The organism is Thioalkalivibrio sp. ALJ4 (assembly GCF_000377225.1).
In the GTDB taxonomy this organism is placed as follows: Bacteria; Pseudomonadota; Gammaproteobacteria; order Ectothiorhodospirales; family Ectothiorhodospiraceae; genus Thioalkalivibrio.
On record NZ_KB897919.1, the window covers coordinates 323,693 to 410,821 of the forward strand.

Here is an 87,129-nt window from a genome sequence, read left to right on the forward strand (position 1 = left end):
TTCGACTCTCAAGGTAACGGTATCGGGGAGATTGATCGGGATGATGTCGCCCGGCTGGATGTCGAGCAGCTCCTGCACCGTCACTTCGGTCTCGGTCAGGGTGGAGCTCACCTCGACTTCCGCGTCCTGAATCTCTTCTTCCAGCGCCTTCATCCAGCGTTGATCCACGTCGGACCGGTCCGATTGCAGCCCGGTATCCAGCTGCTCGCGGATCGGCTCGATCATCGAGTACGGCAAGGTGAAATGCAGATTGCCGCCGCCACCATCGAGCTCGATATGGAACTCGCTGATCACGACGATCTCGGTGGGCGAGACGATATTGGCGAACTGCGGGTTCACCTCCGAGTTCAGGAACTCGAAGCGCAGATCCATCACCGGCTGCCAGGCCTTGACCATGTCCTCGAATGCGCCTTCGAGGATGCCGTGGACCACGCGCATCTCCATCGGCGTGAAATCCCGTCCCTCGATGCGCGTGTGGTAGCGACCGTCGCCACCAAAGAAGTTGTCGACCAGGATGAACACCAGCTTCGGGTCGAACACGAACAGACCAGTCCCGTGCAGCGGATGCGCCCGCACCAGGTTCAGGCTGGTCGGCACGAACAAGGAGTGCATGTACTCCGAGAACTTCGAGACCCGAGTGCCGACCACGGAGAGCTCCGCAGAGCGACGCAGCATATTGAACAGGCGTACCCGGAGGTGTCGTGCAAAGCGCTCGTTGATCATCTCCAGCGTGGGCATCCGCCCACGCACGATCCGATCCTGCGTCGCGAAGTTGAACTCGCGGGCCTCTCCGTCATTCGGAAACGGGTCATCCGTTTCGATATCGCCGTCATCGACCCCATGAAGGAGGGCGTCGATCTCGTCCTGGCTGAGGATGTCCGTTTGCGCCATGGTTCTGCCTACTGCATGACCAGTTCGTTAAAGCGCACCGCTTCCACATCATGTGGTGCGTCCCGCTCCTCAAGGATCTCGGCGATCGCCTCGCGCAGCTCCTCGGCGAGCGATTCCTTCCCGTCACGCGTATTGAGGTCGTCGTAGTGTTTCTCTCCAAGCAGGCCCAGCACATCGTTGCGAACGGCCGGCATATGCCGCTCCAGCGCTGCAATCACCTCGGGGTCGGTTGTCACGACGCTTAGCTCGAGCCGGAGATAGCGAATGCGTCCGGGCCCATCAATGTTCACGGTCATCGGCTCCAGTCCGTGATAGTGGCGCTCGGCAGGGCCTTCTTCGCCGGTCTCTTCCTCGCCACCGCCGGACAAGAAAAACCACGCAGCCGCCGCGCCGGCCCCGGCGAACACGAGCACCAGTAAAATGACAATCCAGAGCAGCCCTTTCTTGCCCTTTTTGCCGGCGCCTTCTTCACCCAGTTCGACTTCTTTCTCCGCCATTTCCTACCCTCGAGATTCGTGAATCCGTCCATGTTGACGGCACGGGATCGCGCTGACTATTGCCTGAACTCATAGCAAAGGCAGTGCCAAGATTGGTTTACGTAATATTTTCCGACACTTAAGAAGGGGAAAAGAGAACTCTGGAGGGGTGCAACCGGGAAAGAACAAGGGGATCGTCAAGATTCAGCCGCCCCGAACCCGGCAGAAGACGGGATCTTGGCGGCACACAAACCGGGGATGGGAACGACCGGGCGGGTTTACGCACCCGGTCTTTTGCAAACGGACTTACTCAGGCGAAGAGGTCAAGTCGGCGGTTCAGAATCGAAAGGGTGCTACCCGTAGCCTGCTCGCCTTCGGCTTCGGACTCATCAGCCTCGCGCCCGGCCCGCTGCCCGTCAGCCAATTCCTGCTGACCTTCACGCTCTTCGGCCGCCTGATCGGACACGGTCGCATCCTCGAGCGTAAGGCCGCTCTGGGCAAGACTCTCGCGCAGCCGAGGCATCGCCGCCTCCAGAACCTCGCGGGTCACCGGATTTGCACTGATGAACTGGACGGTGGCTCGATCACCGTCCACGTTCAGGCGGACATCGAGTGTCCCCAGCTGCGGCGGGTGCAGCTTGATCTCGGTACGGCCGCCCTGGGCACGCGCCAGCATGCGGATCTGGTCCGTCAGCTCGCGCTCGCCACCCGGCTGCAGCAGCCGAGCCAGGTCCAGGCGCAACGAGCTGCGTGAACCCTCGCTGCCTTCCGCAGCCTGTACATGCGCCGGCAGAATGCCGGCCAGAGGTTCCGCGCGTCCCTGCGCCCTTTGCGTATCAGTCCCCTGGGACATCCATTGCGCCAGCAGCTCCAGAACATTCTCGCGCGAAAGGCGGCTGTTCGGACCGAGCAGCTCGGTGCCCGCCCCGCCGCCTGAAGCAGCCGAGCCCTGGCTGGACTCGAGGAACAGCCGCATGACCGCTGCAGGCAACGGCTTGATCTCGCGCGCGCCACCGTTGCCTTCGCCGCGCTCCATACGTGCAACGGACGGACCGGGGCGATCATCCACTGCCGTCATGAGCGCGGCCAGCGGCAAATCCTTGCCGCCCGATTCCACCTCGACGGCCAGTTCGCCTCCGTCCATCAGGGCTTGCAAGCGGGCCAGCATGCCCTCCAGATCGAGCCCTTCAAGCTCCTCTTCACCCACGCCCAGATCGGCCAGCAGCGCCTCGAGCTGCGGCTGAAGAATATCGAGGAAACCCTCGCCTTCTGCGGTTTTCAGGTCCTTCAACCCTTCGAGGCCTTCGAGCGCCTGAAGGTCCTTGAGGTCACTGCCACCCCCCAACAACTGCAGCAGCGGCATCATCCCCTGGCCGGCATTGCCTGTCGCGATCATCAATGGATCCTCTGAGTCATTGCCCGGCTCGTACGCCTTTGATGGGCATTCCTGGTCAGCTCATTCAAGATTCTTGCCAGTCGTTGTTCGTCTCCTGCGTGCGCGTGTGCACCTGCCGTGTCGCCCACATGTCCTGCTCATGCTGGCGACGGCGATCGGCCTCCCGCTCCTGTTCTGCAATGCGGCGCTCCAGGAGCTTTTCCAGGGACATCACCGCCCGGTGGCGGAGCAGCCACTCCTGGCGTGCCTGCTCCGCCTGGGCGCCTGCGGCCTGCGCGCGAAGGTCTTGCTGTTCCAGTGCATGCCGCAGCTGATCCCGCATCCCGGAAAGCCACTTGAGCTGATTCGTGTCATCGGGCAGTGGCGCCCGGAGATACTCGAGCTGATAGCCCTCCAGCTGGGTCCGCTGGGTCTCGACCGCGTCCAGTTGCTGCAACCGCGCCCCCAGTTGACGCGTGGCTTCACTCTCTTCAACGCGTCGCAGACGCAGAAGACGGTCCAAGCGCCGAGAATCCATTTCAGGCGCCCCCGATCAAGGCCAGCAGTTCGTCGCGGGCCTGATCAAACCCGACCGCCTCGTCGCGACCCTGCCCAAGGTAGGCCTCCAGCCGCTCGTGCATCGCCACCGCTTCATCCAGATGCGGATCCGCTCCCCTGCGGTAGGCGCCCACGGCGATCAGGTCGCGGTTGCGCATGTAGGTCGAGGCGAGATCCCGGAATCGCCGGGCCGCCTGCTCGTGCTCCGGCGTGATCAGCGCGCTCATCACTCGCGAGACCGACGCCGACACGTCGATCGCGGGATAGCGTCCGGTCTCCGCGATCTCGCGCGACAGGACCACGTGCCCGTCGAGGATCGCACGCGCCGCATCCACAATCGGGTCGTTCTGGTCATCGCCCTCGGCGAGCACCGTATAGAACGCCGTGATCGAACCACCGCCCACATCCCCGTTGCCGGCCCGCTCCACCAGTTGCGGCAGACGCGCGAACACCGAGGCGGCGTAGCCCTTCGAGGCCGGTGGCTCGCCAATCGCCATCGCGATCTCGCGCGCCCCCTGGGCAAAACGCGTGAGCGAATCCATCAACAGCAGTACATTGAGCCCCCGGTCGCGGAACGACTCCGCCACCGTGGTGGCTACCCAGGCCCCGTGCTGGCGAAGCAGCGGCGACTGGTCGGCGGGCACTGCCACGACCACGGTGCGCTGGCGTGACTCCTCATCCAGGATCTCGTGGATAAATTCATTTACTTCGCGCCCACGCTCACCGATCAGCCCGACCACGATCACATCGGCATCAGTGTTGCGTGTCATCATCCCGAGCAGAACGCTCTTCCCGACACCGGACCCGGCGAACAGGCCCAGCCGCTGCCCACGGCCGACCGACAGAAGGCCGTTGATCGAGCGAATCCCGACATCCAGCGGTTCCCGCACCGGAGCCCGCTGTAGCGGGTTGATCGGCCGCCCCGACAGCGGACTGTGGTCACGCGCGCGCAAGGGCCCTTTGCCATCCAGCGGCTGGCCATTGGCATCGATCACGCGCCCGAGCAGCGCGTCCCCGACCGGGATCTCGCGTTGGATATCGAGTGGTTCGATGCGCGCACCGGGCGTCAGGCCCGAGGCAAGCTCCTCCGGCATCAGAAAGGTGCGGTCGTTCTGGAACCCCACCACCTCGGCCGGGACGGCCGCGCCATTCTCGCCGTGGATCAGCGCCCGGCCACCCATCGGAAGGCGCAACCCCTCGGCCTCGAAGGTCAGGCCCGTCAGCCGCGACAGGCGGCCTTCGGACTGTGGCGGTTGCACGCGCTCCAGCCGGCCACGCGACTGCTGCAGACGATCCAGAAGCCCGGTGGTCAGTTGCTCTTGCCCACGCTTGCGCAGGGTATCGAGGGGCGAGCTCATGAATCGTCCCCCGATACCGAAGCATCCTCGGGCGCCGTCGAACGGGCAGGCTCAGCCAGATCGCCCCAGACCGCCTCGACCGCCTGTTGCAGGCGGCGCTCCAGCGAGGCGTCCACAGACGCCGCGCCCGACTCGACGCGGCAGCCACCCCGAACAAGGTTCGTATCCGCGACCCAGCGCACCCGCGTATCCAGCGACTGGACATACTCTTCCAGCAGGTTGCGGTCATCCGGGTGCACATGCACCCGCACTTCCTGATTCCGCCCAGGCAGTTGTGCCAAGGCCTGATGCAATACCTGTTCGATCAGTTCCGGTCGGGTCTCCAGCTCGGCAGACAGCACTTTGCGGGCCAGGGCGACGGTCAACGCCAACAGCTCCGGCTCCAGCTGGTCGGCTGCTTCGGCCAACGGGTCGGTCAGCCCACCCGCCAATGACTCCAGTCTGGCGACCGTCTCGCGCAGCTGCTTGTCCGACTTTGCCCGCGCGGCCTTCTCGGCCTCCTGTTTCCCGACCTCGTGGCCTTCGGCGTATCCGGCCTCGAAGCCATTCTGACGTGCCTGTTCCTCGATCGCCTCGATCTCGGCGGCCGTGGGCAGTCGTCGGGGCGGCCGCAGGCCTTCATCGCCAATCTCTGGCGGTTCCCAAACCGACGCGTCGGGGTCATGGACCCGCACCTGGGCGCCGGGACGGGATGTCACAACATCGCCTCGCTACCCTGCCCGCCGAGCACGATCTCGCCGTTCTCGGCGAGGCGACGGGCCACCGCCAGGATCTCCTTCTGCGCCGCCTCGACCTCGCTCACGCGGACCGGGCCCTTGGCCTCCAGATCCTCACGCAGCATCTCGGCCGCACGCTTCGACATATTGCGGAAAATCTTGTCCTGGAGCTCCTCTTCGGCGCCCTTCATGGCCAGCACCAACGAGTCTGTCGAGATCTCGCGCAACAGGGTCTGGATACCGCGATCGTCGATATCCACCAGGTTCTCGAAGACGAACATCTCTTCTTCGATCCGCCCGCCAAGGTCCGAATCGGACTCCTTGATGGATTCCATGATCTCGGCCTCGCGCGACCCTTCCATCAGATTCATGATGTTGGCCGCCGTGCGAACCCCACCCAGCATCGAGGTCTTGCTGGCGGCATTCCCCGAAAGCTGACGATCGAGGATTTCATCCAGCTCCTGCAGCGCCTGCGGCTGGATGCCGTCCAGCGTCGCGATTCGCATCACGACGTCCGTCTGCACGCGGGTAGGCAGGTATTGCAGCGTGTCCGATGCCTGATCGGAATCCAGGTGCGACAGGACGATCGCGACGATCTGTGGGTGTTCGTTACGCAGCATGTCGGCGATCGCGCGCGGGTCCAGCCACTTAAGGGCCTCGATCCCCTTGGAATTGCGCCCCAGCAGGATCCGGTCGATGACGCCCGAGGCCTTCTCGCCAAGGGCGTTCTCCAGCACGCTGCGAACGTACTCGTCCGCACCCACGCCGAGCGCCGTTTGCTCCTGCACATGCGCGGAAAACTCGTGCAGCGCGGAGTCCACATCCGCGCGCGAGATGCGGTCCATCGAGGCCATCGCCGTCCCGATCTTCTGGACCTCTTTGGGCCCCATATGGCGCATGACCTCGGCGGCGGCATCCTCGCCGAGACTCATCATGAACACCGCGGCGCGTTCCGCGCCATCGAGCTTCTTGGGTTGCTTGTCAACGGCCATCATCACCCAACCAGGTCTTCATTACCTGCGCCACGCGCTTCGGATCCTCGCGCACCATCTCGCGTACCGCCTCGAGATCCATCTCCTGCTGATCGGGCCCCTTGGGGCCCGTCAGTGCGGCCACGGCCGACTGCGAGCCCGCCGGCGCACCGGGACTATCTTCGTCCGACTGGTCCGTCAGCGCCCTTTGCTGGTCGGCCCGCGGATCACGCGGCGGGCTTGCCATCAGCTGCTTGAGCGCCGGGCGAACCACCGTGAGCAACAGAATCAACGCCAACAACAGGCCTGCGCCGATCTTGACCATCTCGAGGAACCACGACTGAGACCAGAACGGCACCTCGTCTTCGATCATTTCTTCCGCCGGGGCCTCAAAGGGCGCCGTCACGACATTCAGCGTATCGCCTCGGGCCTCCGAGAATCCAACCGCTTCTCGCACCAGCGCTTCGATCCTTTCCAGCTCCTCCGCATCGCGCGCCACGCTCTCGCTGGCTCCGTCCTCGCCCAGCTGCTCACGGAAGTCCACCACGACCGCGGTGGACACCCGGCGGATACCGCCCGGCGCCTCGCGGATATGGTTGATGCGTCGATCGACCTCGTAGTTACGCGTAACGTTGGCGCTGCGGCTCGTCGGCAGCGGCGCCGGGGCCACCTCACCCTCAGCGCCCTCAACCGCCCCGCCCTCCGGCGGCTGATTGGTCAGGGCGCCGGGGACTCCCGCCGGCCCACCATCCATCCCGGTGCGCTCGTCCTCGCGCGTCTGCTCCGAACGCAGGGCGATGGTCTCGGGATCGTAGAGCTCCTCGGTGCGTTCCACCTGCGAGAAATCGATATCGGCATTGACCTGGACGCGCACCTTGTCCGAACCCACGATCGGCGCCAGCAGATCGTGGATGCGCTCGGCGTAGCGTTGTTCGACCTCGCGCGAGAACGACAGGCGGTCACTGCTGGCCATGCCGCCACGATCGGCGCCGTCCTGCGTCAACAGGCGGCCACGCTGATCGACCACCGTCACCCGCTCCGCCTCGAGCTCCGAGGTGCTGGAGGCCACCAGATGCACGACCGCGGCCACCTGCGACTCGGAAAGCGAGCGACCACCCCGGAGATGAACAACCACCGAGGCAGTGGCCGGGCGGCGATCGCGCACGAATACCGACTGTTCGGCCTGCGCGATATGCACGCGTGCCCGTTCGACCGCGTCCAGAGACGCAACGGTGCGCGCCAGCTCGCCCTCCATCGCGCGATGAAAGCGCGCCCCCTCCACCATACGGCTGGTACCCAGCCCGGTGTCTTCCTGCAGCAGCTCGAAGCCCACATCGCCCGAGCGCGGCAGGCCTTCCGATGCCAGCTGCAGTCGCGCCTCGGCCAGATCCCCCTGGGGCACCTTCACTTGTCCGGTCGTGGCGTCCACCTGGTATGAAATACCGGCCTGGGACAGCGCCTGCACGACTTCCGCTGCCTCCTCGCTTTCCATGCGCGGAAACAGCGGCACATACGTCGGCCGGAAGGCCCAGTACAGTACCGCCACGATCACCACGATCGCGCCGGCGAGCATGCCCAGAAGCGCAAGCTGACGCCCCGCCGGCATGCCATTGAACTCGCGGATACCACCCGTGATTACGGTCGGCAGGGATTGTGCGTTCTCGGCCATGAGTACTTATTCTCCGTGCGGTCCGCGCATCAGACCTGCATCCGCATGATTTCCTGATACGCATTCAGGAGCCGGTTGCGTACCTGGTTCGTGGCCTCGAACGCGATGCTCGACTTGTTCATTGCCACCATGACCTGGGGCAGGCTGACGTTCTCGTCGCCCAGCTCGAAGCGAGTCTGTAGATCGGTCGCACTCTGCTGAACATCATTCACCCCGCGCAGCGAGTCGCGCAGCACGTTCTGGAAATCCGCCCCGCCGACCTTGCCCGGCTGCTGCGCGGGATTGGTGCCTTCCACGCCCGAGCTCTGCGTCAGCTGGCGCATCTGGGCCAGAACGTTCTGAATCTGCATCTCGCTCATGATTCGACTCCCCTATTCGCCATCCACGCCCACGTGTGCGTGTCTTACCCTTCGCGCCAATGCCCGATGTGGCCTGTTGGCGTCGAAACAGCACGAAGCAAAGGCCGTGCCAGTGGTCTCACTAGTGACTCGACGAAGGCACCGCGAAGCCCGATTCCCGCAACCGGGCAATCTTGTAACGCAATGTTCTGGGGCTGATTCCCAGACGTTCCGCGGCCTCCTTGCGGCGCCCGCCTGACTCGCGCAGGACATTGAGAATCACCCGACTCTCCTGGGTCTGCAGGGTCTGTTCCAGCATGGGCGTCGAGTTCTCGTCGACCGAGTCGCGGTCATCCGGGTCCGAAGCGTCCGATGGCCGACACTCGTGCGTGCCCCAGGGCATCAGCATGTCCAGGTCCAGCCAGATCGCTTCGACACCGATAACGGGTCCGCGCGCCGCATCGTGCAGCGTCACCGCACGTTCCATCACATTGGCGAGCTCGCGCACATTGCCCGGCCAGTCGTGCTCGACCAGCCGTTTCCGGGCAGACGCATCGAGATCGGTCAAGGCATTGCTGCTCAACCGGCGCAGCAGGGTGCGCGCCAGCGGCACGATATCCTCCGGACGCTCGCGCAAGGGCGGGATCCAGACAGGAAAGACATTCAGGCGGTAGTAGAGGTCGTCGCGCAGCACCCCTTCCGCCAGTGCCTCGCGCAGGTCACGGTTCGAGGTCGCGATCACCCGCACGTCCACACGGCGGGCCTGCCGGCCGCCCAGTGGCTCTACCTCGCGTTCCTGCAGCACCCGTAGCAGCTTGGCCTGCAGGTTCACCGGGATCTCCGTGACCTCGTCGAGCAACAGCGTCCCGCCGTGGGCCTGGGCGAACTTCCCGGGCCGCGCCTCCAGTGCCCCGGTAAACGCCCCCTTCGCATGCCCGAACAACAGGGCCTCCAGCATCGTCTCCGGCAGTGCCGCGCAGTTGACGGCCTCGAACGGGCCGTTCGCACGTGGTGAGCGGGCATGCACCTGGCGGGCCAGCACCTCCTTGCCAACGCCTGACTCGCCGGTGACGAATACCGTCGCCGGGCTTGCGGCGATCCTCGAGACAAAGGCGTCCAACAACTGCATTGAGGCGCTCTGCGCCACCATCCGTGGAACCACAATGCTTGGCGACGGCCTGGCCACCGAACGCAGCCATTCAGCCATGGACTCGGCCATCTCGGGAAGGGCGAAATGCGCGGCCAAGCCTTCACGCAAGGCCCCGATCTCGGCGTCCTGCGTGGCGTCGTGCCCGACCGCGGCGACCGGCATCCGCGCCCCCAACTCAGCCCAGTGGCCCGGGGCATCCCTGCGCGCCACCAAAACCGCACGAGGGCGATGCGTCTCCAGTGCGACCGGTAGCGCCTCGCTCCGGCAAGATTCCAGCCGCACGCGCGGGATCGTCGCCAATACGCGGACCACCGCCTCGCGCAGCGCGGGTTCCGCATCGACTAGGAGAATGGTCGCTCTGGACATATACCGGTTCCTCGGAAGTTCAGGAGGCAACCAGCAAGAACCAAGCCAGAAAGAAGAAACGAAATAACTACAGGTACTTAACAAGGGGTCCGGATGCGCGTCGTCAAATCCTCGTCGGGCGTTCCGGTATCAACGCGGCCCCCACCTGACGGCTTCCCGACGATGCTGGGCCAAGGGGCAGAACCTCAGGCCTTGCCCAATCCGAACTTGCGCATACGCTCGACCAGGGTGGTGCGGCGCATACCGAGGCGGCGCGCCGCACGGGCGACGACCTGCCCGGTTTCGTTCAGCGCCGTGACGATCATTTCGCGCTCCAGGTCATTCAGATAGCCGCGCAGGTCCACGCCTTCCGGGGGCAACCCCTCGCGGGCCAGACCCAATGCCCCATTCGGCGCGCTGCCGGCCTGTCCATTCGCATCGCTCTGCGGCGGCATGGTCAGGTCTTCGATGCCCTCCGGGCGGACCCGCGGAGGGAGCTGCCCGAGGTCCACTGGCAGGTCCGGATACATGATGGCCAACTGCTCGAGCAGGTTTGCCAGTTCGCGGATGTTGCCCTTCCACGGCAGCTGGCTCAGGTGCGCCATCACGGCCGGGGTCAGGTGGGCCGGAGTCATACCCTGCTCTCGCAACCGATCCTCCAGCGCAGCCACCAGGGACGGGATGTCACTCGCACGCTCGCGCAACGGGGGTAGCTCGATGGGGAATACATTGAGCCGGAAGAACAGATCCTGACGGAAACTGCCCTCGGTCACCGCGTCATCCAGATTGCGATGCGTGGCCGCGATGATCCGTGCATTGGTGGAGATCGACTTGTTGGAACCAACGCGTTCGAACACGCGCTCCTGCAGGACACGCAGCAGCTTGACCTGCATCGGCAACGGCATGTCCCCGATCTCGTCGAGGAACAGCGTCCCGTCGCCGGCCAGTTCGAAGCGGCCCGTACGCGCGGTGAAGGCACCCGTAAAGGCCCCTTTCTCGTGCCCGAACAACTCGCTTTCGAGAAGATCCGCCGGGATTGCGCCGCAGTTGACGGCGACGAAGGGCTTGTCCGCACGATCGGAGGCCGCGTGGATCGCCCGCGCAATGACCTCCTTGCCGGACCCGGTTTCGCCCAGAATCAGCGCCGTGGCATCGGTACGGGCCACCTGTGCGACCAGGCGCTTGACCGCCAGCATCGTCGGATGCACCCCCACCAGGCCCGGCATGTCGTCATGCCCGGGCTCGCGGCCGTACCGCAGCCACTGCAAGACCTGGCTCACCTGGGCAATCGACAACGGGTGCTCCACCACGCAACCCGAACCCGGGGCGCTGACCTTCTCGCCATCGGTGGGCTGCACGACCACGGTCGTCTGCCCGTTGAGTCCCTCGAACAGGCGCTGGTCCAGCTCCGCGGCCGGGCCGCACCACCACACCGCTGCGGCGTCGGAACCCTGGTCGATCAGGGCTTCGGGGGATTGATGGGATTCGGTTTCACAGCCGAGACAGGACAGAATCGCCTGCGTGTCGCGGGCAGCGCCTGGTTCACCGGTGAGAGCAATCCGTAGTTCCTGGCTGCGTCCATTCAGATCCGTCATACCGGCCACCGCTCGTAGACTGAGTTGACTCATGCAGGGTCCAAAGTCGACCCATACAAAGGTGTGATGAGCGTCTCAGTATCCGGCTAGTTGTGACCGGCGTCAACTTTCTGTCGTTTGTCGGCAATCTCGCGCCGATGGAGGCGAAAAATCCAGCGTCCAAGGGCCTCTCTGAGGGTGTCTTCCATGCCCATCCACCGCATCAGCTGTACGTCTCCAGCCGTTGTCGGACTCTCGACACCCAGCACGCAAGGCTGCGGCAACAGCCGGCTGAGATAGATCTCCAGACGATCACAGTCCTCGGGTACAGTGCCCGCTGGCAGTACAATCCCGTGGCGCGACAAGGTCGCCTCCACGGGTGCCGGACGCTCCGGGTGCAGCGATTCGGCCACCAGATGCAGCAGCAGGTCCAGCTTGTGCTCCAGGCGCTGGATCTCGGGTGCGGTCTCGTCCTCGTGCGGGATCGAGCGCGGGTGAGTGTCGTCGAACAGGTCCAGGCTTTCGATCAGGCGCTGTGCGAGCCCCGGGTCCGTCAAGGCGCGCTCCGATGGGCCGACCGCGAGCGCACTGCTCACTCGCAGATCATCCCCCAGGTACTCGCTCCATTCGCTCGCCGTCATCGGACCTCCTGATTTACCGGCAGGGTGCGTTCCCGCCGCTTGCGCGGTTTGTACAGACGCTTATAGACGATCAGGCCACGAACACACGCGCGTTACGGAACAACCGCATCCAGGGGCCGTCTTCACCCCAGTCCTGTGGGTGCCAGCTGTGCTGCACGGTCCGGAACACCCGTTCCGGGTGCGGCATCATGATCGTGGCACGGCCGTCCTGCGAAGTGAAACCGGTGGCGCCGCCCGGGGAGCCATTGGGGTTCGCCGGGTAGTGGGTGGCCGGCGTGTCGTCCGCCTCCACGTAGCGCAGCGCCGCCTGGTCGTGCACCGGGACCTCGTCCCGATAGTGCACGCGGCCCTCCCCGTGCGAGACCACCACGGGCAGCAGGGATCCACCCATACCGTCCAGCAGGACCGAGGGGCCCGGCTCCACCCGGACCAGTGACAACCGGGCCTCGAACTGCTCCGAGCGATTACGCACAAAGCGCGGCCAGTGATCCGCCCCGGGAATCAGCGGGGCCAGATGGGACAGCATCTGGCAGCCATTGCAGACCCCGAGCGTAAAGCTGTCGGCGCGGTCGAAGAAGGCCTGAAACTGATCGCGCAACGCCGCGTGGTTCAGGATGGTCTGGGCCCAGCCGCCCCCGGCGCCGAGCACATCCCCGTAGGAAAATCCGCCACAGACCGCGAGGCCCTGCATCTCGTCCAGCGCCCTCCGTCCCGAGAGCAGGTCCGTCATGTGGACATCCACCGGCTGAAACCCCGCACGCTCGAATGCCGCCGCCATCTCCAGCTGGCCGTTCACCCCCTGCTCGCGCAGAATCGCCACGCGTGGCCGCTCACCGGTCGCGATCATGGGCGCGGCGATATCCTCCGCCGGGTCGAACCCGAGGCGCGCGGTCAGGCCGCCATCGTTGTCGACACGCGAGAACTCCTCTTCGGCACACTCCGGGTCGTCGCGCAGCCGCTGCATCGCGGCCGAGGTTGCCTGCCACTCGCCCTGCAACTGCGCCCGCGTCGTCTCCAGCAAATCCTTCGGTCCCTGGCGCACGAGCACGCGGTCATCCGCGCGCACGGTCGCGACCCGGTGCAGGTGCGCGCCCAGGCCCACGGCGTTCAGCCCGTCACGCAGCACCGCCTCGGCCCCCGGGGCCAGCTGCACGACCGCGCCCAGTTCCTCGTTGAACAACCACTCCTGTGCACGGTGATCGTCGGGCACCGTGACCTCCAGCCCGCAACGACCGGCGAAAGCCATCTCCGCAAGCGTCGTGAACAGGCCGCCATCGGACCGATCGTGGTACGCGGCCAGCAAACCCTTGCGGCGTAGCCCCGTGATCACGTCAAAGAAGCCGCGCAGGCGCGCCACATCGACCAGATCCGGTGTCTCGCACCCGATATGCCCCCAGGCCTGGGCCAGCGCCGAGCCGCCCATGCGCGTGTTCCCCTCGCCCAGGTCAATGAGCCACAGGGTCGAGTCCGCACCCGGATTCAGCTCGGGCGTCACGCTGCGCCGGACGTCGGCGACCGGGGCAAAGCCCGAGACAATCAGCGAGACCGGCGAGTACATGTCCCGCGCCTCGCCCTCGGCGGTCTCCCAGACCGTACGCATCGACAGCGAATCCTTGCCCACCGGGATGGAAATGCCCAGGCCCGGGCAGACATCCTCGGCCACCGCGCGCACGGTATCGAACAGGTTGGCGTCCTCGCCGGAGACACCGGCGGCGGCCATCCAGTTGGCCGACAGCCGAATCATCTCGGTACTGTCGATATCGGCGGCGGCCATATTGGTCACGACCTCGCCAATGGCCATGCGCCCCGAGGCGGGGCCGGAGAGGATCGCCAGCGGCGTGCGCTCGCCCATGGCCATCGCCTCGCCGGTATAGCCCTCGAAGTCGGTCAGCGTGACCGCGCAGTCGGCCACCGGCACCTGCCACGGGCCCACCATCTGGTCGCGCGCGACCAGCCCGCCCACGCTGCGATCACCGATCGTGATCAGGAAGTGCTTGGCCGCTACCGCAGGTACCTGCAGCACGCGGCGGACCGCCTCATCCAGCGGGCAAGCGACCGCGTCAAAGTCGGTAGCCGGCGGTGCCGTGCGACGGTCCTCGCGCGTCATGCGCGGCGTCTTGCCGAGCAGCATGCCCATCGGCATGTCCACGGGCGGCTCGTGGAACAGCCGGTCCTCGACCTTCAGGTGGCCTTCCTCGGTGGCGCGACCGACGACCGCGAACGGCGCCCGCTCGCGCTCGGCCAGCATACGGAAGGTCTCCAGACGGCCGTCGTCCACGGCCAGCACGTAGCGTTCCTGCGCCTCGTTGCACCACAGCTCCATCGGCGACAGGCCCGGCTCGGCGGTCGGGACCTCCCGCATCTCGATCACGCCGCCGCGCCCGGCATCGTCGAGGATCTCGGGAATGGCGTTGGACAGTCCACCCGCACCCACGTCATGGATCGAACGGATCGGGTTCTGCACCCCCAGCGCGGTGCAGCGATCGATCACCTCCTGACAGCGCCGCTCCATCTCCGGATTGCCCCGCTGCACCGAGGCGAAATCAAGCTGCTCGGCGCTGGCGCCGCTGGCCATTGACGACGCCGCCCCGCCACCCAGGCCGATCAGCATCGCCGGGCCGCCCAGCACCACGATCGGCGTACCCGGGGGTACATCCTGCTTGTGCACATGTTCGCCGCGGATCGACCCCAGGCCGCCGGCCAGCATGATCGGCTTGTGGTAGCCGTACAGGGCCTCGCTCCCGTCCGGGCGCGGCAGGGCCATCTCGAAGGTGCGGAAGTATCCCGCCAGCGCCGGGCGTCCGAATTCGTTGTTGAACGCAGCGGCGCCGATCGGGCCGTCCAGCATGATCTGGCGCGCGCTCTCGATCCGTTGCGGCCGGCCAAAATCATGCTCCCACGGCTGCGGCAACTCCGGGATCTGGAGATTGGAGACGGTAAAGCCGGTCAGCCCCGCCTTGGGCTTGGAGCCCCGTCCGGTGGCCCCCTCGTCGCGGATCTCGCCGCCCGAGCCTGTGGCGGCACCCGGGAACGGCGAGATCGCGGTCGGGTGGTTGTGGGTTTCCACCTTCATCAGGATCGGCAGATCCAGCGATTCGCGCTGATACTCGCCGCTGATCGCATCCGGCATCAGGCGGATGCCCGCATGCCCGGCGATCACCGAGGCATTGTCGCTGTAGGCCGACAGCACACGCTCCGGATGTTTCTGGTGGGTACTGCGGATCATCCCGAACAGCGTGCGTTCGTCCGCCTCGCCATCCAGGATCCAGGCGGCGTTGAAGATCTTGTGGCGGCAGTGTTCGGAGTTCGCCTGGGCGAACATCATCAGTTCGGCGTCGGTGGGCGCGCGCCCGAGCGCCGCGTACCCATCCGCGAGATATTCGATCTCGTCCGGCGAGAGCGCCAAACCCAGATCGACATTGGCGGCTTCCAGCGCCCGGCGCGGGTCATCGCCCAGCTCTACACGGCCCAGCGAGCGCGGCGTCTCGGTCTGGAACAGCCGCGCGGCCTCCGCCGGATCCTCGATCACGGTCTCGGTCATCCGGTCGTGCAGGACATCGCCGAGCGCCTCGAGGGCCGCGCCTTTGGCCCCCTGCCCGCCGATCTGCCAGTGGATGCCGCGCTCGATCCGCACGACGGCCTCCTCGAGGCCGGCATGGTGTGCGATCTCGGTGGCCTTGGACGACCACGGGCTGATCGTGCCGAAACGCGGGATGACCACCAGTTCGCGCTGGATCTCGAAGTCCGGCGCGCGCCAGGCCTCGCCCTCGGACAACAGGCGGTCCAGGATCGCGTCTTCTTCCGCCGTCAGGCGGCGCCGGGGCTCGATGAAATACACAAACCGCGCCGCGAGCGGACCCGCGTCAGGGACACTCGCCCGCAGGCCGGCTTCCAGTGCCCGCAGCCGAAATGGCGAGACGGCGATACCCCCTTCCACAAACCGCATTGCGCTTCCTCGATACCCGGAGATGACAAAGGCTGCGCATTGTACCGGACCCGGCGCCGGGCCGGGACCGCCGCCCGCCTACTGGATCACTCTCCGTGGACCGTTACGGTCAGCGTGCGCGTGTGGGCGGCGTAGCGGTGCTCCCACAGAAACAGGCCCTGCCAGGTACCCAGGACCAGCCGGCCCATCCCGACCGGGACGGTCAGGTCATTGTGGGTCAGCATCGCGCGGGCATGGGCGGCCATGTCGTCGTCGCCTTCCATGTCATGCCGGTAAGCGGGATCGCCGTCCGGAGCCATGCGCGCGATCAGGGTCTCCAGGTCATGACGGACATCGGGATCGGCGTTTTCGGTCACCAACAACGAGGCACTGGTGTGGTGCTGAAAGACATGGAAGGTACCGGTAGTGATCCCGCTGGCGGCCACGATCTCGTCGATCTGGCGCGTGATGTTGATCGTGCCCCGCCCCTCGGTGCGTACGCGAAAGCTGTCCTGATGCACGGCCATACCCGGCTCTCCAACAAAAAAGCGCCCGAAGGCGCTTGATTGGACTTGCTAATTTGGTGGAGGCGGCGGGAATCGAACCCGCGTCCGCAGGCCCTCCGCCTTCGGCTCTACATGCTTATTCTGTCTTTGAGTTTAACCAGCCGCTACCCGACAGGCAGGGAAAACAACTGGCGATCCCGGTTTAGTTTTAATGGATCCACGCCGGGCGCGCTTCACCACGAGCTTGTGAGAGTCGACGCCCGATACTGGACGCACAAGCACGGCTCCAGTCGGACGGCATCTACCGGTTTTTAAGCGGCGAGTGCGTAGTTGTCGTCGTTGGCAACTATTTTTTTGCAGTGATTTTTACGAGGCTCACCACATCCTCGGCATGCACCTCAGGTTTCGCGACCCGCGTCGAATCCAAGTCGCCCCCTTACAGTACACAGACAGTCTACCGCGCCAAGGGTTCCCCGACCAGACGAATATGCACGGTGACCTCCTCCCGATCGTGATACAGCTGTCGTGCCCGGACCTCATAAGCCAGCCCCGCGTCGCTCAGCCGTTCATCCAGGTGTTCCAGACAGTCCCGCACGGTCTGCCAGCGTTTCTTCATCGGCAGTTTCAGGTTGAAGATCGCCTCGCGGCACCACTGTCTTTCCAGCCAGTCCCCCATGCGCGCCGCAACACGTGCCGGCTTGTCCACGATATCGCATACCAGCCAGATCACCGGATTCGGCGGTTCCCAGACAAAGGCATCCTCGCGGTGATGCTCCACCTGGGTGGTCGCCATCAACCGCTCGTCCATCGGGCCGTTGTCCACGGCATGCACATGCATCCCGCGCCGCACCAGCTGCCAGGTCCAGCCGCCCGGAGCGGCCCCCAGATCCACGGCCTGCATGCCCTCGGCCAGTCGCTCCGGCCACTGCTCCGCCGGGATAAATGTGTGCCAGGCCTCTTCCAGCTTCAGCGCGGAGCGGCTGGGCGCGTCGGACGCCGCCCGCAGGCGCGGCTTGCCCTCCGGCCAGTCGCTGCGTTCTCCCGGCCGGGAGAACGCAATCTGTACCCGGTCGCCAGCGGACCAGAACAGGTGCGCCCGCAACCCGGCCGCATCCGGGACCAGCAGGCCGCGCTTGCGCAACACGGCCTGCAAGGGTCGATCCAGGGCGCGCGCCAGCCGAACCAGTGACTGGCCCTCGTTGGTGTCCGGGCACTCGTGCCACAGCGAGTCGAAGCAGATCCCCGTCAACTGAAGCTGATCCAGGATCGGCGTCACTCGATCCTCTCGGCTCAGCCGTTCCAGTGGGTGCAGCGCCACCAGCCGCTGCCGGGCAAAAATCAATTCATCCAGTGGCAGTGCCGCAGCCAGCCCCACTAGATGGCCATCCGCCGGGACAAAGCGTACAAATCCGGTATCGGGCTTCGCACGCGGATAGGCGGCCATACCCGCCTCCGCCGCCCGCTCCGTCAGCTCGGCAATCAGGTCGGGCTCGAAACCCGGGCGGCAGTAAAACAGCAGTTCGGACGCCGTCGCCTCGATCGCCACCATGTCCCCTCCATGAAAAAAGCCGCCACACCCGAGAGGGGTGAGGCGGCTTCGAGGGTAACCGGACCGAACATCCGGGTCACCAATCCACGGTCGGGATTAGATCTCCAGGCCCGGATCGCCTTCGACGTTTTTCAGCTTCGGCAGATAAGGCTTGCTGACCTCGACCGTACCCTTCTCGCGCAGATAGTCCGCGACCAGTTCCCAGACCGGCTCGGAATCCAGCGGCTCGTGCACGTTCGCCCAGCCGGCCACGACATAGTTCTTGTCCATGTCGATCGGTTCGCCATTGATCTCCAGGTCGCTGATACGCGAACCCATGGACTCGTGCGGATCAATCGTGTACTTGATCCCGCCCGTACGGACCATGTCGCCACCGCGGTGGTGATACGGGTTGGAGTTGAAGATCGAGTTGGCCACGTCTTCCAGCGTGTTCTTCAGCTGTTCGCCGGTCATCTCGTTACGCTGGACCTCGGAGTACGTGGTCACGGTCTGGCTCATCACCTCCTCGAAGGTGATCGGCTGACCCGGCAGGACACTCACACCCCAGCGGAAGCCCGGGGACAGCGCGACCTCGGCATCCAGCTTCTCGCGCAGTGCATCCAGGATCACCTCGTCAAAGGTCCCGTTGAAGTTGCCACGGCGGTACAGCACGCCGTCGGTCACCGCGAGCTCTTCGTTGAGCTTGTCCTCATACGGCTGGTGGACCTTCTTCACATGCTCTTCCATTTCTGGATCGGCATCCAGCAGGTTGGAGAACACCGGCAGCATGTGGAACTTGTAGTCGCGCACGCCGCTCTCGCCGACATCCAGGTCCAGCAGGCCCAGGAACTTGCCGTTCGAGCCCGCGTTGGTCACCAGCGTGATGTCGCCACCGGCGTTTTCGATCTCGACCGCACCCGGGATCGGGTCGTGGGTGTGGCCACCCATGATCACGTCCACGCCTTCCAGGTTGCGGGCCATTTCCATGTCCGTGACCATGCCGTTGTGCGACAGGATCGCGACCACCTTCGCGCCCTTCTCGCGGCACTCGTTGATCATGCGCTGCATGTGCTCGTCACGGATGCCGAAGCTCCAGTCCGGGAACATGTAGCTCGGGTTGGCCACCGAGGTGTACGGGAAGGCCTGACCAATCACCGCCACCGGCACACCGTTCATCTCGCGGATGGTGTAGGGCTCGAACACCGGGTCGCCCCAGTCACGGTCCTCGATGTTCTGCGCCAGGAAGTCGATGCCGTTCGGCTTGAAGTCGTTCTCGACGATCTCCATCACGCGGTCGTCCCCGAAAGTGAACTCCCAGTGGCCGACCATGATGTCCACACCCAGCAGTTTCTGGGCATCGACCATGTCCTGACCGTCGTCCCACAGGGACACCGCAGAACCATGCCAGGTATCGCCACCGTCCAGCATCAACGAGTTCGGCCGGTCGGCGCGCAACTTCTTGACCAGCGTGGACAGGTGCGAGAAACCGCCCATACGGCCGTACTTCTCCGCCGCGTCGACGTAGTCGAGATGGGTGATGGCATGTGCCATCGGCGTACCGGGCTTGATACCGAACCACTCGAGCAGCTCGTTGCCCACCAGCACCGGCGGCTTGCCCTTCATGTCGCCCACGCCAATGTTCACGTTCGGCTCGCGGAAGTAGATCGGCTTCAGCTGCGCGTGGCAGTCGGTGTAGTGCATGAACGAGACATTGCCGAATTTCGGGATGTCGTACATCTCGCTGCTCAGGGGCTTCCACGATCCCTTCTCGCCGGCCCAGGCATTCATCGAGAAGCCGGCGGCGCTCGCCACGGCCATGGCCTGCAGGAATTCTCTCCGAGTCAGATTCATTGACTGGCTCCTATTGGTGGTTTGAATTGGATAAACCGCAATTTCTAGCTGGACCTGTTCCGGTCCTCTTCCCGGTTATTCCGGACGTGCTTCGGCCAATTTTGTTCCATCGGCCTGGTCGTCATCGGGTGCGCAGCCTACCGGAGTTACCGCGAGTTCGCGCGGGATCGTATAAAAATCGAACCCATTCCAATCCGATCTGCGCTGACAAAAAAATGCTCCGGGAGCCTGCCAGAGCCACAACGCAGGTCACAAAAAAGGCCTGTCACCCTAGGGGTAACAGGCCAAGACGCGACATACACCGCCGGAGGAATCGATACGGGGGCACGGCGCCGACAGCGCTGATCCTTGTGCCCTCGCCGACCGACCCATGCCCGGCAGCTACAGTCTATGAACCTGGAACCCGGCGGGAATTGATTCAGATCAACTACGCCGCAGGTTCCAGGTTGCACCCGCCCATCGTGACCCGCACGCCCTAGGTCGCGTACTTGCCCTCCGCGGCCAGGCCATTGTCGCGGGCACGCTCGTATACCGTCTTCTGCGCGCTCTCGAAATTCGCCTGCATGTCCTCGCCCCACAGCTTCATCGCGGCCTGCTGCATGCCGCGGCCGTAGGAGAACGAGAGCGGCCAGGGCGTGCCCCCAATGCGATTCATTGCATCCAGGTGCGCAGTTGCATCCGCGTCGCTCTGCCCGCCCGACAGGAACACAATACCGGGGAGGATTGCGGGCACCGCGGAGGCAAGGCAGCGAAGCGTTGCGTGGGCGACATCGTCCACACCCACCTGCTCCGGGCAGTCCTTGCCGGGGATCACCATGCTGGCCTTCAGGATCGTGCCTTCCAGCAACACGTGATGCTCGTACAGCGCGCTGAACACCGCCCGCTGCGTCGCCTCTGTTACGCCATAGCAGGTCTCGATGTCGTGATCGCCGTCCATCAGCACCTCGGGCTCCACGATCGGCACCAGCCCCTGCTCCTGGCAAAGCGCCGCATACCGGGCCAGCGCATGCGCATTGGCCTCGATGCAGGTATCGGTGGGCATGGTCTCGCCGATGGTGATGACGGCGCGCCACTTGGCGAACTTCGCACCCATCCGGGCGTATTCCTGCAGGCGCTCGCGCAGCCCGTCCAGGCCCTCGGTAACCTTCTCGCCGGGGAACCCCGCCAGGTCCTTGGCGCCCGTATCCACCTTGATGCCGGGCAGGATGCCCGCCTCGCGCATCACATCCACAAACGGCTTGCCGTCGCGCGTGGACTGGCGAAGGGTCTCGTCGTAGAGGATGGCGCCGGAGATGTATTCGTTCAGCTTCGGTGTGGTGAGCAGGAGCTCGCGGTAGGTTCGGCGATTCTCCTCGGTGTTCTCCACGCCCACCGCTTCGAATCGCTTGGCAATCGTGCTGGTGGATTCGTCGATGGCAATAATGCCCTTGCCGGGGGCCACCATGGCCTCGGCCGTCTCGATCAGTGTGTCGATTTTCATCTCTGCTCCTTGGGCGGGGGTACCCGTATGGATTTCCGTTGGAGACTAGTTCCCCACTCGGGGTTCTTCCATACGGACTCCCAACGCCCGGGAGCGGTTCACAAACCGTCGCTGCCGTTACCACAGCAGTGGCCTAGTTCAGCCACTCCTTGCGCACGACGAACGTCTCGGCGATCAGGTCGTGCAGACCCTGGCGGCGGCGGGTAAACGCCACCATCAGGTAGCCGATCCCGAACAGCAGGCCCGAAAGGATCTCCGCGAGATAGCGTCCTGTCGCGCGCATGAAGGTAATGCGCTCGCCGTGATAGTCGACCACACGCAGCCCCACCGCCATCTTGCCGACCGTCGCCTGGTAGCGGGAGCTGTGCATCCCCGCCCAGTACAGCCAGGCCACCAGGATGTTGATCAGCATCCAGACGATATCGGCCGCCATCAGCTCGGGCTCCGGCCCCTTGGGTGCCATCGTCTCCGGGCTGATCACCATCTGCGCCACGATCTGCGGCACCCCGATCACCACCATGTCGAACAGGGTGGCCAGCACACGCCGCCAGAACCCGCCAAAGGCGGCGCGATCCTCCGGCGGCCCGGCGTGCGCCGGCGACGCTGCGGCCACCTCGACCAGATCCGCTCCACAGCCATTGCAGTAGCGCGCCTCGGGCGGGTTGTCCCGCCCGCATGCCTTACATTCCATGTAACCCCCCTGACACTACAGCCCTACGGATGCACGACCGTGTTATGCCCGAACCGGATCTGCCAGCCGTGGTGATCATCCCGCTCGAGCAGAAAGCTCATGCGGGTGTACAGCACGCCATCCCCACGATCCGGCAACCCGGCCGGCATCGACTCGATATCCGACACCCGCAGCACGGCCTCGGCGAACGCCGTGTCTTCGCTCAGCATCGAAATATCCTGGACATCCACGCTCAACGAGCTGCCCGCAAACGGCCCCTGCAGGACCTCGGTATGCCGCTTGGCATTCGTCGCGCGATCATCAAAGCGCGTGCCGAACAGGTTCACGAGCCCCGCGTCTTCCTGATAGTCCCGCGCCCAGGCCTCGCCATCACCGGCCTCCCAGGCCGCCTCCTTGGCCTCCAGGATGCGCTGGATTTCACCTTCATCGGCACCTGCGGTGGAGATCAGCGCGGCCAACGGAAGGGCGAGAAGCGAGAGCAGTTTTCTGGACATGACAACTCCTATAGTGAACGGCAAGACAGGCCCCTGTTTACAGGAGCGGCTCCACTGGCGCCAGTCGCGTAATCCCGGACAAGAAGCGCCGCCAGATGCCCGCCTTCGGATCGGTGCGGTAAAGCGTGCCCTCGTCGTCCGTCCAGATCGGCCAGCCCTCGTCGTCCAGCCGAACCTGATACGCCAGCTCCGGCCGGGTGCTGTGTTCGTACAGCTCCAGCAGCTCCTGGACGATCTCCGGCTCGCGCAGGAACACGCCCAGTTCGGTGTTGGTATAGCGCGAGCGCGGGTCCAGATTGAACGAGCCGACGAATCCCTCCTCGCGATCGATGATCAGCGCCTTGGTATGCAGGCTCGCATGCGAGGAGCCAATCCCCATCTCGCGATCCGCGGCTGCGCGTGGCGGCAGCGCAGTCGGGCGCAACTCGTGCAGCTCCACCCCGGCCTCCAGCAATGCGGGACGGCGGCGCGAGTAGCCGCTGTGGGTAAAGGCCACGTCGTTCGCCGCCAGGGAGTTTGTCAGCACACTCACCCGCACCCCCCGCTCGCGCATCGCGATCAGCTGCGCCGTGCCATCCCGCCGCGGCACAAAGTACGGCGAGATCATCAACAACTCGTGCTCGACCGCATCCAGCCGCCGTGCCACCGCCTCGGCGACCCCGTCCCGGATATGCTCGTAGCCCTTGGCCTTGCCAACGTCATCCACGACCAGCTTGGCCTGGTCCGTCCAGGTGTAAGCCCCGGCATCATCAATCGGCTCGGCGAGGGGCACACCATTCAGTGGCTCCAGTGTCAGCAGCGGATGTTCCTGGTGCTCGGCCAGCCAGGCGTCGAGCTTCTCCCGGTGGCGCGCGAGCTTCTCCGGGTCCTGCTCCACCCGACGCATCCGCCGCAGATCGATCGCCGCGCGGCTGTTCCAGTACTCCACGAACGAATGATCGACCTCCGTCGCCAGCGGGCCGACCATCACCAGATCCAGATCCGTGAAGTTGTAATACGGGCTGACCTCGAAATACTCGTCGCCGATGTTGCGCCCGCCGATGATCGCCAGGTGCCCGTCGACCACCCAGGCCTTGTTGTGCATACGGCGATTCAGATCGCTGCCACGAAAGACAAACTCCACCCCCGCACGCACCGCACCCCGGCGCGTACGAAACGGGTTGAACACGCGAACCTCGATATTGGGATGCTGATTGACCGCGGCCAGCAGGTCATCACTGCCGCGCAAATCCATGTCGTCCAGCAACAGCGACACCGCCACGCCCCGGTCCGCCGCATCCAGCAGCTCCCCGAGCAGCGTGCGACCGGCCACGTCATCGCGCCAGATGTAGTACTGGATATGGATGCGTTCCTGCGCCTTGCGCGCACTCTGCACCCGCCACTGAAAGGCCTCCGCCCCGGTATCCAGCAGCCGGAACCCCGTCTGCCCTTCCTCGACCGCCGGCAGCGTATCCAGCCAGGTGGCCAGCTCGCCCTGCACCGCTGGCGCCTGCGGGGTACGGTCCACCCGGTCCGACGCCGGCTGCATCGGGGTACACGCCGCCAGAAACGCCAGCAGCAACGCCGCGACCAGCGGCTGAAGCAACGTACGCGCGTTCATTCGCAGATGTTCGACACCCGCCCCCAACGAAGCACCCATACCGCAAGCATGTACCCACCCTGCGAACCTTTCCATGGTCCGTATCCCCAAAACAAAAAAGCGAGCCGGGAGACCCTGGCTCGCTTTCTCAAAATACTGGTAGGCGCGATTGGACTCGAACCAACGACCCCCACCATGTCAAGGTGGTGCTCTAACCAACTGAGCTACGCGCCTGTCGTCTTCGAGCCGCGTATTCTACGCGCTCCCCGCCCCCTGTCAAAGCCCTTTGTAACGCACTGTATTACCGCCGCACTACCCCGCTGCGCCCGCCCTGAATGACACAGCCGCTCGCCGGCAGCACCCCAACGGCATCAGCGCAGAACCACACAGTGCCTTAGGGATACTTCACCCTTCGCCACAGTCTTATAGCCAGGCGGTCTGACAGACCCGTCCACGCGCGCATCCCGGCGCGATCTCATCCATTAAAAGGGGGCCCACCATGCGCCCGGACCTGATCACGGTATTCGGCGGCACCGGCTTCCTCGGCCGCGCAACCGTCCACGAACTGCTCGACGCCGGACACCCTGTGCGCATCGCCTCCCGCCACCCGGCGCTACCCGACTCCCTGCAAAATCACCCTCAACTGGAGCACTGCCGCGCCGACATACGGGACGATGCCGATGTCGCCCGCGCCGTGGAAGGCGCCAGGGGCGTCATCAACGCCGTCAGCCTGTACGTCGAGCAACGCGACCTACGCTTCACCACCATCCACGTCGAAGGCGCCGCACGTCTCGCCCGCGCGGCCCACAAGGCGGGCCTGGAGCGCCTCGTACAGATCTCCGGCATCGGCGCCGACAGCCGCTCGCCCTCCCCGTACATCCGCGCCCGAGCCGAAGGCGAAGCGGCCATACTCCGCGAACACCCCAACGCCATTATCGTTCGCCCCAGTGTCCTCTTCGGCCCGGACGACGCCTTTGTGCGCAACCTGGCCGGACTCGCCCCACTGCCGGTCATCCCCCTGTTCGGTCGCGGCAGCACCCGCCTGCAACCGGTACACGTCACCGACATCGCCCGCGCCCTCGCAAGCCTGTGCGCAGACCAGCCGCCCACACACTCCATCTACGAACTCGGCGGCCCGGACATCCTCACCTATCGCCAGATCGTGAGCCTGGTCCTCACGCACCTGGGCCGCAAACGCCCCATGCTGCCCATACCATTCACCGTCTGGCACGCCCTGGCCGCCGTGGGATCGCTACTCCCCAACCCACCCCTGACCCGCGACCAGCTCTACCTGATGCAACAGGACAACGTCGCCAACCCCGCCTTCGGCACCTTCGCCGACCTGGGCATCACACCCCACTCGTTCGAACAATCCCTGCCCGACTGCCTGCCCGCCCACTAATCTCACCCAAAGAAATCACCCCACGATTCCTCCTCCCCCTGTAGGGGCCTGTTTGCAGGTGTAGCCCCAGCCAAAGCCAGAAACAGTCAAGGGCTTCGCGTGCAAGCACGCTCCCACATATTTGTGGCCCCTCGTCTTCCCGGCCGCAACGAAGCGAAGAGCGGGGCATAAATGGCACCGGATGGCCCTCAGTCAGCAGGTGAGTGAATCCGTTAGGATGCCCAGACCACGACCAGCAGTCTGAGGAGCGAAGATGAACGCAGAATCGAACGGTACACAGAGCCTAGAAGAGCTGGCTTCCCGGGTAGAGACGTTCGTTGAGGAGCGCGACTGGGCCCAGTTCCACTCGCCGAAGAACCTGTCGATGGCGCTCGCCGGCGAGGTTGGTGAACTCATTGAGCATTTCCAATGGTTAACTCAGGAACAGTCGCGGGATCTGTCCGGCGACGTACGCGAGGCGGTCACGCAAGAGATCGCAGACGTACAGATCTACCTGCTGCTCCTGGCGCGCAAGCTAGATATCGACTTGGTGCAAGCTGCCAGCGACAAGTTGGAGATGAACGCGCGGAAGTATCCCGTGGAAAAAGCGCACGGCAACGCCCGAAAATACTCGGAGCTCTGACCACCGTCACTCAGGAGAACCACACGATTGAGGCGACCGCGCGGCAGGATCCAGCAGCCTGGACGAACGCCCCTTAACTATCGAGCTGACCGATATATTCGCCCACCACAACGAGCTCGGAAAGCGCATCTTCCTCCAGCACAATCGGCTGATACCCCGGAAGCCTGGACTCCGGCTTGAGAATGATCCGTGCGTGGCGCCACTCCGTATCCGGGTCAGTGGTTTTCTCGCTGTGGTAGCGCTTGATGGTGAAACTGGCGCCGGTGTCCGGATCATCGATGTCGCGGTGCTGCACGAGTACGATCTTGCCCTCTCGGGTACCGCCCCCAGGCGGAGCGAACAGGCACCACGCCCCATCCGGAATCCGGCGGTTCATCGATTCACCGACCACTTGGGCGATAAACATGCCTGGCTTGAGTGCGATGAAGTCGGGCGGTGTCACCCAATCGAAGGCCTCCGGGTTCTGTTCAACGTTCTGCAGTTCGCTGAAGCCGCCCGCAGCCGCCTTGAACGTAACCACCGGAAGCGCATTCTCGAAAGGCTCGACCTCCTCCAATGCGAGTTTCGGGAACGGCAGCGTATCCACATCGACGCTGTCGCTATCCGCTACATCAGGCTCTCCAACGTGTCGATGCGCAAGCGCGCTGAAGTATTCATTGGTCTCCGGGTCCGCCGACCAGATCAAGCACCCCTTCATCCCACGGCTCATCAGCGTGCGGTAGGTGTTCTTGATGATCTGGTCGGCCTTCTTGCGCGCCTGGTCCGGGTTTTCCTTCAACGCCTTCTTGTAACCCTTAATCGAGGCATCATTCTTTGAACGCGCCTCCGGAACCGTGATCACTTCGCCATCGCGTACGATCAGGTCCGGCCCGATGATCACGCCCACATAATCCAGCTCCAGCCCCTGGCTGGTATGGATACAGCCAATCTGGTGCACCGACTCCGGCTGGATCATCCAGGTGGACCCGTCCTTGTCCAGGTTCCACTGCATCGCGAAGTTGTGCTCCGCGAACCGGATATCCATCGCCTCCGCGTCCTTCTTGCTATCCCAGTCCCAGCAGTAGCCGGCCAGCAGCCGCGCCCGATTGGCCTCCACGTTCAGCGCGAAGATGCGATCACGCAGCTCGGTGGGCGACCCAACCACCTCGACCGAGTAATCCAGTTCGCCCAGATCCTCGTTCGCGGTCTCCCGGATCTGCAGCGCCTGATCCAGCCAGGCCAGGTAGCCGTCTGAACCAGCGCAGCGAAACTGCGAGCGCAACTCGGCGTAGTGGATAGTCGCCCCGGCGGCCTTAGCCCACCGTTCGATCTCCTCGCGCGAGCCGATATCCTTCCAGTGGATCCGCTGCTCCTCGTCCAGGAAGAACACGGCCGTACGCGCGGCCCGGATGATCTCCTTGGCCTGGTTCTCCCCCAGGTTCTGATACATGCCGGACTTCTCGTTCAGGCGGTGGGCCTCGTCCACGATCAGGGTGTCGAACGTGTCCGCCTCCGTCTCGTGATAGGAACCGGAACCTCGGAACAGGTTACTGATCCGAGTCTTCTTCATCGTGCCGGTCAGTCGAGCCTCGTATACCGCCCTGGGGGCCGCATTCCGTGTCACGTACTGGGCCACCTTGCCCTGCCGGGTTAGTTCCCCTAGCAGGTTCACCGCCACGACCGACTTTCCGGTTCCCGGCCCGCCCTGCACGATGAACACCTGTTTGCCGTGTTCATCGGCGATCGCGGAAAGATCGAGCGCGCTCTCGAAAACCAGCTTCTGGTCATCGATCATCAGGAACTCGGCATTGCCCTGCAGCAACGATGCCAGATGGTCCGCCAACGACTTCGACGGACGGATGCGGCCGTGCTCGACCCGATAGAGGATGTCGTTCGCATCGCCCTCGCGCACATGCTGGCTCAGGAACCGGGCGAGCTTTTCGGTATCCGCCTTCAAAAAGGCCGGTGCGCGTTCCAGGTGCTCGTGATACCGCTCATCCCCGATGGCAAGCGACATGCTGTTGTGCAGGTAGGCGCAGGGATGCAAACCGATGTTGTCGGTCTGAACGGTTTCGTTATAGTCCTCCAGAAGCGCTGCATAGGACCACGCCTGGTAGGACGGATGCGTGACTTCGCGTTCCCGTCCACCGACGAAGGTCCGCACAATCGCATCCTTCTCGGTCGCCTCCACATGCTCCCACTGCTTTAGCTCGACGATCACTGCAGTGTCATGCCCGTCGCTGTTGCGCCCGGTCAGGATGAAGTCCACCCGCTTCGAGGTCTGCGGGATCATGTATTCGATCGCCACGCCCGCATCATCCGGGATCCTGGACACGCTGAGCACGTTTTCCATGTACTGCATCGAGTTGCGCCAGGACGTGATCTCGTTGGGCGAGGGCTTGCCCTTCCCGCTACCCAGCATCCTTGCCAGGATGCGATCCTCGATCTCGTTGCCGCGCACATGCTCGATGAACCGGCGCTTGTCGGCCGTATAGATCAGCATCCCGACGCTCCCTGCCCCCACCTAAAACCCTGCCTCCTAGCGCGCACTACAGAGCTCCTTGTCTGCTCAATATGTAACCCGTTCGGAGACAACGGCATGGCCGCCCGCTACCCCCTGCGCTCTCCCTCGTCACCCGCATCCCTTGGTATGAACGCCTTCACTACCCAGCATCCTAGCGAACTCCGCCCTGCTCCAGTAATCGCGGCTACCCCTGCGTACACGCGCCATTCGCTCAAGATTGGTATGGTCTCCCCGAAGGAGCCCACGAACAACTGGATAAACAACGAGAGAGCTGCACGGATGGGGCTATCAGACCGAGATTACGACCGTGACGGGCCGCCCCGTCGTAAACGGGGACGACAACCGCGTCACTCGGACGAGCCAACGATGGACCGGAGCACCAAGCAACTGCTTATGGTCGTACTGATCCTCGCGCTCGTCCTCGCCCTCGCCTACCTTTTGCACTACCACATGCAGATCCGAGCCGTGAACAACCTGCTCGAGCGGCTGGGAGTGATCCAGTCTGAAGCGACCGAGCAGCTCGTGAAACCGGCTCTGGAAGGCCTGCGCAGCCAACAGGAACGCCTCGAGCAACAACAACGGAGGGAAGAAGCAATCCGTCAGCGTGAAGCTGCGGAAGCCCGAAGGGAACGCGCCTTTGAACGCGCGTTCATCGCCCAGTATGAGGTCCCGGAAGGCTGCGACAGCTGGGACTCCGAAGCGCAGATGGTCAAATGCACCAACCACCGCATCCGCGCGCGCCGCGAGTTCCGTGCCGAATTCTTCCGCGAACCCGCGCCCAACCAGCTTCTGCTGGAGGGCACTCGGCGATGACGGCGCAGACATCCGCACGCCTGGTGCCCTCGAACACTCCGCGTCACCCAAGCGACCGGCACGGCCTGAAATCGGTGTCATCTACCGAACCCGACCTCGTCTCCCTGCTGCGCGAACTGCACAACGACCTCGACCGCGCCGTCTTCGACGCCTACGGCTGGAACGACCTCGCCGACCGCCTCGTCGGCCGCCCCGGCGCCACCACCCCGCTGCCGGACAAACCCGCCGACCAGGCCGAAGCCGAAGAAGAACTCCTCAGCCGCCTCGTCGCCCTCAACGCCGAACGCGCCGCCGAAGAAGCCCAGGGCCACATCCGTTGGCTGCGCCCCTACTACCAGGCCCCCGAAGCCACCCAGACCACCGCCGCGCTGGACGCCCAACCCGAGGCCGCCGCCGAGACCCCGACCGAACCGGTCAAAAAGCCCACCTGGCCCAAATCCATGCCCGACCAGGTCGAAGCCGTCCGCCGCCTCCTTGCCATCGGCCCCCAGACCCCCGACGCGCTGGCCAGCCACTTCAAACGGAAACCAACGAAGTCGATCACCCAGGTCCTCGCCGCCCTCCAGATCCTCGGCCAGGCCACCACGGACAACGACCACTGGCGCCTAACATGATCATCGCGACGCTCCCAACGAAAGGAGACCCTTGTGGTTGAAGGCCTGCAAACCTGGCTTCCCATTGGGAGAGACCTAGTGGTAACCGTGGCTGCGGGAGTTACCGCGATCGCGGCTGTAGCCGGACTCAAGGCGTGGAAACGCGAACTAAACGGTAGGGAAAGATTTCAGGCAGCAAAGAAGGTCGTAACCTGCAGTCACCGACTATGGAAGGCTTGTTCCAGACTCCGAATCCAAGTCTCACCCAATGAAGAGCCACATCTAGACCACGAGCAATTACCCCTTTTCACACCACGAGAACAGCGGGTAATGTCGGAGTGTGAGGTTTACGCGAAGCGTCTCGATGTGCTCGCCAAAGCATCTGGTGAGTACGATGCGGCCCTTCTTGAGGCCCGCGTCTTACTAGGGTCGTGGGTGTATGAAGCTTTTCGACCCTTTGGTGAAACGGTAACTGAGTCAGTCAACCTCGTTAATGAGTATTTGGCTCTCATATCCGACGACAACCGGCTCGTGCCCCGAGAATCTCCGGATGTCGAAAGACTCAAAGAGCGTGTCGCCCTCCCGCTAACCTCAGAAGATGAGCTATCTCAGCGATTGGCTGAAAGACGAGAGGGCGGTGAAAAACAGCTCCTACGTTTTCTCAATCGATCAACGATCCGGCGGTAAGAATGGGAGCACCAACGTCGGCCCACCCACCAGACACCCAAGCCTTGAAACTCTGATAAAGATGCTCAGATCTTGCCTTTCCCCTGCCCTGTCAGCTTCGGCGCAAAAAGAGAGTTCCGTGCACAATGGGGCCTCTTTCAGCCGCACCAGGCCAAAAGACCCGCTCTGACCTTATGCTCCATGAGTAGACCGATATGCACGCGGCCGAAGGCGTCTTTGATCGATAATTGAACAGGGCCTCATCAGTGGCCCAAGGCAATCCAGGAGGATCCATGACTGATATAAGGGACTACCATATTGACTTCTTCAAGAATCGCCAGGGACGAGACGCAGATCAAAGCGTGAGCGAAGTGATGGAACAATTCGAAGAAAATGGCTATGGCCAACACGTGGAGATTGATCAATACGTTTTTGAGGTGAGAAATTTTTTCTCCCAAAACGGTAAGCAGTATGGCGAGTTCGCCAAGTTTCGCGTCCAAGACATTCCCAAGGCCGGTGAGGTCGGGGGCGCCGAACGGTCGCTAGACCTTGCAGAGCAAGAAGGGTTGATCGAAAAAACTTCTTTCTTTATGACCCTGCCCAACAGATCTTGGTATTTCAGGGCAATGGGCATGGCAGCCGGGCCTCCAAGTTGGCTCAGTACCTCACTGAATGTGCCGGCGAGACCACCAGCTTCGATCCGATTGTGGCCCCAGATGCCGCCGCTCGGTTGATGCGCCAGGAAGTCGAACCACTCAATGTATCACTCAGTTTCGCTCGTCCGACAGCTCCTGAAATGTACCCACCGGGAGACTGGAATCAAGAGTTACTCGACCTCCTCGCGCAGAAAGGTCCGGCCAATGTGAAGTTGTATCTATCCGCGGATCGCCGCCACCCCGACAGCTCAATGCATCGACTCGGAGAAGGCGTCAAGCAGATGATGACCGCATTCCAGGAGGCCGAAATTGCGACCACAATCAAGGCAGATGTGATCGAGGATGGGGTTGTGCACCCGATCGACTTGATCGCTGACCGTATACAATCAAAGGTGAGCGTCACTATGGACGGCCGCTATCCCGTTCCGGAGAGCATGTATGCCGCACTGCGCAGCGCCTACCAGCAAGAGTGGAACTGCATCGTTGAGGTCCTTGGGGGCGATGGCCAAACGCTGCATTAGCCCATGGCTTAAGGTGTTAGCGGTTATGGCTGTGGCCCTCACCGTCGCCTTCGTCTCGTACGATAGTTTCGGTGCCTATGAGGATCTGAGGCTTACCGCCACCACCTTGTCGACCATTGGGGCGACACTGACGGGGTTCCTCCTGACCGCGCTGTCCTTGTTGATTGGTGTGTCCAACCGAACCTTCATCCAGAACCTTCGGATCACCGGTCACTTCCAGGTCCTTGTGAAGGGGATGTTTCAGCTTGCTGGCGCGTGGATTGTCGTGATTGTGGTGGGTCTTCTGGGTCACGCTACCCAGGGGGATCCGCAGAGGTTCTGGGTCGCGGCAGGGTTTGGGCTCACTGTGATCGCGCTTGCGCTGCTCCTACACGTAGGTCGCCGCTTCTACCAAGTCATCCTGGGGCTTTCCAGCTCCTAGACGGAGCGCTCTGGCGCACAGCTACATACCGTCCATAGCGGGGGCGGGCCTCCAGAAACGAACTATTTTTGAAAAAGAATCAAAAGAAAGAGGACACCCAGCTTCTCCCTGGCGGCAAACGGTCATCCCGGCCGGAGCGAAGGGGAGAGCCGGCGTACACTCCTGCCTCGGTGTCCGAGATCCCGGATAACCGTTGCGCGGTTTCCGGGATGACCTTCCAGGCTGGGCGAAAGGACAATTCCTGGAACGATCCGAACGGTTGCCGCAGTTTCTGCGGTGTCTGGCAGTGACGGGATACCCGTACGGTTTACGGTACGTACGTCAACGCGTACTCTTGGTCGAAGCCCACACACTTGCGAGGTGCGCCATGACGGGAATTACGGCTACAGAGGCGCGCAGCAACCTCTACCGGCTGATCGACGAAACGGCGGAATCCCACGAGCCGATTGTGATCACCGGCAAGCGGAACAACGCGGTCCTGCTATCCGAGTCGGACTGGTCGGCCATTCAGGAGACCCTGTACCTGCTATCGGTGCCGGGTATGCGCGAGTCGATCCGCGAGGGGATGGATACTCCGGCGGATGAATGCCACGAGGAGCTGGATTGGTGACATGGAAGTTGGTCTACACCCGGCAGGCTCAAAAGGATGCGAAGAAGCTGGCGGCCAGCGGCCTGAAGCCGAACGCACAGGAACTGCTGACCCTGATCGCGGAAGATCCGTATCGAAAGCCCCCACCGTTCGAGAAGCTGGTGGGTGATCTCTCCGGCGCGTACTCGCGGCGCATCAATATTCAACACCGGTTGGCGTACCAGGTGCTTGAAGACGAGGGAGTCGTCAAGGTGATTCGTTTATGGAGCCACTACGAGTAACCCGGCTACACGATCCCGGATAGCCCCTGCGCGGTTTCGAGATGATCGCCCATCCGGAACACCGGAAAAGAGGACACCCGCCTTGTTCAAATGCCGCCACAGCCCCTTCTCTCGTAGGAGCCCAGCCCTCTGGGCGATGGGGCATTGGGCACGTCTGATCGGCGAGGGGGCTCGCCTCCTACAAGGGGCTCCGGGGTCAAGCCTTGCCTTTTGTCCATAAAACAAAAAAGGGGACAGATTTATTTTCTCATGCCCGACATGACGGCGGACTGTCCACTTCCCCGGATTAGGTCCACGCATAACTAGAGGTTTCCGGGTGGTGTAGCTGCCGGTATTCGACCGGCGTGAGATCCCCCAGCGACTCGTGGGGGATGGTTTCGTTGTAGTCCTGCAGCCACTGCTCGGTGTGTTCCCGGACTTCGGTCAGCGTTCGGAAGACGTAGAGATCCAGGACCCCACGGCGGTAGCTGCCGTTGAACCGTTCGATGAAGCCGTTCTGCATGGGCTTGCCTGGCTGGATGAAGCTCAGTTCTACGCCCCGCTGCTCGGCCCAGTCGGCGATCGCGGCCGAGACGAACTCGGGACCATTGTCGAGGCGGAGTTGCTGCGGATAGCCCCGCCAGGCCGCAATTCGCTCCAGCACCCGGATCACACGGGGTGCGGGCAGGTTCAGATCGATCTCCACCGCCAGCGCTTCCCGGTTGAAGTCATCCACGACGTTGAAGGTGCGAAAGCGCCGTCCGTCCCATAGCGCATCCGACATAAAGTCCGCTGACCAGCACGCGTTGGGGGCCTCGGTCGACGCCAGGGGCCGGGGTTCCCGTGGTGGCAAGCGGCGCTTACCCTTGCGCCGCAGGTTCAGCTTCAAAGCGCAGTACACGCGCCAGACCCGCTTATGGTTCCAGGGCAGGCCCCGACGCCGGATCAGCTTGAACAGCTTGCCAAAGCCCCGCTCCGGATAGCGTCCCACCCGCTCCTGCAGTAGCGCGACCACCGCATCGTCCCGGTCCGGTTGCTTGCGATACCGCACCACCGACCGCGCAACCCCGGCCGCCTGACAGGCCCGGCGCTGACTCAGCCCATGCTCCTGCGTCAACGCAGTGACCACGCAGCGCTTCTCGTCCGGGCTCAGAGCTTTTTTGGGCAATCACGTCCTTCAGGGCTGTGTTCTCCAGGGCCAGCTCGGCATACATCCGCTTGAGCCGGTTGTTCTCGTCCTCCAGCTCCTTCAGCCGTCGAACCTCGGCCGCCTCCATGCCGCCGTATTTCGACTTCCACTGGTACTAGGTCGCTTCCGAGACCCCGATCTCCCGACAGACGTCCTTCACCTTCCGGCCGCCTTCGACCTGCTTCAGCGTCTGAACAATCTGGCTTTCCGTAAACCGACTCTTGCGCATCTCGGCCTCCTTGGGCTCTAGTGTGCCCGGAGACCTTCAGTTTTCAATGGACCGAATTTACGGGAAGGCGACAGGTCGACTCAGCCACTTATCAGCCAAAGTGCCCACCCGATCAGGAGCACACCGCTTCCAACGCGCAGCGGCCGCGACCAGCTCTTCAAGACCTTCTCAAGAAGCACAAACAAGGCAATGAGTGCCATCCAGAGCAGATTCATCACACCGACCGCAAACATAACCAGCATCACCGCCCAGCAACAACCAACGCAGTACGCACCATGGCGCAAACCCATCTGCAACGCACCACCCACGCCGTCGCGCCAACGGGTCATGAGAAAGGCGACCGGTGTCTGGCATTTCGTCAGACACGCGTCCTTCAAGGGTGTGAGCTGGTACACACCAGCGGCGAGCAGCACGACAGCAGCCAAATTGGTGCTGGCGTTATCCATCATCGGCGTCAGCAAGGCATACGAGTGCAATGGCCACTGAAGCAGGGTAACGGCTGCTGCGAATGCCATCCATGCCAGGAGATAACCGATCACGAACACGGCCGGGGGCACGTACGCTTGTCGATTGGCCCGGCGGCGACGGTTGATGGTCGCAAACATCGTGACCATCGGCACGCTGCTCGGTGCCATCATGGCCACCATCATGACGGCCCACATGGAGAAAGTGAGCCAGAAATCGATCAGCGCCCAAGGAGCGCCACCGGTGGGCGCCATCCACATGTCTTCCATGCCATGCATGCTGCCCATCTGGACGTACATGTAGATCATGTAGGCCCACGCAGTGACGCTGACCGCACCGATGCCAGCAAAGACCACCAAGCGGTCCTTCAAACGTACGTATATCCCAGTGCGCGCGTTGTCGGAGAGCGCATCCCCATCTGCGGAAGGCGGCATCAACAATGGCTCCAATCAGGTACTCATGCTTCTTCGACCCGGGGCAACGGCGCGCGGCGCCCCGGGCCTGGACCGCTTCAGGCGTAGTAAGTGAACTCCGACGAGAGACCCACTGTTTCGGAAAAACGCACTGCGTAGCCGTGGTCCTTGTAACTCCACTCCTTGGACCGGGAAATGGTAACCGGATACCCCGGCGCGACGGCGAGTGGCGTGTTGGTCAAAGTCACAGTGGAGCCTTCAGGTCCTTCGACCGCGGCCATTTCGACCCCACCTACGCCATCAACCTTCATGGTGCGCAGGTTGCCGTCCGTTTGCACGTCAATCTTGGCCGAGCTCACACCCATCAACTCACCGACGAGCGAGGCGATGGTTTCCAGGTATCCGCCGTGCTTGCCTTGCCACAACTCCGTCAACGCCTGACGCTGCTGTTCGTCCGCACGCTCGTCGATGTAGAGGGCGAGCTGCCAGTTACCGTCGGCCAGGTTTCCGGGCGAATAAAGCCATGCGGCGACATTCAGGCCACTGAGCTCCACGTCGCCCAGGTATCCCTCTTCTATATGCCATGCAGGGAAGGCCTGGCAGTAGCCATGCGTCGGATCGTCAAGCAGTAGACAGGGACAAAAGCTCTCGCAATTGCAGCTTTCGAAATAGTACCCGGAAAGGTGATACGTCTTCGCATCTTTGCCGGCATTGGACCCCGAGTCCTTATCCGCGCTTGCGGTACCGGACAACAACATCCCCGGGGCGATTCCAAGGATTGGGACCGCGCTTAACCTGCTCAGGAACGATCTGCGACCGGTGCTGGTCTCCGTGCCGTTTTCGTCGGCAAAAGTTTTCTCTTTTTCATCAGTCATCGACTACGGCCTCCATCTTGGCTGGACGGCAGCGCGCGATTCCCGCTGATCGATTCGCACCGCCCATATGCCACCCTGCGCTTTTGACGCCTTGGGGCTGGCCCACTTGGCAGCCCCCTGCGATGCGTAGTTTGCGGAAGGTTTCGAGAGGTGGTGGCACGACAATCGCCCTTTCGACTACGCCACGCACTGTCCTATAGCCTCTGATGGCGGAAAATTGTACGGGTAAAACTACGGGGCCAGGCTGCTCCAGGGTCACCAGCGCAACACCAGCGTCGCCGGCTTTCAGTCCATAAGCGAAGCGCGCGGCCTTAATGTCCACCGCCCTTGCGTTGATCAGGCGAGGACCGTCCCTCACCCTTTTGGTTCGAAAGCCCCAAAACATCGCGGCAGGTGGCGGGTGTTTCATCTCCGGCACGGAACGCTTCGCAGTCCGTGCCAGGTGCGACGCCGTACCGAGGCGCATCGAAAGCCACGTGGGCCGGCACCTGGAAGCACCACATCTCCAGCTCGCTGGTCGCGCTGTTGCGCGTCACGCATCCGCGCGTGGCCCGAGAACCTCACAGAGGTTCGCTACAAAGTCCCGCGCGCGATCCCACTAGAATAGCCAACACAATCTCGTCGGCGTTCTTGGCATGGTCCAACCTCGGCCGCATACCCTGTCGGGTTACCCCGAGAGCGCCGGTGAAGGGATGGGGCCATCGATTCAAGACTGAAACGACGTCGCTGCCCCCTTGTCGTGCTCAGCCACACGCTCCTACCCGAGCATACGCAAGAATACCCATAGGAACACGCAAAACCACCAATGTTCTTGAATCTGTTCGTGCCAGCATAATCCTTCAAATCAATCTCCCAACGATCGGTTTTACGGACACAAAGATAGAGCCGAATGGAATCGGTAGTGGCCCCACTGGACAGACCGATTCACTCATCTGATTGAGTACACTGCTCGCAGGCTGATCAGCGACCTCTACCACCATTTCCATTAAGTTAACGAGAGTCCGCCATGAATCTTCAAAACATAAATAACCAGAAGCACTTACATTCGCCCACAACTGGGACGATCGCACTCCTGTTTGTCTGTCTCGCGACGTGGAGCCCTGCACTAGTCGCGCACCACGAGCCGGGACATCATGGCTCCGACATCGCTGAATGCGACTGCCCGGCTGGCATTGAGCTGGTTGCCGACGCCTGGGTTCGGTTGCTGCAAGGCAACCGGCCCAACACAGGGGCTTACATGACATTGCGCAATAAGACGGACGACGATCTACGTATCGTCGCGGCGGAATCGCCGGCCGCCAAGAGGGTCGAGTTGCACAACCACGTGCACGATTCTGGTGGCGGGATGCGTATGCGCGAAGTAGAAAATATCGTCATTCCGGCAAACAAAGAAGTCGAGTTACAAATGGGCGGCAAGCACTTGATGCTGATCGACCTTGTTGAGCCTCTTGAGGAAGGACAGACAGTTCCGATTACGCTTTATGTTGAAGGCATTGAGGACATTCACATCGAAGCGCGCGTAAGCGCGACTCCCCTATCTCGCTGAGACCCGCAAACACGAATCCAGGATTTTCAGTTCGATTCAGGCATCCCTGCGCTGCTGCGTGAGGCAACCACCAACCTGCATGGCCCTTCTCGCATCACACCATTACGGTTCGGTCGACTAACGTTGAGCAGACCGCCCGCCAACTCCTGCCGGGCAAGAGCGGAACGAGCGCGGAAGCACCCCGTAAGATTACCGGTACGCATAGGGATTTAACCTGATTGTTGGGTGATTGCCGGTGACTCTAAGCTCTATCCAAATGGCCGTCGAAAGCGATGAGGTATTCCGGCTATTCGCCACTATTCCTTGATGAGGATCTGAAAATGTCACAGTCAACCGTCAAAGCTGCCCTTATGGAGACGATGGCAGGGCTCCAGAGAGATGGAAGTGCTGCCAAGGTCGTTTTCCGCGCAGACACCCATCTCGAAGAGGACATGCGCTGCTCTGCGAAGGTCCGTGAATTCGAACCAATTTTTGTAGACGAACCGCCCGAATTGGGGGGCGCAGACACCGCGGCCAATCCGGTCGAACTGGTCCTCGTGGCACTGGGCGCGTGTCAGGAGATCATGTATCGCGCCTACGCGTCCGTGATGGATATTCCCCTTAACGGCGTAGAGGTGAAACTCCGAGGTCATTTGGATCTGCGCGGACTGTTCGCCATCGACGAGAGCGTCCCTGCCGGTTACCAGAAAGTGTTCTTCGAGACCCATATCGATTCCCCGGCGGACGCGGCCACCTTGGGCAAATTAATCGAGATGGTTGAATCTCACTGCCCGGTGCTTGACACCCTTGTGCGTAGCGTTGAGGTGGAAGGCAAGGTCAAAGTCAATGGCAAGAGCCTGGAGCTGGAAGCCGCAACGGCAGGTTGACTTCGATCCCATCCGGTTGACGGTGGACTCGGCAACACTCAAGCCGAGCTGCCGCCCTACCGGCAATATGCCAAAAGGGCTGCCCGATCGGGGCCAGCCGTCGCCTGCCAGCCATTCATTTTGGGGCAATCCAGTCCGGGTGGACTCCCACCAGAGGAATTCGCAGTGACCGAGAAGCACTATACAGGCTCTCTTCGCTGCATGCCCCAACACGGGCCACTGGGACAGACCGGTTCTGGGTATGCCGAAAGGAAAACCTGCGATTGGCGTCCGGGACGAAACCTATAACTCCAGACTCTCCCGTGCACCGCATAGCTGAAGGTCAGGGCTCGGAAATTAAAGCTCAACGGGTACGATGCAAAAGGACACGGGGGATAGAGGATTGAAACGAGAAATGGTTGCCATTAGCGGTCGGGAATCCGAGCTACCCTTCGACACCACGCTGATTCGCGGGATTCTTGAGCACTGGCACGGGGTCCCCGGGAACCTCATGCCCATCCTGCACGAGATCCAGGATCTGTTTGGCTACATCCCTCCGGAATCGGTTCCGCATATCGCGCGCGCGCTGAACCAGTCGCGCGCCGAAGTTCACGGCGTTATCAGCTTCTACCACGATTTCCGGACCGCGCCGGCCGGTCGCCAGGTCATCAAGATTTGTCAGGCAGAATCCTGCCAGGCGATGGGCAGCCGCTCGCTGACGACCGACCTTGAAGTCGAGCTTGGCTGTTCCCTTGGAGAAACGACTCCTGACGGAGGGGTAACCCTGCAGCCCGTTTACTGTCTCGGACTCTGCGCGTGTTCCCCCGCAGTGATGATCGATGACACGCCGGTTGGTCGAGCCACACTGGATGCTGTGAAACAGTGTCTGACACCAAAAAGGGAAGAGGCTTGATGAGTACTACTGTCTACGTACCATGCGATGCGGCCGCTATTGCCCTGGGCGCAGATGCAACGGCCGAGGCTCTCAACGCCGAGGCGATCCGGCGCGGGGAGGACGTGCGCGTCGTACGCAACGGTAGCCGAGGGCTCGTCTGGCTTGAACCCATGGTGGAGGTACAGACTCCCGAAGGCCGAGTCGCTTACGGTCCTGTAACCCCAAACGACGTGTCCACTCTTTTCGAGGGCGGGTTTCTACATGGTGGCAACCATACGCTTGGCCTTGGGCTCACCGAAGAAATCCCCTGGCTGAAGCGTCAGGAACGTCTGACCTTTGCCCGCGTTGGCATAACCGATCCCCTTTCACTTGACGACTACACCGCACATGCGGGCTATCGCGGCCTACAGCATGCCCTTGATCTCTCTCCCGCGGAAATTGTTCGGGAGGTAACGGAATCGGGGTTGCGTGGCCGTGGTGGTGCAGCATTTCCCACAGGGATCAAGTGGGACACAGTGCTCAGAGCCGAGGCACCCCAGAAATATATCGCCTGCAACGCAGACGAAGGGGACTCCGGAACATTCAGTGACCGAATGATCATGGAAGGCGATCCCTTCGCGCTGATCGAAGGCATGACCATCGCCGGCCACGCAGTGGGCGCCACCATTGGATATATCTACGTTCGGTCCGAATACCCGCATGCAGTCCAGACGCTGCACAAAGCGATCCAGGTTGCCAGAGATGCCGGCTGGCTCGGAAACGACATATGCGGCTCAGGCACGGCATTCGACATCGAGGTGCGCGTAGGAGCGGGGGCTTACATTTGTGGCGAAGAGACCTCCATGCTGGAGTCTCTCGAGGGCAAGCGAGGCATGATTCGTCCAAAGCCACCCCTGCCGGCCATCAAAGGCCTCTTCGGGATGCCAACCGCCGTAAACAATGTCGTCTCTCTGGCCAGTTTACCGATCATCCTGGACCGCGGCGCGAAGTATTACGCCGATTTCGGGGTTGGGCGTTCCCGAGGCACATTGCCGATCCAGCTCGCAGGCAACCTGCGGACACCCGGCCTGGTGGAAAAGGCCTTTGGCGTGACCTTGCGAGAGCTCATAGAGGATTTTGGTGGCGGAACGGCCAGCGGACGACCGGCGCGGGCCGTACAGATCGGTGGTCCCCTAGGCGCCTATTTCGGCGAGAAGGATTTCGACCTTCCTCTGGATTACGAACAGCTGGCCGAGAATTTCGGCATCGTAGGCCACGGCGGTATCGTCGTGTTCGACGATACCGTGGATATGGCCGAACAGGCACGCTTCGCTATGGAGTTCTGCGGAATCGAGAGCTGCGGCAAATGTACCCCCTGCCGCGTCGGCTCTACCCGCGGCACGGAACTCATTGAGCGGATCATTCTCGACCAGGACAAAGCGGCCAACCATAACCAACTGCTTGGCCTGCTCGATGTCATGGAAAACACCAGCCTATGCGCCTTGGGAGGCATGGCACATCTTCCCGTGACGTCGGCGATGCGCATATTTCCCGAGGATTTCGGCCTGGACACTGCTGCGGAGACGAGTCATGTGGAATGAAGTACGCGGGCTGCGCGAAGGCGTGGACTATGGCACACCGCCACGTGAGGGGCAGCCCGTCACATTGACCGTAGACGACATCGAGGTAACCGTACCGGAAGGCAGTTCGGTAATGTTTGCTGCCACCGCTGCGGGCTCCCCGGTACCGAAACTGTGCGCGACCGACATGCTCGAGTCTTTCGGCAGTTGCCGCGTATGCGTCGTCGAGATCGAAGATCGGCGTGGCTACCCGGCGAGTTGTACAACGGTGGTGGAACCCGGGATGAAAGTGAAAACCAAGTCGGAGCGACTGACGCAGCTCCGCAAGGGCATCATCGAACTTTATCTCTCCGACTTCCCGGAATCAGAGATCCCTGACGGTTGGAGTGAGTTCCACCGGACCCTGGAAGAAATCGGTATCAAGACCCATGGGTACGGTAAAGGTCGAGTCCATTTTGACTTGCCCGTCGACGATTCAAACCCCTACTTCCTGTTCGACCCGGCCAAGTGCATCGTCTGTAGCCGATGTGTCCGTGCCTGCGAGGAAATACAGGGCACCTTCGCCCTGACCATTCAGGGCCGCGGCTTCGACTCCAAGGTCGCGGCCAGTCAGGACGATCCCTTCATGGAATCCGAGTGTGTCAGTTGCGGGGCCTGCGTCCAGGCGTGCCCCAGCCATGCACTTGTTGAAAAAAGCCTGTTTGCAGGAGGATACGAACGTGCCTAATCCAAGAAAGCCAGAAAAGGAGACGGTCACCATTTGTCCCTACTGTGGAGTGGGCTGCGGCTTCAAGGCCGAGACCATTGGCAACGAGATCGTCCGGATGACTCCCTGGAAGGAAGGCAAGGCCAATCACGGCCATAGCTGCGTCAAGGGGCGCTTTGCCTATGACTACTATCGGCATCCCGACCGCGTCACAACACCGATGATCCGCAAGAGCATCGATGAGCCTTGGCAAAAGGTCACATGGGGCGAAGCCTTCTCGCATGCCGCAAGCGAACTCAAAAGAATCCAGGCCACCTACGGGCGTGGTTCGGTTGGGGGAGTGTCGAGCTCCCGCTGCACAAACGAGGAGATCTTCCTCACCCAGAAGTTCGTCCGGGCTGTCCTGGGAAACAACAATATCGACAACTGCGCTCGCATCTGCCACTCCCCGACTCAGTTCGGCCTCACGGCCACGGTCGGCGCAGGCGCGGCGAGCCAGCACTTTGATTCGGTTCTTCAGGCCGATGTCATCATGATTGTGGGCGCAAATCCCACCGAGGGGCACCCGGTGTTCGGCTCTATGATGAAGCGCCGCATCCGCCAGGGGGCGAAGCTCATCGTCATTGATCCACGCCGTACGGAGACGGTAGACAGTCCTCACTGTCACGCCGACATACACCTGCCCTTGCGCCCTGGCACCAATGTGGCCGTATTGAACAGCCTTGCGCACGTCATCGTCCACGAGAAGCTGTACAAGCCCGAGTTCATCAAGGCCCGTTGCGAATGGCAGGAGTTCGAGCATTGGGCCGAACTCGTCGGGAGCGAAGACTATGCGCCCGAGACCGTCGGGCCCATTGCAGGCCTCGATCCCGACGAGATCCGTCGCGCGGCCAGACTCTACGCCACAGGGCCGCGCAGCACCGTCTACTACGGACTTGGCGTTACCGAGCACTCTCAAGGCTCCACTGGTGTCATGTGCCTCGGAAATCTGGGCCTTGCCTGCGGCATGTACGGGCGTGAAGGTGTCGGCGTTAACCCGCTTAGAGGACAGGGGAACGTCCAGGGTGGCAGCTGCCTCGGCAGCTGGCCCCACGTGTTCAGCGGATACCGATTCGTCACTGACGAAGCCACCCGGTCGAGCTTCGAACGCGAATGGGGAGTTCAGCTCGACGGCGAACCGGGACTCCGCCTGCCCAATATGTTCGACGCCGCACTCACGGGCCACTTCAAGGGCATGTACATAATGGGTGAGGACCCGGTTCAATCGGATCCCAACCAAAACCATATCGTTTCCGCGCTCAAAAACATGGAGTGCGTGATCGTTCACGACATATTCGAGAACGAGACGTCAAAGTACGCCCACGTCTTTCTTCCAGGCAGCAGCTCCATGGAAAAGGACGGTACCTTCACCAACGCCGAACGCCGCATTGGGCGGGTACGCAAGGTAGTGGAACCCCTAGCCGGTTACCAGGACTGGGAGGTAACGGTGCAGCTCATGAATGCCATGGGCTACGACGTGCATTACGACAATGCGGGAGAAGTCCTGGACGAGCTTGCTCGGCTCTCTCCAGCCTATGGCGGAGCCAGCTTCGAACTACTCGACCGTGTCGGGTCCGCGCAGTGGCCCGTCAACAAGGACGCTCCGGAAGGCACCGAAGTGCTCCACATGGGCAAATTTCCGCGAGCAAACGGACTCGGCACGTTTATGTTGACCGGGTTCGTTCCCACTCGCGAGCACGTAACCGAGCAATTCCCTCTGTTACTGACTACGGGGCGGATTCTGAGCCAATACAATGTGGGCACGCAGACACGCCGCACCGCGAATTCCCTCTGGCATCAGGAAGATGTACTCGAAATGGCACTAGATGACATGCATGCACGCGGCCTGCACAACGGCGACAGAGTCAAGGTAACAAGCCGCTTTGGATCGACCCAACTTCGCGTCACGGAATCCAGCCGGGTCAACCCAGGCGTCGTCTACACAACCTTCCACCACGCACAGTCCAAGACCAATGCTCTGACCAGCAATGAGTCGGACTGGGCGACAAACTGCCCCGAGTACAAAGTTACGGCTGTGGATGTGGTCAAGGTTTCCGTCAGCAACGACCGCCCTCCCACCAGCTCCGCAAGGGAGCACCGTGGTGCACGGCCAGAAGAACATTCACCGGCGGAAACGGCACGAGAGGGAGCTTGATCATGGTCGAGCCTGCCGATTCGGGAATCTCGCACCGAGAGGTCATTGATCTCGACCATCTCATTATGATGGCCAACCAGATAAGTGACTTCTTCGCGCCTTATCCTCCAGAGCGTGCACGGGAAGGTTTGCGAAACCACCTGCGCACCTATTGGGACCCGCGTATGCGGCATGCCCTTTTCAAACACATCGATGCCGGAGGCACTGGGCTGGAAGAACGTGTGATACAGGCAGCGCAACTGCTCCAAGACCAGAAAGAAGAGCAGAGTGGTTATTATGGGCCCCCCAAGGCGTAGCGATGCCTCACCAGAATCCTGGCATGGCCGTCACCCCCATACTGCGCCAACGTGGAGCCAACCGCATCGCAATCGACGAAGTTCTGGCAGTCGAAATGCCCCTGGAGATCCGACTGGGCTACACGCACCCCCAACACGGGCGGCAGTGTAAGAGCCTCTACGTAACGATGCGTACACCCGGGCATGATCTAGAGCTGGCCACCGGGTTTCTCTTTGGCGAAGGCATCATCACCACTGCTACCGACATCGAATCTGTCGATACTCGCTGGAACAATATCGTCACCATCGAGCTCAAGGAAAACATCTCCGTCAGTTTGGAGCGCCTAGAGCGGAATTTTTATACAAGTTCAAGCTGTGGGCTCTGTGGAAAAGCCACATTAAAGGCAGTCGGTCTACAAGGTGCGAAAGCCGTAGTAGGCGACGACTTCAGTCCTTCCCCTTCGACCCTATGTCGCTTGGGAAACTCCTTGCGCGAGCACCAGCTACTGTTCCGACAAACTGGGGGTAACCACGCCACTGCTGCGTTTAACTCACAGGGCGAAATCCTGCTGGTGCGCGAGGATATTGGCCGCCACAACGCTATGGACAAGCTGATTGGTCGCTTGCTGCTGGACAGTCGAGTGCCTCTGCAGGATATCGGCTTTCTGGTTAGCGGCCGTACCAGCTTTGAGCTCATGCAGAAAACCCTGATGGCAGGCTGCCCACTGCTGGCAGGCGTCGGCGCACCCTCCTCTCTGGCCGTCGACCTCGCTCAAGAATACAACGTCACCTTGGTGGGATTTCTTCGAGAAGATGGCTTCAATATCTTTCACGGTGCCAACCGCATTCAATAACGGTTTCACTGAAAAGGTGAACTTAATCGCTGTGACCACATATATGAGACCCACGCACCCCAGGAACATCCTGTACTACCTGGCGTGATCCACCCTTGAACGCAGGCTCCGATTTTCTGAGTCGCCTATTCAAGACCGACCGTACGTAGAACTACGCTGCCCTATAGGCCACGTTACGGAGGTTGCTGGCGAACGTGACTCTGTACACTTGCAATTAGTACGTGGACCGCCTCGCTACCAGACGTTGAAAGAAACCGTCGAATCGGTCGGCATGATTCTGTGAGCGAACGGGCGAGCATGCTTTCTGACACCTTCACCCCTGCGGCGTCGGGGGGTCATGGGTGCATTGCTATTTGTAGGGCCTGAAGTCTGCGTATCGCAGGAACACTGCCAGGCTTGCGGGCCCCAACAAGACGAAAGACGATCTGATGAGTTCACCACACTTGATCATACTGGGAGCAGGTCCTGCGGGTTATGCCGCCGCTCTTCATGCCGCGGACGGGGGCATGAAAGTCACCCTGGTCGGGGACGATGACCTAGGCGGCACCTGCCTGCAGCGTGGCTGTATACCGACCAAGACCTTGGTCGCCACTTGTGATCTGTTGCATCGCCTCAAGGCCGCCGCAAAGCTTGGCATCACCATGGGAGAGCCCCCTCAAGGCGACTGGACTCGCCTGAGCTCTCGTATGGGAGAAGTTATCTCGTTAAACGTCAAGGGCATCGAGGCGCTATTGCGCGGTCGCCACGTAACTACCCTTCCCGGTCGCGGAGTCCTGACAGGTGACCGGGAAGTTCGTGTCGCTGAAAGAACCATAAAGGGTGATTTCGTGCTGTTGGCAACCGGCGCCGTGCCCATCCGTCCTCCCAGTATCCCATTCGACGACCGACGAATCGTCACCAGCGACGAGGCGCTGGCGTGGAGCGATCTGCCCGCCACCTTGCTTGTAGCCGGTGGTGGCGTTATCGCCTGCGAACTTGCGTTCATTTTCCAAACCCTTGGTGTCGAGGTCACGGTAGTAGAAATGGCCACTCGGCCAATCCCTATGGAGGATGTCGAATCCTCGGGACTCATCGCACGCGAAATGAAGAAGCGCAAGATCCGTTTCCTCGGATCAACAACGATCGACTCACTCCAAGTGACAGAGGATGGCGTCGCATGCGAAGTGGGCGGTGGATCCACGATTACAGCCGAACGCGCTCTGGTAGCATTCGGGAGACGGGCGGCCGGGAAAGAGCTGGGGCTGGAAGCGCTGGGTGTGAAACTGGGTCGCAACGGTTCCGTATCTGTCGACCCCTTTCTTAGAACTTCCCTCCCTGGCGTTTATGCGGCGGGTGATGTCACCGGGCAGATCCAGCTAGCACATGCCGCCTCGGCACAGGCCAAACGTGCTGTGGATCATATGCTCGGCCGCCCAGTGTCTATTCTGGATCCCGCCCTGATACCTCGGGTGACCTTCACTGATCCCGAAGTCGCCAGTATCGGCATGACCGAGGCTCAAGCGCGGGAGCAACACCCCGTTCGCACGGGAAGCTTTCAGTTTCGCGCACTGGGCAAGGCCCACGCGCTCGATGCCCTTACAGGTTTCGTAAAGGTCATCACGGACGAACGCGACGGGCGGCTCCTGGGCGTACACATCGTGGGAAGCCATGCCTCGGAATTAATCCACGAAGCGGTGGTACTGATGCAGCAAGGTGCAAACGTACGCGCGCTCACGGACGCCATCCACGCCCACCCGACCCTGTCGGAAGCGGTCTTCGAGGCGGCGGAAGACGCACTCGGGCATTCGATACACAAGCCACCCGTACCTAAGGCTGAACCCAAGGAGGACCTCTATGAGCGTACCGCCGGATAGCTGCCTCTTTCATGAAGACCACCTGTGGTGCCTTCCATCAGATGACGGGACCCTGCTGGTCGGCATAAGCGACCACGCGCAGGACAAGCTAGGAGACGTACTCTACCTCGACCTGCCGGAGGTGGGTAGCCAGGTTGAGTGCGGCGTCCCAATGGGGACCGTCGAGTCCGTAAAGGTAGTCAATGACCTGATTTGCCCCGTTTCCGGCGTGATCACAGCACGAAACGACGACCTTGAAGACCAGCCGGAACTCGCCAACAGCGAACCCTATGGAAGTGGCTGGCTTGTCAGAATCAGACCGGCTTCCGCGGATGCAACCGTTGGACTCATGGACGTCGACACGTACCAGAGGCATGTGGACGACTGACTGCCGTAGATTCGGACATTCTATCAATGGGCATTCTCCGCACTCGGTGCCCTCTCTGCCTACGCACGGGAGCCTTCCGACCGTAACAGTTCTACTCGCTACGCCTGCACTGCCGCATTGCGAGCACCAAGTGTTCTACCGCGTTTAATGTGCTTAACTGCTAATTATGGAGTCCATACCCTTCGACTACCTCTGGATCGTAGGCGCTGCCGTAATCCTGGTGGCCTTGGGCGCAATTCACACGTTTCGCCTCAATGTCCGCCTCCGACGCACGGCACAGGAGCTGCAGCGCGAGGTGAACGAAAGGCACCGAACGGAAAACCGTCTAGCTGAACATGAGGCACGCCTGCGACAGATAATCGATACTGAGCCAGAGTGCGTCAAGCTCCAGAATCTAGAGGGCCGACTACTTGAAATGAATCCAGCAGGCCTTGCCCTCCTGGATGCCAATAAACCGCAACAGATCATTGGCACTTCCGTTTATCAGATGGTCGCCCCCGAGTTCCGTGAGGCCTATCGCGACCTGACTCGCCGCGTGTTCGACGGCGAATCGGGCGTTCTCGAATTCCAGATTGTAAGCCTTAAGGGAAGGCGGAGGTGGATGGAAACCCACGCTGCGCCGCTACTTGACGCCGATGGTGCCATTGTTGCGCTGCTCGGAATCACGCGTGACATCACGCCCCGTAAGCTCGCTGAGGATGGTGTGCGCCTGCACTACCGAGAGCTCGCGCGTGCCGCCCGCATCAATACTATGGGCGAAATGGCATCTGGCCTAGCACACGAGCTTAATCAGCCTCTTGCCGCTATCGCTAACTACGCCAATGGCTGCCTACGCCACTTAAATTCCAACGCATGTACACCAGACGAACTCACCTCCCCTCTCGAGTCTATTAGCAGCCAGGCCAACCGTGCCGCTGAAATCATCCAAGGCTTACGTCACTTCGTAAACAAGGATCCGCCCAAGCAGTCCCTGGAAGACCTCAATCGCATCCTTCATAGCGTAATTTTGATCGCCCGCCCGGAGATCAACCTTCACCATGTCCAGCTGCACCTAGACCTCGAACCTGAACTTCCCTGCATCGAAGTTCAGCCAATCCAGTTAGAACAGGTCTTACTTAACCTTATCCGAAACGCTGTAGAAGCCATGGACGAGACACCCCCGTCCCTCAGACATCTCGTGATACGCACATCGTCAGAAAGCCACAAAGTATTCCTTGACGTTCAAGACACAGGCCCTGGAATGCCCTCCCATGTTCTGCTGCGTGTATTCGAACCTTTTTTTACTACGAAAGAAACGGGAATGGGTATGGGACTGCCCATCAGTCGCTCAATTATCGAAGGCCATGGAGGCGAGCTCAATGTCCAGTCGGATACGAAAGATGTGGGCCTTTCGATTCAAATCACCCTGCCAACTGTTACACACCCCATGCACCAACACTTGCAGGCCCTCAAAGCTGATTCGCCTACTCCACCAAACGAAAACAAATAGCACAAAGCCAGAAAGACAACCAAAACACGGTTTTAGATATAGCGTCATGTACTCTAGGCTAGCGGAACAACCCGAATGAAGTGCATCCTCTAAAACAATACCGCAAGACCGATATCCGCTATAATCAAAACTATCCCGACACATTTACATCCCGACCCTGTCGCGAGGGCGCCCGATTCCACTCTTGTTCAGAAACGGATCAACCAAACGAGGCCTTTCCATCCTGCATAAGGCCACGTGCGTTTTAATCAAGACCCCATTAGGAAGGACAAGATCCGGAGCGATCTCAGCTAGCGGATACAATACAAAACTTCGCCACAATAGATACTGATGCGGAACGATAAGCCGCTCGCATGCGATGTCCTCGTTCCCATAAAGAATCAAATCCAGATCAAGAGTACGGGGACCCCATACTTGCCCCCGTGCACGCTGATGGATGCGTTCGATTTTCTGAAGATGATCCAGCAAATCGAAGGGCGAAAGCTCGGTCTCTAAACATGCCACTGCATTGATGAAATCCGGTTGCCCTGATGGCCCTACTGGCTCAGTGCGGTAGAGTGAGGAGATACGATCTACGCGGGACTGCGGAATTTCGCCAAGTCGGTCCTCGGCTTTGGTTACTTGGGTAATCGGACCATCCAGATTGCTCCCCAAAGCCACATACGAACGGATCCCATTGATGCGTACCATTACTCATCCTCATCGATAAACGCCAGAGTCGTCCAAGCTCTTCCCTCGATCGATCGCCAGTCAGGTTGCTTCAGTGCCCGGAATGGTCTGGGGCTGCTCTGCTTGTAATCGGCACTCTAGACGCAATTTCTACGCCACCTGAGATTAGCCCTCATGTGGCCTGTGCAAGTCTCCCGGCTGGCGCTCCGACTCATGTCAGTCACTGGCTCTGGGCCAGAACAAGTGTCACTGTCTGTGTCCCGAAAACGGTACAGAATGACAAGGTGCTGCCTCAGCAAGGAGCCCCCTTGCCTTGCCACTACATTGAACACATTGACCGAAGACCTCGCATACCCATCGGTACGCGTTGGCATATTATTTGCTGCCCTTTTGATGCCATCTCTTTCGCGAGAACCCTTCCGACATGAACCGCGCACTCCGGGCACCGCCCATCACAACCAATCCGTCTCGACCTCTCTTCCTTGCCAGTGTGCGTGATCGCTCTGAAGCCGAGATTGCGATGAGAAATAATGTTGATGTGATCGACATGAAGGAACCGTCGAACGGAGCCTTGGGCGCTGTCAAGCTGTCCGAATTGAGAAAGGTCATCCGGTTCACAGCAGGACGAAAGCCAATCAGCGCCACCATAGGCGAGCCTGGCATGAACCCAGCATCGATGCGGCGCGCCGTGATGGAACGCTTTGACGCAGGCGCAAACTACGTAAAAGTAGGCTTTCCACGAATCTCTGACGTGAATGAATTCGTATCGACGTTACCGCACGGATATTGTGCCACCCACAACCTGGTTGCCGTATTGCTCGCAGACTTGGAGCCTTGTCTTGGTTGGCTTACTCTATTAAGGGACATGGGATTCGCTGGTGTAATGTTAGACACCAACGCAAAAACATCCGGCAGCCTTTGCCAGCACTTGTCTACTTCAACGCTTGCTCGGTTTATTGACCGCTCGCATGATCTCGGGATGTTTTGTGGCCTTGCCGGCTCCTTGCAAGGTCACGAGGTTCCACGTTTACTGCGTCTAGGACCCGATCTAATCGGCTTTCGATCGGCTCTATGTACAGAGGGTAGATCGAGCACACTCGACCACGAACGTGTCCGCAATGTAGGCCGCATTTTCACGGCTCCCCACCGGGGCCCAAGCGATTACATGTCTGAGCAGGGGCTGATAAGTTATCCTTGAGCCTTCGCTCTTGGGTGGCCCCAGAAAGCTTACTCGCGGAAGCGCAAAGGCACGGACATGGGAGACGATGTGTCATGATAGCCCGAGCGGTCCCACGAGGTGGTCATACGACCGTACATTAAGCCTACCGATCAAAAGCCTTGCCGGGGGAGCACCTGCGCAATGAAGGTAATTCCGGTCATTGACCTTCTGAGAGGCGAGGCAGTCCACGCTCGCCGCGGACATCGAGACACCTATCAGCCGCTACGGACTCCAACGTGCGCAGACGGAGATGCACTGACGCTTGCACGATATTATACGGTCGTGCTCGGCCTGGATCTGATCTACATTGCGGATCTCGATGCAATCCAGGGGCGCGGCTCTCAAGCAGGTTTGCTCCACGACATCGCCGCCGAGATTTCACCAGCAACGCTTTGGGTTGATGCGGGAATCCGGCAGCATGGGGATCTTGAACCCCTGCTTTCTAAACCTGGCATCCTGCCCGTTATCGGTAGCGAAAACCTTGTGGATACATTCTACTTGGCCGACCCAGAATCGGGTAGACAAACGGTACTTTCACTGGATTTTGCCGAAGGACAATTTCTGGGTCCGCCGACACTGGAGGAGCAGGCATGCTTCTGGACGGGGGAAACCATTTTGATGGACATCTCGCGTGTCGGCACTGCGCATGGGCCGAACCTAACGAGGCTGTCGAGATATCAACGCGCGGCCCCTTCGGTTGGGTGGTTCGTCGCTGGAGGGATAAGGAATGCCCGAGATCTAGCTACACTGAAGAAACGTGGTGCGGCGGGCGCGTTACTTGCCACATCTTTGCATAACGGACAGATCACCCATAAGGAGGTTGCAGCATTGGTCGGAAGCGATTAAGCCTCAAGTCGATGCTCAACGACTCCCGGCTCGCGCGCAAACAACATTGCCCGTAGCCATCTTGACCGCTTCGCCAGAATCGTTCGAGTCTCCAGAGCGGATCGGCCTTCTCCCGATATAGAGCATATTGGCTCACCCACCCCCACTAATGTGCCAGTCGCGGGTCGATCTTGACTCCAGCCCGGCCACTGAACGGGTCCGATGCGAACTTCCTGCTTCGCGAACAGGATGCGAAAGCCCCGGGTCAGACTGTCGACTGGAAGCGGCTTCGGTAGTTGTCCCATACATGCCCGCAGGTGATATGCAACCAACCCTCCCCTCCGCAACCGGGGCTCATGCAATTCCATGGTGGCGGTAGGACGCGGATTAAGTTCCAGAAACCAGGGCCTTCCTGCTGCATTGACCATGAAGTCCACACCATTAAAACCCCGCAGCCCGAGCCTTGCTGTAAGCGCCGTCACCCAATGGCTGACGGTACTCTCCAGAGAAGCTGGTACGCCTTGCATTGCTACTGCACCAGCGTACAGGTACGGCCGCCCAGGCATCCGGGTCAGCAAGAGATGGTGATAGCCCAGAATTTGAGCTCGATGCCCATCCGCAACGAACAAGACCGATGCGGGTTTACCTGTGATATATCGGCGATAGCAGCCCGATTGACTGATACCCTTCTTCGCCGGGTAAACACCCATGCCTCCGCAACTCGAGCGAGTCTTGAAAAGCCAGCCATCCAGTTGCTCCGGCTCGTCCATTCGAGTTTCGGGATAAGGAATGTCCAGGTCGTCCAGTACCTTTGCGAACCTATCCGGTGTGTCTACCATGTTCCACACTTCAGGGAGATTCCCCACTACATGGAACCGGCGTTCTAACTCCACTAGTGAGCCTCCTTTTCCTTCGAACCCCGCCCCTGCTATCAGCATTGCGGACTCGAACGGCTTCCCCAATGTGCCAAGCAAGAGTTGCTCTGGGGTCTCCCCGATCGTTCCTTGAACCTTTAGCACCCGCCACGCGGCCTCGCGAGTGTCCAGATCGGAATAATTGTCGACCGCGACAACTCGTAGCCCACTTGCACTCGCGGATTGCGCCAATGAACGTACGCTGTGCCCAGCCAGAACAAGTGTCGGCTCAGGATCCTGCATTGCCGCGCGCAGCTTCAAGAGCGTGGTCGAAATGCAGGTAGACCGGCGTCTCCGTCGTAAGCATTTGCTTCAGAAGCGCTTGCTGCGCCTTGTATTTGACGTTGCCAACAGCAAGTGCCCCAATCGCTCGAGCACAACCTGACCTCGCTTCTAGAGGCTCACTACTGGACGTCACGCCAACGCCCTCGATCCCCTCCGGAGGTACCGCGTTGACGTCGCACGCGACGAGAAGCCGAGCAGCATACTGGAGATGACCGGCGTTCAAAACCTGAATTCCTGCCTTGGCTGCCCCGAAGACAACCTCTGCATCTGCAAGGAGTGTGTGTATTTTTCCGTCATTCGATCCGTCTGCACCCTCGAGGTTCGTTCCGAAACGCTCGTTGCATTGCTGTGCAACCTCATTTGCCTTGGTCAGGCTCTCATGGCTCACAATGCTCACATCCGCGCCTGCTCGCGACGCGAGCGTCCCGCATACCGACCCAACCGGACCCGTTCCACCGAACACCAGCACCTTTCTGTTAGCAAGCCCTTCTTCCTCGACGCGAGAGAGCGAATCCTCGACGCAAGCAATCATCCCGGCCGCGGTCGTGAAGGCTCCGCTCGGATCAGCAAATACCGAGATCTCAAAAGGTGGCACCATCGACCTGCGTGCTGCATCTAGCATGTCCATTGCCAGGAACTGATCCCTTCCACCGACGAACATACCTGTACGGCGTACTCCTTTCGGGCCGCGCGAGAAGATGGCGTCCTGTGTCAGGCCAGAAATCTCCGCCAGTTCCAGGTTGTTATATGCGAGGCAGTGCTCCCAGCCAGCATCGATCGCCATATTGGCGTCAAACGGACTCAAGTTCGCCTCAGGCGTTACCATATGTAATATCGCGGGTCGGGTCATTCGTTTCCTCGCCTTCTGTGTGAATTAAAACTAGAGGGATACAGCTGGCCGGTTAGAGCGAAGCCTCCGGGCAGACTTCGGACACCCTGCGGCCGTGATTGGATGCTGCAACAGTGCGGAAATGCAGTGACTTCTCATCCGAAAAACGGCGATTGGCCTTCGCGCTGACCTCTTGAGCTGTCCTTTCATCAGGCAAGATCACAAACCCCGTTGGGCCCCAGGAACTCTGCCCAACACCCTCAAAGCCAAGCGATTGAGCCCAGGCGAGAACTCTTGCGACCGCGGGACTGGCGAACCTCCCTCCCTGTGCCGGCGCGAAGTGCTCGCCCACCGTGCGCTGGATCTCCCCAATCCCTCTACCAAATCCGTCCAGATCCCGTTCCATTAGAGCCGGCGCCACCTGCATCAGGGCAATGTGACACAGATGTGCTGCTCGTTCCTGGGGAAACACCGGAAGTTGCGCAAAGCCTCCGGACTCCGCACTCCCATGCAGGCCCTGAACATCATTCACCAAAATCAGAAGAATCCGCCACTCACTCGGAAACTCTATCCGCGACAGGATCGGAGGAGGTTCCCCCCCTTCCGTTCGACCGCAATCCATCAGGAAACCGCCGAGATCAAACGCACCTATTCCAACCCCCGAGCGCCCTCCACGATCGAGGATCGTCGCAAGATTTCTCGAATTCGTTTCTAGGTTCGCCAATCGCTGTAGCGCTGTCCCTACCGCCAGAGACATCTGGGTACCCGAGCCCATGCCCGAATGTGCTGGGATAGATTCCTCTACACAGACACGCCACCGCCGCGGCGATAGACCAAAATGAGTCGCCAGCCGATCCAAGTAAGTCTCGGCACGTCGCTGGGATTGTGTATGACCCTCAAGATCCGGCCGCGCAATCTCTTCCAGGTATTCACCGTCACTAGCCACCACGACACGCGTCTGAAACGTATCGATGGCGAGTCCGAGGCTGCCAAACCGTCGGCCAAGGTTCCCGTTGAGATCGAGGAATCCAAGATGCAAACGCGCTGGGGCGCACACCCTTGCAACCGCACCGTGGAATTCCCTGGCATTACCATAATCTAGCATCAGGCGCTCCCAGGTCTCGTCACCTTTCCACCCCTACTCCTCGCCCATTCGTCCGAGCACTGCCAAACGCAACCACGTTGATTGGCTGGGGACACCAAAACAACGACCGTGAACGACGCCCACCCTCGAAACCGCTCACCCGCGATTACAGAGCCAACCTGACCTTGCTCGCCCGACGCCAGAGGTGCTCCTTGTACGGACCTAGAGAACCCCTGCGACTTCATGTTACTCCTTCACAGTAAAAGCTTTCGCTGGGCAAGCGGACACCACCTTAAGAACCTCCTCCCAGCTGGCATTCTCCGGCTTCACAATCAGCTTATCATCTTGAATAAAGAACGCCGTGGGCAAACTGTTCACGCAATTCCCACTATGAATGCACTTATTGCTATCCCAAATCACCTTCATCGTGCTCTCCTTTCTCACTTTTACCCGCATCAGTCGCGGCTTGCAATATACCTAGCGCGATAACAATGCACGTTCTCTTTGGAACCCACTATGCGACCTCACTTCCGGCCCTCGGCTTGTGGGAGCTGTCCAGAAACTTGTCGAAGTGAATTTTTGACTCTTCCAGACCAGCTCGTCTCAGAACCGATATTCCAGCATCTACCATCGGGGGTGGCCCACAAAGATACGCTTCGTACCCATCCAGATTCGATATCACCTCCGTTATCGTGTCGGTAACGTTACCCCGCCGACCTTCCCAATCGCTCTGCTCCGATTCAAGCGACAAAACAGGAACAAACTGAAAGTCACCCGCGCCTTTGGACTCGAAGGCTTTCATCTCGTCCAAGCAATAAAGATCCTCCTGCGTCCGCGCCCCGAACAGGACAGTTACCTTTCGTCGACTTGGCCTGGAAAACTCCTGCTCAAGTACCGCTTTTATCGGCGCAAGACCACTACCCCCTGCGACACAAAGCATCGGGGCATCTGTCTCGCGAAGAAAGAAGGTTCCGAAAGGTCCGCGTAGTGTTACAGGCGAGCCTGTCCGGTCTTCACCAAACAGCCAGGTCGTCATGACGCCACCCGGGACGTAGCGGACGAAGAACGTTGCCGATCGGGACTCTTCCGTCTCCGGTGCCCTGGCAAAGGAGTAGTTGCGTGGCTCATTAATAACGCCGGGTACGACGAGCTCGGCATACTGACCGGCGAGATACTCCGGGAGAGGATCATTAAGGCGCACACCCACCTCAACGATATCGTGTGTCAGACGCCGATATCCTCCTATTACGCCTTCCACCTGACCCGGTTCGGGCAAGACCAGCTCGCCCGATTCAAGATCGACTTCCACCTCGATATCGCTCTTAAGCAAAGATTGGCACGCCAAGATGCAACCGGCATCCAAGTCTTCCTCCTCAAGCGTATAACTGAAGTCCACCAGAGGTTTTATCTTTCCACTAACCAACCTGGCCTTGCAGGTCCCGCAACTTCCAACCCTGCAGCTATGAGGCCACGCAATGCCATTGTCCAGGGCCGCTTTCAGAAGGTTGTCACCAGGCTGGACCGTCAACGCTTTGCCGGAAGGCTTGATGTCAGCCTTGAACGGACCCTTGCGGGCAAATAATCCAAACATAAGACAGTGTCCTTGCCAACGTTTACGAGGGGATATGAAGAAGTAAATCCTTACGCAGATGACAACGCTTCTAGCCTTAAAGGTAGACGACTTCGGGCTTAAGCGAGTACAGAATGGAAAGTACTTCGTCCCGTTCGCGCTTACCGACCTGATGCTTGTCGAGGGCCTTCAGGACATCATCCACCACGGCGACAAACTCAGTATCGTTGATGTTCATTCCCTTGTGCGCGGAAATCATGTCTTTTCCGGTATACTTCTCAGGCCCCCCGAATCCCTCGCAGCACATTTCTGTGACCAGCCGCTTTACCTCGTCGGGATCACTCGCCTCATAACGGTTCTTTACAAGGGGATTTGTAATATGATTGTGGAATATGTCTTCTACAATGGCCTCGATACCTGGCCGCTCGCCTAAGCGTTTGTAGAGTGTTGCATCTGCATCGGCCGTGGCATCTTTTACTGACTGTTCCGTAGCACTCATCGCTTTATCTCCTGATCCTACGATTTCCTGTTAGCGCACCAAGGGCGGGTGGTACGGTACGAGACCGCCACCCGCCTGGCACTTTCTTCTACAGGGCGTAATTGACGTCCATGCTGTACCCTTCAATCTCGGACGGATCGACCTCGTATCCGACCTTGCGATTGATCTTCTGCGCGATCTCGCGCTCCTCGGGGCTGGCGAAATCACGATCCCAGATGGCCAGCTTCCGCTTCATGATTCGATGCCACAGTGGCGGTACCAGTGCCAGCACGAACTCCGTGTAGTAACCGAAACCGGTATTTGGGGCACCCTGCGGCGCACCACCGACATTCGAAAGCTCCCAATAATGGGTCTCGCCTCGGTCGTGGTGGTCGGCTTGCCGGCCGATTTCAATGAACGCCCAGCTGGTAAACATGCTGTCGTTATCCCAGGAGTGACGATATTCAATCGGCTCTCCCTTCACTCGAATCAGCCCGTAATGCTCCATGTAATTCAGGGCCTCAAGTTCAAAGTTGGCGATGACCCATACGGTGAGCATGGCCGCCAATCCGATCAGCATTCCTTCCACTCCGCCGCCCCAGTAACCAAGGCCACCGAACGCGACCACCACAGGGACGCTCATCAGGTATCCACGGATCCAGCGGTTGGACAGGGAGAAGAAGGACTTGCCCTGGCGCTTCAGGCGTTTCCGTTCCGTCCGGATGCCGAAGTAGGACTGCCCAATGTGCGAAACAAGGAAGTGCTTATAGATACTGCGCCCGCGAGGTGCCGTAGCCGGGTCGACATCATCGCCCATCTTGTTGCCTTCGGGACCCATCCAGGCACGGCCCAGCTCAAGATGATGGTTGTACACGTGCGCAAAGCAGAAGTGCGCCGCACCGGACAGCGCCATGATCCACCGAGAGATCAGGAAGCTGGGCCCCTTGGTATGGGAGAGCTCGTGGCCGTAGATGATACCCAGCCCTTGATGCAGGGCGACAGAAAGTGTTGCCGCCATGAGCTCCAGACCCGTAATGCCGTTGGTGTACTGGAAAGTCCAGCCAAAGGCCGTAAAGGTCTGCGTCTCGATGGGCACCCCGGCGGTATACTGGAAGACCCTCCAAGCCAGGGCCGCCATCAAGGCAACGAACACCGGAAGCATCAGATACATGACGAGATTGTGGATGACTCCAACCCCGGCAGGCCTACCGTCCTTCGTTGTAGCCGCTCCGCTGGTATGAATATTACGGGTCAGCGTATCCAGGATAATATTCAAGGTGAAGATGGTCATACCAAGCCACACCCACATTCCCCCTGCTAGCACGCCCGCCAAGGCAGCCAACAGACCGATGGGTGTCCACAGGTACACCAAGTGTCCAAATACCAATCTGCGTAACATGATGACGAAACCTCTCTCTAGTCACAGAACGTTAATTCGGCGAATCTGGCTCTAGCCACCTTCCACAAGAGCTTTGCTCGCCTGACCACCATGTTTAGGAGAGATATCCCTACGGAACCATCCGCAAATGTACGCAACCGGTACGTACACCGTGCATCTACAGGCCATACCCTTCCCTGTTTCATGATCGATCGCGAGACCGGAGGATCCCTATCTCGCGCAATTCCCGTGGTGCTTATGCTAGACATACCCTATAAAGCGAGCATGGATTTCCAAATACTCTGTATTCAATCCGCGTTGTCTCGCAATCAGTACCGTAGTACTACCTTTTCTCTACTGAGCTTCTACTACTAGGCGCCCCGATCGACCTTAGTCTAAATATATGCATTACTCTTAATGGCCCTACCCTAGACCATTAGAGCCGTAAGCCACAACAGAACCTATTCGCACTTCCGATCAAGACCTAGAGGGGAGAAATACAATGCTTCAATCAGCACTGGAAAGAGATCTTGAGGCCAGACCCTACGAACGCCCCATCCGAGAGTTCGGCGAAATCGTAGCCAAGGATTCCGACATGCTCACTCAACTGGATGAGTGCCCCGACCAAGACTCATTTATCGAAAAATACCTCAGCATGGCCAAAAAGCACGGAAAAGAATTCACGCGCGACCAGCTTCTCGTTGCTGTTCAGGAACAGAAAATGGGGTCGAACTGGATTATCCCGAAATCGGTGTTGATGATGGTCAGGGATCGTTTTTAAGAGGAGCTTTTATGACGAACGAAATCAAGACTGACGCAGAGCGAGTCGTTGGACAGTGGGATGGTCGGTCTGCAGATGATCTCCAGAGCGAACTTGAACGCATCTTCCGGGAAATGCGAGAGGATAAGGCTCGCGACCGGCTGGTCGCCCGGCAGATGCCCCACCGAGAGCAACTCCCGGAGGACCTGCAAAGTTTTAATGCGTACCATATCTGGGGTTGCGACCCCGAGGGCCGGTGTGTTGTTGGTACGCGTGCAGACCGGATCGAACCCGTCGACAAGATCCGGACGTACTCGCTTATTGACCATCACTAGGTCACAACCATCCTCAAACATCCCTCGCGGTGGGGACTCGACATGGGACGTTGAGCATCGCCCCACCAGCGGGCAGGACCGAACCTCCGGACAGACCTCCGCCCGTCGGGATTTCGAACAACACGGCATTTTGTTGATCCAACCCTTGCATCCATATTTCGAGCCGATCGCCCCGGTTGCAGGATTGAGCACAAGACCCGACCACCGAGACGTCCTCTGGCTGTTAGGAGATGAGGACGCTGCGGTCAGTTCACCCGCTCGTATATCGTATGGTCGCGGGTCCCTCATGGCTCAAGTTTCGACCGTTAGCAAGGTTGTTTTATGTCCACACGAACCCTAATCGAATGCACGGATGCTACTTGGAACGTCGTGACGGGTTGCGAAAAGATTAGCGCTGGATGCAAGAATTGCTACGCTGAGCGCCATTGGCGACGGCTTAGTAAAAACGCAGCCACCCTCTACTTCAACCGCTCCTTTGATGATGTTAAAGCTCACGCTGATCGTTTGTCGCTGCCTCTGCATTGGCGGAAGCCGCGCCTAGTTTTCGTCAACTCGATGAGCGATCTTTTTCATCCAGATGTGCCATTTACGTTCATTCACAGGGTGTGGTCGAAAATGATGTTCGCCCACCAGCATTTTTACCAGATTCTTACCAAACGTCCTGAAAACGCCCTGGCATTTTTCGGTGGAACTCGTCACTACCCCTCCAGCAGAGGATTCAGCCGTACTGCCGACAGATCTGGCTGGGGGTCTCGGTTGAGAGTCAGCCGATGGCTGATTTGAGGATACCGTGTCTCCTTGAACTGCCCATTGCCGTCCGCTGGTTGTCCGTGGAGCCCCTCCTTTCACCGATCGCTCTGACTCCATACTTGACTGTGCGGCAGGGAGAGCCCCCTGAGCCGATCGCGATATGCGCCAAATGCAGTGGCCCAGACCGGGCTCGTGATAAGCCACACTCCATCCATTGGGTGGTCATTGGCGGAGAAACCGGACCTAGGGCCCGCCCATGCCATGTCGACTGGATCCGAGGCGTTTTAGAACAATGCCGAACGGCTCATGTACCGGTATTCACGCGTCATTTGGGCAGCCGAGCCATATGGGACGAGGAGGGGTGCACTGTGTTGCTGCCCAAATCAATTCGAACCGCGCACAACCGGGAAAGATGGCCCAAGGGCCTGAACGTAAGCGAGTATCCTGCATACTGATCTGCCGCGAGACGGATCCAAGCTCTTACTTATAGCACGTGGACAACCCGGCCCCCTCTGCGAAGCCCCTTTCCGGCTAGAGACCCTGCCAACCGCATTGGAGCCCCTACCCCAGCCAGAGCGCCCCATTAGTCTGGCTCCTTTTCTGGCTCCAAACCGGCCTTCAAAACAATCTCCATAAGCTCCCCAATCGACCGGGCTCCCAGTTTGCTCATAATACTTGCCCTGTATCCTTCCACCGTTCGAACAGAAAGCTCCATCTCATACGCAATAATTTTATTGGGCCTGCCTTTGCCAAGGCGTGCCAGCACCTCTCGTTCACGTGGGGTAAGGCCGGCAATCTTCTCTTTTACACGCCTTGCATGATCTTCCTGTTCCCAGATCTTTCTGTATTCCTCGATCGAGGTGTTAATCGTGTCAAGGAGATCCTGGTCGTTGAAAGGCTTCTGCAGAAACTCCACCGCCCCGGCCTTCATCGCTCGGACCGTGATTGGCACATCCCCGTGCCCAGTGATAATAATTACCGGTAGTTTTATCCCTCGTTCTCGCAACACATCTTGAAGATCCAACCCACTCATACCTGGCATTCGTACATCTAGCACCAGACAACCACGAGTCTTCTCGTCCACCACGTCCAGAAACTCGGAAGCTGACGCATATTTCTCGCTCCTCAATCCAACTTGGTTTACCAGAAACCCAATTGAGTCACGAACCGCCGCACTGTCGTCCACCACATGTACGACGTTGTGGTCTTCCGATAAATTACTCATCCTTCTCCCCCTTCGCCTGTGGCACTGTAAAGCGGAAGACTGACCCCTGCGGACTTGTCTCCTCCAACCACAACCGACCTCCATGTGCCTCAACAATACTCTGACTTATCCCTAGACCCACCCCCATTCCCTTTTCTTTTGTAGTGAAGAACGGCTCGAACAGACGATTAGCAATATCCGGTGGACACCCATGTCCACTATCACGCACATCCACCGTCACCTCGGTCGCCTCATTCCGCGTAGCCGTTATTGTAACGTTTCTGCAACCGGGATCGCGTTCCGACACTGCTTCCATTGCATTCCGCACCAGATTTAACAAAACCTGCTCCAACTGTATGCGATCCGCCCAGACCGGAGGCAACCTATCCGGAACATCAAAGTGAACGTTTATCAAATTCTGCAATGCTTCGGACTCAACGAAGCTCTCAATCTCCCCAACAATCTGACCTAACTCAACAGAGCACTCTTCAATCTCGCCTTTTCGGGAAAACATCCGCAACCGACGAAAAATCTCGGTTGCGGTTTCAGCTTGTCGTAGCACTTGCTGGAGACCGTAGTAAAGATCATCCGGTTTATATTCCCCCGCAGAGAGCATTCGAAGACACGTCTGGGTAAAAGTGGTTATGGCGCAAAGTGGCTGATTTAGCTCATGCGCCAGTCCTGATGTCATCTCACCCAAGGTGCTCAGCCGTGCCACGTGCGTGAGCTCCGATTGGCGCAATCGATTTTGCCTCTGAGTTTCCACTAACTCGGTTATATCATGCCCTGTTGAAATAAAGTGGGTAATCTCTCCATTGGCATCTCTAAGCGGAGTTATCGTTCTTTGCTCGTGATATATACTTCCATCCTTCTTTCGATTCACCAGCTCGCCTCGATAGGCTTTTCCACTACTAATCAATCTCCAAATCTGATTGTAGAACTCCTGATCATGAAATCCTGAACGCAACACTCCAGCCGGACGCCCGATTAGCTCCTCCTTCGAGTAACCGGTCATGCATTCAAATGAGCCGTTGACGTACTCTATCATCCGGTTTCTGTCGGTTATCATGACAGCATCGGCTGCCTGCTCAAGCGCGCTGGAAAGCTTCCGCATTCGTGCTTCGGAGCGCGCACGCTGCCATTCCCGGCCGAGCCACTGGCCCATCATCTTAATCAACTCTTTATCAGCGTCTGTAAACTCATCACTCTCGGCTTTATTTCCCCAAAAACATAACGTCCCTTCGATAATGTCATTTACCAGATACCGAACTCCGATGTAGGCCACTGGCGTTTCACAACTCTTGTTGATTCCTGAACAGTTTGGACCCTGCCCATCGCCAACATAGGTGTAAGGCTCCTTCGATTTAATGGCTCGAAAGCAAAATCGGTTTGAATGCAACCCGGCGTTCTGTAGTCCATCGAGATCCATGGACCCCACTGATGCGATGATGTCGAATTCCTCACCGTTGATACTCGTTACCATACCCTCTGCCAGGCCGAACTGTGCGCAAGCCAGCTTCAGTACACCGCTCAGTTTTTCGTCGAAACAGATGTCTTCGCGGGTGCTTATCTCGTGGAATTTCCGCAATGTCTTGACGTGCTTCCGTAACTTCTCTTCCGCATCTCGCCGCTCGGCCTCGGCGTCGACCCTCGACGTGACGTCCTGCAAGATCACCATCAAGCCAGGCTGGCGCATGGTATTTCGATAACAAAGCGGAGCCATCGTAATTGCGATATATTTCCTCACGCTATCCGTTTCGCGTAGCCGCACCGTCCTTTGCGCACTCGGACTACGCCCTGTTGCAATTTCGGTTCGAAGATTTGCGATCACAGGATGGTCGTCCTTTGAAAAAAGGTCGTTCAATGCGCCCCCAAGCGTAATGCGGTTTGTGGCGTTAAGGATTTCCTGTGCTTGATGGTTTAGCGTAAGAATGACACCCGATGCATCGATCGTCATGACGCCGATAGGGGCGCAGTCGAGCAATTGGTCGAGATACTGGTTCAATTCCGGTTTTAGGTGCGGAAGCTTCTCGAAACGCACCTGAGCACGACAGAGAGCGTGATGGTGGCGCTGTCTCTGCCTGCGGCGGTTGACCGCTTCCATTAAGGCATTGGGTAGTGCAGTCAGATCCTCACTCGACCAGGGTATGACCTCGCTCCCGAGGAACGGGCTGAACATAAGGGTTCGTCTGAGGGGGCGGCATGCCTCAGGTCGAGTGAGTATGATGACTGGAAGAAACTTGTCGATCGTGTGTATTCGTTGCGCGATTTGGACCGCAAGATCAGGGCTCGTCCCAAGCAACACTACATCAACCGGCTGGCCGTCCTCTTCTAAATGGCTTGAGAGGTCAGCTTGATCATCAAGCGTCTCAAGGTCGACGTCATCCGGGCAATTTTCTCGAATAGCGTCCGCCACGGCGGGCTCGGACCCGATCATCTTGATGACAGGGCATTTTTCGGCGTGAAGAATCTCAGCATTGTGCATTCGGTCAATCCGCCAGTAATGGTTGCCCTAGCAGGGCCCTTCCAGTCCATACACGCAGCAGGTCGGTGGTTGGAGACATCAGCCCCGAGGCGCGTGCATCGCGGAGTAATCTGTGCAAAAGAGATCCGCTGCGATATCCGATTCCTCCGCACAAGGTCATACTCTCGTTTACCACGTTGACAGCGCAATCTGCCACTTCCGCCTTTGCGGACATAACTCCAATCAGTGCGTCCGGTGCACCTGCATCAAAGTTCGCAGCAGCGTAATAGGTGAGACTTCGGGTTCGTTCCAGTTGAGCCCACAGTTCGCCCAACTTGTGCTGGAGAACGGACGAATGCGATAGGCTGGTCCCGGAATGGCTGTGATAGCGACGCATGAGGTGGCCTCGCGCCTCTTCCAGGGCGGCAGTTGCAACGCCGAGGTATGTTCCGGCCAACGCAACGAGAAAATAGGGCAAGATAATGTTGAAGATGTACCAGATCTGCTCGCCTTCGCGGCCTAGTAGATTGGACCGAGGAATCTCGATGCCCTGCATCAGCATTGAACACGAAGAGTTTCCCCTTAGACCCAAACCATCCCACGGCTCACCCCAATCGAGACCTTCGGAATCCGCTGACACTACAACACAGGAAAACCGACCGAGCGAAGCGGACCCATCTCCAACGGTCACGGCGGATACAACATAGGAGTCGGCCTGGCCACCATTCGTGACGAACGTCTTTTTTCCGGTCAGGCGATAGTGTCCGCTTTCTGCATCCTCCAGCGTAGTTTCAGGTAAGTAGAAATGTGCCCCGGTTCCAGCTTCACTCAAGGATAGCGTTGTGATGTGGTGACCCGCGCAAATAGGTTCTAGGAAGCGCTGCTGCTGGTCTGGTGTGGGATTAGCGGCAATCACGGAGGATCCCACGCAGTGCATGCCGAAACAGATAGCCGTTGACGCACATTCTTGGCCCAGAACTTCACACACCTTGGCCAGCGACGACAGACCGTAACCACAGCCGCCATATGCCTGCGGGACCACCATTCCGCCTAGCCCGACGTCCTGTAATGCCCGGATCCCTTCCGCCGGCCACTCCCGCTTCTCATCGATCTGACTGCTGTAACGAGCGACGGTCTCCGTTGCGATTTCTTGGACCCTGAGCAAAACCGTGTCAAAGTTTTCATCCCGCATAAAGGCGCCTCTCAGCTGCTTTTTTACCCCCTAAGCGCTGGCAGGCTGGCCAAGCCGGAGCTAGAGGTTACATCCGGTCATGAATCCATTCACGACGGCTGGGTGGGTCGAAGGATGACGGGAACTGTAGGCAATCCCGCCCGCTCCGGAGATCGCCGTCTGGGCCAGCGTCATTGCCGCGCCCGGAGCGTGCTATATATGGTGGTTCTGCTTATCGCGGCTCCCACGCAAGGAGTGGACGCGAGTCGAACCCAGCCATGAAGTCATGAACTCATGAACAAATAATAGACGGGATGTCTACGGTCCTGTATGCGCAATAGTACGCAAGCGTCTATCGTTTCGGTTAAAAGAGGTATTCAATAGCGTATGAGGGAGTACCGCACTGCCTGCCTTGGGCATGGGTGCGTATGGCGAAGCGGGCATTGGAGTCGCAAGTTGCTTTGAAGACCTCCTCGCCCGGCAAGCAAGGAGCCAAAATGACCGACATGAGCCGGGAAACCCATAGCCGATCCATCCTGGATGCGGTATCGGGTGCCCCAGGGTGGGAAAATTCTACCGACAATCATATCCTTGCATCCTGGAAAAGGTGCCTGAGCGAATACCAGCTTGATCCAGACGCCGCCCCAGAGCCGCGATTTGTCTCCGATGGGGACCTTCGGCATCGTCGGGAAGAGTCCCGCACACTGGTGGAAATCGCCCAGGAAGAGATGACCAATCTGTACCAGCAGGTTGCTGGAACCGGGTACTCGATTCTGCTGACGGACTCCGACGGCGTACTACTAAAGTACGTCGGTGATCCCATATTCACCGATGCGGCCGCTTCAACCGGACTGCAAGCTGGCGCGATCTGGCACGAACAGTATCAGGGGACCAACGGCATCGGGACCTGCCTGGTTGAGCAACGCCCTTTGGTGATTCACAAGAACGACCATTTCTTTGGCAAGAATATCCGCCTCACCTGCTCGGCGGCACCAGTCTTTGATCCGACCGGGCGCGTCTGCGCAGTGCTGGACGCGTCCAGCGAATCACGCATGGCACAGCAACACACGATGGTCCTGGTGAACATGTCGGCCCAGTTGATCGAAAATCGCTTGTTCCTCTGCGGCATGCGAGACCACTATCTGCTCCGTTTTCACAGTCGGCCAGAATTCGTGAACACGCTCGGGGAAGGTATTGTGGCATTCGACCCTGCGGGGCGCATACTGGCAGCCAACCGCAGCGCGCTGTTCCAGTTGAACGAGAATCCTTCAGACAGAATCGTGGGGGAGCTTCTTCGAGACGTCTTCAACATTCGTGTTGACACAGCCCTGCAATACGCCCGTTCCCCGGTGACGCAGCCTGTTCCGCTGCATGACAGTCGCCAGGGTCGACGGTTCTACGTGAGTTTCCAACCACCGGCTAGCCCACCAGCCGCGAATCTTCCGTCGTCGCGAGCAGAGCACGCCAAAGTTCCCGCCCCCCAGTATGCGATGGAGGATCTTCACTGGGGCGATACCCGGATGAATCACAATATCGAGCAGGCCCGCAAGCTGCTGGACAAGGACCTGCCCTTCATGCTCCTCGGCGAAACGGGTTCCGGCAAGGACGTATTCGCGCGAGCGATACACCTGTCCAGCGCGCGCCACCGAGAGCCCTTTATCGCAGTAAATTGTGCTTCATTGCCGGAAACCCTAATTGAAAGCGAGCTGTTCGGATATCGTCCAGGCGCCTTCACTGGCGCGAGCCGCGAGGGGAGCCGCGGGAAGATTGTTCAGGCGGATGGCGGCACCCTCTTCCTTGACGAAATCGGCGACATGCCTCTAGCTCTGCAGGCGAGGCTGCTGCGGGTGCTTGAGGAGCGCGAAGTCGTCCCGCTGGGCAGCGAAACGTCCGTACGAGTGGACATTCGAGTCATAAGTGCAACACACCAGGATCTCCAGCAACAGGTCGCCGAAGGACGCTTCCGTCAGGATCTGTTCTACCGACTCCGTGGCATCAGCCTTACGATTCCACCGCTACGCGAACGTCAGGACCGCAGAGAGCTAATCCAACGTCTTCTGGAAATCGAAGCAGGGGACAGCGAGGCAGTATCCCTTGTGCCGGACGCCCTTGCCATTCTCGATTCATACCCATGGCCCGGTAACATTCGAGAGCTCCGCAGTGTCCTTCGTACGCTGGTCGGATTATCGGAAGATGGCATTATCCGGGCCGAATCGCTTCCGGAATTCACGCTGCAGAACAACCCCGAACTGGAAACACAAGCGGCCGACCTGAGCAACCCCCTGACACTCGCGGAACGCGAGACTCTCCTGCGTGAGCTAGAGGGCTGCCATTGGAATGTTTCCCAGGTTGCGGCAAATTTGGACGTCAGCCGTAACACTCTGTATCGAAAGATGAAGCGCTGCGGTATCAAGCCTCCCCGCTAATACCCAGCACGACCGCTCCAATCGCCATTACCCCGCGCAGAACCCTGGCACAGGTCAACTGCGGCGCGCATCGCCATGTTCACCGAATTCTGCAGAACCTTGGCATGAATCTTGATCCGCCATGTTGCAGTGCATGCACGGATCCAATCACCAGAGGCAATCGACTTGACGAAGGAACATGTCCTCTTCGTAACTGGCAACCTAGCCGCGCCGGCCTTGCGGCAGGTTCTCGAACAGATGAGTCCGGACGCATTCACCTGGGAAGTCCGGTCTCTTGGTGTAAAAGTTGCCGCTCTGTTGACTGGAGACCTGATCCGCAGGCGCCTATCGGATACCGGACAGGCTAACCGAGTGATCCTGCCAGGACTATGTCGCGGTGACCTCGAGGCCCTGAAGGACCATTACGGTGTACCATTCCAACGCGGTCCCGAAGAATTGATGGACCTGCCGGAATGGTTTGGCCTAGAGGGAAAACCGGTCGACCTCAGCCAACACTCGGTGAAGATCTTTGCCGAGATCACTGACGCTCCGCTACTCGATCTCGATTCTCTATCGGAGCGCGCCCATGCCTTCCGTGAGGATGGTGCCGACGTTATCGACCTCGGCTGTCTACCCGACACCCCCTTTCCGTTACTAGCGTCGGCCGTACGTCGACTCAAGGCCGAAGGCTTCTTGGTTAGCGTGGACTCAATAGACTCACAAGATCTACTGACCGGCGGTTTGGCAGGCGCAGACTTCCTGCTGAGCCTGACCGAGAAGACTCTCTGGATCTCGGAGGAAGTGGAGGCAACGCCAATCTTGATTCCAACTCAGCCCGGCGATCTGGATTCTCTAATTCGCTCCTATGAAGCGTTACGAGCTCGAGGGCGGGACTGCATTCTGGATCCGGTCCTTGACCCTATTCACTTCGGCTTCACGGACTCACTGGTCCGATATCACGAACTTCGCAAGCGCCTCCCGGATGTGGCCATGATGATGGGTACTGGAAACCTTTCGGAACTAACCGAGGCAGACACAACCGGCATCCACGCACTACTGAGCGGCGTGATGTCCGAGCTGCAAATTGGAAGCCTTTTGACTACGGAGGTCAGCCCCCACTGCCGCTCCGCAGTCAGAGAGCTCGACCTGTGCCGACGTGTCATGTTTCGCGCCAGGGAACACAACCGGCTCCCCAAGAAGCTCAGTGAGGGGCTGGCTTGTGTGCACGAACGCAAGCCGTTCCCCTATGGCGTAGATGAAGTCCGAGAAGCTGCGGGCCAGGTCAAGGATGCCAACTTCCGCATCAAGGTCACCGGCAACGGTATCCACATCTATAACCGGGATCGGTTCCTGACGTCTACTGATCCCTTTCTACTGTTTCCGGATCTGGACGTGGAACGGGATGGAGGCCATGCCTTCTACCTTGGCGTGGAACTCGCGCGCGCCGAGATCGCACACCAGCTTGGAAAGCGCTATACACAGGATCAGCCTCTACGCTGGGGCTGCACCGTGAAGCGACCGGAGGAAGACCTCACACGCTACACCCCGCCCGCACCTACGAAGCGGCGCCCCTGAATGGCCTCGAACTTGCAGGGATTCCGGCATGGTGGCCGATAACAAGAATTTTCAGGATTCATCCCCGCTCAAGCCGTGCACGCACAACCACGCCGTGCGTCTGGTGTGCCCCTTCTGTGGACTTGCGTGTGACGATCTGTCACCTCCGCGTGACACAGCCGAGGCGCCCTTCGCTCAGGACTGCTCAGTGGCCACCGAAGGTTATCAAGCGGCCATACAGGCCCCGCACGCTCTCCAACCGCGACTGCACGGAAAATCCGTAGCACTCGACGAAGCGTTGGATCACGCCGCCAACCGCTTGCGTCAGTCTCGACTGCCATTGTTTGCCGGCTTGATCGGCGATCTTCCCGAAAGCCGTGCACTTTGGCGTCTCGCCGACCGTTGCGGCGCTACGGTCGACCACGCCGGCGCTGATGCTCTAAGCCGGATGTATTCGGTAGCCCAGATGCAGGGACTGATAACCACCACCCTCGGCGAGGCACGTAACCGTGCCGACTTGTGGCTGTTCATCGGAGACGGGATATTCCGCCGCCAGCCACGAATCTCTGAACGACTGTTATCGCCGAAACAGCGCCTGCACACCAAGGCCAAATCAAATGTGGTTGTGTTGGGTTCCGGTTCACGCAGCAATATGTTGCCCAATGGGATGGAGTATGTGGATCTCGACTCATGCTCTATCGCGGATTTTGTGGGCAGCATTCGCGCGACGCTGCAAGGCTGGGAGCTCGGAGCGGTTGCACACCCCAAGACTCAGGGAATCGCCGCCCAAGTTAAGCAAGCACAGTATCTTGTTGTCGCAATGGATCCCGCAGACCTGAGTGGCTCTCGAGGTGACGGCCTCCTCGATCTTGATCTTCTGGGGATCGCCCGTTTAATACGCCAGATCAACGAATCCGGGCGCGCAGCGCTGCTGCCGATGGGTGCCGGGGATGGACTGTCCAGCTGCCAGCAGGCGGGGCTCTGGCATAACGGCTTTGGCTTGAGGACGGGACATCACTACAACGGCCCGCATTTCGATCCGCACGGGCATGACACGGCACGCATGCTGCAGGAGGGAGGCACGGACCTCCTGCTGTGGCACGCCAGCCTGCGCCCAATTCCGCCCCCGGAAACCGGATTGCCCTCACTGGTCTTTGGGCACCCGGGGTTAACATTCGTCCAGGAGCCAGAGCTGTTTGTGCCGCTCACCGTGCCGGGCATCCACCGTACCGGGCAGATCCATCGTGGTGACGGCATCACAGTGCTGCCACTACCCGCCCTGTTTGCTCGTACAGAGAGCGACCTCGCAGCAGGTCCCAGCGTCTATGCCGACCTGCTGACCCGGATCATGGAGGAGAGTGCCGAATGCTGACGCGACTGACTGGTGCCCGAGTATTCGACCCCGTGAACAAGCTTAACGGGAGCGTAAGAGATGTCTGGGTGCGTGACGGACACATCTGCGAGGCCCCGGAAGACCCTCAGGCGGCGGATCACACGATCCACCTGAACCAGAAGGTCCTGATGGCCGGAGCCATCGACATCCATAGCCACATTGCAGGGGGCAACGTCAACAATGCGCGCGTACTGCTGCCGGAACAGCATATCGCGGGTCAACCGCGCTACGCGGACTATCCCTTCATGAATGCGCGTTGGTCAGCCTTTGACGTGGGCTACCGCTACGCGGAAATGGGCTTCACCACTGTAGTCGAACCTGCAGTGCTACCGCTCAACGCCGCACAGGCGCACGCCGAACTCGCGGACATACCGATTATCGATAAGGCAGGTCTTGCGATCGTGGGCAACGATGATTTCCTGCTGCGGATGTTACGTGACGGCGCTGAACAGGAACGGATCAACGACTACATCGCCTGGGTGCTCCATGCGACTCGGTGTCTCGGTGTAAAAGTAATCAATGCCGGAGGCGCGACCTCGTTCAAGTTCAACCACAGACAGCTCTCCCTGGACGAAGAAGTGCCCATGTACGGAATGACCTCGCGGGATATCCTGCAGGCGGTGCAGCGCGCCGTGGTAGCACTGGGTATCCCTCATCCGGTCCATGTGCATTGCAACAACCTTGGTGTCGCGGGCAACGTGGCCACGGCTGAGGCCACAATGGAGGCCGCCGGGGGGCTGCCCATGCACCTTGCCCATATTCAGTTTTACGGGTACGGAAACGAGGGCAAGCGCGGATTCTCCAGCGGCGCGCCGCGTCTTATCGACGCCTTGAACCGGCACCCGAACGTCACGATCGATGTAGGGCAGGTCCTTTTTGGCCAAACAGTAACCATCTCTGGAGACGTACTGCGCCAGTTCGATGCGCGCGGGATCGCCAGTCCCGCCAAATGGACGGTATGGGAGGCTGAAGACGGCGGCGGCGGTGTCGTACCGTTTCGCTATCGAGAAGCCAACTTCGTCAACTCGATGCAGTGGGCGATCGGGCTGGAGATATTCCTGCTCGTTGATGACCCATCACGTGTCTTCTTTACAACCGATCACCCGAACGGTGCCCCGTTCACGGCGTACCCGGACCTATTCCGCCTCCTGATGGACCGGGACTATCGTGCCGAATGCCTGCAGCGGGTTCATCCTGCGGCAGTGGAACAAACCCTGCTCCGCCACATTTCGCGGGAATACAGCTTAGCCGACATTGCCCTGATGACCAGGGCGGCGCCAGCCAGACTCCTCGGCCTTCCGGATCGAGGTCACCTCACGCCGGGGGCAGTCGCGGATATCGCTGTGTATCATGACAATACAGATCGGGCCGCCATGTTCCGTCACGCCCATCTCGTAATGAAGGATGGAATCGTCGTTGTCCAGGACGGACAGGTCACTAATGCCACCCAGGGCCGAACCCATGCGGTTGCACCTCCTTTCGATCCAGGCATCGAAGGCCCCTTGAAAACCTACTTTGACCGCTTTCATCTGTGTCGAATGGAACACTACGGCCTTCTCCATCCCGCCATTTCCGATGGCCTGGGTATGCAACTCGAACTACATTGAGACTAACGCCATGAACCTACCGGTACGCGAAATCATCATCGTGACCGAGAACGCCGACGGTGCCCCGCACATTGCCCCTATGGGCGTGCGGGACCGGGACGCCCATGTAGTGGTGGCACCATTCCGTCCTTCAACGACACTGGAAAATCTACTTCAAACCGGGCGTGCAGTAATCAGCTGTACGGATGACGTCAGGGTTTTTGCCGGCTGTCTGTCAGGACGTCGTGACTGGCCTCTGGAGCCTGTTTCGGGAGGGTTTCGCCTGCGCGATGCACTTGCGCACGAGTCACTGGAACTCTCGACGATGGAAGAAGACGCTATTCGTCCCCGGCTCATCTGCACGGTAGCCGAGGTTGTGCAACATCGTCCTTTTCGCGGATTCAACAGAGCTCAGGCAGCAGTTCTTGAACTGGCCATTCTCGCGAGCCGGCTCGACCGTCTAAGCCCGGAAAAGATCACCCGGGAGATGGAGTATCTTCAGATCGCAATGGACAAGACCGCAGGACCGCACGAGACAGAGGCATGGCAGTGGCTGGAAGCAAAGGTGAACGCCGTTCTTCGGCCTGAGCAACCATCAAGTTTCGGTACCTGAAAGCCGCCCTCTCGGCAGGATTCGGATCCTCTACCCGGTCAAATCCGCATCAGTACGTCCTTCAATTGCAGGCCTTGATCCTGTAGCCGCACCCGGACCACCCGCTACGCCACCCATCAAACTTGCCTGAACGATCCCGATGCAAAAGTGCAATCGGGCACCCTGCTTGCGGGCCATATCGCAGAAAAGCCCGATCCAGCAGGCCCTCCTCGACCAGGTTCATCAGACTGCCGTCCTCCGTGTCAGGCTCCTTCGACTTTACCAGAAGAAGCCCATGCGCCCGGAGCCGTCCGGCAAGCCACGCGGAAAGACTGTCAGAGGTGACATCCCACGACTGCTCCACTGAAGAATCCGCCAGGACGTCACGGCTTGGTATCCAGACTCGTACTGCCCGCTCCACCCGACCCGTGTCCGGCATTTCCTGCAGCGACTCCAGTGGGCTCACACCGGGGTGCAGGGCACAAATGGTCTCGGCGAATACATCCATTGCCCGCAGCGCGAGTGCATGAGCCCGTCCATCGTCGAAAAGCCACGTCTGTTGCAACCGCCGCACTTCATCGGCAAAAGGACCTCCGCCTGGCACAACGACAACCGGATCTGGACAGTTCACCAGTTCCGACAACCAGGCGTGCAGGCTCGCATCGTGTGCCAGACTGCCGCCAAGCTTAACCACCCACACGTATGCGCCCCGAATGCCGAAGCACCGAAAGCATGGCGGTCGCCTTGTCCAGCGTTTCCTGGAACTCGGCCGCCTCGGTGGAATCGAAAACGATCCCCCCACCGGCCCAGCAGCGAATTTCCCCTTGGTTGTAGATCATGGTTCGAATCGCAATGTTGACGTCCATCTGTCCCTCGTAACCAATGTAGCCAATGGAGCCGCAGTACAGTCCGCGGCGCTGCGGCTCCAGCTCCTCGATAATCTGCATCGCTCGAATCTTGGGCGCACCGGTGATTGAGCCGCCCGGGAAACAGGCTCGCAAGAGGCCGATGGCATCCTGGTCATCATTAAGCTTCCCGGTAACAGTGCTAACGAGATGGTGGACGTTGGAAAACCCCTCAACGGCGAACAGCGACGGAACGCGAACCGACCCTGCTTGACACACACGACCCAGGTCGTTGCGCAGGAGGTCAACAATCATCAGGTTTTCCGCGCGGTCCTTTTCGCTTTGTGATAACTCCCGAGCCCACTCGCTGTCAGCTTCGGGGGAGCTTCCGCGCGGACGGGTACCCTTGATAGGACGGGTTTCAACTACACCCGCAGTGACTTGAAGGAAGCGCTCCGGAGAAACACTGAGTATCTGGGCATAGGGTGTATTGAGAAAAGCGGAAAAAGGTGCCGGGCTGCGTTCGCGAAGCACCGTATAGGCCCCCCAGCCATCCCCGCGTGCAGGGGCCGAGAATCGTTGGGCCAGATTGACCTGATAACAGTCTCCATCCCTTATGTATGCATGCACACGGGCAAACGCGTCGGAATAGCCTTTTGCGTCGAAATTGCTCGTGACGGGCCCGATCACGCGGAACGGGTCCCTGTTGATCCGAGGCTTCGAAGCACTAAAGCGGTGTAGCAGCCGCCACCATTGGCGGTGTGTTGTCCGTTCTCGCCCGTGCGACACCAGCCAACTCCGGTGTTCTTGATGATCAACGACCAGTGCCCAGTCGTAGATACCAACAGCCATTTCTGGCAGTGCCTCATCGTCCCGAGCGTGAGCAGGAAGCTGTTCGATGCGACGTGCGAGGTCGTAGCTGAACCACCCGACTGCTCCGCCACCGAAAGGCAGGCTCACCCGATCGGACTCACGATCTCCCATCTGCTCCCGGAGCAGTGTGAACGGGTCCGCGCGTGACCGCCGAAGTTTTCCCCCGCGGGTACGGATCTCGGTAAATCCTCCCTTGGTCACTAACGTAGTACCGGGGTCGGATGTGAGAATATCGTAGCGGCCCGCCTCAGATCCCGGGCGCCCGCTGTCGAGAAATACAGCCCACGGATCACTGGCCATCCCATCAAAGACGCGCGAAGTGTCCGGCTGATAGGGCACCTCACTCAGAAGATGCATGGCTAGGCCTCCTCGCGCATAAGATATGCGACGGCAACCGCCGGGCCCATATCGGCTGCCAGGCTAGTCTTGAAATCCGCCTTCCTCAGATCGTCCAGCGGATCACAAACGTCATAGTCCATCCCAAGACGCCGAGCCACGCGCTCGACGAGAAAGCGCCCAATTCCCGCCCCCAGCAAGGGCGTGTCGGCACTGATGCCACGGGAGATCTGCAATTGGCAAGCACACGTCAGTCTATGAACCTGGCACTCGGCCAAATAATCCGCAATAGCTTTCCACATGGCACTTGACCCATTGGACGCATCGGTTCCCAGCATACGGGCCAGTCTGGCTTCACTCTTGGCCAGCGTCTTGTCACGTCCGTCAGCCGTCATGCCCAGATCCGAGTCCTCCGGCAGGTCACCACTAAGGCGATACACGTCCGCAGCCGTCGCGAAATGCTCCGCAACCAGGTCAACCCAGACCCCTCGAAACGGGACTGCTGTAGCCATTTTCATAACGGGGGTTCGCACAACGCCGCTGTATATAAGTTCACCAAGCGCGAGCCGCGTATGATCATTCGTGCCACAAGCATAGACCCGGCCGTCCTGGATCCAGACGAGGTCCGTCGTCGTGCTTCCCACATCGACCAGCAAGCCTCTGGGATAGCAACGAGCGGCCAGAGTAGCTGTCGCATGCCAATTGGCCGAAGCAACGGATTCAAATGCCTGTATCGCCGAGCCAGGCTCCATAAACCCGAGGGCGCCTCCATAAACGCCCACAGAATGTTGCGGAAAACAGTCGGAGAACAAATTGAGCAACGTCCGGACCCCTTCGGCCCGATCCGTGAAGATGTCCGCAAGCTCACCGGTCATGGTAACGGCGTGCCGAACGCCCTGAAGCCCGTAGGTGGTTCTGGCCTCGTGAAAGGACTCGACCAACGCGTCAGTCCCCTTCCAGAGGGGTGTAGACAAGGTCCGAGCCGCACACAGGCGCCCATTGGCATCCAGCATAGCCACCTTCAGATGGGCGCCGCCAATGTCCCACCCCACATATCGAACCTCAGACGGCATCAAGCGTCCCCACTTCCACGTCGACTGGATCCGTCTGCCCAATGGAAAAGTGCGGCGGTTCTGCCTGTGTCAGCTGATCCAGCACCAGGGCTGCTACATTGCATGACAACGATTTGCTCAGGCCCACATACGACAGGGTTAACCTGGGGTTTACTTCGAGTACCACGGGCCCTTCCGTCGTGATGATGAGATCCACGCCTACGAAACCATTCAACCCTGGTAAGGCTGCCACCACCGCCTGCGCCAGCGCATCCACCGTATCGGCAGCCCCGTTCAGGCCGTTTACCACGCAACCCAGGAGAGAAAACCGATTGTCCACCAAGACGACGCGCTGACGATTACGTCCCAAAACCCATACCATGCCGGCGTGCACAAGTAGCGACAGACTGGCTGCCTGCCCAGAAACATAGGGCTGTAACACCCAATCGTCGTCGCCGTAGGGCAGATGCTCCAATGATCTGACGAAACAGGTATTTCTACACCCCTCTCCCCGATCCGGCTTCAGGACCCAGGCCTCTCCCGAAGGCTTCGATAACTGCCCCGGCTTCCATGTATCAATTACAGGTATGCCTCGGGCGCGCAACTGAGTCGCCGTTGCAGACTTGCTCGCAGCAATGGCTACCGTGTCCTCTCGGGTGTTCAGAAGTATCCTCTTCGCTCCTGATACGGAGCGGCATACCTCTTCCAGAATACCGCCGGTCTCGGGCGCGATCGGCCACACAGCATCCGAACGATGGACGCAATATTCCCAAACATCCATATGTTCGCTGGAACTGGACACCCAGTAGGTTTTCACGGAGGGGGACAATACGGGTAGACGGGTGTCACGGGATACAAGAACCTCGACCCCCGGGCAGGCAACCAGATCGCTTACCAGCGCCTGCAGCATCAAGTTGCCTTCCCGCACCAGACCGGGGGGCAGATGTTGGCCGGCAAAACCACCTCCGGTGACAAATTCGTAGACGAACACCCGCATGCTTGCCTCTTCTGGCAGACCATCAATGTCGCTGCCAAGGACCGAATTACGAGCTCCCGTGAGGTACTGCGGTGTCGGCACCACGGATCACTCAAAGTGACAAGGCGATCACTGCATGGCGGTTTGGGTCACGGGGAAGTGATGCGCGAACGCACCACAAGACACCATGGACGATCGTCAAGCGTGCCGACGGCTCCGAAACCAGCCCTGCCCTAGAAATTTTCCGAACAATGCATACCTCTCTGCTTTCCGAGCGCCTCGGTATCGCAATCCCACCGGCCCCGACTCGCTGGGGTACCGTCAAGCTGGGCTCTCTCGGAAACGAATAATCTGTAAGATCCAGCCCCCGCCCGAAGGCGGGAGCCAGAATTACCGGTCACGCGTGAGCCGCGAATGGATGCTCTTGCGACTTGCCCTGCAGCGTTTCGGCAGGTTGGGGATCACCAGCAATGGCACGCTTGATGGCCTCCTTCACGGCGGTGTAATTGTTGTCCTGGATCTTGGCGTCATCGGCCGCTTCCCAGTGAATAAACACCCCGACGCAGATGAATACGTCGTTGGCTTCACTTTCCGGGATCGTGCCGTCTTCCAGGCTGTCCGCCACAGCCATCGCAACCCCACGCTGAGCCGGGCCAAACATCTGAACGGCCTGCGTCGCTCCCTTGATAGTGACCTTATTGAACATCATTGTGTGCGGCTTGCAGGCGAGGTTCGGTGTAATAACCGCCAACAGGCTGGTAAACCCGTCCTTGTTGTTGACAAGGCCATTGCAGAACGCAGTTTCCGCTGCCGAACCGCGTGGACCCATAATGAGGTCGATGTGAGCGACTTCATTTCCATCGCCGGTCAGATATTCACCTATCATCGTCTTATTGATTACAGCCATCTTCATAGTCTCCTCACAGCCCATCCGGACCGCTGAAAGCCAGGTTCACACGACTCCTTGCAGGAAGCCGATGGAACCTGAGGTTGCGCCGGGGTGTGTCCCGACAGAAAGAGCCCGGCTATCGCGTAACCGGGCCAAGCAATGCCCGGCAACGACAAAGTCTGCAGTCGTCCCGGGGTTGATACCGGCGCTCTTCAAGCAACCATCCATACGCTCTAGTTCGCGATGCACGGATGCCCGATTGTCTGAATTCAGAAAGAATTGGCGCATCGATCTCGCTTGATCACGCAACTCTTGAGCTGCTCGAACTCCGTTACGCCGGCACACATGCGTGTCCGGCTGATCAGCCAGCAGATATAAATAAAGGTCCGTGGTCGCCCATCGGAGGTCGCCCCCCCAGCGCTCCAGGGCTGCATCCAGCGTTGGAAGCACTCGATCCCAGAGGCCCTCGAAGCCATTCGCGTATTCACTAGCGATCTGGTCCCAGGAAGCGGCGTGAGTCATCGCCGTGTGCAGGTCCACCGTAGGATCCGCCGCAACATCATGAGCAGGGCTCGCACCCAGTCCACCGGGGGCGGCAAGCCTGATGGCCTGATAGACCTTCTCGGTGTCGTCAACGGTGGTTTGCCGCAGTACATCGGCAACGGTGGTTCGAAAGGAACCACCTGCATGGTTGAGCGCTGCCTGAGCAAGGGGAGCGCACAGCAGGATGATTCCCAGATTGGTATTACAGCGCACCGTTCTCTTGGTGGCTGCCACAGCTCCGTATATCCGCTGCCCGAGTTGAATACCCGGACCCGCAAGCACTGGTGCGCTGACTTGTGCACTGGCCTTGAAGGCCGCGGCCTCCATGTGGTGCCCGGGTGCGCAATGGGAGACGTTCCCTGGCTTCAGAGCCTCCACGTCGAGATAGCAGGCCCTGATATAGGCTGCTTGAACCTGAGCTGGCGTGATCATGAGGCCAGCTCGCCGAGACCAGTCCCGTTGCAATGACGAAGGAAATCGTCCGCAAGCAGTTCCGCCACATCAATTCCTGTGGCCGCCTGCAGCCCTCGCCAGGCGGGAATGCCATTCACTTCGAGCACCCACCAGCGGCCATGCAGATCGCACAGCATGTCCACTCCCGCATAGTTCATACCCAGACAGGCGGCCGCGTCCTCGGCCTTCGCCGAAACAAGGGGGTCCACCACGCCGACGTGACATTCCCCACCCCGTGCCGAGTTGGTAAGCCATCCGTCGCTGGAGCGCCGGATAACCGCGACGGTATGCTCCCCAATGACGAAAATGCGCCAATCCGAGCTGCCGGCGGTTTGCGATTGAATGAACCGCTGGAGATACCAGACCCCCTGCACCTGATCCGCGGTTGGCAGTTCATCCCGGGTACCAATCCGGACGATCCCTTTGCCCTGAGCGCCGAAGAGGGGTTTGCATACGACAGGGTGACCGGCCGCGAGCTCTTGCTCCACAAAAGCAATCGCATCCTCCCGATTGCTGGTAACCCGAGTTGGTGGTACCGACAGGCCTGCTCCGGCGAGAAGAAAGCTCGTGAGTGCCTTGTCCACGGACCGCTCGATGACTCGTGCATCGTTGTAGACCGTGACGCCCTCCGCCTGAAGCGCGTGCAAAATATTCAGCCGGAGGATGACTTCCTCGAGAGTCCCCGCCGGGATTCCCCGCACAAACACCCCGTCGGGGTGCCCCTCCGGGAATCCGGGAAGTACGATTCCGCGATGCATCCCGTCCATATCCAGGGTGCAACGGCCAAGGGGAACCACCCGTGTCTCGTATCCGCGCGCTCTGAATGCAGACTCGAGGCGTGCGCCGTGCCAGCCCGGATCATCGGTCATCAATGCGATCACGCCACGAATCACACGCTGATCCCCAGAGAACGGCCCAGCAAGGCGAGGTTCACGGCGCCCATCCGGAAGCTCCTGCCAGACTGCAGCACGCTCACAATCACGTCAGCGGGACTGAAGAGCATCGGATCAATCTGGAAAAAGTCGTAGTCGTAGTCCTTGAACACTTCTGCGAAGGGACGCCCAAAATCTCGCGAAGCCGCACTGGGCAGGCGCTCACAAAGTGATTCCGCGTCGGCGTCCTTACCATCAACAAAAAGGTGAACTTGGCCCGCGAACAGAATCGCGTCGTTGGTACGCCCCATGGCGGTCAGAAAATCTGGCGCTGGCGCGGGTATCGGGGCACACCCAAATCCATCAATGATGTGTGCTACAGGAAAGCCGAGGGTATGAGCCTTGTGCAAGGCTACTTCGAGCACCCGCGCGACGATCTGAACGGTCCCGGCAAGGCTTCTCGTCGGCGTCAGGATCAAGGTGAGATGTTCCGGCTGGACTCCGCAGTCCGCAGCGATTTTTGCGGTCAGCTCGGATGGCGGTGGTCGATCCACTTCCATGACCAGACACGCCCTACTGGCACGATCCATGATGCCAAGTTCCGCAAACAGAGCTTCCTTGCGGGCCAGCACCCGCCCGGGTCCCGAACCCAGTGCGGAAAAAGCTCCCTTGCCCGAGCCATGGGAGAGACCCCAGCCAGCGTACTGGCTACCCAGACAGGCAATCACCGGTGAGACGCTATGCACGTGCACATACAGGGGCCAGCCGGAGGTGCCTCCGGTACCCGACATACTCACTTTGCCCAGCCCACCCATGCAGATCTCGGCAATTCGCCGACCTGCTTCCAGACCACCTTGAACTTCGATCCCGGCATCGACGATTCGCACATGCGCCTTATCGCGCGAAACCCCCAGACGGAGCATCACGGCGTCATCTACCAGTGCGTCTACGAGGACTCCAGCGCGTTCATTGAGATCCAGTAGAGCGTACGAAGCATCGGTTTCAGGCTGGCTTGTGCTTTTCATCGAAATACAACTCGCAAAAGATCTGTAGGGTTCTTGATTCGACTCCCCTGGCCGTCCGGCAAAGAGATCTGCAGCACTGGGTTTCACCGGGCACCGCAACGGGCTGTGTGCAACTTCCGTGCCCGCTCGACCGGGCTTCACTACGACACTTGCTTGAGGCCGTCCTGGCGAGACGATAGCCACAGCGTTACTCCGGCCCACTTTGTGTCACCGCAGACGCCGCGGTTCTCCAGAGGGAACTCGCAAATCAACACCCTACAAAGCCGTCGACCCGACCGGTGATAACGGTAGAGGGACGGGTAAACGTTCCCCGCCGGCTATGGGTCTGTGTCCATCACCGGCATCGCCCATCGAGGATCTCTGGTGCCCTCCCGTTCTCACACCTGCCCCACTGCGACGTCGTTGTCACAATGTGTCACTGTGGCCCTGCTTCCGAGGCACACACGCGACCGCACCCAGTCGAAAAACCACGTGTGCAGACAACATGAAGACAAACGGCACGACTTCTGCATGTCTGGAAACAAACACGATCAATCTAGCCAGCAGAAGAATCCCCGAAGCCACGTGGAACACAACGGCATACTCATTGAAGACACCTTCGCGGAGGCCTTTGGTATGAAGGCCACCCGGATCTTGATTACGGCAATCAGCCTGCGTTGGGCACACCAGGCTGCCGAAACCATGACCGGCTTTGCGACCTCGGTAATCGGCTGCGGCGTTGAGGCTGGAATCGAGTCCGTCACGCCCCCGTCAGAGACACCCGATGGCCGGCCCGGGATATCAGTGCTGATATTCGGGATGTCCGGCAAAGACCTTGCCAAGCACCTCGAGCGCCGTGTAGGGCAGTGTGTACTGACCTGTCCCACTACCGCAGTATTTGCCGGAGTCGCGGGCGATGAACCCATTCCATTGGGCCAGAACCTGCGCTATTTCGGCGATGGGCATCAAATCAGCAAGTTGTTTGGTTCTCGACGATTCTGGCGGATACCTGTGATGGACGGCGAGTTTCTCGCCGAGGAAAGCACATCAAAAACCTCCGCTGTCGGTGGCGGTAATTTTCTTGTGATCGGCCGCTCGGTCGATGCCGCGCTGGAGGCCTGCGAAGCAGCCGTGAAAGCTATGCGCGAGCTCCGCAACGTCGTACTTCCTTTCCCTGGGGGAATCGTCCGTTCGGGTTCCAAAGTGGGCAGCAAGTATCCAAACCTGATGGCCTCTACCAACGACGCCTTCTGCCCGACCCTGCGGGCCAGCGGAAATTCTGCGCTGAATGCCGACGACTCCGCCGTACTCGAGATCGTCGTCAACGGGCTCACTCCGGGCGACGTCGCCAACGCAATGCGCGTCGGAATCGACGCGGCATGCGCAGGGGGGAAGGATGGAGGGATCCATCGGATCTCAGCAGGAAACTACGGAGGCAAACTTGGCCAATTCCACTTTCACCTGCGTGAGATTCTCGCATGAGCGCGCTGGTTCTTGAACAACGCGTCGCCACTCCCCAGCGACTGGACATGAGTCCAATGCATGAACTCTTTCATGAGCGGAGCTCCGTCGATGCGGCCCAACGCCTGACGTTACGATGCGGCCGAGATCCAATACAGCTTGGGGACGTCTTTGACGTTACGCGAGGTCACGGGGACAAGATCGTCATCAAAACCAGTGCCAACAATCTGGATCGCGTAGGCGCCGGAATGAGCCAGGGCGAGCTTATCGTGGAAGGCGATGTCGGGCACCACACCGGGGCCCAGATGACCGGTGGGCGGATCAACATCCTGGGCCACGCCGGTGATTTTACGGCAAGCGCCCTGCATGGAGGTCGCATCGAGATCACAGGCGACTGCGGAGCCGGCCTGGGCGCGCCAGCGCCTGGGTTGGTACAGGGCATGTCAGGGGGTTTCGTTCACGTACGCGGCAACTGCGCCCCGCGAGCGGGCGAAAGGCAACGTCGGGGCATCATCTTGGTGGAGGGCAACGCGGGCTCCGAGCTGGGGGCCGGCATGATTGCCGGAACCCTGATCGTCCTCGGCGAAACCGGTGACCACCCTGGCCGGGAGATGCGCCGCGGAACGTTGCTGTTGGACCACATGCCGAAATCCTTGCCCGTTACTTTCACTGACAACGGAATACAGCCCCTGGGATTTCTCGCCGTCTTATGCAACGAATTGGAACGCCTTCAGGTCTTGCCCGCGACCTGGACCCAGCGGAAACTTTCTACCCGACGCTTTATCGGAGACCTAGCGTGTTCCGGTAAAGGCGAGGTACTTGTCTGGACCTAGTCCCCAGAGCATCGCACCGGTCCTATTATCATTAACTAACCGCCCCACCCCTCTCCCTTCGCCCACCGGAATCCACTCGTCCCTATCCGGTCACGTGCCCGACAAGCCGACCCTTTAGAGAAACCGCTCTACAGAAGTTCCCCTTGCGCCCAGCATCAAGCAGTCACTTCGACCCGAAAATTGAGCTCGACGGCCTCTCATAACCCACGCGATCCACATTCCAAGGCTTTCGCAGATATTCCGGCAGTCTGCACGTTCATGATCACCTAGCTAGAAAAAACCCGATAGTCCGTTAAACCATTACTACCCACGTTACCGCCATGAATACAGGTGATCTTACGTACAAAACGCGTATCGGCACCTGTAACACCACAGTATTTCATAGGCTAACATCCTAAACGGGCCTGAGTTACTTCCCACACAAGATGTATCGTCAGTTCGACGTTCATGACGCATGACGGTGCTGAGCGTCTCACCAATCCAATGGGCGCCTCTGTTTTGTCGCTATGGTTACGAGCGTTGAAAACCATTCGGGCCCGTCAGGATAGCTCTTGGATCCAGTGGCAACATGAAAACTACTACAGCTACACAAGGCGATCAAAAAGGGAGGAATCAAAATGCAAAAAAAATATTCACTGGCTCTGCTCGCCGCCGGCTTGGCCCTTGGCGCCAACTCAGCACATGCGGGGCCCCATGGATATGACCTTCACAACACCTTGGCACCGGCCAGTGCCGGCCTGGCGGGAACCAGTATCGCGACCCCGCAAGACAACGTGTCCGCATTGTTCGGCAACCCCGCGACCCTTGCTAAGTTTCCCGGAACCGAGTTCACACTTGGCGTAAGCTTCTATCAACCCGAGGCACGACTGCGCCACGACGGAAGCGTGACTGGAGAGGCCTTCAGCGCCCGGTCCGACCAGGGTATCTACCCAATACCACAGATTGCGGTTACCCACGATTTTGAGGACCGTGGACTCCCTGTTACGGCCGGTCTCGGCCTTACCGCGACCTCTGGCATCGGGGCGGATTTCAAGGGCGAGCCCGCCAGTGGCGGAACCAGCGCGCAATTCCTTGTGCTCGGCGTAAATGCGGGCTTGGGCTATCGCGTAACAGAAAACTTTAATCTGGGTGCGGCCGCAACCGTCAGCTACGCCCAATTGGATTTGGGCCTCCAGAATACAGTCCCACCGGGCGAAGACTTTGCTTTTGGTTCCGCAGGTAATACCAATGACATTGGATTTCGTGCGACCCTTGGGGCCACGTACGATTTCGGCGATACCACGGTGGGTGGTTTCTATCAAACCAAGCAACGTCACAGATTCAGCAATCTCGTCGTGGATGGAACTGGCGAATTTCAAAACGTGACCATCGAGCAGCCCGCCAACGTCGGTGTTGGCATCAGCAATAATTCGCTGATGGATGGCGATCTTCTCCTCATGGCAGATGTCTTGTACAAGGACTGGAGCAGCACTCGCTTTTGGGGTGATGTTTATGATGACCAGTGGGCATTTTCCGTCGGCGCACAGCTGACTCGAAATAACATCAAGTACCGCTTGGGTTACGGATATGCGGAAGATCCTACTCGCTCCACCGTCTCGGGACTGGGTAATCTCGCAATCCCGGTTAACGGAATTGAGTATCTACAGGCCGCCCAGGCGCAGGTCATCTACAAGCACCGTTTGACGGCGGGCCTTGGTGTGGAAGACTTTCTCACTCCAGGCCTAAATCTCGACCTGTCGGCCGGTTGGCAATTCAAGGAAGACCGGGATTACGGGACGGGCACCCTGTCCGGAGGTGGCCACACCAACGCTGAGGTGTATTCCTGGCACGTGGGATTCGGATTGACCTGGCAGTTCTGACCGTCTCGTGGGTTACGCAGTGGCAGCTACGATGACGAGGGTAGCGACTTGTCGGCCGGCTTGGCTCAAAAGGACATTGGCCAGCCGGCTTTTTCGACCTTTTCTCATGATCCCGTTCGGGTGGAGCGTACGCAGAGCACACCCATACCACCCCCTCTTAGAGTTTCACGTGGCTTGCCTGATCTGCAGTCGATCGGGCATTTTCCGACAACACCAAACCAACGAGTGAGTCATGCCCGATACACAAAGACCCACCGATTCCATTCTGCGCCGGCACTTCGACGCGGCTAATCAACCTGACTGGGCCTCGGAGCCTCCGCAGGAATCCACCCTGATCCGGCACCACGAGCAAATGCGCTCAGTTTGGGAGCATGATGTCGAGCACGGGACCTCTTCGGCCTCGCACACCGACTCGAATCCCGGTGATAACACTCATCCGCTCGCGATCCATCTTGCCCGGCAGCCCGCCGCGCCGACCCATGCCACTAGCCCATCACCCCGCAGTAGGAGCTCCACGGAGACAAAGGTGGTTCCTCCGGAAGACTCTACGCTCAAGCGGCATTTTGCCCAGCTCAATGACGTCACATTTGCGGAGCACCCACTCGCCACTCACCTGCGCATGTCTGCGGCAATAGCCTCGGCAAAGCACACTGAGGCACCGTCATCACCGGTGGCCAGCGGACAACCTCACGTCGCTTCAACAACTGGGTCCGAACAAGGGACGAAGCAGGCAAAAGCCGCGGCCAACGACGCAGGAGGGGCCTCAAAGCCGCAGCGTCAGGCGTCGCCTTCCTCCGAACCTACTACAGGGGGCTGGGTAGCGCGCTTGCTTCGCCGGATTTTCGGCGGGTGATAACACATAGTCCAACACTGGGAGCGACACCGCCAGCTGTGAAACCGACTATGGTCCGGTTACCCAACGTCGGTCCGTCAACGTTCACGAAAGGTTTGATGGACCTGACAGTCCCTGACCACCCTTGCCGTGCGGTCACGCACGCAACACGAAAAACGAAGTCTAGTCCGCCGGAGTTGGCCCGGCTTGAGACCTGCCGTTCAAGCATGTGGTGACAGCCGCACTACAGGAGTCTTTCAAAGGTTTGGAATCAGACCCCATTGCAAGGTTAGCCGCCCATATCCCCCGGTCTGTGTGGTCTCCCGCTAAGACATTTCTAAACGAGTAGAAGTAACCACCACCTGCTACATGGCGCGCCTTGTCTCGAAAAACCTGGGGCGCCGACGCGAGTATGTACATTGATCTGTGTACCCCGGCCTCTCACTACAAAACACTGGCCAGAGCCCCTTGCCCTGGCCAGCCACACCAACTTACTTATTTTGTTGCATTAAGGAACTGAAATCAGCCCCAGATATCCTTCGTGATGCCAGCGTACCAAGCCCGAGTGTTTTCGGCTTCGCGCTTCCTGAAATCCGCGCTTTCGCCGGAAGGACTCACACCCCCTGCCCCTTCCACACCGGCCTGTGCGCCGTCCTTGTACTGATACACAGCGGCAACACTGATCCCGTGATCCGGTGTCACCAGGCTGTAGCAGGTGTTGACCGACGAGGGATCCAGCGGCTCCTGATCCATCAACTCGCGCACGATCGCCGCGGCAACGATCTTGCCCTGGGTGTTGGCCGAGTGGCCGGATTTCGGCATGGCACCCGCCACACTCGAATCCCCCATGACATAGATGTTGTCGTCCATCTCCGACTTGAAGGTCCTTTGATCGACCGGGACCCAGCCCTCGTCGTTGGTCAGGCCGACATCGTGAACGATCTTGGCCGCACGCTGATGCGGGATGAAGTTCATCACATCCGCCTTCACCCGTTCGAAGCCCTCTTCGGTGCGGGCCATCTTCTCACCGACATCGATCTCTTCGACCCGACCGCCGTCGGAAGCGCCGCGCCACTCGATCATGTCGCCGTAGTGCTCTGCCCAGCCTTCCTCGAACAGGCCCTGCTTGGAGAAGTTGTCCTTGGCGTCGAGCACGATGATCTTGGATTTGGGCTTTTCCTGCTTGAAGTAATGCGCGATCAGCGAGATACGCTCATACGGCCCGGGCGGGCAGCGGAACGGGTTTGGTGGGGCGACCATCACGAACACGCCGCCATCCGGCATGTCGGTCAGTTGCGAACGCAAGATGCGGGTCTGCTCCCCGGCCTTCCAGGCGTGGGGGATCGCCTCGGCGTCGTCTTCGGAAATCCCTTCGACCGCGTCATAGCGAAAGTCGATACCCGGCGACATCACCAGCTTGTCGTACTTGACCTCGTCGCCCCCGGCCAGATGCACACGACGCTTGTCCGCATCCACAGCCGTCACCGAGTCCGCGACGACCTTCACACCGTGCCGATCACGCATGGCGTCGTAGGTCTGGGCAATGTTATCCATGTCCTCGAAGCCGCCGATCACCCAGTTGCTGCCGTAACAGGTGTGGTAGGTCGAGTTGGGCTCGATCAGTGTCACGTCCAGCCCCGGAGAAAACGTCTTCAGGTACTTGGCGGCCGTAGCCCCACCCGAACCGCCGCCGACCACGACGATACGTGCGCCATTGGAATAACCACCGGCGATCGCGCCACTGACCCCTGTGACGGAAGCCAGACTCGTAATGCCGAACGCCTGCAAGAAGCGGCGTCGATTGAACTGTTGCATGATGGACCCCCTGTTCAGAATCGGGCGAAGTACGACGCCATGGCGTCGATTTCTTCGTCGGTGTAACCCTTGGCGTGACGATCCATGATCGTCGCGTCACGATCG

At 60.0% G+C, this 87,129-nt stretch carries 76 protein-coding genes, 1 tRNA gene, 1 other RNA gene and 5 pseudogenes (1 of these 83 running past the window's edge); 34 read left to right on the forward strand and 49 right to left on the reverse strand.

Going from position 1 to position 87,129, the window contains the following annotated elements; translation table 11 throughout:
* From fliM to C936_RS0111140, 22 genes are all read right to left on the reverse strand, one after another.
* Positions 1 to 891, reverse strand: partial view of a flagellar motor switch protein FliM gene (gene fliM / locus C936_RS0111040; protein WP_018174309.1) — the 5' portion only. Its footprint begins 84 nt before the window's first position; 891 of the gene's 975 nt are visible here — the first part of the coding sequence; it begins with the start codon at positions 889 to 891; the stop codon falls past the left edge of the window.
* A gap of 8 nt (positions 892 to 899) precedes the next feature.
* Positions 900 to 1,388, reverse strand: a complete 489-nt coding sequence (gene fliL, locus C936_RS0111045; protein WP_018174308.1) for a flagellar basal body-associated protein FliL — start codon at positions 1,386 to 1,388, stop codon at positions 900 to 902.
* A 289-nt stretch (positions 1,389 to 1,677) separates the two neighbouring features.
* Positions 1,678 to 2,763 carry a flagellar hook-length control protein FliK gene (locus C936_RS0111050; RefSeq protein ID WP_018174307.1) on the reverse strand — a complete coding sequence of 362 codons (1,086 nt, stop codon included), beginning with the start codon at positions 2,761 to 2,763 and terminating at the stop codon, positions 1,678 to 1,680.
* A gap of 64 nt (positions 2,764 to 2,827) precedes the next feature.
* A complete protein-coding gene (locus C936_RS0111055) occupies positions 2,828 to 3,280 on the reverse strand; it encodes a flagellar export protein FliJ (protein ID WP_026278837.1) in 453 nt (150 codons plus the stop codon).
* Position 3,281: 1 nt separating this feature from the next.
* Positions 3,282 to 4,658 carry a FliI/YscN family ATPase gene (locus C936_RS0111060; RefSeq protein ID WP_018174305.1) on the reverse strand — a complete coding sequence of 459 codons (1,377 nt, stop codon included), beginning with the start codon at positions 4,656 to 4,658 and terminating at the stop codon, positions 3,282 to 3,284.
* Positions 4,655 to 5,356 (reverse strand): FliH/SctL family protein, encoded by a 702-nt coding sequence (locus C936_RS0111065; protein WP_018174304.1) that lies wholly within the window; start codon positions 5,354 to 5,356, stop codon positions 4,655 to 4,657. Before C936_RS0111065 ends, C936_RS0111060 begins: the two co-directional genes overlap by 4 nt.
* The gene (fliG, locus tag C936_RS0111070; RefSeq protein WP_018139222.1) at positions 5,353 to 6,369 is read right to left on the reverse strand and encodes a flagellar motor switch protein FliG; all 1,017 of its coding nucleotides are present in this window, start codon (positions 6,367 to 6,369) and stop codon (positions 5,353 to 5,355) included. Before fliG ends, C936_RS0111065 begins: the two co-directional genes overlap by 4 nt.
* A complete protein-coding gene (gene fliF, locus C936_RS0111075) occupies positions 6,356 to 8,014 on the reverse strand; it encodes a flagellar basal-body MS-ring/collar protein FliF (protein ID WP_018139221.1) in 1,659 nt (552 codons plus the stop codon). The genes fliG and fliF overlap by 14 nt, the downstream gene beginning before the upstream one ends.
* A 29-nt stretch (positions 8,015 to 8,043) precedes the next feature.
* A complete protein-coding gene (gene fliE / locus C936_RS0111080) occupies positions 8,044 to 8,373 on the reverse strand; it encodes a flagellar hook-basal body complex protein FliE (protein WP_018139220.1) in 330 nt (109 codons plus the stop codon).
* Between the two features lie 121 nt (positions 8,374 to 8,494).
* On the reverse strand, positions 8,495 to 9,868 hold the full coding sequence (locus C936_RS0111085) for a sigma-54-dependent Fis family transcriptional regulator (protein WP_018862906.1): 1,374 nt from the start codon (positions 9,866 to 9,868) through the stop codon (positions 8,495 to 8,497).
* Between the two features lie 185 nt (positions 9,869 to 10,053).
* Positions 10,054 to 11,442: a sigma-54-dependent Fis family transcriptional regulator gene (locus C936_RS0111090; RefSeq protein WP_018139218.1), complete on the reverse strand. Its 1,389-nt coding sequence runs from the start codon at positions 11,440 to 11,442 to the stop codon at positions 10,054 to 10,056.
* An 86-nt stretch (positions 11,443 to 11,528) separates the two neighbouring features.
* The gene (locus tag C936_RS0111095; RefSeq protein WP_018174302.1) at positions 11,529 to 12,062 is read right to left on the reverse strand and encodes a PilZ domain-containing protein; all 534 of its coding nucleotides are present in this window, start codon (positions 12,060 to 12,062) and stop codon (positions 11,529 to 11,531) included.
* A 70-nt stretch (positions 12,063 to 12,132) separates the two neighbouring features.
* Positions 12,133 to 16,008, reverse strand: coding sequence for a phosphoribosylformylglycinamidine synthase (gene purL, locus C936_RS0111100; protein ID WP_018649529.1), 3,876 nt, complete (start codon positions 16,006 to 16,008; stop codon positions 12,133 to 12,135).
* Positions 16,009 to 16,094: 86 nt separating this feature from the next.
* Positions 16,095 to 16,514 (reverse strand): secondary thiamine-phosphate synthase enzyme YjbQ, encoded by a 420-nt coding sequence (locus C936_RS0111105; RefSeq protein ID WP_018649530.1) that lies wholly within the window; start codon positions 16,512 to 16,514, stop codon positions 16,095 to 16,097.
* Between the two features lie 54 nt (positions 16,515 to 16,568).
* Positions 16,569 to 16,929, reverse strand: a transfer-messenger RNA (tmRNA) gene (gene ssrA, locus C936_RS14705).
* Between the two features lie 18 nt (positions 16,930 to 16,947).
* Positions 16,948 to 18,042: a 23S rRNA (cytidine(2498)-2'-O)-methyltransferase RlmM gene (gene rlmM, locus C936_RS0111110; RefSeq protein ID WP_018649531.1), complete on the reverse strand. Its 1,095-nt coding sequence runs from the start codon at positions 18,040 to 18,042 to the stop codon at positions 16,948 to 16,950.
* A 96-nt stretch (positions 18,043 to 18,138) separates the two neighbouring features.
* Positions 18,139 to 19,872 (reverse strand): thiosulfohydrolase SoxB, encoded by a 1,734-nt coding sequence (soxB, locus tag C936_RS0111115; protein WP_018174298.1) that lies wholly within the window; start codon positions 19,870 to 19,872, stop codon positions 18,139 to 18,141.
* A gap of 475 nt (positions 19,873 to 20,347) precedes the next feature.
* Entirely contained in the window at positions 20,348 to 21,352 is a 1,005-nt protein-coding gene (locus C936_RS0111120) for a class I fructose-bisphosphate aldolase (protein WP_018174297.1), read from the reverse strand.
* Positions 21,353 to 21,485: 133 nt separating this feature from the next.
* Positions 21,486 to 22,043 (reverse strand): RDD family protein, encoded by a 558-nt coding sequence (locus C936_RS0111125; RefSeq protein WP_018174296.1) that lies wholly within the window; start codon positions 22,041 to 22,043, stop codon positions 21,486 to 21,488.
* A gap of 23 nt (positions 22,044 to 22,066) precedes the next feature.
* Complete coding sequence (locus tag C936_RS0111130) at positions 22,067 to 22,537, reverse strand: SgcJ/EcaC family oxidoreductase (RefSeq protein WP_018174295.1); 471 nt, start codon at positions 22,535 to 22,537, stop codon at positions 22,067 to 22,069.
* A gap of 37 nt (positions 22,538 to 22,574) precedes the next feature.
* Positions 22,575 to 24,137, reverse strand: a complete 1,563-nt coding sequence (locus C936_RS0111135; protein WP_018139209.1) for a phospholipase D family protein — start codon at positions 24,135 to 24,137, stop codon at positions 22,575 to 22,577.
* A gap of 136 nt (positions 24,138 to 24,273) precedes the next feature.
* Positions 24,274 to 24,350 (reverse strand) — tRNA-Val (locus tag C936_RS0111140).
* Positions 24,351 to 24,615: 265 nt separating this feature from the next.
* On the opposite strand from C936_RS0111140, the gene C936_RS0111145 reads away from it, so the two are divergent.
* Both C936_RS0111145 and C936_RS0111150 read left to right on the forward strand, forming a co-directional pair.
* Positions 24,616 to 25,518, forward strand: coding sequence for a complex I NDUFA9 subunit family protein (locus C936_RS0111145; protein WP_018649533.1), 903 nt, complete (start codon positions 24,616 to 24,618; stop codon positions 25,516 to 25,518).
* Between the two features lie 253 nt (positions 25,519 to 25,771).
* Complete coding sequence (locus C936_RS0111150) at positions 25,772 to 26,140, forward strand: nucleotide pyrophosphohydrolase (protein ID WP_018649534.1); 369 nt, start codon at positions 25,772 to 25,774, stop codon at positions 26,138 to 26,140.
* 73 nt (positions 26,141 to 26,213) lie between these two features.
* Here C936_RS0111150 and C936_RS0111155 read toward each other — a convergent pair whose 3' ends face one another.
* Positions 26,214 to 28,622, reverse strand: a complete 2,409-nt coding sequence (locus C936_RS0111155) for a DNA/RNA helicase domain-containing protein (protein ID WP_018649535.1) — start codon at positions 28,620 to 28,622, stop codon at positions 26,214 to 26,216.
* Positions 28,623 to 29,009: 387 nt separating this feature from the next.
* Here C936_RS0111155 and C936_RS0111160 point away from each other — a divergent pair, with 387 nt between their 5' ends.
* The 7 genes and pseudogenes from C936_RS0111160 (at position 29,010) to C936_RS0111195 (ending at position 33,183) form a co-directional block, all read left to right on the forward strand.
* Entirely contained in the window at positions 29,010 to 29,456 is a 447-nt protein-coding gene (locus tag C936_RS0111160) for a hypothetical protein (protein WP_018649536.1), read from the forward strand.
* Between the two features lie 86 nt (positions 29,457 to 29,542).
* A pseudogene (locus C936_RS14315) lies at positions 29,543 to 30,070 on the forward strand (hypothetical protein); the annotation flags it as partial.
* A 938-nt stretch (positions 30,071 to 31,008) separates the two neighbouring features.
* The gene (locus tag C936_RS0111175; RefSeq protein WP_018649538.1) at positions 31,009 to 31,449 is read left to right on the forward strand and encodes a hypothetical protein; all 441 of its coding nucleotides are present in this window, start codon (positions 31,009 to 31,011) and stop codon (positions 31,447 to 31,449) included.
* Positions 31,353 to 31,892, forward strand: a pseudogene (locus tag C936_RS0111180) (hypothetical protein); the annotation flags it as partial. The gene C936_RS0111175 and the pseudogene C936_RS0111180, both read left to right, overlap by 97 nt.
* Before the next feature lie 25 nt (positions 31,893 to 31,917).
* Complete coding sequence (locus C936_RS0111185) at positions 31,918 to 32,313, forward strand: hypothetical protein (RefSeq protein WP_018649540.1); 396 nt, start codon at positions 31,918 to 31,920, stop codon at positions 32,311 to 32,313.
* A gap of 367 nt (positions 32,314 to 32,680) precedes the next feature.
* Positions 32,681 to 32,923 carry a type II toxin-antitoxin system Phd/YefM family antitoxin gene (locus C936_RS0111190; protein WP_018139194.1) on the forward strand — a complete coding sequence of 81 codons (243 nt, stop codon included), beginning with the start codon at positions 32,681 to 32,683 and terminating at the stop codon, positions 32,921 to 32,923.
* Positions 32,920 to 33,183, forward strand: coding sequence for a Txe/YoeB family addiction module toxin (locus tag C936_RS0111195; protein WP_018649541.1), 264 nt, complete (start codon positions 32,920 to 32,922; stop codon positions 33,181 to 33,183). The genes C936_RS0111190 and C936_RS0111195 overlap by 4 nt, the downstream gene beginning before the upstream one ends.
* Before the next feature lie 286 nt (positions 33,184 to 33,469).
* Here C936_RS0111195 and C936_RS0111200 read toward each other — a convergent pair.
* The 4 genes and pseudogenes from C936_RS0111200 to C936_RS15140 form a co-directional block, all read right to left on the reverse strand.
* Positions 33,470 to 34,580, reverse strand: a pseudogene (locus C936_RS0111200) (IS3 family transposase).
* Positions 34,581 to 34,660: 80 nt separating this feature from the next.
* The gene (locus C936_RS0111210; protein WP_018174289.1) at positions 34,661 to 35,479 is read right to left on the reverse strand and encodes a DUF2182 domain-containing protein; all 819 of its coding nucleotides are present in this window, start codon (positions 35,477 to 35,479) and stop codon (positions 34,661 to 34,663) included.
* 77 nt (positions 35,480 to 35,556) lie between these two features.
* On the reverse strand, positions 35,557 to 36,333 hold the full coding sequence (locus C936_RS0111215; protein WP_018174288.1) for a DUF1326 domain-containing protein: 777 nt from the start codon (positions 36,331 to 36,333) through the stop codon (positions 35,557 to 35,559).
* Between the two features lie 298 nt (positions 36,334 to 36,631).
* A pseudogene (locus C936_RS15140) lies at positions 36,632 to 36,869 on the reverse strand (SOS response-associated peptidase); the annotation flags it as partial.
* Positions 36,870 to 37,339: 470 nt separating this feature from the next.
* Here C936_RS15140 and C936_RS0111220 point away from each other — a divergent pair.
* The 11 genes from C936_RS0111220 (at position 37,340) to C936_RS0111270 (ending at position 48,916) form a co-directional block, all read left to right on the forward strand.
* Complete coding sequence (locus tag C936_RS0111220) at positions 37,340 to 37,879, forward strand: copper chaperone PCu(A)C (RefSeq protein WP_018174287.1); 540 nt, start codon at positions 37,340 to 37,342, stop codon at positions 37,877 to 37,879.
* 320 nt (positions 37,880 to 38,199) lie between these two features.
* Entirely contained in the window at positions 38,200 to 38,745 is a 546-nt protein-coding gene (locus C936_RS0111225) for an OsmC family protein (protein ID WP_018174286.1), read from the forward strand.
* A gap of 382 nt (positions 38,746 to 39,127) precedes the next feature.
* The gene (locus C936_RS0111230) at positions 39,128 to 39,637 is read left to right on the forward strand and encodes a formate dehydrogenase subunit gamma (protein ID WP_231362971.1); all 510 of its coding nucleotides are present in this window, start codon (positions 39,128 to 39,130) and stop codon (positions 39,635 to 39,637) included.
* Positions 39,637 to 41,199, forward strand: a complete 1,563-nt coding sequence (locus C936_RS0111235; protein ID WP_018174284.1) for an NADH-quinone oxidoreductase subunit NuoF — start codon at positions 39,637 to 39,639, stop codon at positions 41,197 to 41,199. Before C936_RS0111230 ends, C936_RS0111235 begins: the two co-directional genes overlap by 1 nt.
* Positions 41,189 to 41,905 carry a 2Fe-2S iron-sulfur cluster-binding protein gene (locus C936_RS14425; protein ID WP_081616856.1) on the forward strand — a complete coding sequence of 239 codons (717 nt, stop codon included), beginning with the start codon at positions 41,189 to 41,191 and terminating at the stop codon, positions 41,903 to 41,905. The genes C936_RS0111235 and C936_RS14425 overlap by 11 nt, the downstream gene beginning before the upstream one ends.
* The gene (fdhF, locus tag C936_RS14320; RefSeq protein WP_196800031.1) at positions 41,856 to 44,078 is read left to right on the forward strand and encodes a formate dehydrogenase subunit alpha; all 2,223 of its coding nucleotides are present in this window, start codon (positions 41,856 to 41,858) and stop codon (positions 44,076 to 44,078) included. The genes C936_RS14425 and fdhF overlap by 50 nt, the downstream gene beginning before the upstream one ends.
* A gap of 2 nt (positions 44,079 to 44,080) precedes the next feature.
* Complete coding sequence (locus tag C936_RS0111250; protein WP_231362973.1) at positions 44,081 to 44,374, forward strand: formate dehydrogenase subunit delta; 294 nt, start codon at positions 44,081 to 44,083, stop codon at positions 44,372 to 44,374.
* A gap of 23 nt (positions 44,375 to 44,397) precedes the next feature.
* Complete coding sequence (gene fdhD / locus C936_RS0111255) at positions 44,398 to 45,207, forward strand: formate dehydrogenase accessory sulfurtransferase FdhD (protein ID WP_018174280.1); 810 nt, start codon at positions 44,398 to 44,400, stop codon at positions 45,205 to 45,207.
* 428 nt (positions 45,208 to 45,635) lie between these two features.
* Positions 45,636 to 47,060: a dihydrolipoyl dehydrogenase gene (gene lpdA / locus C936_RS0111260; RefSeq protein ID WP_081616858.1), complete on the forward strand. Its 1,425-nt coding sequence runs from the start codon at positions 45,636 to 45,638 to the stop codon at positions 47,058 to 47,060.
* Positions 47,041 to 47,427, forward strand: a complete 387-nt coding sequence (gcvH, locus tag C936_RS0111265) for a glycine cleavage system protein GcvH (RefSeq protein WP_018174278.1) — start codon at positions 47,041 to 47,043, stop codon at positions 47,425 to 47,427. Before lpdA ends, gcvH begins: the two co-directional genes overlap by 20 nt.
* 295 nt (positions 47,428 to 47,722) lie before the next feature.
* Positions 47,723 to 48,916 (forward strand): sensor histidine kinase, encoded by a 1,194-nt coding sequence (locus C936_RS0111270; protein WP_231363264.1) that lies wholly within the window; start codon positions 47,723 to 47,725, stop codon positions 48,914 to 48,916.
* Between the two features lie 144 nt (positions 48,917 to 49,060).
* Here C936_RS0111270 and folK read toward each other — a convergent pair whose 3' ends face one another.
* A complete protein-coding gene (gene folK, locus C936_RS14715; protein WP_081616859.1) occupies positions 49,061 to 49,606 on the reverse strand; it encodes a 2-amino-4-hydroxy-6-hydroxymethyldihydropteridine diphosphokinase in 546 nt (181 codons plus the stop codon).
* A gap of 403 nt (positions 49,607 to 50,009) precedes the next feature.
* Between folK and C936_RS14720 the strand changes: the two genes are divergently transcribed.
* Together C936_RS14720 and C936_RS14725 are read left to right on the forward strand one after the other, a co-directional pair.
* Positions 50,010 to 50,783, forward strand: a complete 774-nt coding sequence (locus tag C936_RS14720) for a (5-formylfuran-3-yl)methyl phosphate synthase (protein WP_081616860.1) — start codon at positions 50,010 to 50,012, stop codon at positions 50,781 to 50,783.
* A gap of 162 nt (positions 50,784 to 50,945) precedes the next feature.
* Positions 50,946 to 51,650, forward strand: a complete 705-nt coding sequence (locus C936_RS14725) for a HisA/HisF-related TIM barrel protein (protein ID WP_081616861.1) — start codon at positions 50,946 to 50,948, stop codon at positions 51,648 to 51,650.
* On the opposite strand, the gene C936_RS15195 is transcribed toward C936_RS14725, so the two are convergent.
* The 3 genes and pseudogenes from C936_RS15195 to C936_RS14735 form a co-directional block, all read right to left on the reverse strand.
* Positions 51,647 to 52,786, reverse strand: coding sequence for an ATP-grasp domain-containing protein (locus C936_RS15195; protein ID WP_081617400.1), 1,140 nt, complete (start codon positions 52,784 to 52,786; stop codon positions 51,647 to 51,649). The two genes, C936_RS14725 and C936_RS15195, sit on opposite strands and share 4 nt — an antisense overlap.
* Positions 52,773 to 53,633, reverse strand: coding sequence for an NAD(P)-dependent methylenetetrahydromethanopterin dehydrogenase (locus C936_RS0111280; RefSeq protein WP_231363222.1), 861 nt, complete (start codon positions 53,631 to 53,633; stop codon positions 52,773 to 52,775). Before C936_RS0111280 ends, C936_RS15195 begins: the two co-directional genes overlap by 14 nt.
* 97 nt (positions 53,634 to 53,730) lie before the next feature.
* Positions 53,731 to 54,654: pseudogene (locus C936_RS14735) on the reverse strand (beta-ribofuranosylaminobenzene 5'-phosphate synthase family protein); the annotation flags it as partial.
* On the opposite strand from C936_RS14735, the gene C936_RS15145 reads away from it, so the two are divergent.
* A complete protein-coding gene (locus tag C936_RS15145) occupies positions 54,559 to 54,759 on the forward strand; it encodes a hypothetical protein (RefSeq protein ID WP_231362972.1) in 201 nt (66 codons plus the stop codon). The pseudogene C936_RS14735 and the gene C936_RS15145 sit on opposite strands and share 96 nt — an antisense overlap.
* 228 nt (positions 54,760 to 54,987) lie before the next feature.
* On the opposite strand, the gene C936_RS0111295 is transcribed toward C936_RS15145, so the two are convergent.
* From C936_RS0111295 to C936_RS0111310, 4 genes are all read right to left on the reverse strand, one after another.
* Positions 54,988 to 55,167, reverse strand: coding sequence for a (4Fe-4S)-binding protein (locus C936_RS0111295; protein ID WP_018174272.1), 180 nt, complete (start codon positions 55,165 to 55,167; stop codon positions 54,988 to 54,990).
* A gap of 88 nt (positions 55,168 to 55,255) precedes the next feature.
* Positions 55,256 to 56,332: an NADH:ubiquinone reductase (Na(+)-transporting) subunit F gene (locus tag C936_RS0111300; protein ID WP_018174271.1), complete on the reverse strand. Its 1,077-nt coding sequence runs from the start codon at positions 56,330 to 56,332 to the stop codon at positions 55,256 to 55,258.
* A gap of 76 nt (positions 56,333 to 56,408) precedes the next feature.
* A complete protein-coding gene (locus tag C936_RS0111305; protein WP_018174270.1) occupies positions 56,409 to 56,810 on the reverse strand; it encodes a group 1 truncated hemoglobin in 402 nt (133 codons plus the stop codon).
* A gap of 88 nt (positions 56,811 to 56,898) precedes the next feature.
* Positions 56,899 to 58,080 carry a fatty acid desaturase gene (locus tag C936_RS0111310; RefSeq protein WP_231362970.1) on the reverse strand — a complete coding sequence of 394 codons (1,182 nt, stop codon included), beginning with the start codon at positions 58,078 to 58,080 and terminating at the stop codon, positions 56,899 to 56,901.
* 589 nt (positions 58,081 to 58,669) lie between these two features.
* Here C936_RS0111310 and C936_RS0111315 point away from each other — a divergent pair.
* Complete coding sequence (locus C936_RS0111315) at positions 58,670 to 58,948, forward strand: hypothetical protein (protein WP_018174268.1); 279 nt, start codon at positions 58,670 to 58,672, stop codon at positions 58,946 to 58,948.
* Here the strand turns inward: C936_RS0111315 and C936_RS15045 are convergent.
* Complete coding sequence (locus C936_RS15045) at positions 58,945 to 59,259, reverse strand: hypothetical protein (protein ID WP_196800032.1); 315 nt, start codon at positions 59,257 to 59,259, stop codon at positions 58,945 to 58,947. The two genes, C936_RS0111315 and C936_RS15045, sit on opposite strands and share 4 nt — an antisense overlap.
* 324 nt (positions 59,260 to 59,583) lie before the next feature.
* On the opposite strand from C936_RS15045, the gene C936_RS15200 reads away from it, so the two are divergent.
* Positions 59,584 to 60,045, forward strand: a complete 462-nt coding sequence (locus C936_RS15200) for a DUF5131 family protein (RefSeq protein WP_081616864.1) — start codon at positions 59,584 to 59,586, stop codon at positions 60,043 to 60,045.
* Complete coding sequence (locus C936_RS15205; RefSeq protein ID WP_369699447.1) at positions 60,000 to 60,467, forward strand: DUF5131 family protein; 468 nt, start codon at positions 60,000 to 60,002, stop codon at positions 60,465 to 60,467. Before C936_RS15200 ends, C936_RS15205 begins: the two co-directional genes overlap by 46 nt.
* A 128-nt stretch (positions 60,468 to 60,595) precedes the next feature.
* On the opposite strand, the gene C936_RS0111325 is transcribed toward C936_RS15205, so the two are convergent.
* The 3 genes from C936_RS0111325 to C936_RS14750 are packed head-to-tail and all read right to left on the reverse strand — an operon-like array spanning position 60,596 to position 64,872.
* Positions 60,596 to 61,237 (reverse strand): response regulator transcription factor, encoded by a 642-nt coding sequence (locus C936_RS0111325; RefSeq protein ID WP_026278839.1) that lies wholly within the window; start codon positions 61,235 to 61,237, stop codon positions 60,596 to 60,598.
* Positions 61,230 to 63,701 carry a PAS domain S-box protein gene (locus tag C936_RS0111330; RefSeq protein WP_018649547.1) on the reverse strand — a complete coding sequence of 824 codons (2,472 nt, stop codon included), beginning with the start codon at positions 63,699 to 63,701 and terminating at the stop codon, positions 61,230 to 61,232. The genes C936_RS0111325 and C936_RS0111330 overlap by 8 nt, the downstream gene beginning before the upstream one ends.
* Positions 63,702 to 63,705: 4 nt before the next feature.
* Complete coding sequence (locus C936_RS14750) at positions 63,706 to 64,872, reverse strand: acyl-CoA dehydrogenase family protein (RefSeq protein WP_026278840.1); 1,167 nt, start codon at positions 64,870 to 64,872, stop codon at positions 63,706 to 63,708.
* A 476-nt stretch (positions 64,873 to 65,348) separates the two neighbouring features.
* Here C936_RS14750 and C936_RS0111340 point away from each other — a divergent pair, with 476 nt between their 5' ends.
* From C936_RS0111340 to C936_RS14755, 5 genes are all read left to right on the forward strand, one after another.
* The gene (locus tag C936_RS0111340) at positions 65,349 to 67,277 is read left to right on the forward strand and encodes a sigma-54-dependent Fis family transcriptional regulator (RefSeq protein ID WP_018174264.1); all 1,929 of its coding nucleotides are present in this window, start codon (positions 65,349 to 65,351) and stop codon (positions 67,275 to 67,277) included.
* Positions 67,278 to 67,442: 165 nt separating this feature from the next.
* The gene (locus tag C936_RS0111345; protein WP_231362969.1) at positions 67,443 to 68,831 is read left to right on the forward strand and encodes a DUF6513 domain-containing protein; all 1,389 of its coding nucleotides are present in this window, start codon (positions 67,443 to 67,445) and stop codon (positions 68,829 to 68,831) included.
* 187 nt (positions 68,832 to 69,018) lie between these two features.
* Positions 69,019 to 70,182 carry a hypothetical protein gene (locus tag C936_RS0111355; RefSeq protein WP_231362968.1) on the forward strand — a complete coding sequence of 388 codons (1,164 nt, stop codon included), beginning with the start codon at positions 69,019 to 69,021 and terminating at the stop codon, positions 70,180 to 70,182.
* Positions 70,176 to 71,810 (forward strand): formylmethanofuran dehydrogenase subunit A, encoded by a 1,635-nt coding sequence (locus C936_RS0111360; RefSeq protein WP_018174260.1) that lies wholly within the window; start codon positions 70,176 to 70,178, stop codon positions 71,808 to 71,810. The genes C936_RS0111355 and C936_RS0111360 overlap by 7 nt, the downstream gene beginning before the upstream one ends.
* A 10-nt stretch (positions 71,811 to 71,820) precedes the next feature.
* A complete protein-coding gene (locus tag C936_RS14755; protein ID WP_038038750.1) occupies positions 71,821 to 72,402 on the forward strand; it encodes a DUF447 domain-containing protein in 582 nt (193 codons plus the stop codon).
* A gap of 61 nt (positions 72,403 to 72,463) precedes the next feature.
* On the opposite strand, the gene C936_RS15210 is transcribed toward C936_RS14755, so the two are convergent.
* The 8 genes from C936_RS15210 to mch form a co-directional block, all read right to left on the reverse strand.
* Entirely contained in the window at positions 72,464 to 73,183 is a 720-nt protein-coding gene (locus C936_RS15210; RefSeq protein WP_369699446.1) for a hypothetical protein, read from the reverse strand.
* Positions 73,068 to 74,456: an aminodeoxychorismate synthase component I gene (gene pabB, locus C936_RS14335; RefSeq protein ID WP_038038748.1), complete on the reverse strand. Its 1,389-nt coding sequence runs from the start codon at positions 74,454 to 74,456 to the stop codon at positions 73,068 to 73,070. The genes C936_RS15210 and pabB overlap by 116 nt, the downstream gene beginning before the upstream one ends.
* A 2-nt stretch (positions 74,457 to 74,458) precedes the next feature.
* On the reverse strand, positions 74,459 to 75,508 hold the full coding sequence (locus tag C936_RS0111385) for a hydantoinase/oxoprolinase family protein (RefSeq protein ID WP_018174255.1): 1,050 nt from the start codon (positions 75,506 to 75,508) through the stop codon (positions 74,459 to 74,461).
* The gene (locus C936_RS0111390) at positions 75,498 to 76,484 is read right to left on the reverse strand and encodes an ATP-grasp domain-containing protein (protein ID WP_018174254.1); all 987 of its coding nucleotides are present in this window, start codon (positions 76,482 to 76,484) and stop codon (positions 75,498 to 75,500) included. Before C936_RS0111390 ends, C936_RS0111385 begins: the two co-directional genes overlap by 11 nt.
* Positions 76,485 to 76,860: 376 nt before the next feature.
* Positions 76,861 to 77,370, reverse strand: a complete 510-nt coding sequence (gene fae / locus C936_RS0111395; RefSeq protein ID WP_026278841.1) for a formaldehyde-activating enzyme — start codon at positions 77,368 to 77,370, stop codon at positions 76,861 to 76,863.
* Between the two features lie 45 nt (positions 77,371 to 77,415).
* The gene (locus tag C936_RS14760) at positions 77,416 to 78,327 is read right to left on the reverse strand and encodes a triphosphoribosyl-dephospho-CoA synthase (protein ID WP_018995331.1); all 912 of its coding nucleotides are present in this window, start codon (positions 78,325 to 78,327) and stop codon (positions 77,416 to 77,418) included.
* Positions 78,324 to 79,217 (reverse strand): RimK family alpha-L-glutamate ligase, encoded by an 894-nt coding sequence (locus tag C936_RS0111400; protein ID WP_038038774.1) that lies wholly within the window; start codon positions 79,215 to 79,217, stop codon positions 78,324 to 78,326. Before C936_RS0111400 ends, C936_RS14760 begins: the two co-directional genes overlap by 4 nt.
* Before the next feature lie 20 nt (positions 79,218 to 79,237).
* Complete coding sequence (gene mch / locus C936_RS14765) at positions 79,238 to 80,245, reverse strand: methenyltetrahydromethanopterin cyclohydrolase (RefSeq protein ID WP_081616866.1); 1,008 nt, start codon at positions 80,243 to 80,245, stop codon at positions 79,238 to 79,240.
* Positions 80,246 to 80,809: 564 nt separating this feature from the next.
* Between mch and fhcD the strand changes: the two genes are divergently transcribed.
* The 3 genes from fhcD to C936_RS0111425 all read left to right on the forward strand — a co-directional run bounded on the left by fhcD (position 80,810) and on the right by C936_RS0111425 (position 84,377).
* The gene (gene fhcD / locus C936_RS0111415; protein WP_018174249.1) at positions 80,810 to 81,706 is read left to right on the forward strand and encodes a formylmethanofuran--tetrahydromethanopterin N-formyltransferase; all 897 of its coding nucleotides are present in this window, start codon (positions 80,810 to 80,812) and stop codon (positions 81,704 to 81,706) included.
* Positions 81,703 to 82,518 carry a formylmethanofuran dehydrogenase subunit C gene (locus C936_RS0111420; protein ID WP_018174248.1) on the forward strand — a complete coding sequence of 272 codons (816 nt, stop codon included), beginning with the start codon at positions 81,703 to 81,705 and terminating at the stop codon, positions 82,516 to 82,518. The genes fhcD and C936_RS0111420 overlap by 4 nt, the downstream gene beginning before the upstream one ends.
* Before the next feature lie 617 nt (positions 82,519 to 83,135).
* Positions 83,136 to 84,377, forward strand: a complete 1,242-nt coding sequence (locus C936_RS0111425) for an OmpP1/FadL family transporter (RefSeq protein WP_018174247.1) — start codon at positions 83,136 to 83,138, stop codon at positions 84,375 to 84,377.
* 1,354 nt (positions 84,378 to 85,731) lie between these two features.
* Here the strand turns inward: C936_RS0111425 and C936_RS0111430 are convergent.
* Both C936_RS0111430 and C936_RS14340 read right to left on the reverse strand, forming a co-directional pair.
* Positions 85,732 to 87,024 carry an NAD(P)/FAD-dependent oxidoreductase gene (locus C936_RS0111430; RefSeq protein WP_018862909.1) on the reverse strand — a complete coding sequence of 431 codons (1,293 nt, stop codon included), beginning with the start codon at positions 87,022 to 87,024 and terminating at the stop codon, positions 85,732 to 85,734.
* Between the two features lie 14 nt (positions 87,025 to 87,038).
* Positions 87,039 to 87,129, reverse strand: a 91-nt coding sequence (locus C936_RS14340; RefSeq protein WP_038044201.1) for a hypothetical protein, incomplete at its 5' end; no start/stop codon positions are given.

What these genes read in the sequence shown, in the direction of transcription:
- fliL (WP_018174308.1), bottom strand. Translation starts at nt 1,388, where the DNA reads ATGGCGGAGAAAGAAGTCGAACTGGGTGAAGAAGGCGCCGGCAAAAAG.
- C936_RS0111050 (WP_018174307.1), bottom strand. Translation starts at nt 2,763, where the DNA reads ATGATCGCGACAGGCAATGCCGGCCAGGGGATGATGCCGCTGCTGCAG.
- C936_RS0111055 (WP_026278837.1), bottom strand. Translation starts at nt 3,280, where the DNA reads ATGGATTCTCGGCGCTTGGACCGTCTTCTGCGTCTGCGACGCGTTGAA.
- C936_RS0111060 (WP_018174305.1), bottom strand. Translation starts at nt 4,658, where the DNA reads ATGAGCTCGCCCCTCGATACCCTGCGCAAGCGTGGGCAAGAGCAACTG.
- fliG (WP_018139222.1), bottom strand. Translation starts at nt 6,369, where the DNA reads ATGATGGCCGTTGACAAGCAACCCAAGAAGCTCGATGGCGCGGAACGC.
- fliF (WP_018139221.1), bottom strand. Translation starts at nt 8,014, where the DNA reads ATGGCCGAGAACGCACAATCCCTGCCGACCGTAATCACGGGTGGTATC.
- fliE (WP_018139220.1), bottom strand. Translation starts at nt 8,373, where the DNA reads ATGAGCGAGATGCAGATTCAGAACGTTCTGGCCCAGATGCGCCAGCTG.
- C936_RS0111085 (WP_018862906.1), bottom strand. Translation starts at nt 9,868, where the DNA reads ATGTCCAGAGCGACCATTCTCCTAGTCGATGCGGAACCCGCGCTGCGC.
- C936_RS0111090 (WP_018139218.1), bottom strand. Translation starts at nt 11,442, where the DNA reads ATGACGGATCTGAATGGACGCAGCCAGGAACTACGGATTGCTCTCACC.
- C936_RS0111095 (WP_018174302.1), bottom strand. Translation starts at nt 12,062, where the DNA reads ATGACGGCGAGCGAATGGAGCGAGTACCTGGGGGATGATCTGCGAGTG.
- purL (WP_018649529.1), bottom strand. Translation starts at nt 16,008, where the DNA reads ATGCGGTTTGTGGAAGGGGGTATCGCCGTCTCGCCATTTCGGCTGCGG.
- C936_RS0111105 (WP_018649530.1), bottom strand. Translation starts at nt 16,514, where the DNA reads ATGGCCGTGCATCAGGACAGCTTTCGCGTACGCACCGAGGGGCGGGGC.
- rlmM (WP_018649531.1), bottom strand. Translation starts at nt 18,042, where the DNA reads ATGGTGGCGATCGAGGCGACGGCGTCCGAACTGCTGTTTTACTGCCGC.
- soxB (WP_018174298.1), bottom strand. Translation starts at nt 19,872, where the DNA reads ATGAATCTGACTCGGAGAGAATTCCTGCAGGCCATGGCCGTGGCGAGC.
- C936_RS0111120 (WP_018174297.1), bottom strand. Translation starts at nt 21,352, where the DNA reads ATGAAAATCGACACACTGATCGAGACGGCCGAGGCCATGGTGGCCCCC.
- C936_RS0111125 (WP_018174296.1), bottom strand. Translation starts at nt 22,043, where the DNA reads ATGGAATGTAAGGCATGCGGGCGGGACAACCCGCCCGAGGCGCGCTAC.
- C936_RS0111130 (WP_018174295.1), bottom strand. Translation starts at nt 22,537, where the DNA reads ATGTCCAGAAAACTGCTCTCGCTTCTCGCCCTTCCGTTGGCCGCGCTG.
- C936_RS0111135 (WP_018139209.1), bottom strand. Translation starts at nt 24,137, where the DNA reads ATGAACGCGCGTACGTTGCTTCAGCCGCTGGTCGCGGCGTTGCTGCTG.
- C936_RS0111145 (WP_018649533.1), top strand. Translation starts at nt 24,616, where the DNA reads ATGCGCCCGGACCTGATCACGGTATTCGGCGGCACCGGCTTCCTCGGC.
- C936_RS0111150 (WP_018649534.1), top strand. Translation starts at nt 25,772, where the DNA reads ATGAACGCAGAATCGAACGGTACACAGAGCCTAGAAGAGCTGGCTTCC.
- C936_RS0111155 (WP_018649535.1), bottom strand. Translation starts at nt 28,622, where the DNA reads ATGCTGATCTATACGGCCGACAAGCGCCGGTTCATCGAGCATGTGCGC.
- C936_RS0111160 (WP_018649536.1), top strand. Translation starts at nt 29,010, where the DNA reads ATGGACCGGAGCACCAAGCAACTGCTTATGGTCGTACTGATCCTCGCG.
- C936_RS0111175 (WP_018649538.1), top strand. Translation starts at nt 31,009, where the DNA reads ATGACTGATATAAGGGACTACCATATTGACTTCTTCAAGAATCGCCAG.
- C936_RS0111185 (WP_018649540.1), top strand. Translation starts at nt 31,918, where the DNA reads ATGGCTGTGGCCCTCACCGTCGCCTTCGTCTCGTACGATAGTTTCGGT.
- C936_RS0111190 (WP_018139194.1), top strand. Translation starts at nt 32,681, where the DNA reads ATGACGGGAATTACGGCTACAGAGGCGCGCAGCAACCTCTACCGGCTG.
- C936_RS0111210 (WP_018174289.1), bottom strand. Translation starts at nt 35,479, where the DNA reads ATGCCGCCTTCCGCAGATGGGGATGCGCTCTCCGACAACGCGCGCACT.
- C936_RS0111215 (WP_018174288.1), bottom strand. Translation starts at nt 36,333, where the DNA reads ATGACTGATGAAAAAGAGAAAACTTTTGCCGACGAAAACGGCACGGAG.
- C936_RS0111220 (WP_018174287.1), top strand. Translation starts at nt 37,340, where the DNA reads ATGAATCTTCAAAACATAAATAACCAGAAGCACTTACATTCGCCCACA.
- C936_RS0111225 (WP_018174286.1), top strand. Translation starts at nt 38,200, where the DNA reads ATGTCACAGTCAACCGTCAAAGCTGCCCTTATGGAGACGATGGCAGGG.
- C936_RS0111235 (WP_018174284.1), top strand. Translation starts at nt 39,637, where the DNA reads ATGAGTACTACTGTCTACGTACCATGCGATGCGGCCGCTATTGCCCTG.
- C936_RS14425 (WP_081616856.1), top strand. Translation starts at nt 41,189, where the DNA reads ATGTGGAATGAAGTACGCGGGCTGCGCGAAGGCGTGGACTATGGCACA.
- fdhF (WP_196800031.1), top strand. Translation starts at nt 41,856, where the DNA reads ATGCACTTGTTGAAAAAAGCCTGTTTGCAGGAGGATACGAACGTGCCT.
- C936_RS0111250 (WP_231362973.1), top strand. Translation starts at nt 44,081, where the DNA reads ATGGTCGAGCCTGCCGATTCGGGAATCTCGCACCGAGAGGTCATTGAT.
- fdhD (WP_018174280.1), top strand. Translation starts at nt 44,398, where the DNA reads ATGGCCGTCACCCCCATACTGCGCCAACGTGGAGCCAACCGCATCGCA.
- lpdA (WP_081616858.1), top strand. Translation starts at nt 45,636, where the DNA reads ATGAGTTCACCACACTTGATCATACTGGGAGCAGGTCCTGCGGGTTAT.
- gcvH (WP_018174278.1), top strand. Translation starts at nt 47,041, where the DNA reads ATGAGCGTACCGCCGGATAGCTGCCTCTTTCATGAAGACCACCTGTGG.
- folK (WP_081616859.1), bottom strand. Translation starts at nt 49,606, where the DNA reads ATGGTACGCATCAATGGGATCCGTTCGTATGTGGCTTTGGGGAGCAAT.
- C936_RS14720 (WP_081616860.1), top strand. Translation starts at nt 50,010, where the DNA reads ATGAACCGCGCACTCCGGGCACCGCCCATCACAACCAATCCGTCTCGA.
- C936_RS14725 (WP_081616861.1), top strand. Translation starts at nt 50,946, where the DNA reads ATGAAGGTAATTCCGGTCATTGACCTTCTGAGAGGCGAGGCAGTCCAC.
- C936_RS15195 (WP_081617400.1), bottom strand. Translation starts at nt 52,786, where the DNA reads ATGCAGGATCCTGAGCCGACACTTGTTCTGGCTGGGCACAGCGTACGT.
- C936_RS0111295 (WP_018174272.1), bottom strand. Translation starts at nt 55,167, where the DNA reads ATGAAGGTGATTTGGGATAGCAATAAGTGCATTCATAGTGGGAATTGC.
- C936_RS0111300 (WP_018174271.1), bottom strand. Translation starts at nt 56,332, where the DNA reads ATGTTTGGATTATTTGCCCGCAAGGGTCCGTTCAAGGCTGACATCAAG.
- C936_RS0111305 (WP_018174270.1), bottom strand. Translation starts at nt 56,810, where the DNA reads ATGAGTGCTACGGAACAGTCAGTAAAAGATGCCACGGCCGATGCAGAT.
- C936_RS0111310 (WP_231362970.1), bottom strand. Translation starts at nt 58,080, where the DNA reads ATGACCATCTTCACCTTGAATATTATCCTGGATACGCTGACCCGTAAT.
- C936_RS0111315 (WP_018174268.1), top strand. Translation starts at nt 58,670, where the DNA reads ATGCTTCAATCAGCACTGGAAAGAGATCTTGAGGCCAGACCCTACGAA.
- C936_RS15200 (WP_081616864.1), top strand. Translation starts at nt 59,584, where the DNA reads ATGTCCACACGAACCCTAATCGAATGCACGGATGCTACTTGGAACGTC.
- C936_RS0111325 (WP_026278839.1), bottom strand. Translation starts at nt 61,237, where the DNA reads ATGAGTAATTTATCGGAAGACCACAACGTCGTACATGTGGTGGACGAC.
- C936_RS0111330 (WP_018649547.1), bottom strand. Translation starts at nt 63,701, where the DNA reads ATGCACAATGCTGAGATTCTTCACGCCGAAAAATGCCCTGTCATCAAG.
- C936_RS14750 (WP_026278840.1), bottom strand. Translation starts at nt 64,872, where the DNA reads ATGCGGGATGAAAACTTTGACACGGTTTTGCTCAGGGTCCAAGAAATC.
- C936_RS0111340 (WP_018174264.1), top strand. Translation starts at nt 65,349, where the DNA reads ATGACCGACATGAGCCGGGAAACCCATAGCCGATCCATCCTGGATGCG.
- C936_RS0111360 (WP_018174260.1), top strand. Translation starts at nt 70,176, where the DNA reads ATGCTGACGCGACTGACTGGTGCCCGAGTATTCGACCCCGTGAACAAG.
- C936_RS14755 (WP_038038750.1), top strand. Translation starts at nt 71,821, where the DNA reads ATGAACCTACCGGTACGCGAAATCATCATCGTGACCGAGAACGCCGAC.
- pabB (WP_038038748.1), bottom strand. Translation starts at nt 74,456, where the DNA reads ATGCATCTTCTGAGTGAGGTGCCCTATCAGCCGGACACTTCGCGCGTC.
- C936_RS0111385 (WP_018174255.1), bottom strand. Translation starts at nt 75,508, where the DNA reads ATGCCGTCTGAGGTTCGATATGTGGGGTGGGACATTGGCGGCGCCCAT.
- C936_RS0111390 (WP_018174254.1), bottom strand. Translation starts at nt 76,484, where the DNA reads ATGCGGGTGTTCGTCTACGAATTTGTCACCGGAGGTGGTTTTGCCGGC.
- fae (WP_026278841.1), bottom strand. Translation starts at nt 77,370, where the DNA reads ATGGCTGTAATCAATAAGACGATGATAGGTGAATATCTGACCGGCGAT.
- C936_RS14760 (WP_018995331.1), bottom strand. Translation starts at nt 78,327, where the DNA reads ATGATCACGCCAGCTCAGGTTCAAGCAGCCTATATCAGGGCCTGCTAT.
- C936_RS0111400 (WP_038038774.1), bottom strand. Translation starts at nt 79,217, where the DNA reads ATGACCGATGATCCGGGCTGGCACGGCGCACGCCTCGAGTCTGCATTC.
- mch (WP_081616866.1), bottom strand. Translation starts at nt 80,245, where the DNA reads ATGAAAAGCACAAGCCAGCCTGAAACCGATGCTTCGTACGCTCTACTG.
- C936_RS0111420 (WP_018174248.1), top strand. Translation starts at nt 81,703, where the DNA reads ATGAGCGCGCTGGTTCTTGAACAACGCGTCGCCACTCCCCAGCGACTG.
- C936_RS0111425 (WP_018174247.1), top strand. Translation starts at nt 83,136, where the DNA reads ATGCAAAAAAAATATTCACTGGCTCTGCTCGCCGCCGGCTTGGCCCTT.
- C936_RS0111430 (WP_018862909.1), bottom strand. Translation starts at nt 87,024, where the DNA reads ATGCAACAGTTCAATCGACGCCGCTTCTTGCAGGCGTTCGGCATTACG.